Annotated in this window: 118 protein-coding genes, 1 tRNA gene and 1 pseudogene; 69 read left to right on the top strand and 51 right to left on the bottom strand. The window is 46.4% G+C overall.

Going from position 1 to position 115343, the window contains the following annotated elements; all coding sequences use genetic code 11:
• Positions 1–49 precede the first annotated feature (49 nt).
• Positions 50–289, bottom strand: coding sequence for a hypothetical protein (locus SPHMEL_RS03635; protein WP_198011713.1), 240 nt, complete (start codon positions 287–289; stop codon positions 50–52).
• A 180-nt stretch (positions 290–469) separates the two neighbouring features.
• Between SPHMEL_RS03635 and SPHMEL_RS03630 the strand changes: the two genes are divergently transcribed.
• From SPHMEL_RS03630 to SPHMEL_RS07310, 3 genes are all read left to right on the top strand, one after another.
• Positions 470–721 carry a ferredoxin gene (locus SPHMEL_RS03630; RefSeq protein ID WP_012608182.1) on the top strand — a complete coding sequence of 84 codons (252 nt, stop codon included), beginning with the start codon at positions 470–472 and terminating at the stop codon, positions 719–721.
• Between the two features lie 78 nt (positions 722–799).
• A complete protein-coding gene (locus SPHMEL_RS03625) occupies positions 800–1021 on the top strand; it encodes a hypothetical protein (protein WP_042667396.1) in 222 nt (73 codons plus the stop codon).
• Between the two features lie 14 nt (positions 1022–1035).
• The gene (locus SPHMEL_RS07310; RefSeq protein WP_156915423.1) at positions 1036–1176 is read left to right on the top strand and encodes a hypothetical protein; all 141 of its coding nucleotides are present in this window, start codon (positions 1036–1038) and stop codon (positions 1174–1176) included.
• 14 nt (positions 1177–1190) lie between these two features.
• On the opposite strand, the gene SPHMEL_RS03620 is transcribed toward SPHMEL_RS07310, so the two are convergent.
• From SPHMEL_RS03620 to SPHMEL_RS07180, 7 genes are all read right to left on the bottom strand, one after another.
• A complete protein-coding gene (locus SPHMEL_RS03620) occupies positions 1191–1466 on the bottom strand; it encodes a hypothetical protein (RefSeq protein ID WP_042667395.1) in 276 nt (91 codons plus the stop codon).
• Between the two features lie 10 nt (positions 1467–1476).
• Complete coding sequence (locus SPHMEL_RS03615; protein WP_012608179.1) at positions 1477–1842, bottom strand: hypothetical protein; 366 nt, start codon at positions 1840–1842, stop codon at positions 1477–1479.
• A gap of 42 nt (positions 1843–1884) precedes the next feature.
• Entirely contained in the window at positions 1885–2574 is a 690-nt protein-coding gene (locus tag SPHMEL_RS03610; RefSeq protein ID WP_232216810.1) for a SagB/ThcOx family dehydrogenase, read from the bottom strand.
• Between the two features lie 57 nt (positions 2575–2631).
• On the bottom strand, positions 2632–3267 hold the full coding sequence (locus SPHMEL_RS07515; RefSeq protein WP_232216746.1) for a hypothetical protein: 636 nt from the start codon (positions 3265–3267) through the stop codon (positions 2632–2634).
• A 78-nt stretch (positions 3268–3345) separates the two neighbouring features.
• Positions 3346–3807 (bottom strand): hypothetical protein, encoded by a 462-nt coding sequence (locus SPHMEL_RS07510; RefSeq protein WP_232216745.1) that lies wholly within the window; start codon positions 3805–3807, stop codon positions 3346–3348.
• A gap of 44 nt (positions 3808–3851) precedes the next feature.
• Positions 3852–4583: a hypothetical protein gene (locus tag SPHMEL_RS03600; RefSeq protein WP_232216744.1), complete on the bottom strand. Its 732-nt coding sequence runs from the start codon at positions 4581–4583 to the stop codon at positions 3852–3854.
• Positions 4584–4856: 273 nt separating this feature from the next.
• Positions 4857–5072: a hypothetical protein gene (locus tag SPHMEL_RS07180; RefSeq protein ID WP_084322131.1), complete on the bottom strand. Its 216-nt coding sequence runs from the start codon at positions 5070–5072 to the stop codon at positions 4857–4859.
• A gap of 127 nt (positions 5073–5199) precedes the next feature.
• Between SPHMEL_RS07180 and SPHMEL_RS03590 the strand changes: the two genes are divergently transcribed.
• Entirely contained in the window at positions 5200–6765 is a 1566-nt protein-coding gene (locus SPHMEL_RS03590; RefSeq protein ID WP_042667391.1) for an oligosaccharide flippase family protein, read from the top strand.
• A gap of 11 nt (positions 6766–6776) precedes the next feature.
• Here the strand turns inward: SPHMEL_RS03590 and SPHMEL_RS07055 are convergent, their stop codons facing one another.
• Positions 6777–6965: a hypothetical protein gene (locus SPHMEL_RS07055; RefSeq protein WP_051400997.1), complete on the bottom strand. Its 189-nt coding sequence runs from the start codon at positions 6963–6965 to the stop codon at positions 6777–6779.
• A 199-nt stretch (positions 6966–7164) separates the two neighbouring features.
• Between SPHMEL_RS07055 and SPHMEL_RS03580 the strand changes: the two genes are divergently transcribed.
• Together SPHMEL_RS03580 and SPHMEL_RS03575 are read left to right on the top strand one after the other, a co-directional pair.
• Complete coding sequence (locus SPHMEL_RS03580) at positions 7165–7392, top strand: carbon starvation CstA 5TM domain-containing protein (protein WP_042667390.1); 228 nt, start codon at positions 7165–7167, stop codon at positions 7390–7392.
• A gap of 82 nt (positions 7393–7474) precedes the next feature.
• Positions 7475–7771: a hypothetical protein gene (locus SPHMEL_RS03575; protein WP_051400996.1), complete on the top strand. Its 297-nt coding sequence runs from the start codon at positions 7475–7477 to the stop codon at positions 7769–7771.
• 36 nt (positions 7772–7807) lie between these two features.
• On the opposite strand, the gene SPHMEL_RS03570 is transcribed toward SPHMEL_RS03575, so the two are convergent.
• The 7 genes from SPHMEL_RS03570 to SPHMEL_RS03540 all read right to left on the bottom strand — a co-directional run bounded on the left by SPHMEL_RS03570 (position 7808) and on the right by SPHMEL_RS03540 (position 16676).
• Positions 7808–9049: a molybdopterin molybdotransferase MoeA gene (locus tag SPHMEL_RS03570; protein ID WP_042667389.1), complete on the bottom strand. Its 1242-nt coding sequence runs from the start codon at positions 9047–9049 to the stop codon at positions 7808–7810.
• 21 nt (positions 9050–9070) lie between these two features.
• Positions 9071–9910, bottom strand: coding sequence for a DMT family transporter (locus SPHMEL_RS03565; protein ID WP_042667388.1), 840 nt, complete (start codon positions 9908–9910; stop codon positions 9071–9073).
• A gap of 17 nt (positions 9911–9927) precedes the next feature.
• Positions 9928–12204, bottom strand: coding sequence for an arginine--tRNA ligase domain-containing protein (gene argS / locus SPHMEL_RS03560; RefSeq protein WP_042667387.1), 2277 nt, complete (start codon positions 12202–12204; stop codon positions 9928–9930).
• Between the two features lie 116 nt (positions 12205–12320).
• Positions 12321–14273 (bottom strand): aldehyde ferredoxin oxidoreductase N-terminal domain-containing protein, encoded by a 1953-nt coding sequence (locus tag SPHMEL_RS03555; protein WP_042667386.1) that lies wholly within the window; start codon positions 14271–14273, stop codon positions 12321–12323.
• A gap of 99 nt (positions 14274–14372) precedes the next feature.
• Positions 14373–15239: an ABC transporter permease gene (locus SPHMEL_RS03550; RefSeq protein ID WP_042667385.1), complete on the bottom strand. Its 867-nt coding sequence runs from the start codon at positions 15237–15239 to the stop codon at positions 14373–14375.
• Positions 15240–16217, bottom strand: coding sequence for a daunorubicin resistance protein DrrA family ABC transporter ATP-binding protein (locus tag SPHMEL_RS03545; protein ID WP_042667934.1), 978 nt, complete (start codon positions 16215–16217; stop codon positions 15240–15242).
• A gap of 3 nt (positions 16218–16220) precedes the next feature.
• Complete coding sequence (locus SPHMEL_RS03540; protein WP_042667384.1) at positions 16221–16676, bottom strand: PadR family transcriptional regulator; 456 nt, start codon at positions 16674–16676, stop codon at positions 16221–16223.
• An 88-nt stretch (positions 16677–16764) separates the two neighbouring features.
• Here SPHMEL_RS03540 and SPHMEL_RS03535 point away from each other — a divergent pair, with 88 nt between their 5' ends.
• The 3 genes from SPHMEL_RS03535 to SPHMEL_RS03525 are packed head-to-tail and all read left to right on the top strand — an operon-like array spanning position 16765 to position 22292.
• Positions 16765–17481 (top strand): ABC transporter ATP-binding protein, encoded by a 717-nt coding sequence (locus SPHMEL_RS03535; protein ID WP_042667383.1) that lies wholly within the window; start codon positions 16765–16767, stop codon positions 17479–17481.
• A gap of 22 nt (positions 17482–17503) precedes the next feature.
• Positions 17504–21085: a COG1361 family protein gene (locus SPHMEL_RS03530; protein WP_042667382.1), complete on the top strand. Its 3582-nt coding sequence runs from the start codon at positions 17504–17506 to the stop codon at positions 21083–21085.
• Positions 21075–22292 (top strand): ABC transporter permease, encoded by a 1218-nt coding sequence (locus tag SPHMEL_RS03525; RefSeq protein ID WP_042667381.1) that lies wholly within the window; start codon positions 21075–21077, stop codon positions 22290–22292. Before SPHMEL_RS03530 ends, SPHMEL_RS03525 begins: the two co-directional genes overlap by 11 nt.
• A gap of 290 nt (positions 22293–22582) precedes the next feature.
• On the opposite strand, the gene SPHMEL_RS03520 is transcribed toward SPHMEL_RS03525, so the two are convergent.
• Positions 22583–23602, bottom strand: coding sequence for a TIGR00269 family protein (locus SPHMEL_RS03520; RefSeq protein ID WP_042667380.1), 1020 nt, complete (start codon positions 23600–23602; stop codon positions 22583–22585).
• Between the two features lie 80 nt (positions 23603–23682).
• Between SPHMEL_RS03520 and SPHMEL_RS03515 the strand changes: the two genes are divergently transcribed.
• The 3 genes and pseudogenes from SPHMEL_RS03515 to SPHMEL_RS03505 all read left to right on the top strand — a co-directional run bounded on the left by SPHMEL_RS03515 (position 23683) and on the right by SPHMEL_RS03505 (position 25526).
• Entirely contained in the window at positions 23683–24351 is a 669-nt protein-coding gene (locus SPHMEL_RS03515) for a metallophosphoesterase (protein WP_042667379.1), read from the top strand.
• A 185-nt stretch (positions 24352–24536) separates the two neighbouring features.
• A pseudogene (locus tag SPHMEL_RS03510) lies at positions 24537–25280 on the top strand (aldehyde ferredoxin oxidoreductase C-terminal domain-containing protein); the annotation flags it as partial.
• Between the two features lie 3 nt (positions 25281–25283).
• The gene (locus SPHMEL_RS03505) at positions 25284–25526 is read left to right on the top strand and encodes a hypothetical protein (protein WP_042667378.1); all 243 of its coding nucleotides are present in this window, start codon (positions 25284–25286) and stop codon (positions 25524–25526) included.
• A 195-nt stretch (positions 25527–25721) separates the two neighbouring features.
• Here SPHMEL_RS03505 and SPHMEL_RS03500 read toward each other — a convergent pair whose 3' ends face one another.
• The 3 genes from SPHMEL_RS03500 to SPHMEL_RS07305 all read right to left on the bottom strand — a co-directional run bounded on the left by SPHMEL_RS03500 (position 25722) and on the right by SPHMEL_RS07305 (position 28700).
• Entirely contained in the window at positions 25722–27299 is a 1578-nt protein-coding gene (locus SPHMEL_RS03500; RefSeq protein ID WP_042667377.1) for an ABC transporter permease, read from the bottom strand.
• Positions 27296–28207 (bottom strand): ABC transporter ATP-binding protein, encoded by a 912-nt coding sequence (locus SPHMEL_RS03495; protein WP_042667376.1) that lies wholly within the window; start codon positions 28205–28207, stop codon positions 27296–27298. Before SPHMEL_RS03495 ends, SPHMEL_RS03500 begins: the two co-directional genes overlap by 4 nt.
• Positions 28208–28556: 349 nt before the next feature.
• A complete protein-coding gene (locus tag SPHMEL_RS07305) occupies positions 28557–28700 on the bottom strand; it encodes a hypothetical protein (RefSeq protein WP_012608154.1) in 144 nt (47 codons plus the stop codon).
• A 257-nt stretch (positions 28701–28957) separates the two neighbouring features.
• On the opposite strand from SPHMEL_RS07305, the gene SPHMEL_RS03490 reads away from it, so the two are divergent.
• A complete protein-coding gene (locus tag SPHMEL_RS03490) occupies positions 28958–29911 on the top strand; it encodes a TRM11 family SAM-dependent methyltransferase (protein WP_042667375.1) in 954 nt (317 codons plus the stop codon).
• A 9-nt stretch (positions 29912–29920) separates the two neighbouring features.
• On the opposite strand, the gene SPHMEL_RS03485 is transcribed toward SPHMEL_RS03490, so the two are convergent.
• On the bottom strand, positions 29921–31513 hold the full coding sequence (locus SPHMEL_RS03485) for a bifunctional ADP-dependent NAD(P)H-hydrate dehydratase/NAD(P)H-hydrate epimerase (RefSeq protein ID WP_051400994.1): 1593 nt from the start codon (positions 31511–31513) through the stop codon (positions 29921–29923).
• A gap of 530 nt (positions 31514–32043) precedes the next feature.
• On the opposite strand from SPHMEL_RS03485, the gene pdxS reads away from it, so the two are divergent.
• From pdxS to pyrD, 9 genes are all read left to right on the top strand, one after another.
• Positions 32044–33051 (top strand): pyridoxal 5'-phosphate synthase lyase subunit PdxS, encoded by a 1008-nt coding sequence (gene pdxS, locus SPHMEL_RS03480; protein WP_012608150.1) that lies wholly within the window; start codon positions 32044–32046, stop codon positions 33049–33051.
• 5 nt (positions 33052–33056) lie between these two features.
• Positions 33057–33653 carry a pyridoxal 5'-phosphate synthase glutaminase subunit PdxT gene (pdxT, locus tag SPHMEL_RS03475; RefSeq protein ID WP_042667932.1) on the top strand — a complete coding sequence of 199 codons (597 nt, stop codon included), beginning with the start codon at positions 33057–33059 and terminating at the stop codon, positions 33651–33653.
• A 15-nt stretch (positions 33654–33668) separates the two neighbouring features.
• Entirely contained in the window at positions 33669–34811 is a 1143-nt protein-coding gene (locus SPHMEL_RS03470) for a pyridoxal-phosphate dependent enzyme (protein WP_042667373.1), read from the top strand.
• A gap of 119 nt (positions 34812–34930) precedes the next feature.
• Positions 34931–36502, top strand: a complete 1572-nt coding sequence (gene guaA / locus SPHMEL_RS03465; protein ID WP_042667372.1) for a glutamine-hydrolyzing GMP synthase — start codon at positions 34931–34933, stop codon at positions 36500–36502.
• A 12-nt stretch (positions 36503–36514) separates the two neighbouring features.
• Positions 36515–37108, top strand: coding sequence for a phosphoribosyltransferase (locus SPHMEL_RS03460; protein ID WP_042667371.1), 594 nt, complete (start codon positions 36515–36517; stop codon positions 37106–37108).
• A 41-nt stretch (positions 37109–37149) separates the two neighbouring features.
• Positions 37150–37824, top strand: coding sequence for an orotidine-5'-phosphate decarboxylase (pyrF, locus tag SPHMEL_RS03455; protein WP_042667370.1), 675 nt, complete (start codon positions 37150–37152; stop codon positions 37822–37824).
• Positions 37812–38435 carry an orotate phosphoribosyltransferase gene (gene pyrE, locus SPHMEL_RS03450; RefSeq protein ID WP_012608144.1) on the top strand — a complete coding sequence of 208 codons (624 nt, stop codon included), beginning with the start codon at positions 37812–37814 and terminating at the stop codon, positions 38433–38435. Before pyrF ends, pyrE begins: the two co-directional genes overlap by 13 nt.
• Positions 38419–39189, top strand: a complete 771-nt coding sequence (locus tag SPHMEL_RS03445) for an iron-sulfur cluster-binding protein (protein WP_042667369.1) — start codon at positions 38419–38421, stop codon at positions 39187–39189. Before pyrE ends, SPHMEL_RS03445 begins: the two co-directional genes overlap by 17 nt.
• A gap of 1 nt (position 39190) precedes the next feature.
• Positions 39191–40090, top strand: coding sequence for a dihydroorotate dehydrogenase PyrD (gene pyrD, locus SPHMEL_RS03440; protein ID WP_042667368.1), 900 nt, complete (start codon positions 39191–39193; stop codon positions 40088–40090).
• A gap of 47 nt (positions 40091–40137) precedes the next feature.
• On the opposite strand, the gene SPHMEL_RS03435 is transcribed toward pyrD, so the two are convergent.
• Both SPHMEL_RS03435 and SPHMEL_RS03430 read right to left on the bottom strand, forming a co-directional pair.
• Entirely contained in the window at positions 40138–40761 is a 624-nt protein-coding gene (locus SPHMEL_RS03435) for a hypothetical protein (protein WP_232216742.1), read from the bottom strand.
• A 246-nt stretch (positions 40762–41007) separates the two neighbouring features.
• On the bottom strand, positions 41008–41685 hold the full coding sequence (locus SPHMEL_RS03430) for a restriction endonuclease (protein ID WP_012608139.1): 678 nt from the start codon (positions 41683–41685) through the stop codon (positions 41008–41010).
• A 102-nt stretch (positions 41686–41787) separates the two neighbouring features.
• On the opposite strand from SPHMEL_RS03430, the gene SPHMEL_RS03425 reads away from it, so the two are divergent.
• From SPHMEL_RS03425 to SPHMEL_RS03405, 5 genes are all read left to right on the top strand, one after another.
• Positions 41788–42768, top strand: coding sequence for a deoxyhypusine synthase (locus SPHMEL_RS03425; RefSeq protein ID WP_042667367.1), 981 nt, complete (start codon positions 41788–41790; stop codon positions 42766–42768).
• 3 nt (positions 42769–42771) lie between these two features.
• Positions 42772–44127, top strand: a complete 1356-nt coding sequence (locus SPHMEL_RS03420) for a tRNA(Ile)(2)-agmatinylcytidine synthase (protein WP_042667366.1) — start codon at positions 42772–42774, stop codon at positions 44125–44127.
• Positions 44128–44272: 145 nt separating this feature from the next.
• Positions 44273–45469 (top strand): pyridoxal phosphate-dependent aminotransferase, encoded by a 1197-nt coding sequence (locus SPHMEL_RS03415; protein ID WP_042667365.1) that lies wholly within the window; start codon positions 44273–44275, stop codon positions 45467–45469.
• Between the two features lie 210 nt (positions 45470–45679).
• A complete protein-coding gene (locus SPHMEL_RS03410) occupies positions 45680–47068 on the top strand; it encodes a pyruvate carboxylase subunit B (protein ID WP_232216741.1) in 1389 nt (462 codons plus the stop codon).
• Positions 47069–47088: 20 nt separating this feature from the next.
• Positions 47089–47661 carry an HD domain-containing protein gene (locus tag SPHMEL_RS03405; RefSeq protein ID WP_042667363.1) on the top strand — a complete coding sequence of 191 codons (573 nt, stop codon included), beginning with the start codon at positions 47089–47091 and terminating at the stop codon, positions 47659–47661.
• Positions 47662–47717: 56 nt separating this feature from the next.
• Here the strand turns inward: SPHMEL_RS03405 and SPHMEL_RS03400 are convergent, their stop codons facing one another.
• Positions 47718–48566, bottom strand: coding sequence for a M55 family metallopeptidase (locus SPHMEL_RS03400; protein ID WP_042667362.1), 849 nt, complete (start codon positions 48564–48566; stop codon positions 47718–47720).
• A gap of 112 nt (positions 48567–48678) precedes the next feature.
• Here SPHMEL_RS03400 and rpiA point away from each other — a divergent pair, with 112 nt between their 5' ends.
• Both rpiA and SPHMEL_RS03390 read left to right on the top strand, forming a co-directional pair.
• Positions 48679–49410: a ribose 5-phosphate isomerase A gene (gene rpiA, locus SPHMEL_RS03395; protein WP_042667361.1), complete on the top strand. Its 732-nt coding sequence runs from the start codon at positions 48679–48681 to the stop codon at positions 49408–49410.
• Between the two features lie 5 nt (positions 49411–49415).
• On the top strand, positions 49416–49847 hold the full coding sequence (locus SPHMEL_RS03390; RefSeq protein ID WP_042667360.1) for a metal-dependent hydrolase: 432 nt from the start codon (positions 49416–49418) through the stop codon (positions 49845–49847).
• A gap of 82 nt (positions 49848–49929) precedes the next feature.
• Here SPHMEL_RS03390 and SPHMEL_RS03385 read toward each other — a convergent pair whose 3' ends face one another.
• Complete coding sequence (locus SPHMEL_RS03385) at positions 49930–51411, bottom strand: kinetochore Spc7 family protein (RefSeq protein WP_232216740.1); 1482 nt, start codon at positions 51409–51411, stop codon at positions 49930–49932.
• Positions 51412–51474: 63 nt separating this feature from the next.
• Here SPHMEL_RS03385 and SPHMEL_RS03380 point away from each other — a divergent pair, with 63 nt between their 5' ends.
• The 12 genes from SPHMEL_RS03380 (at position 51475) to SPHMEL_RS03325 (ending at position 61844) form a co-directional block, all read left to right on the top strand.
• Positions 51475–52344, top strand: coding sequence for an ATPase (locus tag SPHMEL_RS03380; protein WP_012608129.1), 870 nt, complete (start codon positions 51475–51477; stop codon positions 52342–52344).
• Between the two features lie 27 nt (positions 52345–52371).
• A complete protein-coding gene (locus SPHMEL_RS03375) occupies positions 52372–53307 on the top strand; it encodes an eIF2B alpha/beta/delta subunit family protein (protein ID WP_042667358.1) in 936 nt (311 codons plus the stop codon).
• A complete protein-coding gene (locus SPHMEL_RS03370) occupies positions 53304–54302 on the top strand; it encodes a ribose 1,5-bisphosphate isomerase (protein ID WP_042667357.1) in 999 nt (332 codons plus the stop codon). The genes SPHMEL_RS03375 and SPHMEL_RS03370 overlap by 4 nt, the downstream gene beginning before the upstream one ends.
• Positions 54303–54309: 7 nt before the next feature.
• Complete coding sequence (locus SPHMEL_RS03365) at positions 54310–54609, top strand: hypothetical protein (RefSeq protein ID WP_042667356.1); 300 nt, start codon at positions 54310–54312, stop codon at positions 54607–54609.
• Positions 54610–54614: 5 nt separating this feature from the next.
• Entirely contained in the window at positions 54615–54974 is a 360-nt protein-coding gene (locus SPHMEL_RS03360; protein ID WP_042667355.1) for a metal-sulfur cluster assembly factor, read from the top strand.
• Between the two features lie 86 nt (positions 54975–55060).
• Positions 55061–56440 (top strand): serine--tRNA ligase, encoded by a 1380-nt coding sequence (gene serS / locus SPHMEL_RS03355; protein WP_012608124.1) that lies wholly within the window; start codon positions 55061–55063, stop codon positions 56438–56440.
• Between the two features lie 101 nt (positions 56441–56541).
• Positions 56542–57963 carry a ribonuclease FAU-1 family protein gene (locus SPHMEL_RS03350; protein ID WP_232216808.1) on the top strand — a complete coding sequence of 474 codons (1422 nt, stop codon included), beginning with the start codon at positions 56542–56544 and terminating at the stop codon, positions 57961–57963.
• Positions 57964–57985: 22 nt separating this feature from the next.
• Positions 57986–58070, top strand: a tRNA-Leu gene (locus SPHMEL_RS03345).
• A gap of 346 nt (positions 58071–58416) precedes the next feature.
• The gene (locus SPHMEL_RS03340; RefSeq protein ID WP_012608121.1) at positions 58417–59109 is read left to right on the top strand and encodes a hypothetical protein; all 693 of its coding nucleotides are present in this window, start codon (positions 58417–58419) and stop codon (positions 59107–59109) included.
• Complete coding sequence (locus tag SPHMEL_RS03335) at positions 59106–59837, top strand: potassium channel family protein (protein WP_042667353.1); 732 nt, start codon at positions 59106–59108, stop codon at positions 59835–59837. Before SPHMEL_RS03340 ends, SPHMEL_RS03335 begins: the two co-directional genes overlap by 4 nt.
• Positions 59837–60607: a mechanosensitive ion channel domain-containing protein gene (locus SPHMEL_RS03330; protein ID WP_042667352.1), complete on the top strand. Its 771-nt coding sequence runs from the start codon at positions 59837–59839 to the stop codon at positions 60605–60607. The genes SPHMEL_RS03335 and SPHMEL_RS03330 overlap by 1 nt, the downstream gene beginning before the upstream one ends.
• A gap of 28 nt (positions 60608–60635) precedes the next feature.
• On the top strand, positions 60636–61844 hold the full coding sequence (locus SPHMEL_RS03325; RefSeq protein WP_042667351.1) for an MFS transporter: 1209 nt from the start codon (positions 60636–60638) through the stop codon (positions 61842–61844).
• Here the strand turns inward: SPHMEL_RS03325 and SPHMEL_RS03320 are convergent.
• Positions 61841–62722 (bottom strand): DMT family transporter, encoded by an 882-nt coding sequence (locus SPHMEL_RS03320; RefSeq protein ID WP_042667350.1) that lies wholly within the window; start codon positions 62720–62722, stop codon positions 61841–61843. The two genes, SPHMEL_RS03325 and SPHMEL_RS03320, sit on opposite strands and share 4 nt — an antisense overlap.
• A 169-nt stretch (positions 62723–62891) precedes the next feature.
• Between SPHMEL_RS03320 and SPHMEL_RS03315 the strand changes: the two genes are divergently transcribed.
• Both SPHMEL_RS03315 and SPHMEL_RS03310 read left to right on the top strand, forming a co-directional pair.
• Positions 62892–63680 carry a slipin family protein gene (locus tag SPHMEL_RS03315; RefSeq protein ID WP_042667349.1) on the top strand — a complete coding sequence of 263 codons (789 nt, stop codon included), beginning with the start codon at positions 62892–62894 and terminating at the stop codon, positions 63678–63680.
• 16 nt (positions 63681–63696) lie between these two features.
• Positions 63697–65049 (top strand): NfeD family protein, encoded by a 1353-nt coding sequence (locus SPHMEL_RS03310; protein ID WP_042667348.1) that lies wholly within the window; start codon positions 63697–63699, stop codon positions 65047–65049.
• Here SPHMEL_RS03310 and SPHMEL_RS03305 read toward each other — a convergent pair.
• On the bottom strand, positions 65046–66515 hold the full coding sequence (locus tag SPHMEL_RS03305; protein WP_042667347.1) for a DUF2139 domain-containing protein: 1470 nt from the start codon (positions 66513–66515) through the stop codon (positions 65046–65048). The genes SPHMEL_RS03310 and SPHMEL_RS03305 overlap by 4 nt on opposite strands.
• Positions 66516–66849: 334 nt before the next feature.
• Here SPHMEL_RS03305 and SPHMEL_RS03295 point away from each other — a divergent pair, with 334 nt between their 5' ends.
• From SPHMEL_RS03295 to SPHMEL_RS03270, 6 genes are all read left to right on the top strand, one after another.
• Positions 66850–67812 (top strand): AAA family ATPase, encoded by a 963-nt coding sequence (locus tag SPHMEL_RS03295; RefSeq protein ID WP_042667345.1) that lies wholly within the window; start codon positions 66850–66852, stop codon positions 67810–67812.
• Entirely contained in the window at positions 67809–69041 is a 1233-nt protein-coding gene (locus tag SPHMEL_RS03290) for a DUF58 domain-containing protein (protein ID WP_042667344.1), read from the top strand. The genes SPHMEL_RS03295 and SPHMEL_RS03290 overlap by 4 nt, the downstream gene beginning before the upstream one ends.
• Complete coding sequence (locus SPHMEL_RS03285; RefSeq protein WP_042667343.1) at positions 69041–69682, top strand: hypothetical protein; 642 nt, start codon at positions 69041–69043, stop codon at positions 69680–69682. The genes SPHMEL_RS03290 and SPHMEL_RS03285 overlap by 1 nt, the downstream gene beginning before the upstream one ends.
• An 18-nt stretch (positions 69683–69700) precedes the next feature.
• A complete protein-coding gene (locus SPHMEL_RS03280) occupies positions 69701–69898 on the top strand; it encodes a hypothetical protein (RefSeq protein ID WP_042667342.1) in 198 nt (65 codons plus the stop codon).
• Positions 69899–69952: 54 nt separating this feature from the next.
• Entirely contained in the window at positions 69953–70870 is a 918-nt protein-coding gene (locus tag SPHMEL_RS03275; RefSeq protein WP_042667341.1) for a hypothetical protein, read from the top strand.
• A gap of 66 nt (positions 70871–70936) precedes the next feature.
• Positions 70937–72337 (top strand): FAD-dependent oxidoreductase, encoded by a 1401-nt coding sequence (locus SPHMEL_RS03270; protein ID WP_042667340.1) that lies wholly within the window; start codon positions 70937–70939, stop codon positions 72335–72337.
• A 12-nt stretch (positions 72338–72349) separates the two neighbouring features.
• On the opposite strand, the gene SPHMEL_RS07505 is transcribed toward SPHMEL_RS03270, so the two are convergent.
• From SPHMEL_RS07505 to SPHMEL_RS03255, 3 genes are read right to left on the bottom strand one after another with little or no spacing between them, the layout of a single operon-like run.
• Positions 72350–72868 carry a hypothetical protein gene (locus tag SPHMEL_RS07505; protein ID WP_232216738.1) on the bottom strand — a complete coding sequence of 173 codons (519 nt, stop codon included), beginning with the start codon at positions 72866–72868 and terminating at the stop codon, positions 72350–72352.
• Positions 72869–73075, bottom strand: coding sequence for a hypothetical protein (locus SPHMEL_RS03260; protein ID WP_042667339.1), 207 nt, complete (start codon positions 73073–73075; stop codon positions 72869–72871).
• Entirely contained in the window at positions 73075–73407 is a 333-nt protein-coding gene (locus tag SPHMEL_RS03255; protein ID WP_042667338.1) for a hypothetical protein, read from the bottom strand. Before SPHMEL_RS03255 ends, SPHMEL_RS03260 begins: the two co-directional genes overlap by 1 nt.
• Positions 73408–73885: 478 nt before the next feature.
• Here SPHMEL_RS03255 and tsaA point away from each other — a divergent pair, with 478 nt between their 5' ends.
• Positions 73886–74395 carry a tRNA (N6-threonylcarbamoyladenosine(37)-N6)-methyltransferase TrmO gene (gene tsaA / locus SPHMEL_RS03250; protein WP_042667929.1) on the top strand — a complete coding sequence of 170 codons (510 nt, stop codon included), beginning with the start codon at positions 73886–73888 and terminating at the stop codon, positions 74393–74395.
• Between the two features lie 10 nt (positions 74396–74405).
• Here tsaA and SPHMEL_RS03245 read toward each other — a convergent pair whose 3' ends face one another.
• Positions 74406–74831 (bottom strand): CBS domain-containing protein, encoded by a 426-nt coding sequence (locus tag SPHMEL_RS03245; RefSeq protein ID WP_042667337.1) that lies wholly within the window; start codon positions 74829–74831, stop codon positions 74406–74408.
• A 104-nt stretch (positions 74832–74935) separates the two neighbouring features.
• On the opposite strand from SPHMEL_RS03245, the gene SPHMEL_RS03240 reads away from it, so the two are divergent.
• A complete protein-coding gene (locus tag SPHMEL_RS03240) occupies positions 74936–76198 on the top strand; it encodes a glycoside hydrolase family 1 protein (protein ID WP_084322127.1) in 1263 nt (420 codons plus the stop codon).
• Between the two features lie 6 nt (positions 76199–76204).
• On the opposite strand, the gene SPHMEL_RS03235 is transcribed toward SPHMEL_RS03240, so the two are convergent.
• From SPHMEL_RS03235 to SPHMEL_RS03210, 6 genes are all read right to left on the bottom strand, one after another.
• A complete protein-coding gene (locus SPHMEL_RS03235; protein WP_042667335.1) occupies positions 76205–76546 on the bottom strand; it encodes a carboxymuconolactone decarboxylase family protein in 342 nt (113 codons plus the stop codon).
• Positions 76547–76635: 89 nt separating this feature from the next.
• Positions 76636–77436, bottom strand: coding sequence for a hypothetical protein (locus SPHMEL_RS03230; protein ID WP_012607923.1), 801 nt, complete (start codon positions 77434–77436; stop codon positions 76636–76638).
• Positions 77433–78245 carry an ABC transporter permease gene (locus SPHMEL_RS03225; protein WP_042667334.1) on the bottom strand — a complete coding sequence of 271 codons (813 nt, stop codon included), beginning with the start codon at positions 78243–78245 and terminating at the stop codon, positions 77433–77435. The genes SPHMEL_RS03230 and SPHMEL_RS03225 overlap by 4 nt, the downstream gene beginning before the upstream one ends.
• On the bottom strand, positions 78229–79236 hold the full coding sequence (locus tag SPHMEL_RS03220; protein ID WP_012607925.1) for an ABC transporter ATP-binding protein: 1008 nt from the start codon (positions 79234–79236) through the stop codon (positions 78229–78231). Before SPHMEL_RS03220 ends, SPHMEL_RS03225 begins: the two co-directional genes overlap by 17 nt.
• 454 nt (positions 79237–79690) lie before the next feature.
• Positions 79691–80668 (bottom strand): galactose-1-phosphate uridylyltransferase, encoded by a 978-nt coding sequence (gene galT, locus SPHMEL_RS03215; protein ID WP_042667333.1) that lies wholly within the window; start codon positions 80666–80668, stop codon positions 79691–79693.
• A gap of 6 nt (positions 80669–80674) precedes the next feature.
• Positions 80675–81922 (bottom strand): galactokinase, encoded by a 1248-nt coding sequence (locus SPHMEL_RS03210; RefSeq protein WP_042667332.1) that lies wholly within the window; start codon positions 81920–81922, stop codon positions 80675–80677.
• A 116-nt stretch (positions 81923–82038) separates the two neighbouring features.
• On the opposite strand from SPHMEL_RS03210, the gene SPHMEL_RS03205 reads away from it, so the two are divergent.
• Both SPHMEL_RS03205 and SPHMEL_RS03200 read left to right on the top strand, forming a co-directional pair.
• On the top strand, positions 82039–83001 hold the full coding sequence (locus SPHMEL_RS03205) for an NAD-dependent epimerase/dehydratase family protein (RefSeq protein ID WP_042667928.1): 963 nt from the start codon (positions 82039–82041) through the stop codon (positions 82999–83001).
• Positions 83002–83128: 127 nt separating this feature from the next.
• Positions 83129–83920, top strand: a complete 792-nt coding sequence (locus tag SPHMEL_RS03200; protein WP_232216737.1) for a pyridoxal-phosphate dependent enzyme — start codon at positions 83129–83131, stop codon at positions 83918–83920.
• Positions 83921–83992: 72 nt separating this feature from the next.
• Here the strand turns inward: SPHMEL_RS03200 and SPHMEL_RS03195 are convergent, their stop codons facing one another.
• On the bottom strand, positions 83993–85135 hold the full coding sequence (locus tag SPHMEL_RS03195; protein ID WP_042667331.1) for a magnesium transporter: 1143 nt from the start codon (positions 85133–85135) through the stop codon (positions 83993–83995).
• A gap of 84 nt (positions 85136–85219) precedes the next feature.
• Between SPHMEL_RS03195 and SPHMEL_RS03190 the strand changes: the two genes are divergently transcribed.
• Both SPHMEL_RS03190 and SPHMEL_RS03185 read left to right on the top strand, forming a co-directional pair.
• Positions 85220–86428, top strand: coding sequence for a potassium channel family protein (locus tag SPHMEL_RS03190; RefSeq protein ID WP_042667330.1), 1209 nt, complete (start codon positions 85220–85222; stop codon positions 86426–86428).
• Between the two features lie 95 nt (positions 86429–86523).
• Positions 86524–86970 (top strand): archaellin/type IV pilin N-terminal domain-containing protein, encoded by a 447-nt coding sequence (locus SPHMEL_RS03185; protein WP_042667329.1) that lies wholly within the window; start codon positions 86524–86526, stop codon positions 86968–86970.
• A 156-nt stretch (positions 86971–87126) separates the two neighbouring features.
• Here the strand turns inward: SPHMEL_RS03185 and SPHMEL_RS07420 are convergent, their stop codons facing one another.
• Complete coding sequence (locus SPHMEL_RS07420) at positions 87127–87276, bottom strand: hypothetical protein (RefSeq protein ID WP_198011712.1); 150 nt, start codon at positions 87274–87276, stop codon at positions 87127–87129.
• Positions 87277–87573: 297 nt separating this feature from the next.
• Between SPHMEL_RS07420 and SPHMEL_RS03180 the strand changes: the two genes are divergently transcribed.
• On the top strand, positions 87574–88029 hold the full coding sequence (locus SPHMEL_RS03180; protein WP_042667328.1) for a hypothetical protein: 456 nt from the start codon (positions 87574–87576) through the stop codon (positions 88027–88029).
• On the opposite strand, the gene SPHMEL_RS03175 is transcribed toward SPHMEL_RS03180, so the two are convergent.
• From SPHMEL_RS03175 to SPHMEL_RS03160, 3 genes are read right to left on the bottom strand one after another with little or no spacing between them, the layout of a single operon-like run.
• Positions 88019–88729 (bottom strand): hypothetical protein, encoded by a 711-nt coding sequence (locus SPHMEL_RS03175; RefSeq protein ID WP_012607935.1) that lies wholly within the window; start codon positions 88727–88729, stop codon positions 88019–88021. The genes SPHMEL_RS03180 and SPHMEL_RS03175 overlap by 11 nt on opposite strands.
• Complete coding sequence (locus SPHMEL_RS03170; RefSeq protein WP_084322125.1) at positions 88726–90162, bottom strand: ATP-binding cassette domain-containing protein; 1437 nt, start codon at positions 90160–90162, stop codon at positions 88726–88728. The genes SPHMEL_RS03175 and SPHMEL_RS03170 overlap by 4 nt, the downstream gene beginning before the upstream one ends.
• Positions 90155–90739, bottom strand: a complete 585-nt coding sequence (locus SPHMEL_RS03160; RefSeq protein ID WP_042667327.1) for an ECF transporter S component — start codon at positions 90737–90739, stop codon at positions 90155–90157. The genes SPHMEL_RS03170 and SPHMEL_RS03160 overlap by 8 nt, the downstream gene beginning before the upstream one ends.
• 113 nt (positions 90740–90852) lie before the next feature.
• On the opposite strand from SPHMEL_RS03160, the gene SPHMEL_RS03155 reads away from it, so the two are divergent.
• Positions 90853–91374 (top strand): nitroreductase family protein, encoded by a 522-nt coding sequence (locus SPHMEL_RS03155; RefSeq protein WP_042667326.1) that lies wholly within the window; start codon positions 90853–90855, stop codon positions 91372–91374.
• Here SPHMEL_RS03155 and SPHMEL_RS03150 read toward each other — a convergent pair.
• Positions 91371–92714: a rhomboid family intramembrane serine protease gene (locus SPHMEL_RS03150; RefSeq protein WP_042667325.1), complete on the bottom strand. Its 1344-nt coding sequence runs from the start codon at positions 92712–92714 to the stop codon at positions 91371–91373. The genes SPHMEL_RS03155 and SPHMEL_RS03150 overlap by 4 nt on opposite strands.
• A gap of 312 nt (positions 92715–93026) precedes the next feature.
• On the opposite strand from SPHMEL_RS03150, the gene SPHMEL_RS03145 reads away from it, so the two are divergent.
• Positions 93027–95090 carry a glycoside hydrolase family 13 protein gene (locus SPHMEL_RS03145; protein WP_042667324.1) on the top strand — a complete coding sequence of 688 codons (2064 nt, stop codon included), beginning with the start codon at positions 93027–93029 and terminating at the stop codon, positions 95088–95090.
• A gap of 10 nt (positions 95091–95100) precedes the next feature.
• Here the strand turns inward: SPHMEL_RS03145 and SPHMEL_RS03140 are convergent, their stop codons facing one another.
• The 6 genes from SPHMEL_RS03140 to SPHMEL_RS03115 all read right to left on the bottom strand — a co-directional run bounded on the left by SPHMEL_RS03140 (position 95101) and on the right by SPHMEL_RS03115 (position 101734).
• Positions 95101–95967, bottom strand: a complete 867-nt coding sequence (locus SPHMEL_RS03140) for a cation diffusion facilitator family transporter (protein WP_232216736.1) — start codon at positions 95965–95967, stop codon at positions 95101–95103.
• Positions 95968–96154: 187 nt separating this feature from the next.
• Positions 96155–96739, bottom strand: coding sequence for a TATA-box-binding protein (locus tag SPHMEL_RS03135; RefSeq protein ID WP_012607943.1), 585 nt, complete (start codon positions 96737–96739; stop codon positions 96155–96157).
• Between the two features lie 77 nt (positions 96740–96816).
• A complete protein-coding gene (locus SPHMEL_RS03130) occupies positions 96817–98496 on the bottom strand; it encodes a DUF2070 family protein (RefSeq protein WP_042667322.1) in 1680 nt (559 codons plus the stop codon).
• Between the two features lie 4 nt (positions 98497–98500).
• Positions 98501–99025, bottom strand: coding sequence for a glycosyltransferase (locus SPHMEL_RS03125; protein WP_232216735.1), 525 nt, complete (start codon positions 99023–99025; stop codon positions 98501–98503).
• A 72-nt stretch (positions 99026–99097) separates the two neighbouring features.
• The gene (locus SPHMEL_RS03120; RefSeq protein ID WP_042667321.1) at positions 99098–99865 is read right to left on the bottom strand and encodes an ATP/GTP-binding protein; all 768 of its coding nucleotides are present in this window, start codon (positions 99863–99865) and stop codon (positions 99098–99100) included.
• Between the two features lie 36 nt (positions 99866–99901).
• Positions 99902–101734 (bottom strand): ATP-dependent DNA ligase, encoded by a 1833-nt coding sequence (locus SPHMEL_RS03115; RefSeq protein ID WP_042667320.1) that lies wholly within the window; start codon positions 101732–101734, stop codon positions 99902–99904.
• A gap of 133 nt (positions 101735–101867) precedes the next feature.
• On the opposite strand from SPHMEL_RS03115, the gene SPHMEL_RS03110 reads away from it, so the two are divergent.
• Positions 101868–103706, top strand: coding sequence for a S16 family serine protease (locus SPHMEL_RS03110; RefSeq protein WP_042667319.1), 1839 nt, complete (start codon positions 101868–101870; stop codon positions 103704–103706).
• Here SPHMEL_RS03110 and udg read toward each other — a convergent pair.
• Entirely contained in the window at positions 103684–104334 is a 651-nt protein-coding gene (gene udg / locus SPHMEL_RS03105) for a type-4 uracil-DNA glycosylase (RefSeq protein ID WP_042667318.1), read from the bottom strand. The genes SPHMEL_RS03110 and udg overlap by 23 nt on opposite strands.
• 80 nt (positions 104335–104414) lie before the next feature.
• Between udg and SPHMEL_RS03100 the strand changes: the two genes are divergently transcribed.
• The 3 genes from SPHMEL_RS03100 to SPHMEL_RS03090 are packed head-to-tail and all read left to right on the top strand — an operon-like array spanning position 104415 to position 105708.
• The gene (locus SPHMEL_RS03100) at positions 104415–105164 is read left to right on the top strand and encodes a GtrA family protein (protein WP_232216807.1); all 750 of its coding nucleotides are present in this window, start codon (positions 104415–104417) and stop codon (positions 105162–105164) included.
• Positions 105165–105175: 11 nt separating this feature from the next.
• A complete protein-coding gene (locus SPHMEL_RS03095) occupies positions 105176–105409 on the top strand; it encodes a DUF5622 domain-containing protein (protein WP_014767456.1) in 234 nt (77 codons plus the stop codon).
• Positions 105410–105414: 5 nt separating this feature from the next.
• Complete coding sequence (locus SPHMEL_RS03090; RefSeq protein WP_042667316.1) at positions 105415–105708, top strand: hypothetical protein; 294 nt, start codon at positions 105415–105417, stop codon at positions 105706–105708.
• Between the two features lie 14 nt (positions 105709–105722).
• On the opposite strand, the gene SPHMEL_RS03085 is transcribed toward SPHMEL_RS03090, so the two are convergent.
• On the bottom strand, positions 105723–107096 hold the full coding sequence (locus SPHMEL_RS03085; RefSeq protein WP_232216734.1) for a transglutaminase-like domain-containing protein: 1374 nt from the start codon (positions 107094–107096) through the stop codon (positions 105723–105725).
• A 213-nt stretch (positions 107097–107309) separates the two neighbouring features.
• Here SPHMEL_RS03085 and SPHMEL_RS03080 point away from each other — a divergent pair, with 213 nt between their 5' ends.
• From SPHMEL_RS03080 to SPHMEL_RS03050, 7 genes are all read left to right on the top strand, one after another.
• Positions 107310–109442 carry an ABC transporter substrate-binding protein gene (locus SPHMEL_RS03080; protein WP_232216733.1) on the top strand — a complete coding sequence of 711 codons (2133 nt, stop codon included), beginning with the start codon at positions 107310–107312 and terminating at the stop codon, positions 109440–109442.
• Between the two features lie 58 nt (positions 109443–109500).
• On the top strand, positions 109501–110559 hold the full coding sequence (locus SPHMEL_RS03075) for an ABC transporter permease (protein WP_042667314.1): 1059 nt from the start codon (positions 109501–109503) through the stop codon (positions 110557–110559).
• 12 nt (positions 110560–110571) lie between these two features.
• The gene (locus SPHMEL_RS03070; RefSeq protein WP_042667313.1) at positions 110572–111669 is read left to right on the top strand and encodes an ABC transporter permease; all 1098 of its coding nucleotides are present in this window, start codon (positions 110572–110574) and stop codon (positions 111667–111669) included.
• Complete coding sequence (locus tag SPHMEL_RS03065) at positions 111666–112661, top strand: ABC transporter ATP-binding protein (RefSeq protein WP_042667312.1); 996 nt, start codon at positions 111666–111668, stop codon at positions 112659–112661. Before SPHMEL_RS03070 ends, SPHMEL_RS03065 begins: the two co-directional genes overlap by 4 nt.
• A 7-nt stretch (positions 112662–112668) precedes the next feature.
• Complete coding sequence (locus SPHMEL_RS03060) at positions 112669–113634, top strand: ABC transporter ATP-binding protein (RefSeq protein ID WP_042667311.1); 966 nt, start codon at positions 112669–112671, stop codon at positions 113632–113634.
• Positions 113635–113687: 53 nt separating this feature from the next.
• Positions 113688–114452 carry an IS200/IS605 family accessory protein TnpB-related protein gene (locus SPHMEL_RS03055; protein WP_051400990.1) on the top strand — a complete coding sequence of 255 codons (765 nt, stop codon included), beginning with the start codon at positions 113688–113690 and terminating at the stop codon, positions 114450–114452.
• A 291-nt stretch (positions 114453–114743) separates the two neighbouring features.
• Positions 114744–115343: NosD domain-containing protein (locus SPHMEL_RS03050; RefSeq protein WP_042667310.1), on the top strand; the 600-nt coding region annotated here is incomplete at its 3' end.

Here is a 115343-nt window from a genome sequence, read left to right as displayed (position 1 = left end):
TGAACCATGTTGGAGGCAGCTGTGCCACCAGTGAAGACTTAGATTTTGATTAATCTATCCTAGTGCTTAGAACTGTAATGGAGTTAGATGCTACTGAGATGTCACTTAGAATCATTGTTATTGCTGCATACTCTGGCCCCCGATATACACCATATCCATATAGTATTCCAGCTACTACAGGAATCAATAGTATATTGTATACGAAGGACCATAGAAGGTTCTCGATGGTCTTTCTCTTGACTTTAATTAAGTCTGCCTTCATTCCACAGACCGGATCTGTTTGAGACATGTGTTTAATTCCCTTGTTAAATCTATTGGTTATTATGGTTTATGTTCTTTAATTAACTTTGTTATTGATATTCGGCTGAAATGTTTTACCACATGGTTAAACATATGATAAGTTTTCAGGCAAATCATAAATGATAATATTTAAATTTTATACATAAAAATAATAATACATGGTGGAATCATGACCAGGTATAAGGTAATAATAGACCGTTCTACATGCATAGCCTGCGGAGCAGCACCAGCCGCTTGCAGCGAGGTATTCGAGTTAGGAGATGACAACGGTAAGAACCGGGTTGTAGCTAAGTACAGTGTTAAGTTAACCCCTGAAATATCCATTGGTATAATACCTGAAGATCTCTACGAGTGTGCTAAAAATGGTGCAGAGGTCTGCCCTGTATCAGCTATACGTGTCGAGAAAATAGAGGGAGAGTAGGTGTGTAATATTGAAATGCGGGGAGCATAGGTTTTTACACCATGTATACCTCACCCATGGATAGGTTACTGTCCTGTATTGGACAAGGTTTCAGTTAACGAGGTAGAGGGATACAGCTTATTTAGGGATTTCTCCCTCAATGAGCTCTCAGACATTCTGGATTCAATAGGGCATCTATACTGTGCCACATGCAGGACAACTATAACTAGTAGGGGGGAGCATTATAGGAAGGGGCACGTATCAACTCCTCATTTCATCGTTTACGACGAGTTATATCTTAAAATATACGTGGCTGACTAGCAGGGATGAAATCCTTGAACAGCCTAGATTTCCTGCTTGGAGGACCCCAGGGCAGTGGATTAGAGGCAGCTATGACAGTGCTATCCTCCGATATCTTTGAGGAGTTATTCAGTGACTTTATCATACTAGGGTTTAATTTTTATATGGAGAAATAAGAAAATTGAAAACTTTAAAATTTTAAACGAATCCTCGTGTAAACCAGGTGGATAAGCCATAGAGCGATGGCTGATGAAACCAGTACTATGCCGAGAACCATGTTCTCTGGTGTAGCCTCCACAAATTCCTCGCCTTCAACAATAGATGAATACGCTTTATCAACCATAGACATTATCGTTGAGGCCCATAGTATTAAGACTAGTGTTTGAAGACTATATTTGCCGTCCCTGTATTTGTACCATACTATAGTTGATGTAATACTGGCTATGAGAAGTATTATGGCGTACATTGCCCAACCCTTAAACCCTGTTAAAACTGATAGCGCCTGTTAACTGTTTCACTAGTTTTCTACTGGTGATCCTGCTCCTTGTATATGCGAGTATGCCGAGCCAAGTAGCAGTCACAGCCATACTCATTAATCCACCTACATAAGTTATTTCATGAAGCATTACAGGTATATCAGCCGGGTTACTCATGGCTGTTAGAAATGGTGGGTATGGTACTACTTCTCCATGCCATACATGCTCCACAGCTAGTACTAGGGAGCCTCCTAGAAGCATCTTCTCCAGTATATCCAGTCTTAGTTTTATGCCCGTCTTACCCATGAGTCTTTTCACTACATCAATTATTATTCCCAGTGTAAGGGGTGTTATGAAGCATGCCATTTTGGTGCACCATTTTAATATAATAAGTGCACATTAATAAAACTATCTTCTCTCAGTGAAGAACCCTGCAAGCTCCTCGAACACTATCTTGCGTCTGGTAATAGACACCCCTATAGGCATAATATACAGGGGTGTTTCACCACCTCCAATGCCAATTACTTGCGATACCTCGCTGTCCCTGAAAGCGCCCACAGCTACCGTGCCGTAGCCAAGTGCGGTAGTCATTAAGTAGGCGTTCTCAGATGCGTGACCAGCCTCCATAGGTACATACCTTGTCCTACCTCTCTCACCATAGACACTTGTCGTCCTCTCATAGACAGCTGTGATCACTATGCTCACAGGTGCCCTACCTATGAATCCCTGCATTAAAGCCGCTTGCATCAGTTCCCTTCTAACATCCCCACTCCCAACTAGTATCAATACATGTCTCTCCGGGTCATACCTATACACACCTGGATCGAGGAATTCACTATAATCAATTACACTCCTGGATCCAACAACCACGTAGACCTGGAGAGGATACGTTGCCCCAGCGCTTGGAGTTGTTAGAAAGCCTTCAACAGGATCGCTTAATCCATACGTTGCCCACAGGATTAATGCTAGATCTCTGAGTTTAACCGGTTCGTCCCTGAAATCCCTTATGCTCCTCCTTAACAGTAATGCTTCCTCAACTGTTAAACCACTGATTTTACCTGGCTGAGGAAGCTTTATTATCTTGTTCAACGAAGCCACCAAGGCTGTATTTGGTATGTATACCCTATATTGATCGGACTCCAAGGCTATAAATGCCTATAGTGACGAGAACACTGTGTTGAATAGGTAGTCAACAGCTATATCACCTGTGTAGATCCCTATACCAGTTAACATGAATAATACCGCCAGGAAATAGTATAGCTCATACCTAGAACCTGGGTTAACTGAGTAAAGCGTCACTGAATTAGAGATCAGTATTACTAGTGTTAATAGATTAACAATAAATGAAACATCTTCAGGTGTAACCGTAAAGAATGCGAAGATATCGGCAAACACGGCTGGCACGCTGCCTACAAAGTTTGTTAATACATATGAGAATACCCTTACGAATCCACTTATAAATACTAGTAGAAGCACTACGATGAGATGCATCATGTAAAGCGTTGTCTCGAATGTCTTGAACACCTGTGTATAGTTTGCCCTTATTCTATATATGTTGTTGAAGTGTTCTGAGAGAAGAGCCCCTGTTTCACCCATATCCCCGCCTAACTCCAGTGTATCCATGAATATGCTTGTAGACCTATATATTAGCTCGCTACATGTCTCCTCAGCAAACCTGATCCACATGATTCTAGGGTTAACCCTGTTAACTAGTCCAGCATAAACCTTATTCAGTGTTTTCCTTAGTCTACCGAGCTCGGCCGCCAGCAGCGGCTTAAGCGAGCTCACCATATCTGGTATAACAGCTAGATGCTCTCCATAGCTTCTAATGAATGCAGGGTAGAATAGATCTAGCTCGCTAATGGCTCCCTAACGCATCTTCACTAATATTCCAGCTGGTAATAATACTATGCCTATTGCAACCAGCATTATCCCTGTTTTCCTTAAGCTGTAGAGGGCTCCTGTTACAAGCATGTATAAAACCATGAATGCCATAAATACTACTCCAGAAGCTCCAAGCACTCTTATAACCTTGACAAGCGTGCTTCTCCTTTCCTTATACTCGAATAAAGGCCTCTTCACTAGTATAAATAATAGGAGTGACATGCCTGATAGTGACAAACCTACTCCGAGGACACCACTTGTAAATGATTGAGATAACCCTCCGAAAAGCATGCCCATTAATAAGAGGACTGCAATCAGGAAAGCTAGTGCTCCAAGCAGTGTGGTGTATACTCCTAGCACCACGCTTAATGTGCCTATGAATCTATTATATGATGAAGTATATTCAGCGCTCAACGTGTTGTATTCAAGCCTCAAATATTCCTTCACATCACTACCAGTGGCCACTATCAAGCGTTGGTGAACAAGTAGTGTTAATATACTTCAAACCTCTCGATCTGAATCCTACTTAATGTTGTGAATGCTGATATGTCTAGCAATAGCTTCCTCAATATCACAATGATATTCGGGGTGTCCTCCCTGCCTGGTTGTGAGATGACCTCGTTTATCTCCCGTAAACCATTCTTGACAGTTACATTAGATCTACCGCCGAGCTTTCTAGATGCTTCCTCGAATTCAGCGATATACTTCTTCACGTATTTATCTATCTCCTCGTAGTATAAGCTGGGGCTGAATGGAGTGCCCGAGTATACGGCTTCCACAAGCCTATTGTACGTCTCTACAACCCTGTAGGCCATAAGCCTTACCCTGGTCAATTCGTCAATTCTATTAGTATCCTTCTCTAGAGTGATAAACGGTGGTTTAACTTCCGAGACACTGATTTTTCTAACTGGTTTACCCGATATTATTCTAGTCAGCTCCCCTGGATCGCTTACTAACATGCCCTGGCTATAGCATTCAGCATTGGTTACCTCCCCGTTCTTGCCTTTAACCAGTATCATGCATTCCACTCTATTACTATAGTATACGTTGAGAAGAAAGTATCCTATTCTATTCTCGATGAGCTCCCTTACCTTCTCGATTTCACCAGCATCATATATCCCTATCAGAGATATCTCGGATAACTCTATCAGCTCACGTACCCCTACTTTACCGTTCTGAACAATCTTTGAAACATTGAGGAAATCGCCTAGACTACCCTGCATTATCATCTACCTCAACTACTTGATCATATATTTCTTTACTTAAACCAGACGTATGATTCATACATACATATTGTACGTGTAGTTCTTACCTCATTAACTAGGTGCAATCATGATTGAAGCCCAGAGCAAGGAATATAGCCGACCCCTCCGCGTTGACGGGGAAGGGCATATGTTAGAATGGTTGAAAATTAAGCTGATGTATTCAAGTATCAACAGTCCCGGATACAAGGGGTTCAGGTCTCATATAGGCTTATTTAAATTGGTTTCATCCCTTCATCCTTGTTCCCCCTGTATTCCTCTCGGGCTTGCATATGGCTTAGGGGTGTTCGCGGGCACCCTGCATCTTGAATTAAGGAATTTAAGGAAGAGATTCATGCATGCTACCCTATCCCTGTCTCCGGTGAACCCGTGCTCCGGGTACTTGAGGATCCTGTAGCCTTCTCGAATCAGCTTCGCCCCCTTATCCCGGGTGTCTCGAAGAGCTCTCAATCCCTCACTGGATAGTATAATACCAGAGGAACAGCATCAAACAATATAAACCAACATCAACAACTATAAACATATAAAAACAAAAACAATTCATGAGGGCTCTCACTCTAATGGTGGGTGTCTATTATTGAAATGGTTCGATGACGAGGTAACAGATGCGGCTGCGCAGGCCATCCTATATGGTACATCCACGGTTATACAAATAATTATCCAGGTAGCAACAATGATGATTATCTCGAGGAGTTTAGGGCCAGCCAACTACGGTGTATACACGCTTGCCCTTCTCCCCTCCACGATTTTAACAATATTCTCGGATCCAGGCATCACGTCATCCATGCTTAGATACGTCTCCATAGCTAGAGCTAGAAAAGAGCTTAAAGGAGTTGCCAGGGCTTACAGGGTTTCAATACTCTTCCTTACCCTGATAAACACGTTGATACTTGCCGTGATAGCTTTATTCCCCGAGGAACTAGGGGTTCAATTAGCACAGAGGAGTGGACTGCGTGAACTAGTACTAGCCACAGCACCATACCCCCTTGCCACGGCTATTTATGGAGCCGTGCTAACGTATTACGCCAGCATGGAGAAAGCCAGTGTGAGAAGCATGCTTCAAGTACTCGCCCCACTACTGAGACTCATGCTGGTCTCAATAGTATTACTCCTAGGGTTATCCGTGAAAGGAGTTATCATAGCCCATGTCACCACCTATATAGTCATGGCCATAGTCAGCCTACTGATCTCCTTTAAGGAGTTAAAGGGTTTAAGCAGTAACGGGTCAATATTCAAGGTCAGCGAGTTCCTCACCCTTGCGTTCTCAATATATTTGGCAGGGATAGCTGGAGCTATTGTTGGGAGACTAATTAGCTTCCTTATAGCATATACGACTAGTAATCTCGGCGAAACAGGAAATTACATGGTAGGTAATTATAATGCCTCAAGCGCTTTCCTCGGAGCCATCACATCAGTCCTGGGATCGTTAGCCACACCCCTTACCCCGTTTCTGGCGAAGAAGCTTAATAATGGGTGGTTAAAGGAAACCAGTAACCTTGTGTTAAACGTGTTGCTAACCCTTACAATACCTGTAACAGTATACGTGGTATTATTCGCGGACAGCATAATTTATTCTGTATATGGGAGAAACTACTCCACGGCCCCATTATTCTTCGCGTACATGTCTATAAGTCTCCTCGCCTGGCCCCTCCAAACAGTGTATGGGAGCATATACTGGATTTATAATGATAAGAAGCCATTAGCAGGCTACGGGCTAGCGTTAATGACTACCGGCACGGTATTCTCCATAGTCCTCTCAGGCATCATGGGTCTCCAGGGCATCGCGCTTGCCCAGGGACTCTACCCACTCTTATCCTCCATGGTGTTAGCATACCACGGATACCTCAAGCATGGGGTGAAGCCCTCTATAAGCAAAGCCTCAATATTGCTGGCTCTCTCCTTGATAACGGGCGTGTTCTCGAAATACGTTGTAGGATGGATCCAGTTCTACATAATACAGGCTCTCCTGGGCTTCATACTCTACCTGGTATTATTCACGCTGTGCAGTGGATTCTTCAATATTATTGAAGAGGTCGAGCTCGGCTTACTAGATTTGCTGGCAAGAAGGATACCGTTGATCGGCCCTGTACTCCGGTTACTTCTAAAACTATATAGGGAATTGGCCAGCGCAGCTAGAGTTTAGGTTGAGAAATGCTACCTGCTAAGATCCCTAAGCATTCTTGCTAGATCCCTTACAGCCTTCTCGACTACATCTGAATTGACCCTCATAGCCAGCGACACCGCGTTTTCCTCAGGGATGCCTGGTATCCTAATATACTTATTCCCCATGCTCACCAATAAGTTAACCAAGAGATCCCTATCCCTCGCATCCTCGTAGTACACGTAGTATTCCTCGCCCTCGTGTTCTACGGTTCTCTTTTTAACCCCTCAACACTTAGATGATCCTGTCTCGGTAGTTTAAACCATTTCCTAGATACTATGTGACACCGTCTAGGCTTCAACTCAGCGTCCTTGAGCAGTATATCCAGCCTATCAATTTTACTTGTAAGGAACCTGGCAATTAGGTAGGCTTGCTAGATTAGTGTGGGTAGAGTTATTCGACTGGGTTAAACCACGGAGTGCCCAGCTCCACAGGGTGCTAGCTAATAGATGGATTGCCTCGCTTATACCGATACTATTAGGCTTCGCCCTAGCGTACCCTCAAATACCGGATCCGTTGAACCCAGGTAAATATATTTATGCATACCAGATAGTATGGCCTGTGTTCTCCGGTACAATACTCTTCATCAAGGGACTGCGTGGAAAATAGCTTCGAACTCTGAGCCCCTGTATTTTTGAGAAGGTAAGGTAAGGGAGCCGAGATATAAGGGACCCAGTGCTCGATAAACTCGTTGAACTCAGGGATACTTATCTTAGGTCTCTCCACAAGCTTGAAGAACCTGGATAAGACGAGCTATATAATTGTAGCAAACCCTGAACCCCTACCGTTCTACGAGGTCAAGGAGATCGTAAAGACCCTTAGGGAAACACACGGAGTGAATCCCGGGCTATTAATCATGTCCGGATCAGAAGTATTTGATATCATCAGCGAATCGTGTGAAATACCTGTACACCATGCATGTATTCCATTGCTTAATAAACCTCCCTCAAGCCTCTACGAGGTAGAGGCCTTAACCAGGACAATATGATTGCTGCGAATGCCTAGCCAAATACTGATGTTAGATTTAGAAAAGATGGACAGGTACCACTGAGTCTTTTTCAACCCCTTCAACATTCTCAGGTATAACTATGTAGCCGTGACTCTTGAGCAGACTAGATAATATCCCGCTACCCCTGAGCATGTAGGGTTCCGCCACATATTCTCCCCCAGCGTCTCTCAGTATAACCCTTATGTAGCTCCTGTACCCTACTGTGTTAGGTATTCTACGTGAAAGCCTTGCATATACCACTGGCCTCTCCAATCCTTTTAACCCAAGCCACTTCCTGACAGCGGGGATGAGTATGGCTTCATACCCTGTCCAAGCCGCTACAGGGTAGCCTGATAAATGGAGAGCCGGCTTATTGTTTATCAACGAGAGCGTGGTAGGCCTACCAGGCCTCATCTTGACTCCTCTAAAGACTATTTTACCTGTATTTAACATGGCATCGATTAATGCATCGCCTTCACTGATCCCGGTGCCCCCTGTCGTAACAACTAGGTCATTCTCCATGGATGCCTCCACTACAGCATTGGATAGTATTTCCGGGTCATCCGGGAAGACACCATAATACTTCACATCGATAAACCTGCTCTGACGGAGGAGGGCCGTGATAAGCCTAGCCGACGAGTTATATATGAGGGTATCGCAGTCCCTATCTATCCCAGGCTCGCATACCTCGTTACCTGATGTTAAAACACCTATCCTAAGCCTTCTATACACTTTTACCCTGTCTACTCCAATGCTTGAGATAACTCCTATATGCACCGGGTTCAATATGGTACCCCTGGCTATGATGACGTCTCCCTTGACGAAGTCCTCACCTCTCCTTGATATGTTTTGACCAGGCGATACCGGCCTGTACACTACTATGCTACCATCCTTAACCTCTACATCCTCATCCATGACCACCGCGTTGGCTCCGCACGGTATAGGTGAACCCGTGTGAACTCTTACTGCTTCACCTGGCTCCACGCATTCGCTTGGAGGCTTATCGCTTGGTGTGAGAACTCCTTTTAATACTAGCTCAACCGGGTTATACACTGATGCATTAACTGTATCGCCTGCCTGGACAGCATATCCATCCACGGCGCTCCTATTAAATGGAGGTATATCTATTTCGGTTTCCACCGGTTCAGCTATTATCCTGCCAACTGCTTCAAGCACTCTTACCTCTTCGGGTTCCAGGCTTACTGCCTCGCTTAGAGTCCTGGCAAGTAGTTCCACCGCGTCATCAACACTTATAAGTGTTGTAAGCCTTCTATCCAACTACACCACTCCCGTGATCCCCTATCTATAACCACGTATTATAGCTATAAGAGATGCAATTGTTAATAAGCCGGTAGCCAGGTTATATAATGAGATGCGCTGCCCCAGCACTATGTATGCAAGCAACCCGGCTCCAAACGGTTCTCCAAGAGACACCGATGTAACAAGATACACGGGATAGTGTTTTAGAAGATAGTTCATTAAGGTGTGCCCGAGCATCATGGGGATTAATGCCATCAGGATGAAGTATAGATAGGATAAGTGGCTGCTCGGCAGTATCCTTGAACCGGATACAATATTATATAATGCTGTGAAAACAGTTGCAGACATATATGTTGGGAAGGCATACTCCACAAGAGACTCCTTCACAATCCCCCTGGCATATCTGCCCAGCTCGAAATACAGTGTTACAGATAACCCGGCTAAGAGGGAGAGTACAGCACCCTGGCTTAAAGCTAGCCTGTTAACCCCGAGAAAAAGCGTGAGAGAGGTAACGCCTCCAGCGAATCCAAGTAGCTGGATTAGGCTTGGCCTATACTTATAGACAAGTATATCTACCACCAGAGAGTAAAGCGGGTAAACCACGACAAGCAATGTACTGGTGTAGACGGGTATCAGGAAGAGGCTTCTCATCCATAGTATGAAATGCAGTGATAAAGCGATCCCCGATGCTACATGATGCATTTTCACATGCTTCTTTGCCTGAATCCATAACGGTAGCAGGATCAGCGAGGAGAAGAATAGCCTCCAGAACGCGCATATCTCACCGGGTTCATTGGAGAGGACTACAAGTATGCTTGCCGAGCTTATCGCGACCCATACTACTGGGAATAAAAAGATGTCTCCACGAATACTGGTCAAAGCTTTCAGCTCCAGGGTTATAGTTTCTTCAACTTATGGAACCCCATTATCTCAGCGAGATCAGCCAGCACCAGGAACACCGCTACCGTTAACAGCACCCTGACGGCTTTCTTAACGGCATCTGGCTCGCCTATAACCCTGTGCTTCTCATACATTCTATTGAAGAACAGCGATAACTCTACAGCATACTCTAGGAGTTTATCTGGCCTCATGTACTCGTAAGCCTCTCTTAACACACGGGGATAGCCTACAAGCATCTCAAGTATCTGCTTTTCTTCAGTATTAAACTCCATGCTTTCAGTGTTAAGTGATGTATAGATCTCAATACTCCTGGATCTCACTGCATTGATTTCCACTAGTGGCTCAAGCCCCCATAGCTTCCTAAGTATGCTCTGAGCCCTTACTAATCCATAGGTAACCGTTATACCGTGTTCAAAACTATCTATTTTGCTTGGATCGAAAGATAAGACCTTACCTGGTTCAACTGATAGAAGTAGTGCACGCACATTGTTTACCGCTAGCATTCTAGCTGTCTCCATTAAATCAATGTACTTGCCTTCAGCCTCCTGCTTAAAGCTACTCGATCCCTCAATACCCCTCGCCACTATTGAATCCTCCATATCCATTAATAACTCATCCATTGTATAGTATATGCCCCTCCTACCGCTCATCCTCATATTTTTCAAGTGGACCATTTCATATGAGAAGTGCACCAGGTTATCGGCTTCCCTCTTATAGCCGAGTAGGTAGAGTATCGCCTTTAGCTGTTTCTGTGCCCTAGCTTGTTCCACGGCTATGACATTGTATACTCTCTCAGCATTATACCTCTTAAACTTGATTAATGTATAGGCTATATCCCTTGTAACATAAAGAGTGGTCCCATCCCGCCTCCTAATAATGAATCTACCGGGTTGATCAGGATGGAAGAGGCTTCTAACATACTTGTTTTCCTCACCAGCCTTGTTGAGATCAACTTCTACGGCTCCATCAACTATCCTAGTATACGCTGTCTTAACTACTTCGTCAACAATGCCCTTCGATAACTCGAGTACTTCATCGCTTGACTCATAATCGAAGCCGTCGAATCCAATATTGATCTTTTCTAGGGTCTCAATAAAGCCCCTTAACACATTCCCTGATATATCTCTGAGGAGACGCCTTACCTCGGGATCACCTCCTTCAGCCCTCTTCATGATCTCTGATATCTCTCGCTCAGCATCCTCGTAACCCCTGAACCCTTGCTGTAGCCCCCTGCATATTTCATGGTAGTCCCTGCATAGGGTGCTCTTAGCCTTTACATACTCCACATACTCCTTGTAGAGCTCCCTGTACCTAGTAGCCAGCTCACCTACCCTTCTACTATATTCGTTAAGGATGTCTGGAAGCTTCTCCCAGCTTTCACTCTGATGTCTCAGCTCCTTGATTAGCTCTCCCAGTATTTTAACAGTATCGTGCTTTAGACGCGTCTTACTTGCGAGGATATGTATCTTTGAATGCAACTTTTTCAGAGCTGGTGAATCCGCTTCCCCGGCTAACCCTTGTAGCGTGTTCTCTAGTTCCTCAAGTAGCTTGTTCAACTCTAGTGAGAGCATGCCTAGTTCATGTGCTATTCTGTCTTCCTCTATGAATATGTTTGTTAAAGCATATACTATGCCATACCAGTGATCTATTTTCAAGCCGGGCCTCGGCACAATGCCCTGAGACCTCAGCTTGCTGACCCCGTAAGCTAATACTGCTACCTGGCGCCCGAGGTCATTAACGTAGAAGAGCCTCACCACGTTGAAGCCGAGGTATTTAAGAAGCCTAGCATAGGTGTCGCCTATTACACTGTTTCTACCGCTGCCAATATGCAGGGGGTGAACCGGGTTAGCGCTTGTATGCTCTACAACAGTGTTTTTACCGAAGCCGATGCTCCTTAGCTCGGAGAGCAATCTGCCCGAGAGCAGCGACTCCATGAACGACTTGAATATAGTGGAGTAGTCTACTTCCACGTTGATATAGCCGTTAACATACACGGTGTTTCTAAGCCTGCATTCCTCAGCTGAGTACTCGAGAAGCTTCCTCGCTATCAGGGACCCGATCTCCTCCCATTTATCTCTTGGATAGTTTTTGAACACTATGTGTAAGGCTACTCCATAATCACCCATCCTTGGATCAGGTGTCGGGGCTATCCTTATCTTGCCTTCAATAATATATTTTTCAACTACTTCCTCCTCGATCCCGGTTGAATCCTTTACAGCTCTCACTAATCCCCGTAGTATGCACTCCTGTATACTAGTTGACGCGCTGGGCATTACAGACCCCTTTTCAAGTAAACTAAGAATAGTCTAAGCCAATAAAAAGGAGAATCAAGGCTGTAAAAGTGATGGTTTTACAACTGAAAGCCTTGTCCCTTAAGGCGGGGAGGATGTCAGCTGGTTAACTCCTCAAGCTTCCTGTAGAAGCGCTCCCACCACTCTCTTGCAGCTGCCTCCTTATTTACCTTGAACTTTCCACCCCACTCTACATTACCATATTCTTCAGCCGCAAGAGCCATGAAGTCTATTATCTTTCCTGAATCCCAGAAGACTGGTAGAGCCCCAGCTAGCTTCTGGTATTCCGCTATCTTCTTATATAGCTCACGTGTCTTTTCAAGCGGCTTTTCAATACCATAGTATTTCTCGAGTATCACTGGTATGGCTTTCTCAGCCCAACCTCTATGGAACCTGCAGAGCCCCATATCAGCTATTAATGCTTCGTATATGGCTCTCTCAATGGATTTTGACGCGAACTCCTCGGGCTCCATGAATACGCCACTATAAACCGTCCAGTACTTGCCTAGAACCACTAGTGGGGCTACTAGGCCGGGTGTCCAGTAGTAGTTAGGTGTTATATGGCCTTCTTCGCCGAATGCAGCGTATATAGGTATATCACTGAACCTTGTCTTCCTCTCTATTGTCCTCTCCCTATATAATATATCCAGTATCTTGGCAGCCGACCTCAATCCCCTCTCACCTATGAGGCGGAGTAATGGATTGCTCCCGAAGGCAAGTTGTTCAATTATCTTCACAGCTAGCTCAGCGTTAACTCTTGCATGCTCTATACTGTATGATGCCGGGTCAAAGAATGGCTTACCGGGTAGCCCTATCTCCTCTGGTCTAAGTAATCCCTTATCCATGGCTTCAAACAGAAATCCTATGATCTGGCCCAGCTCTATTACGTCGAAGCCGTATGCATCAGCTAATTCAACCACTTTCTCGGCTTCATGTATGTCTAGTACCCCTATAATGGGGCCTAATCCATTATATGGCTCGTAGTCGCTCTTGTACTTACCCAGCCTCACCTTCTTGCATGCCAGTGGACATGGTTCGCCGCATGTCTTCCAGCTCCTGGTTTCAATGGCCTCCCTATTGAATGGCTCCCACATATACTTCATGATTAATTCGTGTAACTTTTCTCTTAGATCCTTAGGCAGATATATCATCTTCCAGTTAAACATAGGTGTCGTTGCCTTGAGATGCGGATAGTTTCCGCCGAGTGTGCCACCAGTGTTTAGCTTCGGGTCATACCTGTATTTCACACCGGCATTAATCACTGCCTGAGTATATGGTTGCTTGGTTAACTCCATGAATAACTTGTCGAGCTCCCTTGTATCACTGAGCTCCTTGGGTACCTTGGTGCTTCTATCATACCTACCTCCATAGATTATTGCTGCAACCCCATGTGCCCTGTACAGTATACTCCCACCACCAGCTCTAGCCGCGAAGTCCTCGCTCCCATGATCCATCCTACCCTTGTTTAGCGTTACCGAGGCAAGAGCACCTATATTAGTATACTTGGAGGCCGGGCCAACCAGTATAGATCTCCCGTTAAACTCCTCGTAGAAACCCTTGAAGTGATCGCTAAGGTACTGCTGTAGCGCGTATATGCCTTTGAAGCCACCGTATCCCTTCCAGACATGTTCAAGCGTCTCCTCCTGTATCTCGTGAAACTCTACAACCGGCTCGCCGTTGCCCTGATCATAGATCTTAACTATGAGGGGTGTCTCTGATCTACCCACTATAACTACCGCGTCAGCATTAATCTTGAACTGGAATGCAGCACCACCCATCTCGGATACATGTAACCCTTTGGTTAATGGGCTTCTAAACACTGCTACAAATCTATGCACGCCATACATCTTTGATCCAGTGAACAAACCAGCCCCGAGAATTAATGCGTTATCGGAGTGATAGATGGGCTTGCTCCATGATCTATACCTCTCCATATGAAGCTTGAGTCCTAGCGATATCGGCGAGTACACTTCATTTAACTCATACTCCTCAACCCAGTGCTTCCTAGTTGATGCATCAATGAATAACGCCCTGTATCTCCGCATGTTCATTGTTAGCACCACCATTTGTATTCATTGTTAATTATTATTTAAATATTTTCGATAGAAGGGATAAAAAAGAGGTTGTTGGTTTTTAAATAATCAATGAAATTAATCCTCGATTGTAGCCCTCTCAAACATCCTCATAGCGACTACTAGGAGGACAACCGATATAATCGATAAAACTACTATGTCGACCAGTGGGTTCATGTAGTCGAAGCCTACATCAGCACCGGTGAGCCAGTACCTTGAAGCATGTACGGCATATGTTAATGGATTAAACATTGCAACATACTGCATCCATGTAGGCATGGATTTAACCGGGTAGAAGACTCCACTCATAAACATCAAGGGCATTGTAATTATGTTGATAATCATCTGGAATCCCTCCATACTACTGAATTTAAGCGATATAGCTGTCCCTAGACCAGTGAACCCCACCGCCATTATGAAGACGTATAGTAGTGATATGGGTATCCCAGTTATCCTTATGTTATTTGTGAAGAGCAGTGCCAGCGTTATTATGATGGCTGACTGCAGAGTGTTGACGAATGCATCGCCAAATATCCTTCCAGCTATTACAACGCTTCTAGGAGCTGGTGTCACCAGGGTCTCCTTGAGGAAGCCGAATTGCTTATCCCATATCACGCTTATACCGGCTATAAAGCTACCCATGAATGCTGTCATCGCAACCATGCCGCTAACCATGAACGTTACGTAGTCTATACCGCCGAAAACCATGTTAAAGTATCTTGACACGATGCCAGTAACATTTACTGGCACCGGCATTACGGTAGCGTTGATCCCTAAGGCCGAGGTATTAATGTTATCTGGATTGAATACTCCGCCGAAGCCCAGGCCGAGGAACACCAGCCAGAGCAGTGGCTGTATTATCGTTGAGATGAGTCTAGAGCGGGAGCTAGCCCACCTTTTAACCTGCCTATAGAATAATGAGGCAAACGCGTTGAAGCCGTTCATTTAACGCCACCTCCTACCCCTGAAAGCCATGGGAGCCGATGCTTCAAGGCTATCCCTTAACTCTCTTCCTGTGAGATGTAGGAATACTTCGTTGAGAGAGGGCCTCTTATAGGATACCTCCGTTATCTCCAGCCCCATGGATGACGCGGTAGCTATGATCTCTGGTATAAGTTTTGAAGCGTTATCCACCAGTAGCTCATATCTGTTTTCACCGAGTTTTCTACACTCCTTAACAAAACTTATAGCGCTACAGAAGTCCCTACCTCCATTTACATTAAGATACACGACGTCTTTGCCAAGCATATTCTTTAATCCATCGGGCGTGTCAAGGGCTATTATCTTACCGTGATCCATTATTGCCACCCTGTGAGCAAGTTCCTCGGCTTCATCCATGTAGTGTGTCGTCAACAGGATCGTCATATTATGGAGCTTCCTCAGCTCCCTTATATAATCCCATATCTTAGCCCTTGACTGAGGATCTAATCCTATCGTGGGTTCATCTAATATTAGTATCTCTGGCTCGTGAAGAAGGCTCCTAGCTATCTCAAGCCTTCTCTTCATCCCACCGCTGAAGTATACGACCTTCTTCCACGCGTACTCCTCGAGGTTGACAAATTTGAGTAGCCTCATTATTTTTTCCCTTAACTCTTCTCCACCGAGCCCGTAAAGCCTCCCATGTATATACATGTTATCATATGCTGTCAACTGGTTATCGAGGCTGGGTTCTTGGAAAACTATGCCAATCTTCTTCCTAACCTCGCCAGGCTCCCTGAGCACGTCATGGCCTGCTACGAGGACCCTCCCGCTAGTCGGCCTTAGTATCGTTGATATTATATGTATAGTCGTCGTTTTACCGGCACCGTTTGGCCCTAGTAGGGCGAATATTTCACCTTTCTCTATTTTAAATGATATATTGTTCACTGCTATGACATCCCTGAACCTCTTAACAAGGTTTTCAACGATAACTATATCCTGCATCACTTACTCACCTGCAATATCTATTAATTTAGCCTCCAGCTCCCTTGTGATGCCTCTGATAACCTCTAATTGCTCAGGGGTTAGCTGATCTATTTTCTCGAAGATCCTTATTAGCCTGGCCACCAGTTTAGTGAGCCCTACCTCCTTGGCTAGTTTCAGCTTCTCAAAGTATTTCCTAGCTATTTCGAGCTCCTGCTTGTTTTCCTCTAGGTATTTTTCACCTTTCTCAGTGATCCTGAACACTATCTTACGTCTCCCTTTCTCGAAACTCTCTTCCGCCTTGATCAGGCCCTTTTCAACCATGCCCTTTAGTAATGGATATATTAGGCCTGGATTCACTGGTAGCCCTGTCTCCTCCCTTATCTTCTTCAATAGGTAATACCCGTGGATACGGCCTCCACGCGACATATCCAGTATTAATAGCTCAACGTATTTCCCTCTATGCCTTATTCTATTCATTTACAGCTACCTCAGAAAATATTTAAATTAATATATATTTATAAATATTACTTCATGACGGAAATATTTATGGATAAAGGTGTGCCCTATGAGCGAGGTAATAAGGCTTGAGAATATTTGGAAAATATATAGGGTCGGAGACGTTGAGACACGGGCGTTGAAAGGGGTTTCCTTCAGCGTCTGCAAGGGTGATTTAACAGCGATTATGGGTCCAAGCGGTTCAGGGAAATCAACACTGTTGAATATGCTTGGACTACTAGATAAACCGACATCCGGGAGGATAATAATCGAGGGTCGGGATGTAACGGGCTTAAGCAGTAATGAGATAGCTGATATAAGGAATAGGAAGATAGGCTTCGTCTTCCAGCAGTTCAACCTGATCAATAGGCTCACAGTGCTAGAGAATATTGAGCTTCCATTAATACCCAGGGGTATACCGAGAAACATCAGGGTTAGAAGGGTTATTGAAGCACTTAAAATGGCCGGCGGCGATGAATCATGGCTGCCCAAGAAGCCTAATCAGTTAAGCGGTGGTCAGCAACAGAGGGTAGCAATTGCTAGGGCCATAGTTGGAGAGCCCGAGGTAATCCTCGCGGATGAGCCAACAGGCAACCTCGATAGATCATCAGCTAGACTTGTAATGGATACCTTCCTCAGGCTAAACGACGCCGGGTTAACAATAATTATTGTCACACATGACCCGGAGATAGCTAACTGCACAAAGAAGATAGTAGTGTTAAGGGATGGAGTGGTTAAATCAGTCGAGGAGCCGAGGAGTGAGAAATGTATTTTAAGAACCACGTGAATAACTCCTGAGGGGATTATTTATGGTGTCCAGAGCGCTTATACCCCGTATACTAATACTTCTACTCTTTACGAACTATCTAATCCAGACCCCACTGGTCTACCAGCAGGCAAGCGATTGGGTGTTGGAAGGGTATTCCTATAGGTCGAGGAGCGGTGGAGACGTTTACCCCGGTAGCTCTGCAACTATTTTAACAGTAGACCTCAGGTATACCGGTTCAAACAACGCGATCTCACCCTACGCGTGTCTAGTTCTACCGGATGGCTTCACGACCAGGGGGTCTCAGTGCACTAGTGGAGCATACACCAATGGCACATACATCCATAAGATCTCACCGGGCGATGTACTCCGCTTTACGTACACCATTGATGTATCGAGGAATACTATACCTGGGGAATACTATTTCACACTGAATATCTCATACTATATCGAGGGTTCATCAGCACTGGAGTACTATGCTCTGGCAATACCGGTTACGGTCTCACCTTACCCGCAGCTGGTTTTAACAGTTGAGAAGACATACTTCACACCCTACGGGTATCCGGGTTCAAACCCGGTGAGCCTCTACGTTAAACTGGTCAATAACGGTAATACAACTATTACATCAATGGATCTAACACTAGAGCTACCTGGAGAATACTTCACACCCTCCGAGACTAACACCTCTTACACCGGGAGCGTTGATCCAGGCGAATCGGCCTCCGTATTATTCAATAACATACAGATTAAACCATATACACAGCCGGGTTCTTACACTGTCAGTATTCATGTCTCAGCCGAGTTATCAACTAGCGACGGGGTAACGTATAGGGATGATGGAGAATTAGTCTTTCAAATCACCGTAGGGTCAACTCCACCCTTAGATATCAGGGTTCTAGATTACTCGCTTACAGCACAGTACCCATTACCCGGCTTAAACAGTACAGGTATAAGATTCATTATCCAATCCCTCGAGCCGAACACGGTGAGGATATTATACCTTACCACGGAACTGAATGGCGCATTCACAGGGAATGGGAGTAGAACCATTATACAAGAGGTTTCACAAGCGCTCTCATACATGGACACCCTTGAATTAAGAATCACGGGGTTGAATATCGCGGAAGACACTGGTGTTGTTGAAGCATACATCGAGCTCAACTGCATGGTTAATAGGGATCAATCATGGTATCCGGCATCGTATTCCATGAGACTGGTGATACCGTTGGAAACCTCTCCGGAACTAAATGTAAGGATCGTTAATGCAACATGGTCTACTTCAACCGCGTACCCAGGTGCCACCGGCTTAGGCATCACAGTAACGCTGTTGAACAATGGGGGGTTCAGCATTAGAGACGGCGATGTTGTGCTCAGGCTTCCAATGGTGTTTAGACCCGGTGAACTAGTGGCGAGAAATATTGTTGTGAACCAGTACTCGCTCACAGAAATAGTTTTCACAGGCATAGATATCGCTCTCGATACCTCCCCGGGAACCTACGAGGCATATATGACTCTAAGAGGCTTCTTAGTGAATAACGATGGCTCAACAAAGTACGTCGAGTTGGCGTTCACTATCGGGGTAAGGGTTTCTGATCCTGGGGAGCTCTTAGGGTGGAGGCCTATATTAGAGTTAACAGATTATTTCTGGGGCGATGGAACGCCGACGTATATATATCCAGGCAACCCGAGAGCCGGTTTAACCATCAAGGTAACCAATACCGGGATATACCAGGTTTCAAGCCTAGAGCTGGAGATAACTACCCCGAGCGATGTCACACCCCTTACAAGGAACACTACTTGTGCAACCACTCTGCCACCGGGCTCCACGTGCCAGGCAGTATTTTACCTGGATCTATCGAGTGCTACACCGGGTGTGAAGTACTTTAATGTAACAGCTAGATACCGTGTCAACGCGTTTAATACAGGGATATACTTTAATGAGTCACTCAGCTTCAGCCTACTACTACCGGAGTATGGAGCTGGGGAAGGCGTGAGGGTCGCCTCTTCATCATGGGCCGGTAACAACCCTGTTTATCCAGGTGAGAGGGGGGCTGTGTTCACGGTACAATTAGCCAATCTGGAGCCATACCCTGTATACTCTCTATGGGTTTCTATCGAGCCACCCTTATGCATGTCGCTTCATGAGGGCGTGAATAATACTACGTATATACCTGGACCAGTTAACAGTCTTCAATCTGTGGGCATAAGTTACACTATTGATGTAAAGTGTAGTAAGCCGGGTCAGTATATGGGATACCTCAACATCGACTACTACGTGCAGTATGTTGGCGGGGGATTCAGGAGGAGTATTAGGGAACCATTATTATTCACCATCAGTAGCTTGGAAAACACTGTGGAGGTTGTAAAAGCTGGATGGGTTGGCGGAGCACCCACGGAGGGCGGGAGAGGGGTCAGCTACATGGTTGTGGTGAGGAACAATGGATTCCCCTCTATCTCAAACCCAGTTCTAACACTATACCTGCCCCAGGGACTCAGTGATGCATTAACGGGTTCACGGGAAGCCACTGTAACACCTAGCAGTATTATACCGAGTCAGCAGCTCCAGCAGATCCTACAGGAAGGGGTTCCAGACTTATCCGGGATCCTTCAAATGTTGCAAGCTACGCAGGCTCAGCAACCGGCCAGTGTCCAGAGGGGAGATCTGATGGTTTTCATTGCCAGGCTCAATATATTAAATGCCTCAGCCGGTTTATACGAGGTGCCTTTCACGCTTTCATTCACTGATCACTGGGGATACGTTTACAGCGTGAACTCAACGCTAGCCATGCAGATACAGTACCAGCCTCCATTACTCACCGTACACCCGGCTTCTCCAATCGTATACTTCGCGAATGGATCCGGCATACTGGATATAGACGTGGTCAACGAGTATGATTCACCAGTTTACAATGTATACATCGCGTTAATACCTGCATCAAACAATGCGATACCACAGGGAGCTGTTAAATACGTTGACATGATACCCGGTAACTCGAGTGTCAAAATCAGATACGAGCTTATATACAACCCTGTCTCAATAAGCATCGGGGGAGGAGTCACAGCCTCTCCTTCATCAGCCGTGTTCACTGTCTCATTAATATACCGCGACGTATATGGCTACATTGGGTCCATCAATACCACGCTCTCAGCCATTATAAGGCCATTCATAAACCTTGAGCTAGTCGAGGATACTAGTGCAAGATACTATGATAATGCTGGGAAACTCAGTGTTAATGGGATAATACTCAACACTGGTCTCGCACAAGCTAGAAGCGTGTACGTGAAAGTATTCTATGGGGATGCATCCGGCTATATGTTTATAGGAGACATAGATCCATCATCACAGACACCCTTCAGAGTAGACCTATACTCATCCAGGTACCTGGATAACTGTAGCTTGATCATAGAGTTCAAGGACGAGTACAATACATTGTATACACTCCGCTATGATATACCGGTGCAATTAGTGCATCAGCAAACCACGACGATGCCACAGTCCAGCGGTATTGAAGGATACTACCTAGCTGTGATATTAGTTGTGGCGCTATTCCTTGTCGCCGTGTTTTACCTGCTATATAGGTATATAAGCAGACACAGGATCACGGTTGGTGAAAATGCTGGTTAGCGATATATTAAAGCTCAGCATCAGGACGCTCTCGGAGAAGAAACTCAGGGCGGTTTTAACAATCATAGGAATAGCCATAGGTCCCATGGCTTTGATGACCATAGGAGGCGTCACTTCGGGCTACGGTGATTTCATAGTCAACAGTATCATGGGACTCGGGCAAAACCTCATAGTTGTAACACCAAGCAGGGATTACAAGCTTACACAGGATGACTTGGATACGCTTAAAAACATAGAAGGAGTGGTCGATGCATCGCCATTCTATTCGACACAGGGCGAAATGTATATTGGAGGCGAGAAGAAAACCGTCTTCATCTATGGGGTGAACCCGGATTTCCTACTGAAAGCTTTAACCAGCCTCACAGTTAAAGAGGGTAGAACTCCCTCCGAAAGCGATCTCGGTAGAGCACTGGTGGGTTATAAGATAGCTTACAGTGATAACGGTGAGCCAGAGTACAGTGTAGGTGATGTGGTCTCAGTCACGGTCTACCAGGTCAAGACAGGTGGTAAAGTAGAGGTTAAAAGGCTCAGTGTCGTTGTATCCGGTGTACTAGATAAATATGGGGGTGCAGCCTTTCTAAACCCTGATCAAACAATCTTCGTGCCCATGAATACAGTTGAGAAAATGCTTGGCGTAAAAGACTGGAGCGGTATCCTTCTACTCGCTGAATCACCAAATATAGTCGACGAGGTATCGAACAGGATAAGAAGCATGTACGGTGGCAACCTCGACGTGATCTCCTTCCTAGCCATAGCTAGGATAGCCTCAAGCATTGTCTCAGCAGTCAACTTTATAACCTTCGCAGCCACCCTATCGGCATTCGCTGTAGCTGTAGCTGGAACTGCTTCAACAATGATAACCAGCGTCGTGGAGCGTACAAGAGAGATAGGTGTTATGAAGGCCATTGGATTCAAGGATACCCAGGTACTTGCCCTGATAATAATGGAGGGTGTCACGATGAGTATTATCGGGTGTGCCATAGGTGTACTAGTAGGTTTTATCGGTGCGCATCTCCTATCAACTCACGGGCTAGTTATATCAAGCGGGGAAGCCTTCACCATGAGCATACAGGCTTCACCAAAGATAACCGTAGAGCTTATGGCTGAAACAATATTGCTAACCATATTAACAGGCATACTTGGATCAATATTCCCAGCTTACCGCGCTATGAAGATACCGCCTGCAGTAGCATTGAGATACGAGTAGCCCGTGTACATTGACCACTCCGTGTTTTTCATGTATTAGATTAATCATTGTTTAAGTGTATAGCTAAATACCGTTGAAAGTATTCAACAGTGATATTTGTTAGGTTACATCCATGTAACTAAGTCATATGGATGTAACAATTAGAAGGATCGGTGAGACATCTATTCTCAAAGTATTCTTGAACACCGCAGATATCCATACATCCTCATAGAGGGCAGGGAATACATGTTCATAGACCCGGTCTACAGGAATGCCTGGATAGCTGAATATGGTGGTTCTGAGTTGACCGGTTAGGAAGACTGTTTTAGATATACGTACTTCTTTAACACTGGGTTTTCCCTGATTAACTCGGTTATCCTGTCTGCTTCCTCACTAGTCGTTAAGCCGAGCTCGTACCTGTAGAGGCAGGCTCTACATACTGGATGTGAGGAGGGTTCTCCGCATATCTTGCATACTTGCTTCTTGTTCACGGTGTCCCTGGTTTGCTTTTCCTGCGTGAGGGATATGAGGCTGTTGAGTAGCCCGTACTTTACGCCTGGATGCTTATCCTCGAGCTCGTTTATTAACTTCCTGATAGTGAACCTGATATTATACTCCGCATACGGGCACTGAACATACTCAGGCTCTATTAATCCATTCAGCAATGCGTAGAGGGCTGACTCCTTCTCAAGGACAGTGTAGAACGGCTTTATCCTCTTAATGAAGCCCCCTTCTTCATCGCTTATAACCGGTGTTAGCTTATATATTTTATCAACACTGTTCGAGACAATATTCATTAAGAATGTTTGAATAACATCGTCGAGGTTGTGGGCTGTAGCTATAACCGTCCCACCTAGTCTTCTAGCAGCCTTATTGAGGACGTATCTGCGGAAAACCCCGCAGTAGCTACAGGGGAGGTATGGGAGACCTCTTGCTCTCCCTTTCTCAACTATTTCATCAAGTGATGCACCAATATACTCCTTAAAGGATACTATATGGTAGTCAACCTTGTTCTTCGCGGCATATGCAACAAGGTTCTCCACAGTCTTCTCCCTATACCCCTTTATACCCTCATCTACAAGTACAGCTGTGACACGCCAGCCGGGCATCTTCCTCGATAACTTGTGGAGTACGTGTAGGAGGGCTATTGAGTCTTTCCCACCGCTCACAGCCACTATTATATGCTCGTTTTTACCCAGCATACGGTATTTCCTAATGGTCTTCTTAACCTTCTTCTCAAAGTACTCGATGAAGTGGTTTTTGCAGTAAGCCTTATTATTAACGGGGTTCACATATATTGCTGGACGCCCACATATACTGCAGTTAGCCATGTCTCAACTCCCCTAACCATAGTCCATATTGATTAATCCCTGGCTTGATTATATTTATTCAGCACCCATGGTGAAGTATCATGCTGAGCATCCTAGCACTCTCTGACATACATGAGAGGACCCAGAGGTTTAAGGCTCTCGCCAAACTTGTTGAGGAGGCCGGCGGAGTTGGGCTCACAATTGTAGCAGGCGACATAACATACTTTAAGCCGGCTAACATAGCTATCAAGATACTGGAGAAGCTACATGAGGCAGTGGGATCACCGATTCTATTCATCCCAGGCAACTGCGATGACCCCCGGCTAACTGGCTCCCTGGATACGTCAAACAATATTCTAAACATCCATGGTAAGCCAGTTGAAGTAGAGGGATACATCTTCTATGGGATAGGGGGTGGGGGTGTATCACCGTTTAACACATTCATCGAGTACAGCGAGGACGACTTTAATGATTTAATAGGGAGGGTCAGTGGTATTGATCCGGGCAGGCTCATAATGATCACTCATCAACCCGTGAACGGCTTCTTTGATGAAGTAAGCAACATGCACATAGGCTCGAAGGTATTCAGGGAATTCATGACAGCCAGACAGCCCTTACTTTGGATAACAGGCCACATTCACGAGCACTCCGGATGGATTAGGAGCGGTGGCACAGTGATAGTTCACCCAGGTCCATTCATGCATGGATATTACGCGTTAATCACTATATCAGGGGGCAGTGTAACCGGTGTAAGCATTAAGAGGATTTAATAAATCCGTCCGGCCTCCTCTCCGCCCTGAGAGGGTGGCTTACTGTTCCCTGCATCTATTCAGGGTTTACGTTATCTGCGGGGCACTTGGGATGATCAGAGATCCTCCTCCCAATGCTTGGTTGCAACCCCCATCATCCAGCTATAATGCAAGCACCAAACCTATAAACATAAGGATATTTAACAAGAGAGGACATAGGCTATGAGCTTAAATGGGGGGACTTCAACTCGTTAAAGAGGCTGCTGGAGGATATAGTATATAGAAGGGGCATGGGAAGCATACTTGCAGAGGGGGCATATAGGGCTGCGCTTAAAATAGCTGGATTGAAGAACCTTGATCCAGGTGAGCTACTTAGATATACTGTACAGGTGAAAGGAGTAGGTGTAGGCGCGCATGGGATTAGAAGTGGGAAAGACTACCCCCAGCCAATAGCTTACGCGGGCTCTGTGCAGGGAGGAGACCATACATCAGTAGCTGGTCTCCCAGTAGATAACGATAGCTCTGAAGCATGGAGCATCTTCCTAGATAGCGGCGTAGTATGCATGTTCACAGCAGTCGATGACTCCACTATGATTAAATACCTTAATACTGTAACCGGGTGGAATATAACTAGGGAGGAGTTCTATGGTGAGATAGCTCCTAGAGTACTCTCACTCCAAAGGATGCTATTACTGCTGGGAGGCCCTGATGCCACGTGGGATCCAAGAATACATGACGACAACCCCCCGAGATTCTACGAGCCACTACCCTCTGGGCCATATAAGGGAGCTAGAGTAGACCCATCGGATGTCAGAAGCAAGCTTGCTGAATACTATAATGGACTTGGATGGGATGAATACGGGATACCTACTGAGGAAACCCTGAGAAGGCTAAAACTATATGGTGCCGTCGAGGTAGCTAGAGAGCTTAGGGAAAGGATCGAAAGGTAGACCATGGAGTTCTGTATAGAGTTAAGCAGTAGTCTAACAAGAGGAGACAAGAAAAGACAGTGCATAGAGCTCGAGGAATGCAGACCCATCTATGCAGTAGTTGACAAGGTGATCAGAGAGCTCAAGCTACCGGTTAACCTAGAAAACCTTGTAATACTAACAGACATCGGGAACCCCGTGAAACCGGAGGAGGATGTATGCAGAATACATGAGGTAGTAGTTATCAAGGCTTTCAGCGGAGGTTAAACCCTTTTCGATATCAGACAACTATTTTAAATAACCACTTCAATGAGCTACAGGAGTCTTACTCGATTAGAGCTTGTGGAGGCTTGCACCTGTGGTTGCCCGCCGTCATGAACTGTTTTTATATAGCTGTGAATAATAAAAAATCAACCTCTGGGTATTCTCGCTTTTTTAAAAAATTGTGATATATGCGTGGAATTAGCTAGATAGATTCTTCACTTTGAACCTGAGTAACCCGGCTATAAACGGTATTAGCGTCCAGGCGGCGAAAGCTGCTACAATGTATTCTGGCTTAACTACCTCTAGAACTATTTCCCCTAGCACCCTGTAATTGTATTGTATTAGTGCTGAAACCAGGTTTGTGAATCCAAACGGGCTAAAGTAGTACAGCTTATACTGGGTCTTTATTATCTCATCTATGCTTGTTGTATGCCCTATTGTGAATGCCAGTATCATGCCTACTATCTGAAGCCCTATTAGGAAGAACAAGTATAATGTTATTGCGAGGGCTAGGTATGAGGTGCCCTTGAACTCTACAGCTATATAGTAGCATAAAGTATAGAAGGCCACCAGGGATCCAGCTATACCCAGGTAGAATAACAGCATGTCCTGCGGGCTAAGCAATACCCGCATAACCACGTATACCCCAGCATACAGCGTTGTGATGAATAAAAGTGGTGCAGTTAAGGCTACCAGTATACCTGCAATGTATCGGGTCATGTATAGGTCTGCTCTTGTAATAGGCCTCGCAAGAATGAACTCCAAAGCGCCCTGGCTCTTCGGCTTAGCTATTAAGACGTAGCCTAGGTAGAGCATTACAACGGGGAATAAGAGGGCGAAGAGGGATAAACCTGTACTACCTATGTAGCTTGTTATGACACCTCTTGCAGTCTCCCCCATATTTACGATTATATTACCGCTTCCCCCTCGAATCTCGCCATTGCTTGTCACCACTGCCCAGGAGACGTTTAGGAACTGATGCCTGGAGACATCTCCCAGTTCTATCGGGAACACATATATCCTCATGTCATCGCTTATATCGCCTAGGTACTTCATGCCCGTCAAGTTAACAATTCCAACGTTTATTGATGAGGTGAGTGATACAAGTTCGGCTACTGATATATTATAGTATACCTGTAACGGCTTAACCGGTAGCTGTGGGAAACCCATTATGAGGTAGAGCCTATCCCTGGCTGAAGCTATATTCATGCATACATTAATATGGGAGTCTATCGATATGTGTGAACCCTTATGGCCTAGGAATATACAGCCTCCATATACTGGGGTATTATTTACGACGTTGTCTAGAAATAAAGTAGGTAAGGGTTCATTTAGGTGTGATATATCCAGGGTTCCAACCCTTACCCTGGTAATCACTGCTCTGAGAGCAGCTTTCATACCTGGTTCAGGTGTTTCTACTATCTCGCCTGGGATTGGGATCTCTAGTCTAGTCTCCCCTGTTAACTGATATCTTCCAAGGTCTATAGTCTTCCAGTCTGAACTATATCCGGATATAGTGGATAGGCTGAGCGACAGCTCTATATTGGCTGGGTTGAGTTCGTTATCATATACCCCGCCGATCACTTCGAGTTTCCGACCCATCGTGTCTAGTCTAAAGAGCACTACTCCATTATAAAGGAGGTTTAGACTCCCTGTTATCATCTGTTGTGCTGAGATATATGTTAACCCTAACCCAGCAACTAGGAATAAGACTAGTGTCACCATGGTTGCCTTTCTGAATAGTGCTCTCTTGAAGTCGTAGATAAAGGGTTTCACTGTTTCTCAGCCTCCTTTATTAACTCGAAGAAGAATGTTTCGAGATCCCTTTCCTCGCTTCTGAACTCCTTGACTCCGATGTTTCTCTTTACGAGCTCGCCCACTATTTCCTCCGGGCTAACTCCATGGTTTATTTTAATAGTTACCTCCATGTCTCCGGCTACTACTTCACCATAGTTGCTCAGTATCTTGACCGCTTCCTCAAGATTGCTTGAAACCCTTATCTTCAAGCTTGGCTTCGCGAGCCTGGTTATCTCCTCTACTGTGTATATGCCTATTATCCTACCCTTATGTATAAACACTACTTTATCGGCTAACTGTTCAACCTCCTTCAGTATATGCGAGGAGAATAATACAGCTTTATTCTCCCTCTTGAACTCATGTGTAAGCTCTCTGAAGAAGGCTATCCCCTGTGGATCCAGGCCATTTAACACCTCATCGAATACTATGTTGGGCGGATTACTTATCAACGATACAGCCAGCGCAAACCTCTTCTTCATCCCCTGCGAGTACTCTGAGAGTCTCTTATTCATAGCATCCTCCAGCCCCATCCTACCAAGTAGCTCTTTACCTAGTTTAACGGCCTCGCTTCTGCTTAAGCCATGGTAGCCTGCCAGGTAAACGAAGTAGTCCAGCGCCTTAAACTCTGTCTCAAAGATTGGTAGCTCGGGAACCCACCCAACCCTCTCTGAAGCCCTCCTCTTATCTCTGAGCACACTGTATCCATCCACGATCACATCGCCGCTATCTGGGTTTAAGACACCTACTATTATCCTTATAGTAGTTGTCTTACCAGAACCGTTCAAGCCAACGTAACCCACTACCTCGCCGTTACCAACATTGAATGAGACATCAGAAAGAACCCTCGCCTTTCCAAAAGATTTCGATACGTTTTTAACCTCGATCAATATAAATCCCTACACTACTCTATATGTTCAATTAGTTTTATAAATTCATAAACCTGTTTAGAAACAAAAATAAAAACATCACACTACTTAATATAATATCAGATACCCGGTCATGATCAACTACCTGATCTGTGGTAGAAGCATTCTTGTAGTCAAGCCATAGAATACTGCTGAAATCCTAAAACACTGGAACTCAGCCAGAGATGATGTGATGAAGACCCATATGGAGATATGTAGAAAATACCGGTTAACACCGCTTACTTCATTGGTTAACAAGGGTAGGTGTTGCTTATTGCATGCGTTTATATTCCATAAATGGCCTCCACCTCGTCATCGCTGAGTTTATGGGTCAAACTGTGCAGTAAGTCCTCCATGCTTCCCTCAACACATGTTGAGGCAGCCCATAACGCGTTTCCTCGAGTACTTTCACGGCAGCGCCTTTAAGGACGTGGAGTGCTGTATGGGTTCTAACCTCATTGCTGATATCATTCATACTGCATACCCTCTACGAGGAACATAGGTAGGATGAAAATAGGTAAGGTGAGGTTTAAATGGTCTAAGAACCTACTAGAGATACTATTCAATATAGAAAGATGGTAAAGTAGGATGAACCAGTCGTGTCCGATGAATTTAGATATAGACTGATACATGAAGGCATGGTATAAGGATTGATCGTCTAAAAGATTATATTCGTTGTTTCAACAAATATATTTCTCGGCCCTATATCTTAATACATTGGTAGGGTAATCAATGAGGCTCGTTGACTACAACGAGTATCTGAACTACGTCTCCAAGAGAAACACAGTTATTGTTGAGGGAGAGGAGATAGAATTAAAGCCCATTAAGGTTAAGAGGATGATGCCGCTACCCGAGGAACTCCCTGATTCCTCCTCAACAGTATGGAGTTTCCCTAAGAGGGGTACATGGGCTACTCATAGAGGCGACTACAGGGGTAACTGGCCTCCCCAGGTAGCTAGGTTACTGATTGAAAGGTATAGTAACCCAGGCGACATAGTGCTAGACCCCATGATCGGCTCTGGCACCACTTGCATAGAGGCTAAGCTCCTCGGCAGGAACTGCATAGGCGTCGACATAAGCTACGAGGCCGTGATCCTTACTCTCCACAGGCTGTACTGGCTTGAAAAAACCCTCGAGAACCCGCCGAATGATGCATGCAGTATAGACTTAGAGAATGCTAGGAGGGCTGTGGTAGAGATCTATCATGGCGATGCCAGGAGGCTCAGCAGGGTAAGGGATGAAACAATAGATCTGGTGATTACTCACCCGCCATATTTTAATATAATTAAGTATAGCAGTAGAGTTGACGGCGATCTCTCGAGGGCGAGCAGCCTAGAGGAGTATCTTAAATGGTTTAATGAAGCGACTGGGGAGATCTATAGGGTCTTAAAGCCGGGGGGACATCTTGGAATACTTATAGGGGATACCCGTATCCGTAAATACTATGTGCCAATATCCCATCATGTACTGGAGATTCTTTTAAGAAGAGGCTTCATCCTCAGGGAGGAGGTGGTGAAGATACAGCATAAAATGAAGACGACAAGAGAGGTATGGTCTAGGCTCAAGGACAGGGATTTTCTACTCATATATCATGAGAAACTCTACGTCATGAGAAAGCCCAGGAACCAGGAAGAGTATGAGAAGTACAAGTATAGTGCAAACATGGACCTGGATTTATCTAACTAGTCAATGGGTTTAAACTTGTTTAGGCATGTATTTATCAACTATGAGGCCAGGATTCTCCCTTAACACCTTAACAGCTTTAGGCAAATACTCCATAATAGTATCTGGGGTGATACCATCCTCTCCTATATCCTCAGCTGCTAAATCCCCGGCGAGACCGTGTACAAGCACCCCCATTCTAACAGCTTCACCGATGTTCCTCAACCCTATACCATACATCCCTGCTATAGCGCCTGTGAGTACATCACCGCTTCCAGCTTTAGCCATGCCTGGATTACCCGTCATATTCACATATATGTATCCATCCGGATAGCATATCATGCTATGGGCTCCCTTATACACTATGTAGGAGCCTAGCTCCATACATGCTTTCCTCAAGTACTCCACCGGGTTCTCCTGTACCTCTTTTAAAGGCTTGTTAACAAGCCTCGAGAACTCGGCCGGGTGAGGCGTTACGATAGTGGGAGCCTTCCTCTTCTTCACCACATCAGGGTTCCCGGATACAGCTGTTATCCCATCTCCATCGATTATAACCGGCTTATCTATCGACTCCACGAGCTCTCTTACGAGCTCCTGTGTCTCATTATTTAACGAGACCCCTGGCCCAACTGCTACAATATCTATGCTATGTTCCTCTATGACTCCCAGTATCTTCTCGAGGTTGCCGAGGGCTATGGTGCCCTCACTCGTCTCCTCAAGGGGGATGTAGACTACTTCATGAGCCCTGGAGGCTATATAGGGTATGATGCCCTTAGGTGCTGCTAGCCTAGAATATCCACCTCCCACCTTGAGGAATGATAGGGATACATAGTATGGTGCACCATAATAGTATCTAGCGCCGGCTACGGCGAGTAGTTTCCCAAATACTCCTTTATGACCCCATCTAGGCCTCTCAGGGAGTTTCACAGGAGTATTCAACTCAGCCCTAACTGATTCGATGATGCCCCTCGGGTACGAGAGCATTGATACATATAGCTTCCCACAGTAATGGTAGCCTGGATATAATATATTACCATATTTCGGCATGCCGAAGGCGACAGTGATACTTGACTTAACCGCTACACCCCTCACTAGTCCGGTGTCCCCTTCAACACCAGATGGTATGTCAACACTTACAACTGGTTTTCCACTAGAGTTGACTAATTCAATGATTCTTCTAGGTAGCCCGGATACCTCTCCCCTCAACCCTATACCTATTAATCCCACTAAAAGTACGTCTGCCCTATTGATGGATTCCTCGAGTGCGCTGACCTCCTCATCGCTGGAGACGTATTTAACCGGTATGCCCATTTTAACCAGGATATCACGGTTGGTTCTCGCTGCTTCACTCATCTTAATCGGGTTGCCCACGATGAATACCTCGACAAATCCGCCGCCTGCATGTAGTCTCCTAGCAGCTACAAGCGCGTCGCCGCCGTTGTTGCCCGTCCCAGCTATAACCGTGAACCTTCTTCCTTCAACACCGTATTCCCTGAGTATTACTGTGTAAAGGGCGCTACCAGCCTCCTCCATTAATATAATACTGGATAACCCGTATTTTTGAGCCTCCTCATCGATCAACCTCATCTCACTGACGCTGCAGATCTTCAATAAGGGACACCACATATTATTATGGAATAGAGTATACTTAAACTTTAATTAAGATTAAATCGATTGTGAGTATATCTAGGAGTGAAATATATTATGAATTACAAAGTAGAGAAGACCCGGCCTCATCAAGCTGTTTCTGGTTTTATAATGGTTTGTATGTGTTGGTGTTAGTCTTCTGCTATTATTATATTATTGTATAATTTTGCCATGTAGGTGTTTCATCTTCTCAAACCAGCCTCGACCCCTCATCCCAAGTGTTTCGAGAAGGCTACAGGATCCTCAAGTACCCGGAGCACGGGTTCACCGGAGACAGGGATAGGGTGGCATGCTACCCTATCCCTTAATTCAAGATGCACGGGCTCCAGAGTGCCCGCGAACACCACAAGCCAAATGCAAGCCCGAGAGGAATACAGGGGAACAAGGATGAAGGGATGAAACCAGCTTATATAAACCTATACCTATATAAGACCTGAACCCTTATCCATGGGAACGTTCAACAATGTTTATCCTATAATACAATGCATTAATACATCTGGTGACCCCTATTGAAGCTTGTTGACGCCTACGTGTTCCTCGAGGAGCTAGGAAGCCTTCTCTACAAGCTCTTAGAGCAAAGGGATAAACTCAGAGAGGAGGGATACCCTGTTCCAGGGAGAGAGGTAGCAACACCCCTGGTGAAATACGGGTTTGTATCTATGCTTAAAGGCGGGGTCATCATGGATGTGACTAATCCCGAGCAGGCAATCATAGCTGAGGAGGCAGGTGCTGTAGGGGTGATGGTGCTTGATAAATTACCCTACGATGTCAGAATGGCTGGAGGTGTCGCGAGAACGGCTGATGTAAAGGTTATAGAGGAGGTAATGAGCTCTATAACTATACCTGTCTCAGCGAAATGTAGGATAGGGCATGAATTTGAGGCCAGGGTTCTAGAGGAAGTTGGAGTCGACCTAATAGATGAGAGTGAAGTGTTGACGCCTGTCGATGAGAAAGCCCATATTAATAAATGGTTGTTCAAGACGCCATTTGTTAATGGTGCTAGAAGCCTTCCAGAGGCGTTGAGAAGAATCTATGAGGGGGCATCAATGATCAGAACCAAGGGGGAGCCGGGTACTGGTAACGTAGCTGAGGCCGTTAAACACATAAAGATCGTAAACAGGGATATCTACATGCTCAACGGCTACTATAGGAACGGAGATGTAGAGGCGATATGGGTTTACTCGAAGGAGAACCGAGTTCCCTACGAGCTTGCTCTTCTAACAGCCAGACTGGGGAGACTGCCTGTCGTGAACTTCGCAGCTGGAGGGATAGCGACGCCTGCGGATGCAGCCTTAATGATGTGGCTTGGTGCCGATGGAGTCTTCGTTGGCTCAGGCATATTCAAGAGTAATGATCCAGAGGCCAGGGCCCGAGGGATAGTATTAGCAACAACTTACTGGGATGACCCGGAGACGGTGCTTGAGGCACAGAAAATGGTGTCTGAGAAAGCTTCAATGCTCGGGATAGATATCAGGAGGCTTAAACCCGAGGAGTTGATGCAGGAGCGAGGTGTGTAGTCATGATTAAAATAGGCGTCTTAGCTCTACAGGGAGACTACCTTGAGCATTACCAGGTGCTCAAATCGCTTGGGGGAGTTGAACCAGTGATCGTTAAGCATTCAAAGGAGCTCTCAGACATTGATGCATTGATAATACCAGGCGGTGAATCCACGACAATAGGCTCATTAATAGAGAACAGGATGCTCAGCAAGCCCTTAGTGGAGTTTATGGAGACCGGTAAACCAGTTCTAGGCACCTGTGCCGGCGCAATACTCCTGGCTAAAGAGGTGGTCGACAGGGTTGTTGGGGAGACAAAACAGTATACTCTCAGGGCAATGAATATCAGGATAATGAGGAACGCGTATGGGAGGCAAAGGGAATCATTCATTGCGACGGTCGATATTGAGGATATAGGGGAGGTGCGGGCAGCGTTTATAAGAGCTCCTATAATACTCGAGGCGCGTGAGCCTGCGAGGATAACTGGTTACCTCAACGATTCCTCGCTGGGTAGGCATGGTGTTGCTGCACGTGAGAAGAACCTGTACGCAGTGACATTCCATCCCGAGATAACGGGTGATATAAGGCTCTACAACTATATTATCCAGCAAGCCAAGAGATAGTGTGAGGAATGTATCTTGGGCCAGGATACATGGGTTTTTTCACGGTGTCTGAAATGCGGGTGGAGTGAGAAAGGGTTACATCTTAAATGCCCTGTATGTGGAGGTGTAACTGTTCTAGAGTATGAGAGAGCCTCCCTAAGTATAGAGAGGAATGAGGCAAGTATCTGGAGGTATAGGGGTCTTCTACCAGGGTTTCCCCGTAAGATATCGATGGGCGAGGGGCTTACACCGCTTAGAGTAGTGAATGGAGTACTAGTTAAAAACGAGAGAAAGAATCCCACGGGCTCATACTCTGATAGAGCGTCAAGCATTATTGCCAGTTACCTAGCTTCTACGGGTAGAAAAATCGTTAGCGTCGAGTATGCCGAGGACTTCGCTTACTCCGTTACGTATTATACGCGTAGATTGGTTAAGGGAAGTATAGTAATCAAGGATCCTTTTAACGCTGACGTTGATGAATTAATCAGTATTCACAGGGCTGGCTTCACCATAAAAATAGGTGATACAGGGGAAGCGGACATCCCCTACATTAATCCACTAACTATAGAGGGATTGAAGACTATATTGCTCGAGATATATGAGAGGAAACTCAGGGCTGAAAACGTTATTGTACCGGTTGAAACGGGTACCCTAGCCTTCTCGCTCTGCAAAGCCCTCAAAGAGCTCAGCTATCTAGGCATAGATCCAGGATACGTGATCATGGGGGCTATGGTGAAGGGTGCTGAGAAACCCTGGCTCATAGAACACTGTAGTAACAGTGTTAAAATAGAAGAGGTCGATAAGGCTGAGGCATTGGAAGCACTACTTGAATTAAGCCGTATAGGTGTAAGAACGAAGATGGTCTCGGCACTGGCATACGCTGTCGCGAAAACCATTGGTAACTCCATAGCTGTGATCACTGTTGGCGAGAAACATGTTAGGCAAAGAAGGAATCTAAGCAATCTGGGCTCCGAGATACTTGGGATCCTCGAGAAGCAATCTGAGCTCACAGCCTACGAGGTATGGAGGATCCTCGGGAGATACAGCCTTAGAGGAGTGTATAAGGCGCTTAAATCTCTTGAGGAGCTCGGGCTTGTATGCGGCAAGCACGTGGTTAAGGGGGTTGGAAGGAAGGTGAAGACCTATTCCATATGTGAGGACAGCTATATAGTTGAGTAATCCGGCCTCGATGGATTTTTAATAGATTTAATGTAAAACCGGGCCTGTGAAACAATGATTTTATACATGAAAACCATTTAAACCCTGTTTTTAAGACATAGCCGGCTATACTATTCATCATGACACGGGAAAACATTATCAATATACCTGGAAGCAGGATCCTGATAGTGGACTACGGTGGGCAGTACACACATTTAATAGCTAGGAGAATCAGGGAACTCGAAGTATACTCCGAGATAGTCTTCTACAGGGATTTAAATCGCGTTAACATCGAGGACTATGACGCGGTAATATTATCAGGCAGCCATTTAAGCGTGAAAAGCCTTGACAAAGACGCCGTGGAGACAGCTAGGAAGATCCTCATGGAGGGAGATAAGCCATTACTAGGAATATGCTTCGGCCACCAGTTAATAGGATACCTCCTCGGTGCCAAGCTGTCTACAGGGTGCAGCGAGTATGGTAGAACCACCGTGGAGATACTGAGTAGTGATGCGTTATTTAATGGATGGGGCAACAGCGAGGTAGTCTGGATGAGCCACGGCGAATGCATCGAAGACCTCCCCGACTCCATTACATTACTAGCTGAAAGCGAGAATAAAGTGGTGGCAGCTATTAAAGCAGTCGTGAACAACAGGGTTGTCTACGGTGTCCAATTTCATCCAGAGGTACATCACACTGTGAAAGGCCGGAGGCTCCTGGATAACTTCCTCGGGATCATTAATGCGAAAAGGGCTTGGAGGACCGAGAACTACTACAGGTACATAATTGATGAACTCGGCAGGGAGGTAACCAGGAATGGTGTAGCCGTTGTCGGTGTCAGCGGCGGCATAGATTCAACTGTTACAGCCTTGATAGGGAAGAAGCTCTTCAACGATAAATTAATACCCGTGTTAGTTGATCATGGTTTACTGAGGGAGGGGGAAAGAGAGCTTGTTGTCACATCCCTCGAGAAACTTGGGTTAAACCCCTTAATAGTGGATGCCGGGGAGAGATTCATCTCGAAGCTCGAGGGCTCCACTGACTGTGAGGAGAGGCGTAGAGTAATAGGTGAAGAGTTTGCGAGAATATTCTCTGAAATCATTGAAAAAGAAGGTGCTGAATACTTCCTACAGGGTACAACATACCCTGATGTAATCGAGAGTGGTGGAACCCGTAAGGCAGCCTCAGTGATCAAATCACACCACAACGTCAGAGGATTACCCGAGTGGTTTAGGGGTAGGGTTAAGATATTGGAGCCACTGCGTTTCCTCTACAAGGATGAGGTGAGAGAGATAGCTAGGTTACTCGGTGTTCCCCGTGAAATAATCGAGAGACATCCGTTTCCAGGACCTGGGTTAGCTGTCAGGATTACAGGTGTCTTCACAAAGAAGAAGTTGGATGTGTGTAGGAGGGCCTCTAAGATAGTTGAGGATGTGCTCAGAGAGTATGGATTATACAGTAGAGTGTGGCAGGCCTTTGCCGTTATAGGCGATGATAGATGGGTCGGGGTAAAGGGTGATGCTAGAAGCCACGGTTACATAGTCACCGTTAGAATAGTCGAAAGCGTTGACGGGATGACTGCCGACTACTCAAAGATACCCTATGATGTACTCGATGAGATTAGTAGGAGGATCACTAATAGTATCCAGGATGTGACAATGGTTACCTATGCTATCACATCCAAGCCTCCCAGCACTATAGAGCCCTGCTGAGGCGGTGTGGACTTGAGGATCATCTACATACCATGGAGTAAAGCCATAGAGTTATGCTACAGGCTTGCATCCATGATACTTGATAGCGGGAAGCGATACGATACAGTGATAGCCGTATCTAGGGGAGGATTAATACCGGCTAGAATAATCAGCGATGTGCTTGGTGTAGAAGACCTAGTGGTCCTAAGGTCAAAGCTATGGGGGATCGGTGGTAAGATACGTAGTGAGCCGGAGATCTCAATACATGAACCACCCGATTTTAAAAATAGGAAGGTGCTAGTAGTGGATGAAGTAGTTGATACGGGAGCTACTTTAACCAGGATAACCAGGCTAATAAGGGATCTAGGGGCCGACCTCGTTGAGACAGCCGTTGTACACTATAAGTCCACAAGTTCATTCAAGCCTGATTACTACGTTGAGAAAATCGATGAATGGGCATGGATATTCTACCCATGGTCGTTCACTGAGACTCTGTACGGCTTAGCTAAGGCGAGAGGGGGAGATGTCTACGAGGAGTCGTTAAGGATACTAAGGGAGATCAAGGCTTCAGAGCTATATCTGGATCCATACAGGATAAGAGAGGCACTTGAAAGGTATAGTAACTAGAATATTTTTAAGTCCTGGTTTACATAGCTAAAGCGGGCTTCATGTTAGTTGTTGCAATTGATCCACCTGTAAGGGAGGAGAAAGACAAGAGGATAGATATCCTTGTAAGGGAAGTCGATGAGTATGTTTCAGGCTATAAGATAGGTATCCCATTCATTCTAAAGCATGGTAAACAAGGGATTAGAAGGCTGAGGAGGCTCACGGAGAAGCCGATTATAGCGGATCTGAAGCTAGCGGATATAGGGGACATAATGAGTACTACGGTCAAGCATCTCGCAAACACTGGTGTAAACGCTGTTATAGCCCACGCCTTTGTAGGATATAATGGTGCATTAGAGACCCTTGTGAAGACATCCATGGTTACAGGGATAGGCGTTATATTAGTGGCATCCATGAGTCATGATGGCTCACGGGAATTCATAGATAAGCATATCGATGAATTCCTAGATCTAGCAGTGAAAGCAGGAGTTGAAGGCATTGTCGCACCAGCTACGAGGCCGAATGTAATCAGGTATGCGAGGGAGAGGCTTGGCAGATCAATAAAGATATACTCGCCCGGTATAGGGATCCAGGGAGCTGAACCCGGCTCAGCACTATGCGTGGGTGCCAATTACGAGATAGTAGGTAGGCTGATAACCGGTTCAAAGAATCCTGGTGAAGCAGCCAGGGAGGTTAGGGAGATACAGTTGAAGAGGTGGTCGAAGTGTCATGGATAAGCATTGAGCTCTATAAGAGGGGCATGGTGAAGATAGGGAGGTTCAAGCTATCCTCAGGCATAGAGAGCCCATTCTACATCGATATGCGGAGACTATACATGTACCCGGATCTCGCTAGGATGATCATCCTGGAGCTAACACGTAGAGTAAAACTCGACGATATCGATGTAGTAGTGGGTGTCGCGACAGCAGGAATACCTCTAGCTACATATGTCTCATGCCTCACAAATAAGCCGATGGCATATGTCAGAGTGGAAAAGAAGAACCATGGAACCAGCTCGCTGATCGAGGGAGATGTAACTGGCTTGAGAACCCTGATACTTGACGATGTATCTACAACGGGCTCCTCGATACTGAAGGCTGTCGAAGCAATATTGGAAGCAGGCGGGATACCGGTGAGAGTAGCTGTCCTCGTTGACAGGGAGCAGGGAGCTCGTGAGGTACTTGCTTCCAGGGGTATCGAGCTATTCCGGTTAATAACAGCGAGAGAGGTCTTCAGGGATCTCTACGCTCATGGATTAATCAACGAGGCAACATACCGTGAGCTACTTGAGTACCTTGACAAGTACTCAGCAGGAAGAACGGTGAACCAGGGTGTACTACCCGGCTAAGATAACTGGCTCCGAGAAGCTTAGCAAGACACTGTATCTAAAGAGGATCAAGATACTCAGCGATGGAATCAAGGAACCCTTACCATTTCAATTCCTGCTGGCATGGGTGCCCGGAGTAGACTTGCTGCCAATGAGTGTAGCGGACTTCAGTAATGGTGAGGTAGCGATAATCGTGAAGGAAAGAGGAGAGGGGTCAAGGGCATTGATCAGGCTTCACAGTGGTTTCCTAGGAGTAATGGGCTTCTATGGTGCAGGGTTTAAGCCGTGGAGCTATAAGAGGATATTGTTTATAGCGGGGGGCTCAGGGATAGCTCCCTTCTTCTATCTTGCTAGGAAAGCATGTGAAGAAGGCGTTTCAGTAGACCTGGTATGGGGTGTTAGAGGGGGAGACGAGTTATTCAACCCTAGGAGTCTACTCAACACTGTAAACAAGGATACCGAAATATATATCGCGACCGAGGACTGCAGCGCTGGCTATTGTGGTAGAGCATCAATGCTTGCATCCAGGGTGATCCATGAGAACCCGGGTAAATGGGATCTAGTGATAGCCTCTGGGCCGCAGGGCTTGCTAAGAGAGGTATGTAGCCTGCTCAGTGATACTGGTATAGAGCTGTATGTCAACACTGAGACCCTTGTTAAATGTGGGGTTGGGGCATGTGGCTCATGTGTCTTGAAACCCCATCCCCTCCTACTATGCAAGCACGGCCCAGTCTTCAGGTGCCGTGATATAGAGGGTTTCCTCAAGGGTGGTTGAAGTGCTTGAAACAAGTATAGCTGGGCTAAGGCTGAAGCATCCTGTTATGAATGCAAGCGGTATACTGGGCTCGGAGCCTGAGCACCTTGAGATACTGGCTAAGCAGGGTTTCTCAGCCCTTGTATCCAAGACTATAACGTTGAATCCTAGGGAAGGGTATCCCCCACCCATTATTGTTGAGTTAAGGAATAACGGGCTCCTAAACGCAGTAGGCTTAGCGAATCCCGGGGCCAGAGTGATTCCGGTTCTAGCTAGGAAGGCAAGGGAACTTAGTAAACCACTGATCCTCAGCATCGGCGGCTCCAGTGTGGAGGAGTTTGTAAAGCTTGCCGAGCTAGCTAGCGAGGCTGGCGTGGATGCAGTCGAGTTAAACCTTAGTTGCCCCCATGCGGAAGGCTACGGCCTTGAGTTGGGCAGTGATCCCATGTTGGTTTACAGAATAGTAAAGGATGTAGTATCTGTAGCATCCTTACCTGTGATAGCTAAGCTAGGGTTAACAGATAGAGTAATCGAGTCAGCTGGTAAAGCCCTCGAGGCAGGCGTGAAAGCCTTAACGCTGATAAACACTGTGAAAGCTATGAGCATAGATGTATACACTTTAAAGCCTGTGCTGAGTAACAAGTATGGAGGCCTCTCGGGGCCACCGATTCATCCAATAGCTGTGAGAGTGGTATACGACGTATACAGGGAGTACAGGGCTGAGATAATAGGGGTTGGAGGCGTGTCATCATGGATGGATGTAGCAGAGCTCATGCTAGCCGGGGCTAGGGCTGTGCAGGTGGGTACAGCTTTGATCTGGAATGAGAATATCGTGGATGAAATACTGAGCGGACTCCACAAATGGTTGATTGACTTGGGATATAATAGTTTAATGGATCTTGTTGGAATAGCAGTAATGTAGTGAATCGATCCCACCTTCCCTGATCCCCACGATTCATTTTTCACAGGTTACTCTACCTTTATATAGCTGACCGTGATGCCTAGGGATAAGAATATTAACGCGGTTAGGAATCCTACAGCAATTAAAACCGTAGGCGCATTGGCAACTAGTAGTAGAATGCTTAATGCGAGGAACACGAAGCTGGTTATTGAGAGGAACCGCATTATCTCGAAGACCCAGGGAGAGCCGGTTAATCTGACGAGTAGTCTGTAAATGCTGTTGCTTCTAAAAACAGTATAATGGGGGCTCTTCCTTAATATTTCCTGCCCCATTTTATCTAATTCAACTGCATCTCTTCCCGCAATCTTGATCCGCCTTAGTATCCTTGTAGGCGGCATCGTGAATGAGTCCAGTATTATAGTGAGGATCTTTTCATCTCCAACCAGGTTCTTCAACTCGTCAACGAGGAGCCATCCCTTCCTGGAGAGACCCGTCTTAACAATTATTTTATATAGGTTCAGTGATGTTATCACTTCTTTAGCTAGGTTTAATCTAACAGGTACCTGGAGCAGTTGTTGGTCATCGCTAACCTTAATCGGGTGAAACAGCTCTATCAGCTTCTTGACATACTCTTCTCCTTTCTGGCTTAACGATATATGGAGTTCGCCGTTAACCATGGTTTTAGAAATCAATTCTTTCTTCTCGAGCTTTCTAAGACTATCGAGAATATTCTTCCTAAGAGAAGTCTATTATGCTGTCAAGCGTCTTAAGCAACATTATCTTCCTACTGTAAGTATCAGCAATGACTTCACTACTCATGAAGTATAACACCTGCGTAAATATGGTTTTAAAATTATTTAAAAAAGTTGCGAACCATTGTTTTACTAAACCCCGGTGAAACTGATGCAGGAGAGAGACAGCTTATAACTGGAGGCCCATCATTTAAGTGGAGTTGGGGAAGGCTTTATATTGAATGACTCAATCACGTACCTGATATTATTCAGGAAGTCGTTGAACTCCCTTATACTTACATATAACACGTTCTCGTATATCCTTACAACGGGTGTCTGTAGTGTTAGAATTAATGGTATGGCTTCTCTCATGTAATCGAATACCCTGTACCTGCTTCTAACATGTTCGTAGTGTGAGATAAGCTTTCCTAGGCGTTCAATCTGCCTGGTTCCTGCCTCGATCAACCTCCGCCTAGTATTATGGGACCATTGCTTGCAATCTACGAGTATCCCGAGCCTGCTCACCGGATCCACTCCTACTACATCTATTTCGAATCTCACAGGGCTTGAGAGGAATACGTTTGTCTCAACAATGTACCCGTGCCCACTCATTATAGTGGATGCCAGTTTCTCGAAGTCCCTCCACTCCAGTGCCTCGCTTACCCTTTTCACGCTTACTCCTTGATCTAGGAGTTTCAAGGCAAGTTCAAGTGGCTTATCAACTATTATCATTCTACCGTTAACCGTGATAAAGTCCCTGTTGTCCCCTAGGAGCTTGTCAAGCACGTCATCGACCACACCATAGGCTGCCTGAACCTCGTCAACCAGTATTCTCCTTGATTTAAGTATCCTTAATAATATCTCCTTCTCTAGGGGTGAACCCACTACCTATGCCACCATTCACTCTATGATTGCTTGGACTCTATAATGAAACTATAATATACCTGGCTAAAATTATTGAGTGGGTGGCAGACAATGGTGGATCATATGCCAGAGGAGTTTAACATAGAGGAGTTGAGAAGCAGACTGCTCGGCGAGGTTGTAAGAGATATCACTATAACACCGGAGATAACAATCTGCGAGCTCGTGGAGAAGCTCAGGGATGCCCATGGCTTCATGGCCGGGCATGTCTATAGGGCGAGCCAGATACTCAATGAGATGACCAGGGATAGTGAGGTAACCCGGTTCCTTGCCTTCACAGGCAACATTGTTTCAACAGGTTTAAGGGGGTTACTGGCACAGCTGATTAGGGACGGGTTCTTCCATGCTGTGGTGACGACGTGTGGTACGATAGATCATGATATAGCTAGAGGCACGGGGCACGCATACTACAAGGGGGACTGGATGTATGATGATGCACTACTGAGGAGTGTTGAGATCCATAGGCTCGGCAACATATTGATCCCCCTGGAGAACTATGGTTTAGCCGTTGAGAAGTTTACAAGGAAACTCCTCGAAGAGATCGGAGCTATAAAGAAGAAGTGGAGTGTCAGCGAACTCCTGTATGAGGCAGGTAAGAGGATAAGCGATAAAAATAGTATACTACGCGCCGCTTACGAGAAAAACATACCGGTCTTCGTCCCAGGCATATTCGACGGCAGCTTCGGGTCGCAGATAGTCTTCAACTATGCATCCACCGGTGTTGAAGTAGACTTGATAAGCGATGAGAAGAAGATAATAGACATGGTTTTCGCGGCTAAGAGGCTTGGAGCCTTGATTATCGGCGGGGGGATCAGTAAGCATCACACCATATGGTGGGCCCAGATGAAGGATGGATTAGACTACGCGGTATACATTACCACTGCTGTAGAGTACGATGGGAGCTTGAGTGGGGCACAACCGAGGGAGGCGATTAGCTGGGGGAAGCTCAAGCCTACGGGTAAGCATATAGTAGTATACGCTGATGCAACGATAACGCTACCCCTGATAGTAGGAGGTATGCTATGCCTCGCTAGGAAAGGGGGTTAGGTAGTGGAGGGCATTAGGCTCCACATAGGGTTAGATGACATTGATTCCCCCATGGGTGGCTGTACAACACATATAGCTGTCCAAATAGTCCACGAGCTCTCAGGCAAAGGGAACATATGGTTCACAGACTACTTGAACCTCATCAGGCTGAACCCGGCTGTTCCATGGAAGACCAGGGGAAACGGCGCCGTCGCTATAAGGCTCAGCGTCGCTAGTGAAAGCGATCTAGTGGATGTCATCGAATACGTGGAGAACAAGGTCGATGAATACGTGGCTGAATACTCTAACCCCAAGCACCAGCCCTCACTAGTATTCCTTATAGGGGATGTACCAGGGTTCCTGGAGAAGTATGGGGAGAAAGCACTATACGACTTCATCCCATTAGACTACGCTCTAAGAGTAATTGGGAGGCTAGGCGAGAGGATACGGGTTCACGCTCCAAGGGGTAGGAGAGGCGTGATAGGCGCCTTAGCAGCCATAGGCATCCAGATGCTCAGTGGAGACTATACATATGAGTTGATAGCCTATAGGACGCGTGAATACATTGGTAAACCCAGGATGATCGATGAAAACAGTATAATGGAAATGGATAAGGCAACCCAGGGGAAAACAATACTCAACTACGACTACGAGTCGAAACGCTCCTTGATAATCCCAAGGGGCCCGGATCCCGTTCTCTACGGGATTAGAGGAGAGTATCCATGGGACCTCATAGATGCGTCTAAATACCTCAGGGTGTTTGAACCAGTGGAATACATGGCAGTCTTCCGGACAAACCAGCACACTGATAGCCATCTACATCCGGTGGATACAGTGTGTGATGTACACCCATATATGTGTGTGAGGCTGACTGGTACTGTCTCATCGAAGCCCCGGCGTATACAAGGAGGGCACCTTGTCTTCAAGGTATGTAACGAGTGCTGTATGGATGTAGCGGTCTACGAGCCAACGAAACGTTTCAGGGATGTAGTGGAGAAGCTGGAACCTGGTGACAAGGTGGAGGTGATGGGGTGTGTGAGACCTGGGAGTAGGTCCCATGGAACAACATTAAACCTAGAGAAGATATGTGTGATAGAGCTGGCCCGGAAAACCATTAAGTTGAACCCATTATGTCCCAAATGCGGTAGGAGGATGGAGAGCGCTGGGAAGGGTAAGGGGTTTAAGTGCAGGCACTGCGGCTATAAGAGCCTGGAGCTCAGTAAGGAGGAGATAGTGGTGCCTAGAGATATTCAAGCCATGTGCTACCAGCCACCGCTCCACGTGTTTAAGCATGTTATGCGGCCATTGGGGAGGCCTGTAGTACACAGGGTTTTTACGGGGAGCGAGCTAATCACACCTTTTGTCTGGAAACTATCGTAGGATCACGGGATCATTGCTGCCATATCTAACTGGTTGGATTGAATGATTCTTTTATAAGAACATATTTGCGGAGTCCTGGTTAAATGTGTTTATATATTTATGGCTATATATAGATAGTATGTATCACTCTAGAGGTGTCTAGCCGTTGAATATATCTAGACGGGTGTTAAGTCTCCCAGTCAACCCTCAGAGAGTTCTCATCGCTAAGGCAGAGGAGCTATCTAGACAGGGCGTCAAGGTATATAACTACACGGCTGGGCAGCCTGGCCTCCCACCGGATCGCGAGGCCCTCGAATACTTCATAGAGATGGTTAGGAAGGATCCCTTTAAACACTTCAGATATGTATCGACACAGGGGTTGCCGGAGCTAAGGGCAGCTATCTCGGATGACTTAAAGAGGTATGGAGGTATAGATGTCCAGCCAAAGGACATCCTCGTGACCACTGGAGGAGCCGATGGATTAGTCCTATCGATATATACACTCCTCGATGAAAGGGATACACTGCTACTACTTGATCCATCCTACAGCGTATACTGGGATCTCGCTAAGCTAACCGGCTTAAAGGTGGAGACTTGTAGACAGACCCTTGAAAATGGGTTCAACCCTGATCCAGAGTGTATAAAGGAGAAGCTAGGCTCGAAGGCTAAGGCAATACTCCTGGCCAGCCCTGATAACCCAACTAGTAGAATACTTAGCAGTGAAGTAGGGAAGACTATTGTAGATGTTGCCTACGAGAAGAAGGCTTGGATAATATATGACGTTGCATACAAGCACCTAGTCTATGAGGAAGAACACCTATGGCTTGAGAAGCTTGCTCCATCCATGGATAATATAGTCGTCGTCGGCTCATTCAGTAAAGACATAGCAATACCAGGGGGTAGGCTTGGATACGTGTACGGGTCGGGCAACACTATATCAGAGATGACTAAGCTGAAGGGTGTGCTAGGTATAGTCGCCCCCGTACCGATGCAGTGGATGGCATATTACTATCTCTCCCAGGGATTCAAGGAGAAATACCTCCGCGACGTGATCCCAGTGTATAAGAGACGCCGGGACGCAGCATATGAGGCTTTCAGGAGGAACCTGCCTCATGCAAGGATACAGAAGCCCGTTGCAAGCATGTACTTGTTCCCAGATATGTCATACTACATCAAGAAGAAGGGGTTAAGTGACGTGGAGTTCACGATGAAGCTTATAGAGGAGAAAGGCGTTGCAATGCTACCCGGCTCCATATTCGGTGAAGCCGGTGTAAACCATCTCAGAATAACATTCGTCACAATGGATGAGAAAAACCTTGTTGAAGGCATAGAACGCCTCGCGGAGTTTGTTGGCGAAAGATGATGTATTTTAGTTCACCAGTAATCTATCCCTATAAGTAATTTTTAATATATCTCATCGTGTAGTATGTAGTTTACCTAGGGATCTCTTGCTAGGGGCTTCCTTCTCGGGTATGCTAGTCTTTATAATACAGATATTAAATATATCGATAATAATTAACTTGGATTAGAATAGAATAAGGCTTTCCCCTACATGTTTCAATGGGTGATATTAGTGGTTGAAATAGTTGATACAACACTGAGAGATGCACACCAATCATTGATTGCAACCCGTTTAAGAACCGAGGATATGATCCCCATTCTCGAGAAGATCGATAAGGCAGGTTTCTACAGTATCGAGATGTGGGGTGGAGCTACATTCGACGTCATGATAAGGTATTTGAATGAAGATCCCTGGGAGAGATTGCGGCTTATACGTGAAAGAGTCCACAGGACCAAGCTTCAAATGCTTTTACGTGGACAGAACCTGGTTGGATACAGGCATTACCCGGATGACGTCGTGGAAAAGTTTGTCGAGCTCTCCTACAAGAATGGCATAGATGTATTCAGGATCTTTGATGCATTAAATGATGTAAGGAATATGAGGACATCCATAGCTAAGGCCAAGAAGCTTGGCGCTATAGTCCAGGGCACGATAACGTATACTATAAGCCCTGTCCACACCATAGAGCACTACCTGAAGATAGCCGAGGAGCTCGCTGCGTTGGAGGTAGACCATATAACGATAAAGGATATGTCAGGTATACTAGACCCATATACAGCATATACGCTGGTTAAAGCGTTAAAGGAGAGGTTAAAGATACCTGTTGACATTCACTCACATTTCACAGGTGGGCTAGCTGTAGCCACATATGTTAAAGCTGTTGAAGCCGGAGCAGACTTCATCGATACATCGATAAGTCCCCTAGCATTCGGCTCAGGTCAACCAGGTATACAGACAGTCTATCACGCGCTCCCTCCTGAGAATAGGCCAAAGATAGATCTAAAGGTGGTGGGGGAGATAAGCAGTTACCTGGAGAAGATTATTTTCACCAAGTACAAGGACCTAATAAACATAAAGGTCTTCATCCCGGACCCCAATGTCCTTGAGCACCAGGTGCCAGGCGGTATGATAACCAATTTCATCATGCAGCTTAAGCAGCTGGGGGCAGAGGATAAGCTGGAAGAGGTATTAGCGGAGGTGAAGCGCGTCAGGGAAGACCTGGGATGGCCTCCACTAGTCACTCCCTCCTCGCAGATTGTGGGGGCCCAGGCTGTTCTCAACGTTATAAACGGTCGTTACAAGGTTGTGACTAAGGAGGTCAGGGACTATGTGAAGGGGCTGTATGGTAGGCCGCCTGCACCAATAAAAGAGGAGATTATAAGGCTGGTTCTAGGTAATGAGAAACCTATTGAGGTGCGCCCGGCCGACCTATTGAAGCCCATGTATGAGGAATGCTATAAAACCGTTAAGGAGAAGGGGTATTATAGTAAGGAGGAGGATGTACTCACCTACTGCCTATTCCCCGAGGTTGCTGCGGAGTTCTTTGAGAAGACTAGGAAGCGGGCTGTAGCGGTGAAGGTTGCAAACCGGGATCTATGGGATGAGATACTGGGCTTCTGAGCCAGTAGGGTGTATTGTCATTGAACACCAGGTATATTCTAAACCTGCGCCACATACCCAGAACCGGCTGGCTTCTGAGAGGTGTACCCCCCGTTATCGCGGAGAGTGTTGCCGAGCATATCTTCCTTACATCAATCATAGCGATGGATATAGCTGAGAAACTATGGTCGAGGAATATCAGGCTCGATAAAGCGCGCACTCTATCCATGAGTATAATACATGATGTACCAGAGGCGGTCACAGGCGACATAATAAGGCTTGTCAAAGCTAACGCGGAGGAATACTTCTCGATAATAGAGTCCCAAGCGATCAAAGAGCTGGGTATACAGGAGTATGAATCCCTTTACAACGAGCTCTCAAGCGGTGAAACCCTTGAATCCATAGTGGTTAAAGTAGCCGACGATGTCGCAACCATCCTCGAGGGAAGAAGGCTGATGGAGATGGGGTATCATCAGGTTGAGGAGATAATTGTTAATGTAGAGGTACATCTAAGGGAACTGGTTAATGCGAAGACACCTGTAGAGGTAAAAGACGTCCTCTGGGAGATAGTGAGTGAGTACCTGGATGCATCTGTCTTCAGTAAACAAAAGTAGTTTCAGTCCTCTGACATCCCCCTGTCCTGAAGAGTGTTGCTCTCGGCTGTAACACGCTATTTAATATTGTTTTTCAAGGAGTCTACACCATAGCCAAGGTGGGCGATGAGCTCTATGTAGCCTAGTAGCTCGTGGGCCGTGTTCGCTGCGAACTCGACCCTGTATGCATCTATCCTTTTAAATATTGGTAGGGGTTCGAGTATATCGGCTATAAGGGAATCCCTGAGCGTTAGCTCGGCCTTAAACGGCTTGCTCCACTTGAGAGGCTGGACCTCTCCTTTCTTCAGCTTCTTCACTGCTTTAGACACCCCTTCTCTGAGAGCCTCTGTAACCTTGTCTATGCCAGGGTATGATGCACTATACCTTGATACACCCTTCTTCAGGGGGACGAAGATCGTCCAGGGAGAATATTTTTCAACCTCGGCTCTGAGGTGTTCATCCCCGGCTAAGAGTACCACGGGGACGTTGTGTTCTCCGGCGTACAGACTATTCAAGATGAACTCGCTGACCCTTTCACCGTTAACCCTTATCTCCGTGAAGGTTCTACCACTCATTGTGTGATCCAATATTCCGTGGGGGGTCCCCGCTGCCGCATGGTACCCGATGAATAGCGCTGCATTGAAGCTTGAGTCCAGTAGCGTCACCATGCTGAATTGACGTGGATAACCCTGTACCAGCTCAGCCCTACTGTCCAACTCCAAGTAATCTATGTTCGTCATTAATCCATGGCTATCAGCGACATATATTGCGTCGAAGCCATGGGTAGCCAGTTCATCTATCACAGTGTTTAATAGCCTTGTCAGGACTTTTACAGCTCTATTAAATTGTGTGTTACCTGGGTTAAGCATCGTCAAGGAGGATACTCCCGGTAATCCCTCGAGATCGACTGAGATATATGCTTTCACATGCACGCACCCTTGTCATGCTTTATTACTCGATAAAATAATTAATCTTACTCTATCATTTATATTCAACGTATGTCGGCTTTCAACTAACCGGGAGCACCTGGTGCTTGATATGGATGCTTCGAGCATTATTGAGCAGGCGAAGTTAAATGCCTGTGACTATGCCTGTAGGCATCTATATGAGAAATATGGTGATGCCTTGGTAGTAGGGGTTGGCACGGGTTCGACTGTGAAACTGTTGATCACTAAGTGCAGGGATTTCTTCACCGAGAGAATACTGGTCCCCTCATCCCACGACACACTCCTCCACCTGGTATCCCTCGGACTTAACACGGCTGTCGATCCAGCTGGAGTCGATGATGTCGATCTATACATTGATGGAGCCGATGAGGTTTCGGGAAAACTAGACCTCGTCAAGGGGAGGGGTGGGGCCTTCCTAAGGGAGAAATCCCTTGCTGTACGTAGTAGGGTTAGGATGTATGTGGTTGACTACACTAAGTATACTGGGCTTAACCACATATACGTTAAACCTATTCCGATAGAGGTTGTACCTGTCTCAGTGAAATATGTTATCAGGAAGCTACAGGAGCTAGGGTATGGCGAGCCATTGCTGAGAATGGGTACTGGGAAGGATGGCCCAGTGGTCTCTGACAATGGGAACTTTATCGTTGACTACAGGCTTTTAAAGCCTGTTGAAGACCCTTTATCTCTCCACAACACGCTTAAACTAGTACATGGAGTGATTGAAACAGGTATATTCCCTTCAAACCTGGTTGACATCGTTGTGGTCGGGGAACCAGCCGGGGTCAGGGTGCTTGGAAAAAACACTGGTGGGAGGGAGTAGGGGTAGTGAAGGGGGTTACACACCTGCTTCTCGGTGCTGCAGTAGGCTTATACGTAGGTTATGATGCATTATCCTCCATCGCGGCCTCCATGATATCCGGGGCATCGGCTCTGATACCGGATCTCGACCTACACCTAGGGCACCGTAAAACATTGCACAATATATTTGCGCTAGCGGTGTTCACAATCGTGGTGTCGATAATCCTAGATCACATCGGAGTGAGAAACGAGCTGATCCCCAAGGCGGTGGCGCTTGGATGGCTCACGCATATATTAAGCGATGTTCTCAATATCCAGGGAGTACACTTATTCTACCCGTTCTCAGAATACTCGATCTCCCTGAAGATAGCTAGAAGCGATAGTATAGTGCTGAATATACTGGTATCCCTCATATCCATAATACTAATCGCACTGAGAATCCTCCAGTTCACATATTGAGTCAGCAACTATTAACTTACCCTTGACACGTATAGGGCTGGATGGATGATTATGGGATATTTGAAAAATCCTTAAGTTCACTCTATTGTTTCCTACTTACAGTCTTAACTACGAGGAACCCTATTAATGCAGTTATGGCTAAGGTAACCGCTATACCTAGTGTTATATATGTATATGCCTGGTTGTAGAGTGATTGAGCCTTTTCGAGTTCCGTCTTTACACTGGTTACCTCAGTGTTTAGAATAGTGTTCTCGGATCTACATGCTGCAAGCTCCTGGTTCAACTCATTTATCTTCTGGTTCTGTGATGACAGTGTGATGTTTAACTCGTTGAGTCTGCTGGTTAAATCATTTACCTCATTGTTTTTCTCAGCTATTACTTTGAGGAGTATGCTTGAGCCCACGGGGGTCAGAGAGCCCGTGGACCATAGGAGCGAGGTCAGTTGGCTACTGGTGAACACCATGTCTAGCTGTGCACTGCCTCCAACTGTAACTAGGTACCCGTTTCCACTCTTGTCCCCAGGGCTGAATACTGCTAGTAGTGAACCCTTATAGGTGTTCGAGATATCCAGTAGCATGGACTTGAATCCAGAGTAGACTGCGTTAACGAGCTCCGTGGAGGGGTTGCCGTTTACAGCATTCCTCAGTATAATCATCTGTGGTACGTAGATTAGGATACTTGTTACATTGGGGTTCGCGAGGAAGAGGTTTGCTATGTTGCTGAGTGACATCATAGTCTGGTTGAGCCACCAAGCTGTAGCGTTAACCGGGAGCCTTCCAACTATTTCACGGCTCACCATGAACCATTGTACAGTATACTGTATTATCTTGTTCAACCCACTGCTAACCCCGCTACTCATCTCAAGGCTCCCGGGGAAGAAGAGTGTTATGTTGTCTGCGCTGGCGTTTACAACGTAGAAGCTCATCGTGTAGTTTCCTGCTGAAACCATCCCGGTATCGTTCACTAAGACCAGTATCCTGGGGGGCGTCAACTCATTGGTAAGCGATGTGTTCAGGGACCATGTGTAACCATGCTTTACAATCTCTACTGTGAGAATGTTGCTGGATAGGTTAACGTTGACGTCGGATCCTAATTCATCCCAGTAGAAGCTCGTGTTGGCTCTAAGGGATATTATCCTAGGCGGTATGTATTTCCTTGACGTATTGAACAAGGGATTGAACGCGTATGGGTGAATACTTGGATCCACGAATGGATTATTCACTAAACCCGTGCTATTCCATAACACGAGCACCCTGGATTGATTCACCAGGGTGTATGGTGCAGTAGATCCAAGGTCCCCAGTTGGCTTAGCGCCTGTTGTAAGCCAGTAAAGATATTGAAGCGGATCCATGTCTTGATCCGGCTCTACAGTATACACGTTGACCTGGCTCCCATTACCATATACATCCCTGACGATAGCTAGCACTCTCTCCATGTCCGAGCCCGGGAAGTATATGTATATTATTTTAGATGGTATGTTCTGTGAGAACACGTATAGTATACTTGTAGACTCCAGTAAAACCAGGGTTAGCAGTATAATTGAGAATAAAGCCCTGATACCCATTATCATACACCATGATTCAACAATGTATAAGGCGTCTGGGTTATAAACATTCTTGGTGAAACAATGAGGCTACTGATAACCGGGCTACTCCCACATGACTCCGGCAAGACGGTTATAGCACTCAACCTCTCTAAGGCACTCTCTAAGAGTCTGAGGGTATTCTACTTCAAGCCGATTGCAGGGCATAGTGGGTGGTATCAAGCCGAGACCGTGAAGCACTCTCTTGAAGCAGGTATACTAGTAGGCCACGACGCTTACACTGCTGCCAGGGAGCTAGGGTTACTAGACAGGGTGCGCTTGGTGAATCCTGTGGACCTACTCACTATGCCGCCTGATCCATTAAAGTATATTAAATCAATAAGGCTCTACCTGGGCATCCTCGCCGACGTGGCTTCTCAAACCGTTTTAATGAGGATCAGCCGTCCACTAGAAGGCGTCGATGAGTACTTCATTGTAAGAGAGAATGCTAGGAGGTTGAATAAGGTTGCATTAACCGTTCTTGAAGGGTTGATCGAGAGGTTCTCAGCCAGGGGTAACGTGGTGTTTCATGATGCTGAGCCAGGCTTGATCATGAAGCTATTCAGTAATAGGGAGGCACTCAACTGGTTGAACAATATATATGGGCTCCTCAGCGAGTATGATGTAGTTGTCACCGAGAGCTATAATAATGCGGCTACACCAATAGAGGCCTCACTCGATAGCGACCTAGTTCTTGTAACAGCCCCTACAAGGCTATTGATATACAGGGGCACCCGTTACAGGCAGGGGGTTGAGGCCTTCTCGATGGGGAGGCCACCATGGCTGGTGGACGTAGGCGGTATTGTGGAGGTTCTAGGGGAACCATTGAAAACCATGGATATACCTTACTCTAATACCAGTGAATTCAATGACTTTATTGATCTCCTGGTAGAGTTTATTACCTCCTATCAATAACTAGTCTTCTCTAAAAGGTGCTGGGTAATGTCTGAGCTTGAAAGACATGGGTTTACCCGGAGGGCAACTGGATCCGAGCTATTATTTCAAATAGCCTCGGCTTTAAAGGAGTCGAGTAGTGATGTGAAGTCGTTTGCAAGAACCTTTACAAGGATCTATGAGGATATAATCAATGAGAGGCCTAGCTCGATGGCGTCCATCAATGCTTTAAGGATGATCGGTGAGTACTTCCTGGAGAACGGGATTAACGGGATCCGGGACTACATTGATGGTATTGCCGCCAGGTACGAGGAGAGCATCATGAGAGCGGCTGAGGTGGCGGCTAAAAGAGTCGTTGAGGGGGATGCGTTGATCACTAATAGTAATAGCCTAGCTATTCGAAGACTCTTCAAGACCCTAAGCGATAGCAAGGTCAAGGTAAAGGTATATGTTACTGAGTCCAGGCCGGGCCTCGAGGGATTGTTAATGGCTGAGTACCTGGAGAAACTGGGCTTCGAGGTCTACTTGATCGTTGACTCAGCTGCCCGCTTCTTCATGAAGAACATTGATAAGGCGGTGTTGGGGGCTGAAGCAGTTGCTGTAAACGGCGCTGTAGTGAGTAAGATTGGGACAAGCGTTATCGCCCTGGACGCACATGAAGCCAGGGTAAGGGTATTCGTTGTAGCACCTACATTGAAGTTTAGTATTGAGACCATATACGGGGAGTTAATTAAGTTGCCTGAGGGAGACTGGCGTCTCCTAATGGATGAGAACACTAGGAGAACCCTCCCAGAGAACTATAGAGCCTTCGCGCCCCTCTACGATGTAACTCCAGCCGAGTATGTGGACGGCATAGCAACCGAGAAAGGATTATTTGCTCCGCAGGCGATACCGATAGTCATCAGGGAGGTCTACGGAGGCTTTCCACCTCTTGTAAAGCCCCTTGAGAGAATAGCGATGGAGGTAAGGAGGTACCTGGAATGAGCGATGTTAGTATACCTCCAAAGGTCCTTGAGATAGCTGATGGAATAAAGACGATGAGGATCCGGGGAGCTGGTAAGATCGGGCGGGCAGCAGCCGAAGCTTTGAAAATAGCGGCAGAGGAGTATAATGGGCCACGGGATGCATCCCTATTTAAGAAGTATATTGGAAGAGTCGCCGATATACTCATATCGACGAGGCCTACCGCTGTAAGCCTACCTAACGCAGTCATGTTTATTCTTTCCAGTCTAAGGGATCAATACGGCTTCGACGAGGCCCATTCAGCCATAGTGAGTGCTGCTAATAGATTCATCGAGGAAAGCCTGAACGCGGTTAAGAAGATAAGTGAAATGGGTGCTAAGAGGATAAAGGAGAACTCCATCATACTTACACATTGCCACAGCAGCGTCGCAGTGAATACTATAACTGAAGCATATAGACAAGGCAAGGTGGTGAAGGCCTACAGTACCGAGACACGTCCATTCTACCAGGGCAGGATAACCACAACGCAGCTCCTGAATAACGGGGTACCTGTTGTCCAGATACCTGATAGTGCTGTGAGGTATGTTATGAATGATGTGGATTACGTGGTAATAGGGGCTGACACGATTACAAGTAATGGAGCAGTGATAAACAAGATTGGTACAAGCCAGGTAGCTTTAGCAGCCAAGGAGGCCAGGGTACGCGTCTACGTTGTAGCCGAGTCATATAAGTTCTCACCTATAACACTCGTCGGGGAACTCGTGCCAATAGAGTTCCGTGATCCAAGCGAGATAGTCCCCGAAGAGTGGTTGAAGCAGCATCCAGGCGTCAAAGTATTGAACCCCTCATTCGATGTCACGCCTCCCGAGTACATTGACGCCATAGTAACTGAAGTCGGAGTTATACCACCTCAATCAGCGATACTCGTGCTCATGGAGAGGCTTGGCTGGGCACTGGAAAAGATTAAACATGGTTTATCAATATCTACAATAAGGTTTGAGGACTTGTTGGAGTAAGATGTGTATGTCCAATATATTAAAGATGAAGCAGGGGATAGTGAGACTAATAGATGAATCAAGCGAGCAAGCCTATAAGATAGCCTTCTATTCAAATCCTGATGTAAGTAGGATACTGGAGAGGCTAATAGCTGAGTGGGAGAGGAATAATCGGAAGGGGATACCCCTCGATTATGCAACGGAGGAGGAAGTAGAGGTAATGTATAATATAGCTGTCAAGATATCCAAGATGCCTCCCCAGGCATTAATGTCAACGTATCTCAGCGAGATAATGCCTTCTAGTAGCGGGGAAAAGAAGAAGAGGTGACACCTGTGAGTGAGGAGTTAAAGAAGAAGATAGTCGAGGTATTAGAAACCATAACAGACCCTGAGATAGGGATCGACGTCTACAACCTAGGGTTAATCTACGATATACAAGTTGTCAACGATAAGACGGTTAAGATAGCAATGTCCCTTACAACCATGTTCTGCCCCCTTGCCTCCACACTCCCATTAATGATAATTGATGCACTGAAGGAGAAGCTTGGCATAGACGCCGATATAGATATAGTGTATGACCCACCGTGGACACCCCTCAGGATGACGGAGAAAGGTAGGGTATTGTTCAAGGAGAGATTCGGCTACGATATAGTGGAGGAATATGCTAGGAGCCAGCAGGAAACAAGAGAATAGCTGAATCTTTTTTAATCAAGCCTGTTAAAACACATTTTTATTTTTAAAGATTATTGAATCATGTTGAATAGGCATGGTGGATTAATGTGTCTTGGAGTATTTTAACACTACTCAGGGATAACCCCGAGCTATTAAAGGAACACGTTAAGAAGAGGTTCATGGATCCCAGCCTCGTTGACGAGGCATATAAGTTGGATCTCGAGTGGAGGAGGCTGTTATCACAGGTCCAGGAGCTCAGGCACAGGCATAACGTTATAAGCAGGGATATCTCGAAGCTGCCTGAGCCGGAGAGAAGTGCCAGGATAAACGAGGCGAGAGAGCTTTTATCCCAGATGGAGGAGCTGGAGAAGAAGTTGAAGGAGATCGAGGATTTAAGGGAGGAGGCGTTGCTGAAGCTACCGAATATAGTCCATGAGACGGTGCCAGTGGGCCCCGATGACACGTATAATGTGCCCATTAGGTTCTGGGGTAAGCCAAAGGTGTGGAGCGGGTATATTGAGCAGTTCATGCAGCAGACCGAGAGATACGGCTTCAAAGTAGAATATGAACTGGTAAACTGGAAGCCTGTTGGACACGCTGATATGCTTGAATACGTGTTGAGGCTTGGCGACACAGTTAAAGCCGGGGAGGTTGCTGGGAGTAGGTTCTACTATTTATTCGACGACATAGTCTTCCTGGATATTGCGTTACTGATGTACGCTATAGACAGCTTGACGAGTAAAGGCTATAAACTAGTTTTACCACCCTATATGTTACGTCACAAGGTAATGTCCGGCGTTATAGACCTCGCGACGTTCAAGGACGCGATCTACAAGATAGAGGGAGAAGACCTCTACCTTATAGCCACAGCTGAGCACTCGCTTGCAGCGCTCCACGCGTTCGAGGAGATACCCGAGGAGGAGTTGCCATTGAAGTATGTGGGTGTATCCCCCTGCTTCAGGAAGGAGGCTGGAGCCGGTAACAGGGATTTAAAGGGTATATTCAGGGTTCACCAGTTCCATAAGGTCGAGCAATACGTTTATGCCAAGCCCGAAGAGAGCTGGGCATTAATGGAGGAATTGATAGGGAATGCTGAAGATCTCTTCAAGGGGCTCGAACTCCCCTACAGGGTGGTCAACATAGCCAGCGGCGACCTAGGCGCCCCAGCCGCTAAGAAATACGATCTAGAGACATGGATGCCTGCACAGGGGCTCTTCAGAGAGATGGTCAGCTGCAGTAATACAACTGACTGGCAGTCCTACAGGTTGAAGACGAGGCTTGTACGTAGGAAAGGGATGGTGAAGGAGTATGTGCATACATTGAATAGCACGGCTATAGCGAGCACGAGGACTATTACATCCATACTTGAGAACCGTCAGAACGAGGATGGAACAGTAACTGTACCGAGGGTCCTGAGGAAGTATCTCGAAGTATTCAATAAGGCACCCAGAGACTACATTCACCCGGTGAAAAGAGAGAGAGCTTAATAAATCCCGTGCACTGGCTCCCCCATCAATCATGTTATGTTTACCAGGGATCTATGTAGTACTGTCTCTCCCCGTGTTTAATCCGGTTTGTTGAACCAGTGGTGGCAGCCTTGGCCAAAGTGAGGATCAGGGGTATATATGCTACAGCGTTAACTAAGCTGTTAATGGATAAGGGGCATTCAATAGTGCAGCCAAGCGAGAAGATAGCGTCTAGGTTCAACATAGGCATCGATAATTCCCCGAGTGATGTCACGGTTAAGGACAAGGATGATTGTGATGGAGTAGTTGTGATAGGGTTTCCCAGCGAGGCTAGAGAGATATACAACGACATAGTCTCAGCCATTCCATACACCTTTAGATCGATCTCACAGGTAGAGCTTCACTCAATATACCTTGCTAGAGTAGAGAAGAACACTGGAGATACCTGTATAGTTGACACCGGGGACTTCAAGACTGAGCTAACTCCCTGCAGGGAGAAGCCGGGTGATAAGGTTATAGTGGGTGTTGCGAAGACGGCTTTATACCCTGGGGAGAAGATAAGCGTGACGAGGAGCTTTAGGCTACTGGGTAAACTAGTAGCATTAATCCACGGGATGCAGAAGGTAACTTTCTCCGAGCATATCAGGGATCCAGGTTTAAAAGCCAGGTTGACTGCTCTAGCAGTGTCACGTTTAATGGGTGGTAATCTAGGGGTCCATTTCAGAAGTAGCGCGAGGTTCGCTGAGCCAAGTGAAATACTCGGTGAGATAGAGTTCTTGCTAAACGAGTACAAGAGGGTAATGAGTAAGGCTAGTGAGGCAGATGCCCCTCTAAAGCTTTACAGGGGTGAGCTAGTAGGTGTCATAGGCTTCACCAGTCTCTCGAAGAATATACTGGATGATATAAGGGGTACCGTGACCCCAACTATTAGGGGACATCACTCACTACGCTCCATGGGTTTAGGCGACATAGTGGAGGCCATGGAGCACTGTATTGTAAATGGATGTAGCGGGGATTCAGTCTCAAGATGTATATGGGAATACGTGTTAGTCAGGCTGGCTGAAAGCGGGGTAATACATATAAGGCATGTTAAGCCAACTGGTGAAGCATTGGATTTAACACCAGGCAGGATCCACAGGATTGAAAGGAGTGTGGAAGGGGTAAGGGTGATTATTAAACGTATTATATCGGGTAGCGGCTTATACGATGGAATAGGCGTTGAGAGAAAACCTGGCGACCTCGACTACATGGTTGTCGAGCCCGGGAAACCCTATATAGTCCACAACTACTACAGGGATACCACATGGCTTGGCTCATATATAAACGTGAACACACCCCCCGAGCTCTCGGTCAACATAGTGAAGTACCATGACCTCCTCGTAGATGTTGCAGTAGCGCCAGGCAGGGAGCCCATCGTGCTCGACAGGGATGAATTAGAGAAAACATTTTCAGCAGGGTTGATTGATCTCCAACTCTACGAGTACGCGTTGAAGACGCTTGAGGAGATCGCCAGGGATCCAACTCGGTACCTTTATAATCCGTGACTCCTTTCAGTAAAATAATGGTGCGGGGGTGCCCGAGCTTGGTCAAAGGGGTCGGGCTCAGGACCCGATGGCGTAGGCCTGCGTGGGTTCAAATCCCACCCCCCGCACCTAGCTATGACTGACCTCCTCCAGCCCTAAAGGACGAGGCTTTCAGTTGTAACCGGGATGGATAGGTATAGCATCCTTATTTTTCCGTTATCAAGATAGTGGCTGCCATATCCACAGCATCCTAAGTGGTTGAAATAATGGACACGAGTTCCCCCACTTGTTTCTTCTCCTTCGGTCCATCTACGGTGTCTCTGAGACCCATAGGTGGCCACGGGGAGGGAGCCGGGGAGGAACCGTGATAAACCACCCCACGAAGACCTAGAGCGTAGGTGGGAAACGGTTTAAAGCATTATTTTTAAAGTCACAGAGATCCTAGTATATTTCAGCTAAGGGTGTTTCACTTCCATGTATTTCTACAACTTGTTTAAGAGGCGTGATCATGCTACGGTTGTAACCGTGGTTTTCCACACCATGAGATCCAGCGATATTAAACGAGCCGCTGGATTGCTCAGCAAGTTAAGGAGGAGAGTTAGTGTTCTCGATGCATACATCGTTTACTATGGTGAAAGAACAGGTGTAGCCTCAAGTATACCGCTTCACTATCCTGAGGAGTTATATAGTAGGGGCTCGGCCCTATATGATGGTAGTAGGCTTGCATCATCCTCGCTTGTAGTCTTCATCAACGCTGGCTCCAAATGCTTCACACCGGATAGTGTAGTCGATGCTGTTGACTCCATCTTAATGGGTGAGGCAATCATATATATGTCTGCCCCCTCAGGTAGCCAAGGCCTCTTCACAGGGTTTAAATCGATTACAAGAGAGCTTGGCGGAGAATCCACACGACTTGGCTTGATGGCATCACCTGCTTACTCTATAGTTGTTACACTAGCTAAGTACGTGAAGAGGTATTCCTTCTGGTCCATAGAACCTTTCATCGCGCTTAATGCTACGAACACTAGTGGAAAAGCTATAAGAGTTAATAATGAATGCGTAGATTTAGTTGACCTAGGCTGGCTGGAGCCGCTTATAATAACTGATCTAAGGAGCAGGCTTGTAAGGTATCTTCAACCGGTCAGCGACATGGGTGATGGATCGTGAGGATAGCACTAGTTACAACTGCAAGGTTTAGCAGACTTGCACTAGAGCTACTGAGAAATATTAAGACTCCTACAGCCCTCCATGTGTTCAGCATGGATCCGGAGGTTGAAGCTGTTGCCAGGGAGGTTAAGGCCGCCTTCAACAAGTTCAATAGCATAGAGGAATTATACATGTACAGGGAGCTGGAGTCCTGCGATATAGGTGTCATCGCGTTGGATAGAGATAGCGATAGCATAGCTGTAACCAGGATCCTTGGAAAGATGGGGGTGCCATTGGTTTTCATAGTGTTGAATACCCGAGGCAACATGGAGCTCGCTAGGGGCGAGGGGGCTGAATACGTCATAAGCCTGGACGAATACGTAGTAGGTAATATCCTCCCTATAATACTAATGGATTCATGGGTTTCAATGAGGATCATTGATGCTTTTAACCTTGGCGTAGCTGTTTACAGGGTGTGGAAAAGAGGGGTGCTGGGTGTTAAGCTCGGCGACTTCCTCGATAAATTAAAGGGGAAGCCAGCCATGCTAATGGTGTATGATAAAGCCGGTCGAATAGTGATGAATGAAGATCACGTGCTCGAGCAAGGTGACGCATTGATACTCATCGCTAAATACAGTGAGCTACTGGAGTACATTAGCTCTATAGAAAAGATCTTCTCGAAGTATGAGGAATATGTTGCCAGAAGATACTCGGAGCAGTTCCCCACTATGCCTAGGACCATGGGGTGATGGACGTGAACTACATTATAGACGTTATACTAAAGGGCCTCGAGATGATGGCACCGAGGATCATAGCTTCAATAATAGTGCTACTTGCATCCTGGCTACTTGTTAAGATACTTGAAAAAATACTATACGGTGTGCTCAGGCAGGTTGAGAGGAGATACATTGATAGAATACTCGAAATCGCCAGAGTAGTCATATATGGTTCAGCGGTGGTGATCGTTGCCGCCATATTGTTTCCCGAGACTCAGGCTTTCTCCATCATACTATTGATCATAGGGCTGGCAGTGATAGCGATGCTCCTAGATGTGCTTAGAAACCTAGGAGCCGAGTTCTATGTTAGGTCGAGGGGTATTGTTAAGAAAGGCGACTGGATAGAGATAGACGGTGTATTCCTCAGGGTCATAGACATGGATACCCTGGGAATTATAGGTGAGACACATGGAATGGAGAGAGTGTTCATACCGTACACGAAGCTAATCAACACCATTGTGGTGAATCGCTCGACACCAATTGGTTTATCAATCAAGGTACGTGTCACAGCTCCAGCCACCTATAGTGTTGAAGTTGTGAGAGACGTGATACTTAAATCCATCAAGGCTGTAGCAGAGGACCTGGTCTCTGAGCCCGCGATTAATCTGGCATCAATGAAGAGTGATAGATTAGAGTTCGTGGTGGAGATGCACATATGGAACTACAGAAAGCTGGGAAGCATAGTCGAGGAGCTGTCCAGGAGAATCAGGGAAACCATACCTGACGCCATTATTGAAACCTAGCCAAGGAATCGCTGAAGAGTGATCTAGTTTGACCACCATTGACGCTAGGAGGCAGTGGTTAAACAGGTGGATCTATCACTCCATCCTATACAGTCTAGCCGTGACGCTCCCCTCCATCTTCTACCAGGCATACGCCATCAGGGCACTAGGGTTCACGGTTGATGAGGTTGGATCCCTTACCTTCATAAATATCTCGGCGATAGCACTTGGAAACCTCACCGGTCTCCCACTGGTCTACAGGTACAGGGATAGGAGGGTAACAATATGGAAGACGTTTACATCGCTTAACCTGTTATCTTGGAGCCTCTCCGGTTTCACCGATATAGCAGGGGTTAAACCATTATTCCCACTAAGCATAGGGGTGGCACAGTATACGGGCTCTATCGGTGGACTAGCCTATTCAGATACTATAGCCGATGTCGTGTCAAGGGATGAGTCTATAAGGTTATTCAGCAGGGTGAACATGTTTACAACCACGGCTGCACTCATCGGTCTCGTCTTAAGCATCATCGTCTTCCATGCCATTAATAACGTGAAGCTAGCCTACAGAATATGCTATGCTATCTCCTTGCTAGCTGCATTAATCTCTATAGGCTTCCTAGCATCGCTGTGGGAGATGAGTAAAAAGCCTCCCCAGAGGATAGGGCCCTGGTTAATGGCGTCCAAGTTCAAGAGTGTCATGAATGCCTATACCCCGAGGAGCTATGTGTCATTCATGCTCCTCCTCACGTTCTCCGTTAACCTTCCATCCGCGCTCTGGAACTACTACCTCATCAAGGTATTCCATGGTGATGAGACATGGATATCCCTGGGCAATGTCTCAAGCACATTGGCATCTATACTAGGCAACTATGTGGTGGGTAGGATGCATTACAGGATGAAGCCTAGGAGAGTGATGATTCTTGCGGTTCTCCCTATTTCAAGCCTCCCACTCGTATATCTTTTCTCACCGACCCTGCCTCTACAAATACTCTTCAACATATACTCTGGTTTCTCATGGGCTTTTTTCAATAATATGTCCAACATCTATAACTTATACCTGGTCGGCATAGATGACAGGATATACTTCCTAACAATGCTCGGCATCGCTAACAATGTGTCGGCATCGATAGCGTCTAAGACCGGCTCCTTCATAGCCTCAATGGGTTTAGAGTACATGAAGGTGGTCTTCATTGCCTCCTCATGTCTTAGACTCTCATCGTTCTTCTACGCTGTTAAGAGGGTGAGGGATCTCTAGCCACCGTAGAGCGTTGACAATGCTATCGATACACCAACCAGTATTGTTCCAGCTACCTCCTCCATCATTATTCCTTTCCCTGATACCTTGGAGCTTATCAACTGGTTTAATACGGGCACTAGTGAAGTCGCTATTGTCGCCTGTGCTACATTCAGGTATCTCATGGACTCCAGGTATGCCGTTCCCCCTATAATATACCCTGTCACACCTGTAATCATAGTGAACTTAAGCCTTCTGGGTGCCTCGGTCAAGAGCTCCCTTAATGTGTATATTCTACTCGAGTAGGCTAGCAATATCAAACCCGGGATAATCAACCTAGTGGTGGTTAAGGCCAGCACATCGAGGCCCATGTGTCTGATATAGATCCATGAGAGTAGGCTCCACAAAGCCCATGAGATATTAGTGATCAATGCAGCCAGCAACCCCGTCTTATTCATGGTTAAAACTGTTACCTGTCTACGTACAGTAATATATACCCCTACTATAGCCAGTAGCGCTGCCAGCAGCATCACATATATGCCTGCACCAGGCTCAATTAATTGTTTAAGTAACTGGGTTGTAATCACGTAAGTGTAGCAGATTATCACAGCTAACCCGGGACCCAGCCTCCTTATCGATAATATGTAGAGGGAGTCCCCGATCAATATGCCGGTTGTACCAATCACCGCGCCTGCTACGAGGTATCTGTATAGATCCATGAAAATCGCTCTAGCTGTAAAGGGAAGCATTATCAATCCCGCCAGTAGCGCCCTTAACCCGTTGGCCGTGAAACTATTATACCTAGCCTTATCCATAGCTATCAGGCTCGGTGTAATCGACCACATTAAGATGCTTGTGCTTAAATATATTAAACCTGTAAGCATGTCTGTCGAACCCATATCAACCACCAGTCAGCATGCTACACTTAATGATAAATAGGGTACGACATAAAATAACACACATCATCGATAATTCATCAAAACCAGTAGGCTGTGAAGACCATCTATATAGACACAATGTAGGTTTATTAAGAAGTTGAATACTAACTATTACTATAGAGGTGTAATAATGGAATTATTTACCTTAATACTCTTACTACTCATAATACTATTCATCGGTGTGCCGCTTCTCTCATCGGCAATAAGGATAATAAGGGAGTATGAGAGAGCAGTCGTCTTCAGGCTTGGTAGACTAGTGGGTGCCAAGGGGCCGGGGATAGTATTTATCATACCCTTCATCGACCAGCTTCTAAAAGTAGACTTGAGAATCATAACAGTTGATGTACCTAAACAGGAGATAATAACCAAGGATAATGTCAGCGTGAAGGTTGATGCTGTAATATACTATAGGGTCATAGACCCTGTGGCAGCGGTTACAAAGGTAGCTAACTACCATTACTCAGTGAGCCAGCTGGGACAAACCGTTCTAAGGGATGTACTAGGGCAATCGGAGCTGGACGAACTACTCCAGAAAAGAGATGAGTTAAACAAGAAGATATCCAGTATACTGGATGAGCTGACGATGCCCTGGGGTATAAAGATCACGGCTGTGACGTTGAAGTCTGTTGAACTACCAGAGGAGTTAATGAGGGCTATGGCTAAGCAGGCCGAGGCAGAGAGATGGAGGAGGGCAAGGGTCATAGAGGCGGAGGGTGAGAGGCAGGCATCCCAGATACTGGGTGAGGCAGCGAAGATGTATGAGGAGCACCCGGTAGCTTTAAGGCTGAGGGAGCTGCAGACCCTAATAGAGATAGCTAGGGAGAAGGCCCTTGTCGTTGTAACCGAGTCCTCGGCTTCACCAACGGGCTCTATGATTGGAGTATATAAGGCTCTAAAAGAGAAGGAAAAAACTAGCTAGGATAGGTGTACTTGGGTTGGTTAGAAACCCATTGCTATTTTTTGCACTAGTCATCGTAGTGGCACTACTCATTCAAGTCATCTCCATCAGTGGTGATAATAGCCAAGCATACACAAGGACTATAAATCAAGCCATAGTACTCGATATAACCCCGCCCTTCGACACCATAGACACTGGTATAGCTGAGTGCTTTATGGATGCCTTAAGGGAGGCCGAGTCCACCGGCTCACTCTTGATCTACCGTGTAAACTCGTATGGCGGCCTCCTGGACGCTGGCTTCACAATAGGTGATGCAGTATTATACTCTAAGACGCCTACTGTAGCCTACGTGGAGACCAAGGCTTTAAGCGCTGCCACACTGATAATACTGCCGGCTAATATTATTGCCCTACAGAGGTATTCAACCATAGGCGATATGCAGCCCGTGATGGTTGATCCATTAACAGGTCAGATACAGTTCATCAATGAACCCAAGATACTTAACCCGATAATAGAGAAGGCTAAGACCTATGCGAGCAGGAGTAATAGGAATCAAACCATAATCGAGGAATTCGTAACCCATGCATTAACCATCAACTCCTCCCTCGCTATTGCTAGCAGGGTGGCTGATCTAGAGGTGGAGAACTTCGATGAACTACTCACCACATTGAATGGGGCGCATGTGAGAATCGGCGACACTGAGTACGTGTTAAACATAGATAGGGGAATGATGAAGACTTTCTCCTGTAGTATAAGGTCTCGCATGATATCCATTCTCTCAAACTCATATATAGCGAATATACTTACCACGATAGGAATGCTCGCCACGATCTTCGCTCTTGTCTCAGGCAAGCTTGCCATACTCCCGTTGACAATAGGGATGCTGCTCCTAGGCCTCGTCGGCACCGGGTTCAGCGCTAACATGGTTTCAGCCTTCCTCATAATGCTTGGAGCATTACTGCTAGCTCTAGAGCTCTTCGTTATACCCGGGTTCGGCGTGGTTGGTGTAAGCGGGATAATATTGTTGACGCTGGGATTCGCACTGCTACCGGTCTATGTTCCCACAGGAGTCTCGCCGAGTGGTGAATATATTACTGTCTTAAGGCTATATATATTAGTGATCTCCCTGTTTTTAGGCGGGGTATTCGGCATCGTTATATATAAGGTGGCTAAGGTGAGGCGTAAGAAACCCGTGGAGTTTCTCCCGGTTAGTAAGAAAGGCAGGGCAATTGACGAGTTAAAGCCTGGATCCATAGGCTTTGTGATGGTCGAGGGAGAGTACTGGAGGGCTGTATCAAACGAGTATATTGCGCCAGGTGAGGAGGTAATTGTAGAGGAGATGCTGGAGAATGGTGTTCTAAGGGTTAGAAAAAAGACTGATAACCACTAGTTAAGGACTATGTATATCCTTGCCCCTTGATCGCTGTTCTCCAGCTTGAATGATACTATCCCCCAGTACCCCTTTAAATCAACTCTGTTTCTTCCCTCCTTCAACTCCACACTGATCTCCTCTATGAGCTCAGGGGGTAATCCCGCATCATAGTGTTTAATTAACAGCTTATTCGGCTTACTCGTGTAAACCACTAGATAAGGATCCCTGTATCCTGTTAAGGGTATGCCACCGAAGAAGCCGTCTCCAACCATCCACCCATATACCCTGAATACTATGGATGGGGGCTGACTACTCAATAATTCATCCTCACTGACTATAGTTAGCCCCTTGAAACCCGCGTCAACTGGTGCAGCGTCTTTACCTCCGAGGTTAGGTGTTGTCGAGTACCCTATTATAATCTCTCCTCCCTTCTTAGTCATGCTAGTCACCCTGGCTCCGAGAGTCATCACTATCCTTGCCTGGGGAGGCGCTATATACACCAGTACAGAGGGGCCTACTACCGTATTATAGTATTTGACAAGGGCCTGATCGCTCTCCCTGTAGCCGTGGAGGAAGCCATGAGTGTAAGCGTTGAATGGTGCCAGAATCCCCCCTGCAACCGGTAGCGCGTTGCTTCTATGCGGTGCATAAGGGTTCTTACCGAAGTCGAAGAGCCTTATGAACCTGGGCTCATCAATCCAGGGTTCCACCGGGTTTCCCACTAGTACTCCACCACGGAAGAAGTGGTAGTACCTCGTGTAAGCGCTTAACGCGTACCCGCTTCCACGTATCTCCACGCCTCCTCCGTCAACCGATATTTTGCTCCAGGATTCCACTGTGTATTTGATGAGCCTACCGCTTGATAAATCCACACATTGGACACCATCGATGCCCATCATCCAGTTGGGCTGCATGTCGAAGCATGCGTAGTCGAGGAAAAGCGAGCCCTTTAACCCGGGTACATCGCTGATTCTTTCCAGCTTCCCGCCTTTACGTGGCAGGGAGTACAAGCCTAGGTTTACGTGTCCATCGGCCCTGCCCAGGAGTAGTCTATCGTTCACTGGATCATATATTATCTGGGATATCTCACCGGCCCACTTGTACTCATCATGTATGCTCTCGCTCCAGAGTAGCCTGATACTTCTCTCATTGATGTTATAGGAGTGGACATGACTATACTTGTTCCTGAAGTCTATCTCACCTGAGGCATTCATCTTGCCCTTGAATACAGCGGGGTTGTGGACCCAGCCACCGAAAAATATCTCATCGTCGACTACATCCACGGCATTATAGGTATCACCTCCTGAAGCCGGGCCAGGCCCGAGATACTGAAACCTGTATATCTCCTCTATATCGTCACGGATGAAGCGGGCTTCTCCTTCCATTGACAACGTATAATATAATACCCCCTTGTAGTAGGTTAACCCAAATACTCCACCACTACCCCATTCAGGCCCGTACCTGGGTGGATGAATATATGTCATCCTAGGTGACCTCCGATATTAGATATATAAGTATTAAGCATTAAACCCTGATGGCTGGTAGACAGACTGACCTCCTCTCCGCCCTGAGAGGGTGGCTTACTGTTCCCTGCATCTATTCAGGGTTTAAGTCATCTGGGGGCAGTCGGGGTGAACAGAGCCCGCCTATCTGAGGGCTTGGTTGTAACACTCCACCATCCAGCTATAGTGCAAGCACTAAAACCTAATAAACACTCCATTCCCGCCATAAAGGACGAGGACGAGGCTTTCAGTTGTAAAAACATTAATTTATATGGTTCAAGATACAGTTATGCTGTGGCATGGAGGTTTCTCAGTAATGCCTGATACTGGTGTCAGCAAGGGGGAGGTTGAATACTATAAGATGCTATTAGATACATGCATTAGTAATATTCAGAGGAAGATCGTGGGTAAGACGAGGGAGCTTCAGATAATCCTTGCAACTCTTTTCTCACAGGGTCATGTACTGCTCGAGGGTGTGCCCGGTACAGCTAAGACGCTTATGGCTAAGGCGTTAGCCATCACACTTGGATTAGAGTTCAAGAGGATACAGGCTACACCGGATCTACTCCCATCAGACGTGATAGGGGTTAACATCTATGATCCCAGGACAGGAGGCTTTGTTTTCAGGAAGGGCCCAGTATTCACGAATATACTCCTATTCGATGAAGTTAACAGGGCGCCACCTAAAACACAGTCAGCCCTCTTGGAAGCTATGCAGGAGAGACAGGTAACGGTTGAGGGTGAGACGTATAAGTTGCCGGAGCCATTCCTAGTTATTGCCACGATGAACCCTGTTGAAACAGAGGGCACTTTCCCCCTGCCTGAGGCCCAGGTTGACAGGTTCCTGGCCAGGGTTATGATAGGGTATCCATCAATAGATGAGACAATTGAGGTCTTGAAGAGGTTTGACAAGATAGCTGTGCTAGAGGACTTGAAGCCCGTGCTGGACAGGGACACTGTGTTGAGACTGATGGCTTTATCTAAGAGGATATACGTGGATGAAAACATTATGAAGTATATAGCCACCATAGTTGAGGCGACAAGGAGACACCCAATGGTTAAGCTAGGGGCATCGCCGAGGGGTGCAATAGCCCTCCTACTCCTCTCGAGGAGCCTTGCCTTGATACAGGGGAGGAGCTATGTTATACCTGATGATGTTAAACAGGTTGTATACGCTGCCTTATCTCATAGGCTGATATTGAGGAGTGAGGCGAGGTTGTCGAAGCTCACGCCTGAGTCGATCATAGATGATATCCTCGAGAAGGTGGAGCCTCCTTGAAGATTACAAGTACAGGTATAGTATACCTCGTGCTCACTACGCTCTCTATCATATACTCCATTGCATCCATGAACCCCTTCTACTACTTGTTATCACTGCTAGCTGTCTCCATCTTCATTAGTGAATACTACTTGTTCAGGGATGTCTCATCGGTGATCAACGAGGTAAAGGTCTCCAGGAGAATCCCCAGTAGAAGCATCCTGGAGCTTGAGACCGTTGAGATCGGTGTGGAGTTGAGCAATGACACCGGTAGAAGCATACCAAGGGTACTCGTCATAGAGGATTTCCCGAGGTATATCCAGCCAGAGGTGAAACCCGTCTTCACGGTTTTCCTCCCAGCCTACTCGAAGAGTATTCTGAGCTATCGTGTCAAAGCCCTTGCTCCAGGCAGGATCGACCTTCCTGGTCTCCGCCTGGTTTTCACTGATCCGCTTTCATTCTTCTATGATACCTTATCAATCGAGCTACGTAATTATATTGTTGCTCAACCCCTCTACACAAGGATCGATGAAGCCCTGAAGAGTATTGAGAGAATTACAGGCATCAATACGAGGGGCCATGCCTTCGGTGGAGAATATGATCTAGCTAATATAAGAGAGTACTTTCCCGGCGACGATGTTAGGAGGATACTCTGGAAACATTATGCTAAGACTGGGAACCTAATGGTGAGAGAGGACTATGGCGATGTAAGGCCCTCCATCCTTCTAGTGATTGACATCCGTAAAAGGCTCTGGGAGATAGGCTCAGGCGTGAACACCCTGGCCCACGTGCAGCTGAGGCTCGCTCGATCTCTGTTGGAGAGCCTCTCAACAGTGATGGCCCACGTGGATGTGGTAATGTGCACGGAGCAGTCGCCGAAGATATACTTCGATGCCTGGAGAGACCCCAGTGAGGCATTCTACTCCCTCATCAGTACCCTGCAACCAGGCGGGGGCTGCGAGGTCCCCCTGTCAACTATTAAGCAGGTGCTTGCCTACACTAGTGGCAGGAGATATGATTCAGTTATCATTGTCACTAATCCTGTAACACTGGTTGAGGACGGCGTTGACCCAGTGAAGGAGATGGCATCCCTGGCACCCGGTAGGACGATAGTGGTCTTACCCAGGTTCGACTATGATGTATACGCTGGATTAAGGGGAAAAGAACTCGCCGCGGTCGTGAGGGAGCTGGTGGGTGAGACGGGTGTTGAGGCATTTATCTTCGAGGAGGATTTAAGGGTGGTTGTATAGTGATCTACTTATTTATCACGCTGATACTGCTCCCGCCTTTTGTGCTATTAGACCTACTGCTAGGCATCGGTGCAACCCCACTTATGCTTCTAGTTGTCTCAATTCTCTCAACTATCGTCCAACCTGATCCCTCATTGATCCTCTCACCACTTCTACTCGTGGTCGCTGGCTTCCTTGAGTACGTGTATAGGATCAGGGGGCCCAATATAGGGATTGGAGTGATGTTCCTCGAGACTTACTCCACCCAGTTTTTCTTCCTGGTCTTCGGTGCATTGATAGCGTTGCTGCTCAACACTAATAGCTTGCCGGGTCTTGATGCATGGTCTTCGTCATTTATTTATTTAACAATATACTTCACTACTTCACTGCTCCTGGTACGGGGAGGGGAAGATGCTTTAGCGTGGATTGAGGGGTTATTGGAGCACAGTGTTGAAGGAGTTGAGGATGCATTATGGTATGTATCTCTGGTTCTAGCATTCGTCCTCTCGATCAATGTCTACATGGAGATACACGTGTATGCACTGGTTTACCTTGCTCTACTGGGGTTAGCGGTCTATTATAGAGGGGGATTAATCCCCGGTAGACTCATGCTTCTGGCTTCACTACTGTACGCTTTAATACTTACACTATTTTTAAGGTAATGTAGCGGGTGAGGGATAGTGGATTACTTGACATCTAATATTGTTAAAGCAGCATTCGTGATCCTACTTATTGCATCAATAGTCTTCCTAGCTGTATCAGTATGGTTACTCTACACTGGTGAAGTACTCCCATCTCTCCTCTCGCTGTTAATAGGTTTAACCCTCCTCTCAACCTCTCTCTCAGTGCTCAGGAAGCTGCTTACTGTAGCTGGCTGAGTGTTTTATATTTTGGTCTAATCTAGATTATATCTTGTGTGAGCGTGGAGGGTCTTGGAGGTAAGGCTTCTGGCTTTTGATAGTATGGGAGTTAGATCAATGTCTACATTCATATCAACCCATGACGTCAGGATACATATTGACCCGGCTGTCTCACTAGCCCCCAGGAGATACGGATTGCCTCCGCACCCCAGGGAAGTTGATAGACTAATTATGGCTGGAAGGGAGATCGAGGAGGCTGCGTACAAGGCTGACGTTATAATCATAACACACTACCACTACGACCACCACGACCCCGGCTTTCTTATATCTCTCGACATATACCGTGATAAGATCATCTACGTGAAGGACCCTGTAAACAATATTAATGTAAGCCAGAGGATCCGTGCATCAAGGTTCCTTAAGCAGGTTAAAGAGCTGGCTAGGGAGGTTCATGTAGCCGAGGGAAGCATGGTTAGATTCGGGGATACAGTGGTAAAGATGAGCCAGGCTGTGCCCCATGGACCAAGCACTAGGCTTGGATACGTTGTAGAGGTGAGTATTAGACATGGGGACAAGGTATTCCTGTACACAAGCGATGTGGAGGGACCCTGTCTAGAGGAGCACATGGGCTTCATACTGGAGGAGAAGCCGGGTATCATAGTGGTTGACGGAGCCCTCTCATACATGCTTGGCTACAGGTACTCCGTTAAGAGCCTCGAGGCCAGCATCGATAACTTGAAAAAGATTATTGATGTCGGGGTAAAGACAGTTATCGTGGACCACCATCTCCTCCGCGACCTCAAATACAGGGAGAGAATGGCTGAAGTCATTGAATACGGGTCGAAGCATGATGTAAGGGTTATCACTGCTGCTGAGTACATGGGCAGACCAATCGAGCAGTTAGAGGCATTAAGGAATAAGCTCTACGAGGAGGAGCCTGTCAAGGAGCCCTCTATCCCCGAGAACCTAAGGGATCTCTTGGAAGAATAGTGCTTGAAAACAATATATGACTGATATATAGTACATGGATAAATATATGTGTTTGGCGAATCTAACATGAGGAGATATGATGTAGTCGTGATAGGCGGTGGGGCAGCCGGGTTCACAGCTGCCTTAACAGCTAGGATGCTCTACCCTGAGCTAAGCGTCTTAATGATAACTAGGAGCGATAAGATTCCCATAGTCTGCGCACTCCCATACGCTATAGCCGGTAACAGACCCCTCGAAGACTACTTAATGCCATACAATTACGCATCCATGTTAGGGGTGGAAATATTAGTTGATGAGGTAGTTGGAGTCGACACGGAGAACAGGGTTGTTAAAACCAGGAATGGTGTAGAGGTATCCTTCGGCAACCTGATAATAGCCACGGGCTCCAAGCCCGAGGCCTACAAGGTTGAAGGAGTGGAGCTCCAAGGAGTATACGTTCTAGGAAAGGATTATGATAAACTGGCTGAACTGAGGAAAGTGGTGAACCATGACGGGATCAGGATAGTGGTTGTTGGAAGCGGGTTGACAACAATTGAGCTGGCTGATGCCTTAAGCGGTATCCCAGGACTCACAGACCATGTTAAGAGAGGGGTCACAGTGATCTCTAGGAGAAGATATATTTTATCAAGATACTTCGACAGCGAGTTCGCTGAGATAGCCGAAAAGGAGCTTGTATCCAAGGGCGTGAAGATATACACTAATACAAGGATTAAGAGAATACTTGGTGAGACAAGTGTTAAGGGTGTAGAGCTCGACAATGGGGAGACTGTGGAGGCTGATATTGTTATCATAGTGCCTACATGGGTTCCCGATACAGAGTTAGCAGTTAAAGCAGGCCTCGACGTGTTGAGACAGGGCGTAATCGTCAACGACTACATGCAGACAGGGAAGCCATACGTGTACGCTGCAGGGGACTGCATAGTGAAACGGGACTTCCTCACAAGTGGTATGAGGGATATAAAGCTAGCTACCCTGGCATGCGAGGAGGCTAGGAGAGTTGTATCAGCTATTAAAGGCGTGGCTTTAAGCCCTAGCAGGATGGGAAGGATACCGGTCACAGTAACCAGGATAGGCAACATAGTAATGGGTGCTGCAGGCTACATAGAGACTCATGCATTGAACCAGGGAGTGTCATACATTGTTGGGAGGGCTAAAGCAGTAAACAGACACCCAGTATGGTTCCCCGGTGGATGCCAGGTACAGGTGAAGCTCCTCTTCCTCCAGGATGGTAGACTAATAGGTGGACAGGTGGCTGGAGCCTGCAATGAGGTAGCGGAAATAACGAACACCATAGCAGTAGCCATGCAGGGCTCTCTAAGGATAGAGGACTTAATCATAGGACTCCAGCATGGCTCACACCCGTTATTAAAATACTCACCAGTAATGCATCCATTAATAAACGCGGCTATCGATGCATACATGAAGATGAAAGGATGCGGCTGCCAAGGAGTAAGTAATAAGGAGTAAGTAATTACAATATCACTTCCTCCTGAATGTGCCGAGGATTAAGAATCCTAGACTACGGAAGAGTATGAAGAGTGAGGTATAGCCTATCATATCTATTTTGTTGAAGTATCCCCCGAGAACCAGTATTAATGCCCCTACAATGCTTATACTGGTGGTGAAGACGCCTGATGTAATCAACTGTAGTTTACCTGGTAGCTTCCTCGAAATCGATATTACTAACCCCTGCTCTAGGAGGGGGTATATTGGGAAAGCCCATAATATTGCTACTACTAGTGGATCACTCACATGGAGGAAGAGAACTATGAATAAAGCATACTCGAGGATAGCTGTTGCAACAAGGAGGGAAGGGCTACCCTTATCAAATGCCTTGCCTAGTAGTGGCCATATTAATGCCCCGGTTAAAGCTGGTATAGTGTTGACCACCAGCCCGAATAACATGGGGTTTCCCAGCATGGATCTAACAACTAGCACGTAATTGCTGAAGAAAAACCTTGTACCGGTGAAGGCTAGGAGTGAAACCATGAAGAGCATTCAAACTCTCCTCACGCCTTCAACTACATCTTTGAGCCCCGCTCTAGGATAGACCACTTCATCAGGGTATGATGCATAGATAAACATGTAACCCGTGAAGACTAGGGTGCCTAGGAGGGACATGCCTGTGGAGTAGGGTAGGTATTCAGTTATGTATCCCCCGAGGACTCCTCCAATTGCCCATCCAAGGGAGTTTGAGGCGCCCATTAACGAGTAGGCTGAACCATGCTTGTTGTAACACCGTGGACTAATATTAGCAGGGGGATGAACTCTACACTGGTGAAGCCTATTAATGCGAGGGGCATTGAGGACAATATGCCGAGCAGTAGCATCCCCCTCCTACCAATGATATCGCTTACCATGCCTCCTACAACCGAGAAGAAGCCGGGCATGGTCTCAGAGGCTATGAGGATGCTCATGAAGATGTAGTTCAAGCCCATGTGTTTATACACTATGTCACGTGAAACCGTGTAGTAGGCTCCCTCAACCACTCCAAGCATGAATGACGCTGTGTAAAACACGCAGAGAGCCTTCTTCACCCCTAGCCTCGCCAAGTTGTTTCTGGTTTTATAATGGTTTGTATGTGTTGGTGTTAGTCTTCCGCTATTATTATTGCATATACTTTTTTGTCGTGTAGATGTTTCATCTTCTCAAACCAGCCTCGACTCCTCATCCCAAGTGTTTCGAGAATGCTACAGGATCCTCAAGTACCCGGAGCACGGGTTCACCGGAGACAGGGATAGGGTGGCATGCATAAACCTATTCCTGAAGCACTCAAGATGTGATGTCACCCTGAACGCCCCTAAGCCATATGCAAGCCCAAGCAGGATACAGGGGGAACAAAAACGAGGGGATGAAACCAATTTAAATAAACCTACATGGGACCTGAACTCCTTAATATTCCTGTAGGCACTGGCTTACTCATGTAGTGTGTTTAAGAAGGGATGAATAAATACAGTTACAACTGGAAGCCTCGCTCTTTAAGACGGGGAGAAATGCTAGTTAATGGGAGTTATCATGGATATAGTGTTGAAGCCCATCGGATTCGTGAGGACGGGTGCACCGGATGAAGAGGTCAAGAACGCCCTGGATAAAAACATTGTGAAGGGATTTATTGAGGTACTGCCGGAGTACGCTGAGGGCCTCAAGGGATTAGAGGGCTTCTCCCATATAATAATAGTGGCATATCTTCACAAAGTACCTGGTGAAGCCAGGAACACTTTGATTGTTAAGCCAAGGAGACTCCTGAGGTTAGGCTTCAAGCTAGAGGAGCTCCCGGAGCTTGGCGTGTTCGCTACTGATAGTCCCCACAGGCCTAATCCAATAGCGTTAACCATCGTGGAGGTGGAGAAGATAGAGAAGAACAGGATCTACGTCAGAGGCCTCGACCTCTTCGATGGTACTCCCGTACTCGATATAAAGCCCTATGATAAGAGCAGAGCGGTGCAGGGTTTCAAGGTACCTGAGTGGCTCAGGGTGCTTGAGGAGAGAATTAGGGAGAAAAACGGTATGGATTTGACGCCTTGAGGAGAGGTTTCTACTCGATTATCTTGAGGAGTGTTAAGAGAATATCCATGATGTCTCTAACGCTGACCATTCCAACAGGCTTATTATTTTTATCTACGACTGGCAGGTGCCTTACATTGAACTCCCTCATCTTCTCAAGGGCTTCAGTTATATGCGCATCAGGGCTTATGGTTAACGGATTCTCCTTCATGAATCTTGCCACCGGTATGTCCTGACCTATCTTACCTAGTGCAACAGCCGCCACTACATCCTTAGCTGTCACGATACCTGTTAGCAAGCCATCACTGTTGACCACTATGACACTTGAGGTATTGTTCTCGAACATTAGTTTGGCGGCTTTCTCCACGGACTCCGTCTCCTTTATCGTGATCGGTGGAGCCGACATGATATCGCTTACCCTTAAAGGCACACTTCTCTTACGCCTAAAGAGCGACACGTGTGCCACCTTTTCCCGATACATAATTACTTAATAATGTTATCTATAAAGCTTTATTTTTATAGCTCCCACCTAGATATTCTAGATAATAAGAGGAGATACCCTTGATAGAATTTCCCCGGGATTTCACTTTTGGAACAGCAACGGCTTCCCACCAGATTGAAGGAGACAACATGTATAATGACTGGTGGTATTGGGAGACAACTGGAAGGCTAAGAGTTAAATCAGGAAAGGCATGCAATCACTGGGAACTCTACCGTGAAGACATAGAGTTGATGAGTAGGCTCGGCTACGATGGATACAGGTTCTCCATAGAGTGGAGCAGGATATTCCCCCAGGAGAACTTGTTCGATGAGAGGGCTTTAAACAGGTACGTGGAGATCGTGGAGCTCCTAAGAAAGCACGGGATAACCCCAGTGGTCACACTACACCATTTCACGAGCCCCAAATGGTTTATTGATAAAGGGGGATGGCTTAGAGAGGAGAACATATCCTACTTCAGGAGGTATGTTGAAGCAGTTGTGGATAGTGTTAAAGGGGTGAACTACTGGGTTGTCTTCAACGAGCCAAATGTTTACATTCTCCAGGGCTACATAATGGGCGCGTGGCCCCCTGGCTACAAAAGTCTGAAGATAGCTGATAAGGCAGCAGTGAACATCGTGAAGGCTTATAAGGAGGCCTACGAGGTCCTCAAAGGAAGGGGGAAAGTAGGGGTAGCCCAGAACCTGATATCCTTCAAGCCGGCTAGTGATGGTAGACGGGATCTCAATGCATGCGAGAAAGCTAGGGAGGTATATAACCACGGGTTCCTGAAAGGGGTACTCCAGGGAGAATATGTTTCACTGAGAGGGATAAAGAGGATTGAGGAGAGCGATATGGACTTCATCGGCGTCAACTATTATAGTGGGTTCGTGGTTAAACACGTGTTCAACCCCTTGAAGATGTTCATGGATGTGAGGCCTCTTGACACAGGGTTGTGGACCACTATGGGGTACTGTATATACCCCAGGGGGATCTATGAGGTGACGAGAGAAGTCTATGATAGATACAGGAGGGATATCATTATCACGGAGAACGGTGTAGCCGTTAAAGATGATGAGTTAAGGATACTCTCGATTGTGAGGCACCTCCAATATGTCTACAAGGCTTTATCCGAGGGTATACCTATACACGGCTACTATTACTGGAGCTTCATGGATAACTATGAATGGGATAAGGGCTTCGAGCAGAGGTTCGGCTTGTTCGAGGTAGACTACTCGACGTTTGAGAGGAAGCCGAGGAGAAGCGCGTATGTCTATAGCGAGATAGCAAGAACTAAGAGGATAAGCGATGAGCTACTGGAGAAGTATGGTGAAAAACAGAGTTAACCAAGACTACTTCTTCCCAGCTAGAAATTCCTTCGCTACATTATATGCTTTCAAGGCATACATGAGGGCGGGCCCGCCGCCCATGCATACAGCTACCTTTATCACGTCGAGTATTTCATCCATTGTTGCGCCGGCATTCACCACTGCATTAGTGTGCCATATTATGCAGGGTTCGCACCTCACAGCGATAGCTATACCCAGGCTGATCAATTCTTTGGTTTTCGCATCAAGGGTCTTTGCCGATTCAGCTTCATGCACGTACTTCAGGAACTCCTGGAGCTCGGGTGTTCTAGAGGAGAGTTCGTTTAATATGGAGACTATTTTCTCAAGTTCAGCCTTATAAGACATGCAGTCCACCATATTTTTATTATCAGTATTTGCATATATAATATATTCACATATATAATATTTTCTTAATATATCTATTTAATGGTAAACTAATACATCCCTATAGAGGGTACACCGTTTCTCCTGATCCTGGTAAACACGTAGTGATTGACGGCCAACGCTGTAATCAAGTATGCTAGAGCATAGGGTAGACCATAGAGGATAAGCTTATCAGTAGGCATTACTACTGGCGCTTTAAGGAGGACGTGTCTGAGTAGCTCGGCTGGATACGAGTATGGCGTTGCCAATGCCACTATCTGTACCAGTCGGGGCATTGAAGCAAGGGGTGTTAACCCGCCACTGGCTATAGGTATTATCCAGGAGAGGAGCTCGACTATTATATTACTGGTTCCAGACGCAAGGATAGATGCCCCCAGTAGCAGACTATGTGCCGCCAGCACGGTTAGTATCATTGCAAGCACGGTGAAAAATAGGAGTGGATCGGAGACGCTGAGGTATGGGGGAGCGTAGAGTAGTGTTAGTAATAAATAGATCTCCCCGAACTCTATCACAAGCCACATCAAGCTAACTGGGAGGAGCCCAATAAAGTACAAGTACAAGCTTCTACCAGCTACGATAGCCTGCTCCAGGACACCGCTTCTAAGCATCCACCTTAAGTGACTACTCCAATCCCATGTAGCAGTCATATAGGAGGAGAACACTAGCATAGACACCAGCGTATAGCCCGCTGTAACCTGCTTATCTAGGCTGCTCGGCGAGAACAATACTATAGGTCCTATGAAGAGGAATCCCCAGAGAGTGAAGCCTATCAGGCTTATCCAGAAACCATGCTCTCTCAGCATCTCAGCCTTAAAGTAGGCTGTGAGCGTCTGTGTGATCACTTCCTTCACTCCGTCTTCACCCCTGCTGCACGGAGCTTGCCCTCCCATTTAACAATGCTTCTAACACCTATAGGCAGGTAGATCAATGTGAGAGCTGTTGCAAGCCCTATAAGCATCCAGGAGTAGGAGTCGAGCTCAAGACTGGCCAGGAGCCTCTGCACAGCCTCAATAATACTGCTCGATGGGATCAGGTAGGTTATTAAACGGGCTACCCAGGGCATCATGTACCTGGGATAGTAGACTCCCAGCAGTATCATTATGAGGGGCCTCACGATGTTGAGTACTCTCCAGTTCTCACCTGTGGATCTATACAGTAACCCCATTATTAGCAGGGAGACCGGTATAAAGGATAGGGATGCCGCTATAGTCATGGCTATTATAGCGAGGCTCTCGACGAGCCCGGAGACACCGTGAAGGAGTATGAATACTGGTACAATACTGGTTGAGCCCAGGAGCACCACTAGTGTTAAACGGGGCAGTGGGATCGCTACGTACCTGTATACTCTTTTAACAGGTGATAAGAGCACATAGGGTAGCGTGCCCATCCAATGGTCGAAGTCCGGGCGCCATAGCAGGTCATCGCTTACAGCCATGATGCTCAGCATCATATAGCTACCAGAGATATAGAAGAGGAGGGGGTCTGCACCGGTTTTCTCAGTGAAAGTATTTAATCCTCCTAATCCATAGCCTATGCCCAGTATGAACACTGTAAGCATGTATGGGTATGTAAGGAGAGATATAAATGCGCTCTTCCTCCTTATGATGTCGCCGTATACAAACATGTATTCGGCCCTAATGATCTCAAGTAGTTCCCTCATGCCCCACACCACTTGTAAAGTATATGAAGACGTCTTCAAGAGTTGGCTCCTCGATCCTCAAGGTGTATACTTCCACACCTCTCGCAACCAGCTCCCTTAATAATATACCTGCAACCTCCTCAGGCGATCTTGTGAGGAGCCTCACCGTGAGCCCCTCCTCACTCTCCTCAACGGAAACCTTCTCAACCTCTAGTCCCTCAATCGTCCTCGAGACAATCATCTTGTCTCCTCTGACATGGGCTACAATAGTTCTCTTCCCAGCCACTTTCTCCTTGAGCTTCCCCGGTGTCCCCTCAGCAATGATCCTGCCTTTATCTATCAAAAGTATTTTGTCACAGACCAGCTCGGCCTCGAACATGTTGTGGGTTGTGTAGAGTATTGTCTTACCGTTACCAGCCATCTCCCTAACTAGGCTCCTTATCTTCCTGGCTGATGGAGGATCTAATCCAAGAGTTGGCTCGTCGAGTATAAGCACCGGTGGATCCCTTAACAGGGCCCTCGCCAATCCAAGCCTAGCCTTCATCCCGAGACTGTACTCCTCGAAGAGCCTATCAGATGCTCCGAGCTTATCCAGCTCGAGGAGCCTCAGCAACTCCTCGACACGCTTCTCAGCCTCGGAACTGGAGAGCCCGTATAGCGCGGCAAAGTACCTCAGGTTCTCCCTCCCAGTCAACTTAGCATAGAATCCCTTCTCCACACTAAACACTACACCTATACCCCTCCTCACATCATCAACATCCTTGACCACGTGGAATCCGTTAATCCATGCATCCCCTTCATCAGGTATGAGGAGTGTTGCAAGTATCTTCACAGTAGTCGTCTTACCAGCGCCATTAAGACCCAGGAGTCCGACAACCTCCCCCCTCCTCACCTTAAAGCTCACTCCTCTAAGCGCCTCAATAACCTGGGGAGTGGACTTGAAGAGTCCCTTCCTCTGTCTCGTCACATATCTCTTGACAAGTCCTTCAGCAACTATACTGTAGTCACGCAAGTCTCGAACCCTCCGAAACCACTATAACCATTAGAATCATGCACCAGCCATGATATCTTCAATGTTGGAATTTATAATTAAATAATCTGGTAAAACTGTTCCATATAAGGTGGTTTTATGCATGTTTGGGAAACTATGGTTTGGAATCGTATTACTAATCTAAACATAATAGTTTAATTAATTAAACTATACAGTCACCTGATATAAACCTCTTTACTACTTGATTAAAATATTTGCATTAATCGATTAGATATACTCCACCCAATGTAAGGATGAAGCCGGACAGAGCGGGGGAATAAGAAATAAGGGGGTGAAGCAGGCAATTACAGGTATTCACCAGACCCGAACCCTACTGCTTAGGAGTAGTTTTACACCGTAGAAATCCACGTTATCCATCATTACACCTTTTTGTCTTCCCCCTGCTATGTGCACACGAGGTTGAAAACTTAACTAGCTATGTGTGTCCACACTTATTCTCCCTAATAGCCTTCCTCAATAATTCTGCAACATACTCCGGGGTGGAGTCGTAGGTAAAGTTTCCTCCACCAGTCTCCATGCCAGCGGCATACTTTAGCTTCCCGGTTGTCCTGTACATGCCATATATTTCGATATGGAGGTGGTAGAATGGATACCTGGTGTGCATGGGGTTCTGGTGGAGGACCATTGTGTAGGGCATTGGCTTCCCGAGGACCCTGTTTAATCCACATAGAACCGTCTTTAATGCGTGGGCTAATGCAGTCACCTCATCACTGGTTAGATCCGTTAACTCGCCTACATGTCTCCTGGGGTATATGTGAACCTCGAAGGGCCAGTGAGCATAGAATGGTATGAAGGCTATCCAGTCACTTGAATCATATACTATTCTAACTCTCTCCTTCTCCTCCTCCCCGATTATCCTGCAGAAAAGACACTCCTTACTCTCATTATAATATCGCCTAGCGTTCTCAATCTCTCTCTGCACCCTGACGGGCACGAAGGGGAGTACGTATATCTGTGAATGAGGATGCGTTAGGGATACACCTATTTCACGCCCCTTATTCCTGAAGAAGAGGAAGTAGACGAGCCTTTTATCCTGCTTCTCCTCCCTGTACTTATCGACAACTAGGTTGAGTACCCTGGCTATGTGTTCAACTGGGAGATCACTTATATCATCTAGATCATGGATAGGGGTCTCAATAACCACCCAGCACCTCCCATACGAGGGCGCAGTCCTGTAGAAACCATGCCTCCCCGGCTCTAAGGGGGTATCGCTGAGCATGGGATACCGGTTCCTGAGTATTAGTGCATCCCATCCATACCCTGTCTCAGGCGCGCCGGGGCAGAAGGGGCAGAAGCCCTCGGGTTGCCAGGGCCTCGCCTCCCTTATGCTTGAAACCATGACCCACTCTCCGAGGACAGGGTCCCATCTCAGCTCCTGGATCCTTCTCTCCACTAGTGATCACCTGTCTCCATGCGTTTTAACTCCCTCATCTATCTCAACTATCCATCCACGGGGTGCGCAGCAATCCAGGACTCCTTTAAGTGCTTTCCCAGCAGTATCCCTATCCCTGCATAAAGCTATAACGGAGCCGCCTAGCCCCGCTCCCGAGAGCTTGGCCCCCAGTGCTCCAAGCTTATTCATTTCCTCAACTATCCTATCTATCTCTGGGAGGCTTACATCATATAGCTTGCTAAGTAAGTAATGCTGATGATTCATTACTAAGCCTATTAGCTCCAGTCTCCATGTATTACTGGAGAGAATAGACCTCACCTTTTCAGGCTCCGCTAATTCACTACCGAGGACCTCTACAACCTCACCAACCGTGGGCTTAAACCCCTTTAACGCCTTAACCGCTAGCATCGTGGATGAATGCATTCTAATCGTGAACTCTATCTTCCTAGCCCCAGTCCTATTCACGTTATCAAGGTATGGGGTGAGCTCGTCTAGTGTGAGCTCCTCCCACCTCGGCTCCCAGTACCTATACCCCAGCTTGCTCTTCAAGCCCGGGGGAACAATACTCATTAACTCGTTTAATGCCCTATCTATCTCACCCTGTACACGTGGATGGATATCGGCTGTCGAGTGCCTGATCCCGGAGTCCACTACGAGCCAAACCCCCTCTCTGAACCCGAGTTCCTCAACATTGTACGGGGGCCTTGTATGTATCAACGTTACACCGCCGAAGGCTGAACCATACTGGTCTAGTCTCCCGCAGGGTATACCCATGACCTTGCTCTCGGCTTTGAAGGCATACTCAGCTATATCCTTCCTACTAAGCCCAAGCCCGTTGAGCTCGCTTATACCCCAGGCGACAGCTACTTCCAGGGCTGCACTGCTCGCCAGCCCTGAGGCGACGGGTATATTGCTTGCAATATATGCCTTGAACCCCTTGATCCTGTATCCTTCCTCAGTGAAGACCTTGAATACCGCCCTAATATAGTCGCCGAACCATTTACCACCCCTCAGTGTTATCTCTTCTGGGTGGAACTCATCCACCGCGTTAAGGTTCTCGGAGTAAGCCATGACTCCATTATTGCTGGGCGCTAATGCAATATATGTCCTAAGGTTTACTCCTATAGCTGAGACCGGTAAGCCCTTATAATCCTGGTGGGTATTCAGGAAGTCCAGTCTACCAGGTGCTGAGACCATTATTGATGGCTTCTCACCGTAGAACTCCTTGAATGCTATACCTATTTTATCAATCATGAAATCATCCTCCCAGATCCTCCATGATGAGACCCCTTAGATTTTAAACTTTGATGTAATTCTTATTAAACCCATACCTAGTAATGAGCTTATATGATGCAGGAGAGGAATTAAGCATGAGATATGTTGTCACAGGAGGAGCGGGCTTCATAGGTAGCCACTTAGTCGACTACCTTGTCTACAGGCTTAAAGCTGATGAGGTAGTGGTAATCGACAACTTGTCCTCAGGTTCACCCAGGAACATAGAGATGCATATTGATGCAGGGGTAGTGAGACTCATTAAGGCGGATCTATCTAAGCGCGGAGAATGGGAGAAGGGCCTTAAAGGAGCCGATATAGTTTTCCACTATGCCGCCAACCCTGAGGTCAGGATATCGAGTGTGGAGCCAGGCATACACTTCGAGAATAACGTGGTCGCGACATTCAATGTACTGGAGGCAATGAGGCTCGGCGACGTAGATAAGCTAGTCTTTGCCAGTAGCTCAACGGTTTACGGTGAGCCCTCGGTTATACCTACCCCCGAGGACTATCATCCGTTGAAGCCTATTTCCATATATGGTGCATCAAAACTGGCATCCGAGGTACTTATACAGGTGTATAGTGAGCTATACGGGTTTAAAGCACTGATACTACGCTACGCAAACATAATTGGGGCGAGAAGCGATCACGGAGTCATAGTTGACTTCATAAACAAGCTGAGGACAAATCCCTCCAGGCTGGAGATACTTGGTGATGGGACCCAGAGGAAGAGTTATCTCCATGTAAGCGATGCTGTTGAGGCCACAATGCATCTTGCTGTGAATAAGCTTAATAGCATGCATGGAGTAGATGTTTACAACGTGGGCAACCATGACTGGGTGACTGTGACCGAGATAGCAGATATAATAGTGGAGGAAATGGGTCTCGGGAGAGTTGACTACGTGTTCAAGAAGACCACTCCGGATGGTAGAGGATGGCCCGGAGACGTTAAATTAATGCTCCTCGACATAAGGAAGCTGGAGTCAACAGGGTGGAAGCCCAGGCTCTCTTCAAGGGACGCTGTTAGAAGAACCGTGAGAGAACTCCTCGGCAAGACCTAAGCCAAAAGCCCTTCCACGAGGTTCAGGGAAACGGTTTAAGGGTATATGATTCAGTCGTGAAGCTCGTGCCAAGAAATACACCTACCCCCTGGTTAAGCTGAAGTCGCTGAGCAATAGCGATGTAAGGGTGTGGGCTAAGCTAGAGTGGTACCATCCCTTCAGCCTAAGCATAAAGGATAGGGTTGTATGGTACATGCTTCATAGGTTCCTCGAGAGAGGAGTTAAGCCTGCTAAGCTGTACGAGGCGTCTTCAACTAACACTGGTATGGCACTTGTTGGTCTCGGGAACTATCACGGGGTGAAGACAAGGATATATCTCCCAGCCACAGCCCAGAGATGCGTTGACTACGTGTTCAAAGCAATGGGTGCTGAGGTCGTGAGGGAGGGAACACCTATAACGATAAGCATGCTCAGCAGGGTCCTTGTGGAGGCATCTAGGGATAATGCTGTTATATTAAACCAGTTCGAGAACGACTACAACTTCCTCGTCCATTTAAGATATACAGCCAAGGAGATCGACTACCAGTTGATGAGCAAGGGGGTTAAGCCAAGTGTTATCGTAGCTGGGCTCGGGACAAGCGGACATCTCTCAGCACTCTCATTCTACTTTAAGAATAAGTACGAGAGTGTGGAGACTATAGGGGTCCAGCCAGCACAGGGCTCAAGTATCCCAGGCATCAGGAGGGTGGAGACGGGTGTTAAATGGCTCCACATGGTTGAAGTAGACAGAGTTGTCGACGTAAGGCTCGAGGAGGCCTTAACAGGGATACTTCACGTGGCGAGGATTGACGGGATACTGCCTGGCTTCAGCTCGGGGGGGGGGGGCAGCTGTATATGCCTTGATGAAGCTGTTGGAGGAGGGTTCGCTGAGGGGAGACGTCGTCGTTGTCTTCCCGGACCACGGGCTGAAGTATGTTGAGCTACTCGAGACTCTTCTAACTGAGAAATGCGTTGAGGAGTCAGCACCAGGGTTGAACCGTGAATAACTAGCTTAGATTACTAATCCCAGTATCAGTAGTGTAGAGAGGTAGCCCGCAAAATCAGCGAACGTGGTCATCAAGGGAAATACTATGTTATCAGGGTCCCAGCCATGCTTAAACGAGATAGTGGTGAGGTAGAAGGTTGTAACAGCTGAGAGCGAGTATACAAGTATGAATGATATAGTGATTGAGAGAATTGACACGGTGAACATCCCTGGGCCACTAGTAGCTAGGATCACTGTGTACGCTGCAAGTATCGATATGAATGTAGCTATAGCCTCGAGAAGGCTTTCCCGCCGATATCTACGGGTATTAGCACTGCCTTTCACATGAAGCTCTATGTTTAACATGTTGCCCAGACGCCCCATGGAGGCCCCTATTAAAGCATTAAAGGCCGGTAAAACACCGAGGACCTCAGGGACCCTGCTAAGCAATCCCTCAATACTGATGGCTGCAAAAAAGCCTCCCAGGCTGCTTCCCGAGGAAGCTATAATGGATGAGACAGCGTTCTCCTTAACCGGTTTATCCTCATGTATCCTGGCCAGGTAGAGGTATGATATAGCCAGCGATGCAAGCACGCCTAGTACGAAGAGGAGCTTAACTATGAATGATATCACTTGGTGCATAAGCGACACAAGGATTAGCGTTAAAGGGGTTAAGGCATCCCCTACACCGGTGACAACCACGGCGACGAAGCCTGATGGATCCACACCTTTCTTAAACAACATTATCACGGAAGCCAACACGATGGGGTTTAACACTAGGAAAACAATGATCGTCGACGTAGTCACAATGAATACGAGGGAAACAGGATCCATGGAGCCGAGGTTAAGCATGTATGAGAGTACCAGCCCCATGAAGCATAGTTCAAGCGAGGTAATTAGGGATACCGTGTACCCTGTAAGAGTGTTGATAATGTTGAACCTTGTGAACAACCTTGGCTCAGCCGCACCTATATGTAGCGCTGTTGTAAGCCTATACCCTATGGCACCGTAGACGTCACCGCGGAGATCCATGAGCCCGGGTATCACAATCATTAACACTGGGTACACTAGTAGTAACTCTATATTGAATCTCAGGGTCAACCCGGCTATTACCTCCCCCACGGCGAGGGCTAGCAGAGGTATTAGCGAGCCAACGAATCTCCTGATCACCGCAATATGCTTCCACCCTTATTCACTCCATGTTGATGCTTTTAAGAGGGTTACAGTATATATATCTACCACTCGAGGAGTTGCATGGTGTCCAGTGGGAATCTAACGCCTGAGCAACATAGGAGGCTCCACGATAAATTCACAAGAGTGAGATACAGGCCTGTATCCGTTGCAAGCATATTGAAGACTATTTGGAGCCTTAGCGATATAAGTTTAGACCTAGCATTCTACGCGTACTTCTCAAGGGACACTGAGGCAGCTGAGAGAGTCCTAGATATAAACAGGGTGATAGACGATAACCTAGCCCAGTTCATAATGCATACAGCCCTGGCATACGGTAGAACCAGGGAGGGAGCCGAGGCAAGCCTACTAGCCTTCTACTATGGCTCAGCAATAGACACGATAGTGGACAGCGTCAAGGACATAGTTTACACACTGCTAGTCGGGTACGCGCCGAGCCTGAGCTATGATGAGATAGCATTACTCATGGATGGAGAGATAGTTGCCAAACTAGTGCTCGAGAAACCAGTTAAAGTCATAGAGCTCACCGACGTATACCCAGTCGACGTGCTGCTTAGTGTCCATGCTGGGAAATCGATGCTCGCCCCCTCGCCTGAGACTATTCTACCAGCAAAATCCACGATATATGTGAGGGGTTACAGGGAGAACGTTATCAGGATGCTCAACGACCACGGTGCAACACTACAGGAGAAACGGTTATCCGGGGAGCTCGAGCAGGTTTTAAAGAGCATAGTGGAGCTCAAGGACTACACGAGGCTCATGATAGACCTAGCCCACTACACGCTACTGGAGCCCGAGCCAGGCGTGATAGGGGAGGTGGAGGATCTCGAAGTCTACATAGATTGGAGGCAGCTGGATGCATTAAACAAGCTCAAGGAGGCGGCAGGTATGATAAACCCTGATACATTCATAGGGCTCTCAATCCTCTTCAAGGAGCTCGAGGACATAGCTGATGCATCCAACACTATAAGTCACATACCGAGCCTCCTCGAGGAGCTACCCGAGGAGTACAGCGAGGTCCTCGCCAAGATATTTGAGACAATAGGGGAGAAGATAAGGACAGTCACGGTGTCAAGAGAGACAAGCCTAGACAGGGTGACAGTATGGCTGAGGAAATACGGGGGCACAGTCCTAGCTGTTAAAACAGGGGATACATGGATAGCATACCCATTAGCGAGAAACCCCGTACTTAAACCCGGAGACAGACTAGTGATAGCATACCCAGCCGAGTTCACGGAGGAGGTGGGGCAACTACTAAAGAACCATATATAATGGTTAAAATAGCTGCATGTTTAAATATAATGGGAATACCGTAAAACATTATTTATAAACCAGACCCAAGAATAAATAAATCGAGGTGGAGATAGATGAAGAAGGCAATTTCACCAGTTATAGCCACAGTAATAATAGTAGCTGTAACAATAGCAATTGCAATCGCAGTAGCATTATGGATGACGGGCCTAGTGGGCTCATTCACGGGCACAGAGAACCTCCAAATAGTCTCAGCATACGCTACGAAAAATAATGACGGCTGGACCATATATCTTCAAGTAAAGAATGTTGGAACAGTAGACGTAACAATAGACAACATATTCATAAACGGGGTACCAGTATCGGGTCTCACCGGCTATGTACAAAGCATCACCGTCAATGGTGAAGTCCAAGACATGAGTAATATAAATATACCTATTGGAACGGGTAAAACAGTTAACATGGAAATTGCTGTCAAAGGCTATGTTGCCGGCCAAATGCTCGAGATAAAGCTACACAGTGCAGCTGGCAAGGAGTACCCGAAGCAGATAACGTTACCATAGGGAATGCTAATACCTTATAAATCCATGCTATTTTTTATATGTGTTTCTACACAATGCTTTCTCCTCCAGCAGGTATCATCCAGCTTAATTGTTTCCTGTAATATGTGAATTAGTTGACTGAGTAGTTATTAATAGGCTAGTAGATTATTTCGAGGTCTATGATGCCCTAGTGAATTTATATAGGCAGTAGCTGGTACCACAGTACACTGTTTCAACGCGTAGCATAACTTCTATTACACCATACTTATCCCTCAGCAACGTGGATACAGCATCCCTGAATCCATCCGGATCCGGCCACTTCTCCATGAGCACCACAAGCTCCCCAACGCCCTGTGAAGCAATTAAGGAAGCTAATACATCTGGGCCCGGGCTCCACCCTGTATTAATGAGCCTGCTGCGGGTTCTAAATCCTTTCTGAATTCCTGTAACCAATACAGTTATTTATATGTGTAGAATAAAAAGAAGCATGTAGCAAACCCTGGGAGGAAGCACCTCGATTAATGAATTCTAGCAAGCGAGATCCGAAGCTACATTGCCCTATACCTGGGTATTACCGAAATATTTAATATTTAACGTTGGAGATGATCATGATGGAGAGGATTCATGCTTAGCGACGGGGAGGTCATAGGTATAGCAGTTCTAATCGCGGTCACCATAGTTGTAAGCATAGCCTACGTCTTCTGGATCCAGGGCAATCCCTTCATGGATACAGGGATAGACATAGTTGTCATAGCGCATAGTGTGAACTATACTGGTGATGGATGGAGAATCTGGCTCCTGATCGGCAATCATGGCAGTAGGACGGCCGACATAGAGTACCTGCTTCTCAACAATAGGGTTTGCAATATTGATGTTAATGTGACGCGTAACAGAGTGATTGAACACTATACCCTACCCGGTCAACCAGTACCTATTGAACCCAGTGAATCCATCGAGATGGTGTTTCATACAGCCAATATCAAGGGGTGTGATATAACGGTGAGTCCCGGCCTCCATTTAAGGCTCACGCTGAGGACTAGCCAGGGCAGGGACTACTACAGGGAGATCATTATACCGTGAAACCAGGTATTAATGGGAGAACTAGTAGGGCTAGCATGATGTATAGATATATGTCTTTCACCCTGAACAATGTCAACCCGGAGTATGAGGGCTTCACCGGGTACTGTAGAAGCGCTTCAAGCCTGCTCCGAGTCAGCAATGCTGTATGGTAGATTAAAGGAGTCACTAAAGCACCCATCCGTCTCCCCCTATACTTAAGGCTTATAGTCACCAATGCCTCGCTGAAGTATACGAGTGTTAAGGGTAGCTGCGACAATAATAGTGTAAGGATCACTGCTTGATCACGTAGACCCAGGGCTGCTAGAATGCACCTCCACTCATCAACACTTAGCAACTGGAATAACTGTGTAAAGGCTAGGAAGAAGGCAACTAACCTCACAGCCCCGGTAACCATCTCACTGGGTGGAATGGCTGGCATACCAGCCAGCACAGCCAGGTATGATATAATGGCTCCAAGTAGTGTGAACACCACGATTAGCTTTAACCCATTCACCACTGTCCTATAACCCTTCAGCCATGATAGAACTGCTAGCTCAAGGGAGAGTATCATGGCTGGGTAGAGGTAGTAGAGGGAGTAGCTGATGCTCCTTGATGCAGTGAGCACGGCGATCAAGCCGAGCGAGTAGATGATCTTACACAGCGTGCTGAAGCCTGGATCCCTCTTGGACTGGATGAACATGTAGGCTAAATCCCTGATCACACAGCGTCACCGAGTAGCCCAGCGGCTATGCTGGCATAGGATGCCACGGTGGACCCCTTTGCTTCACTCCTCTGTAGGACACCGTTCTCCAGCCTGTAGGTCTTGGAGCCCGGTGGATACCCCAGTATATCACTACTACTTACAGCTATAACCACCGCTTTACCAAGCCCAATGAGGCTATTCACAAGCTTAACCCTGTCAACATAGGTGAGGCCTGAGAAGGGTTCGTCGAGGAGTACTATGTCAACCTCCTCCCTCAACCCTGCTAGGCTGACAGCTAGCTTGACCATTTGCCCATGGGATAGATTAAAGGCTGGCTGTGACGGATCCACGTTGAGCCCCGCCGTGATCCTCAAGCCTTTTTCAATGCATTCCCTTTTACTCCTCGATGATCTACAGATCCCCTCTATCTCCCTTGTTATGGATTCCTCGGTGTAGAACATGTGGATGTTTTGCGGGACATATACTGCTTCCCCGCTCTTCCACACCCTGCCTTTCACAGGCTTCAGGTAGCCAGCCAATATCCTCAGTAACGTGGTTTTCCCGGAGCCGTTTTCACCATATATGTATAAGAGGTCTCCTTTAGACACGGTTAAATCAACACCTTTAAGCAGGTTCAAGCCGTTTACCCTATACCACACGTTCTCGGCTTTTAACACTGTTACAGGGTCTCCCTTATTCACGGATACATTATATGTTGTAGCTGCTTCAGGATACGTCTCGTGTTTAAGCCTGTATACATCAATGGTTCTATCCTCGAGCACACCATTCCTCATCACGTACACCTTGTCGACTACACTCAGTAATGGCATGAACCTGTGCTCCATGAATACCAGTGTTTTACCCATGAACCTCAATGCCTCGGCTAGCTTCAGGAACTCGTTGACTCCCTTGTCGTCGAGCCACATTAATGGTTCATCGAACACTATTACCTCTGGATCAGCTATCATTGACTTAGCGACCAGGGCTCTACGGGCCTGGCCCCCGGATAACTCGAAAAAATACTTGTCTAGGAGTTCACGCGCACTCACTGATTCAACGGCCTTCCACAATGCTCTCTCAGCTATCTCATCGTCTTCATAAAGGCTGTAAGCATAAAATTCAAGGTCTTCCCTCAACAATGGATTAATGAAGTACATGTAGGGATTCTGCCCAACCACGTGTATCTTCCTGGCCAACACCCATGGATTGCTGTCCTCACGTACTTTGAAGCCGTCTACGATTACATCGCCTTTTAACTCACCATTATATATCCAGAGGGCTGAGCCGTTGAGTACTCTAGCCATGGTGGATTTCCCGGAGCCGGTGCCGCCTATCACGAGTATGCTTTCCCCTTTACGCACGTAGAGGTTTACTCCTTTTAAAACCCAGCCACTCCTCGGGTACCTGAACCACACGTCTCTAAGTATTATCACATGCTTGTTATCACTCATTTATTACACCCGTCCTCGCTAAGACCCTGTAGACTGGTAGTGCGGCAAGCACTATTATTAGCGATATGCTTATATTGAATACCGCTATCTCTGGCATGTACTTCACTGTGAAATCATAGGCTGCATAATATGTCGGGTAATACTTGGGATAAGTGATCATGAGCCAGAAAGGCGTTACAGCTAGATTGGCAAGCGTCATAACAATAGTCCTGGATGCAATAGCTATGACACCTGATAAAGAATAAGCTGTCTTAAACCCTAGCCTCCCCGCTAGGTGTTTATAGGTGAGGACAAGCGGGATGAATGTTGAAGCCTCAGCAAGAGTCTTCATTGCCATACCTATGGGATCCGAGCCGGCTATAACAGATACAATATAGTACACCGGTAGAGCGGTGACACCCCACTTAATAGACTTGAACCCGAGTACCGCGAGGGGGACCCCTGAGAAATCATATTTTAGGAATGATGCCAGTGGAAACGGGATCTCGAAGAACTTTAGCACTATGGCTAACGAGATGAATCCTGATACATAGGCTAGCTCCCTGTATTTCTCCACCTGGCTCCAAGTCGTGCCCATGGTATACACCGTGGATCCAGCTATTATCGCCCAGTATTTAATAGGGTTATTGAACCGTTCAACATTTCCGCTTAAATAGCTTGGAAAACAGTATTTATCGCTGGTGATCACTGGTGAGCGAGATATTACTTGAGCTACTTAAATCGAGGCGCAGCATAAGAAGGTTCAAGCCTGAACCTCCTCCAAGAGACCTGGTCTTAAAAGCAATAGATGTAGCCAGGTATGCCCCGAGCGCTAGGAACAGCCAACCCTGGAGATTCATAATAATCGAGGACCCGGTTATCAGGCAAAGGCTCGGCGGGATACATATATATGCGAGGCCAGTGTTAAATGCCCCCCTCGCAGTAGTGGTTGCATGCATGAATGAGGAATCACCGACATCATACATCCTCGACTGCGCTAACGCAACAATATACTTCATGCTAGCAGCCCACGCCCTTGGATTAGGCACAGTATGGATCCAGACACTAAGGAATGTAAAAGAGATCAGGGAGATACTTGGTCTCCCAGACAATGTTACCCCGGTTTCCCTACTAGCTGTCGGATACCCTGCTGAAAACCCTGTCCTAAGACCGAGGAAGCCCCTAGAGGAAGTAGTCTACTTAAACAAGTATGGAGAGCCCTTAAAAATCTAGTAGTAAGGTAATGAAGGGGCTTCCCCAGTAACCATTGCTATTTCATCAGCCCTCCTAAGGGATAGAACTGAGTAAATAGTGATCCCTAATGCTAGGACTCCGCCGATGCTTAAAAATGGTACTGTATTCAGTCTCATAGAGTCCAGCACGAAGTCGATGGATATAGCATCACCTATTACGGCGTTACCATACATATCAATGTTCACTACCCTGGTATACATTTCACCACTACCATACCTCATAACCCCTACCTCATCGTATACAGCGTTCATCCTGAGGTGAATGGGTACCCGAATCCCCTGGATATTCACATTATAGTTCTTATCATATGTCTCACTAGTGTTGGCTAGGCTCGGATTATATAGTACGGGAGTAAGTCTATTCAATAATATCCTAACACTATCCACACTACTATATGAAACATCCACGCTACTCTGGTAGACGACCAGTGAGACAGTATCATTGGAGCCGTTGGCTGAGACGTTGAGAAGGTAGGTTAATGGGGGTGTGGTATTGATGAAGTATAAGCCATAAGCGAAGCCTGCGGCCACAAGAAGAAGTAGTACTGTGAGTATGGTCTTAGTTATCTTACCTAGTCCCCGTGGTCTTCTGAAAACTATCCCGATCTCCTCGAGCCACCCGTATATGTAGTCGTAGGTGTAGCTGGACTTATACTGTTCTATAATACTCTTCGTAGCTATATATGTTAGAGCAATGCCGGCGACGAAGCCGCCGACATGAGCGAAGTAAGCAACACCTCCAAGCCTCAGATACCCATATAACACCTGTTCAGCAAACCATATCAAGAGGAATACAGATGTAGAGACCGGGAAGCAGTATGGTAGGAACAAGAAGAACATGCACCACATGAGCCTTGTATTAGGGAACATTAATAGGTAGGACCCCAGTACACCGCTTATCGCTCCTGAGGCGCCTACAGCCGGGACTACCAGTGAATCATATCCTCCGACAGGTATTATGGCTACATGGAATAACACGGCTGCAATGCCTGAGGTTAGATATAGTAGTAGATACCTCCAGGATCCAATGATGCTCTCAACCCTCCTGCCGAATAGCCATAGGAAGTACATGTTGAAGAATATATGGAATAAATCAGCATGCGTGAACATCGCTGTAAATATTCTTGCAACCCCCTGCAACGGGTTAGTGAATAATGTGGCTGGTGTGAAGCCCAATAAGTATATGCTCTCATTTGTGGATTCAAGGAATAAATTAGGGTAGCTGGTGTAGAAGTAGACTAATACATTAACCAGTATTATAAGGGTTGTAACTCTAGAGGAACCTCTTACATGGATTCTCTCACCGGGTACAACAACCATTACTTATGAATCCCTCATATAGTCCTGTAAATACTATTAGCCTCGAGCATATAATAAAGCTTGGCTTTAATCAAAACCTCTGGAGAGGGGCCCAGGTCTCATACTGATGTCATCCCTTCATCCTTGTCCCCCTGCATCCCTCTCGGGTTTGTATCTGGCTTGGAGGCGTTCACGGGCACCCCAGGGCCCACACATCTTGAGTGCTTCATGAATAGATTTATGCATGCGATTACATTCTTCAATAAAAGAATTTAATAGTAAACCTTAGTAAACCTATATGAAAGCAGAAACAGCATGCCGAGGCGTCTAGTCATGGAGAAGGTGCTAGCCGTAGTGTTATTCATATTGCTTGTCTTAACACCGGTGTTATTTATTGTTGAAAGCGGCTCTGAAACGCTGGAAATCTATGCTGGCAAGGGCCCGGGTCTAGTCGTACATGATCCCATAGACCCAGCATATCTTTCAATCGCGGATGGTTATTTAATCCCTAGGATTAAAATCCTTAAAGCCCTAGATGTTGCGTCGGGAGTGCTTATAGCTAACGGCGTCGAGTACCCTCTTAAACTCCAGCTGGAGACGAGTAGTTGGAGGATGTATTATGCCACCGTACCTTTGGATAGGAGTGTAAACGGGTTAAACTATTACTTCAGACTAACGCTCTCTAATGAAACACTCGTCTACGTGTATAACACGGATACAAGCAGGTTCTACTATTTCAACGGTTCAATGCCTTTCAAGCAGGTTGAATGGGTTAGAGATAGGGTGGGCTACCAGATATTCCCTGATAGATTCTATAATGGGAATCCAAGCAATGATCTAAAGGCTAATTTAACCGATGAACTATGGATAAACGAGGTATCCAAGGGTACACCAATTTTCACGAGATGGGATGGACCCGTTACCTCCCTTCATTGCTGTCACCAATACTTCGGAGGAGACTTAAAGGGGATCACCGAGAAACTCGACTACCTGAAGGAGCTCGGCATTGGATTAATATATTTAAACCCGATCTTCACCTCGGGTAGTGTGCACGGCTATGATGTATACGACTACTACACTGTGGATCCCAAGTTTGGAACGCTGGATGACTTGATGATGCTGTTGAATGAGGTGCATAAACGCGGTATAAGGGTCATATTCGACTTCGTACCTGATCACGTGGGGCTCGGCTTCTGGGCTTTCCAAGACGTTTACAGGAATGGACCCAGTAGCCGTTACTGGAGCTGGTTTATAATCTACAAGTGGCCCTTCAAGCTGGGGGATTCAAGTGCGTATAAGTGCTGGTGGGGCATAGGTAGTCTGCCACAACTGAATGTATTGAATAAAGAGGTAAGGCAGTACTTGATCAATGTGGCATTATACTGGCTGAGCATAGGCTTTGATGGCTTAAGGATTGACGCGCCGCTAGACGTGATTGACTCGGAAAACTTCTTCAGAGAGCTCCGTGAAGCCGTTAAGTCAAGGTATCCCGATGCATACATTGTCGGAGAGATATGGGATTATCGCCCCAAGTGGTTGAGGGGCGAAGCATTCGACTCCCTGATGAATTATTATCTAGGTAGGAACATATTGCTAAGCTATGCAGGGGGCGCTTTAAACGGTTACACAGCATCAGCTAGGTTATCCGAGTACTATGCCGGTATAGGTGTCAACGTGGCCGGAATGGGTTTCAACATCATTGGATCACATGATACATCAAGGATACTAACTGATCTAGGTGGTGGGGGATTAAGGGATACCCCAAGCAATGAATCCATAAAACGGTTAAAGCTACTCTCAACACTCCAATATACGCAGCCAGGCATGCCCGTGGTGTTCCAGGGTGATGAGAGAGGCGTGACCGGGAGGCAGAGCAACTATGATGAACAAAGATATCCTATTCAATGGGATAGATTGAACCAGGAGGTATTCGAACACTATAAGAAGCTCGGTAAGTTAAAGAACACCATTCCAGCTCTTTCAACAAGCATAATACACGTGTTAAGCACAGAGGGCAGTATACTCGCATATACAAGAGGCTATAATGACGAAGTACTCGTAGTGGCTAACAATGCCTTAGAACCTATAGCATACAAGTTACCCGAAGGTAACTGGTCAATACTCTACGTGAGTAGCGGGGAGAACGTAGAGGTGTATAATGGATCGATCACCGTGCCCCCGTTAACAGCTATAATATTGGCGAAGGAGCAGTCTTCAACAACTAGTAACGTGACCCAGCCTATTTTCACTCAGACAACGACCCCCTCAAATAACACTGGTTTCACCAAGCCTAGTGAGGAATTATGGAGAACCCTCTTCCCTGTATTCACGGCCGTAACCGTATTAGTGTTCATTACAATGGCTGTCGTTTTAATAAAGCACGTGAAACCACGGTGAATAAGGATATTTAGTCCTTATATGGCTCTACATGTATCGTTGCCTCCCACTTCAACTCTTTCCTTATCAACTCCTCTAGTTTACTAGCTATCTCATGCGCCTCATTAAGGTTGATATCGGGAGGTAGCCTTATATGTAGGGTTACCTCTACATGTTCACCGTACTCATGTAGGTGGACGTGGTGTAGATCCCTTATATTGCCTGAGATCCTTGAGGCGAGTTCCTTCAGCTTCGATTTCTCGCTTGGAGTCGGTGATCTACCCAATATGTTTTCTGATGACCTCTTGATTATATCATATGCAACATAGATTATCAGCCCCGATACCATTAAGCCTAACACTCCATCAATCCACCATACAAGCCTACTCATGAATAACCCGATCAAAACTATTTGCGTCGCCACCGCGTCGCTGCGGTGATGCCATGCATCAGCCTTAATGCTTTCAGCATTAAATCTAGTTGCTAATCCAAGAGCCCACCGGGCAAGCAACTCCTTAGCTATCACTGAAACAGTTAGTAATATCACAGCTATCCAGGAGAAGATCAAGGTTTCCCTACTAATCAGCTTAGAGATACTTCTCTGAATAAACTCGAACCCTACGACGCCTAGCAGTGTACCTATAATTATAGATGTAACTGATTCAAACCTCTGATGGCCAAATGGGTGTTCCTCATCGGGTGGCTTAAAGGCTATTTTATAGCCTATTATAAGCGCCGCCGATGTGATGCTATCGGATAGAGTGTGGAATGCGTCGGCTATTATAGCTATAGAGTTAGCGAGGATGCCAGTGTATAGTTTAATAATGAATAATAGGGTGTTCACTATGATTGACACACAGCCCTCAAGGTACCCGGCTTCCTCCTTGCTAGACGGCATTGAATACACCATGAGACAAGGAATTGTGCAGGAAGCCTTTAAACCTGGTGTTGTCCAATAACTGGAGGACTATATCCCTATGTTCAGATTGAGCATAAGGGTCTTCATCCCATTGAAACCAGTGGTCTAAGTGGCTGCCCGCATCATCACTATGCTAATTAATAGTTTAAGGTGGTTTAAAAATAAGTCATTCCTCCTCGCCTAGCCTGGGACCCACTATGCATCCAGCTTTATATAGTTGTCTAGCAATATTGTTCACAGCTCTCTCGACCTCAACCTCTTCCTTAGCACCGGTAATCACCATTTTACCACTACTGAATATTAGGAGAACCACCCTTGGATCCCTCATCCTATGTATCAGCCCGGGGAATTGCTCGGGCTCGTACATACTGTCCTCAAGGTGGTAGGCTGCTTTCTCAAGGTTCACGTATGCGTGTATATCACCGCCTGCAACTATATTCTGTATCTGGACACGGGGCCTTCCATGGACGTTTACACCATTCTTCACGAACGTCTTTATTATTTTCTTAACTGCCTCAACGAGTTGCTGAGTGCTCTTAGTCCCTGTTACAACCATCTTGCCTGATTTAAACACGAGTGCTGTAGCCCTAGGTTTATCCAGACGGAATATTAACCCAGGGAATTGATCGGGTTTATAAGTGATGCTGGGTATCCTTGTCTCAATAAGCTCCAGGTCGAGGTCGTGCTCAAGGATGACTGTTGCCACAATGTTTTCAACACGGTAACTGGTTTTAAAAGGGATAGTGTTCATGCCGACCACCACTCGTGCTTATAGTAATTATCGAGGAGAGGCTTTATAAACTATTGAAGAATAGGGGCACGAATAATTTAATGAGCTATTTTAAAGACGGCTAGGAGAATTGGTAGAAGGAAAGCATAGGATAACAGTAGGATCGATGCCTCTATATAGGAGGCCATTAACAGCTTCTCCAGCATTACGGCTGTATAACCCATCAACTTGGTGTCAAACCTTGTCGAAGAATGCCATGCCCCAAGCCTATATGGCATACCCACTAACTCCCTGGCAGCCACTTCAGTATCCCTGAGCAACTCAGGTGAATCATGTATTGGAATGTATGCTAACGATGATCTAACACCTGTCTCACTATGCTCATCATTTGTGAATACCTCTACGTAATCAGCTCCGGTGGTCTTCCCGAGGACATCGATAAGCTTATCTCGAGAACCAGGCTTCATGTTGTTACCGCGTAGATACAGTAGGACAACCCGCTCCCTACCCTCCCCGGTAACCTCGATGATGCATGCATTCCCCTGTATAAGCCCGGGGGCGCTGGTCTCAAAGCACTTGTACCTGAATAATACCTCGACAGGCGGCCGCTTCTTCAGCTCTATGGCTTTCTCAACTACTTCATCGAGTAGTTTATCCAGCTCACCGAGGTTGAAGTCCTCTTGTTTCTCCCAGTTATGGGCGTCAACCAGTATTAAGTCGCCTAACCCCCTCTTCCTCGCTATCACGTTGTAGCGGAAGAACAGGTTGTAGGGTACATCATCTATCCCCTTCACCGGCCTCGAGACGAAGACTATTGTCAACCTATCGAAAACCAGTGCAAGGGCCTCCCAGCTGTCTCCACCTGTTAGCTTTAAAGCACCATGGTATCTAAGCTTGGTTTTATCGGCATCGATCACGGCTGTATATATTTTCCTCACATAGTCCCTCAGATACCTTGAGGATGCCAGGTTTCTATCATGTGATCCGAAGCCGTGGAGCGCTACAACCGAGTAGCCTAGACTGGAGAACAACTTCTTTAATTCGCCGGGTAGCTCACTGCTACCCGTGTTCGAGAATGGGCCGTAATGTAGATCAGTATATATTATTAAGAGGTCATCCATGAAGATCAGCCTTGGGTGAACGCCCTCACTGGTTGACAGCTCATCAATCACCTTCTCGATATCCTTTCTCCTCTCAAGCCAGTTTTGTAGAAAGAGCGATCCGAGATCAGGTGCCTTATAACCATTGATCCTATGCCTACCCATGACGAGGTATATTAAGTAGTCAGTTATAATGAATAACAGTATTAGTGAAAAAGCCTTTACTAAACCAGTATGTGAAACAACACCGCTTGTAATCCACATTGAGAGCACTATGGATGTGAAAGATGGTGCAACCGCTATAATATATCTCCACCACTTGGTGCCGTCGAGACCCTGGATCACAGTTATAACTATCGTTGACGATGCCGCCACGACAAGGATCCAGTCTCCGAGTAGCAGGTAGTATATTAATGTATATATAAGCACGGTCAGCGATAAACCAATTATCCTCTTCAACTTATGGAAAACAGTTAAAGGATAGAACGCTCGATAAGCCTCTAGAAACAGAATGATTAATACAGCGTTCAATAGTAGGGGAACAGCACGTTCTCTAAGCCCATACAGGGCTATAACTGAAACCCCTATCAATACAGCCGCCAGAAGCTCCCAGTGGGGCAGAGAGAACAGGATTGAGTAGTACCTGCCTACAGCCGTCTTAGGCCTGTATAGCTTCATTTTTTCACCATTTGAACGCTACATATAGGTATATGCGGAGAAGTAATGCTATTACAGTTACTGTAAGAGCCACCAGGGGATTAACCAAGCTGGAGAGTCCCAGGTACAACATAAATAACCCAGCCGTGGAAGCAGCAACGCTCACCAATTTCTCTGATATAATGTATAATAATGCAACAAGGATAACCAGTATTAATAAGGCTGGGAGACTCGAGTAGGAAAGCCCGAGACCCCCTGCTATAATGAGCCATAATGGCGCTGCAGCCAATATTGAAAGCACTATTTTAAACAGGAACCAGCTTACAAGTGATATAATTATAAATACCAGGAGGAATACAGCCAGCGAGCCCAGGGTCCCAAAGCCCATGCGTAACATAGTTAAATATGCTATATACCCTCCTAGAAGCCCTCCCCCGATTGAAATCATCACCTTTAAAACGAGTTTACCGGCTACTAGAAGGATTAATCCATATAATACAGTAAATAACGCGGTTAAGACACCCATTTCCACTGGTTGACCCATATGCATGACACCCACCTTCAACCCTAGCCGTTGTGAATTATCGGGCATTTGATAATATCCAGATATAAAAATAAATCCTTAAGTGAGATCTCCGCAGGCACAGAACACTTCATGGAGTAATGCATGTAATTTATCCATGCCCTCTTTATTCAAAGCTGAGACCTCCACAGCCCTTAGGGGCCCCATGGTCTTCAACGCTATGCTTAGTAGATCAGGGATTATGTCCCCAGCGAACCCCGTGTCATCCCTGATCATGCCTAATAAATCCGTTGGCCTCTCAATCAATAATTTCACTATTTCACGATTCCTGGCCATATCTGATTTACTTATAACCGGAATAGTTGGCAGTCCTGTTTTAACCTGTAACAGTACATATATAAACCACAAGGTGACGGCATCTGTAACGCTCTCTATTGAGGATGAGTCGATTAAGTAGACTAGTACAGTGTTACCTAGCCTGGATACCCTTCTAAGGAAAACACTGCTAGCAGGCCTAAATATGAATGCCTCCATCTGTCCTGGTGTATCAACCACTACTAGATCCCATTTCTCAATATTAGAGAACGGTGGCCTGCCAAGTATATCTTCCATGTAATCAGCTATCAGCTCAGATGACTTAATGAATGCGCCGTTGGGGCCTAAACCATATTTAACCATTACATCCCTGAGTGTGAAGAAATCCCTTATATCCAGCACCGGCTTGTAACCAGGCTCCTCGACACCTGGATCCAGGTTAACCACAGCCGTCCTTAATAGGAGTGTTCTTCTAACCCATTCGCTATACGCTTTAACCAGGCTTGTCTTACCAGAGCCTGCAGGACCAGTGAACACTATTATAGAGACCATTAAGGCACCCTGCCCCCGCTAAGTACAATGGAGTGGCTAGGCTTCCTCAACCGGCTTACTCTCTCCAGCTATCTTCTTTAACTGCTGATTATACATTTCAACGAGCTCGTTACTAGTTGTAGCATCCTCAGGCCTCTTGTCAGGCCTCCACCTTATGAATCTTGGGAACCTTATGGATAAGCCTGCATCACTCTTAATCCTGCCATAGGCGCATGTATGTATTGGTGAAAGAGTTAATTCAGCCCCAATAATCTCAGCGACAAGTGCCGGCTCAACCCATACATCGGGCTCCATCTCGGCTACCACGCGAGGCGACTTCCTATCTCTTATATACGGCTTCAGTATCTCTGGGAGTTTGTCTAGGTCTTCGTCCTTGAATCCGGAGCCCACCTTGCATACTGTCTCGAAGACGTCTTTCTCATCGTTATAGGCAGCCATGAGTAGTGCACCGTACTTCCCACCTCTCCTCCCCTTCCCATAGAAGGCTCCTACGACGACTAGGTCTACTGTATCGATCATTTCGCTCCTGTAGTCACGCTTGAACTTTATCCATAGCCAGCCCCTTGTGCCAGCCTGATATATTGAGCCATCATGTAAAGCTTTAACCATAACACCCTCCGCTCCATCGCTTATGGCTTTCAAGAAGAATTTTTCAAGCTCTTTTACATCGCTCGTCCTTATATACTCGGCCACTGTGAACTCATCTGTTCTATCAACGATCTCCAATAGTTTACCCCTCCTAACTGGGAGGGGTTCTATGGTATAGTCCCGTCCATCCGCGTATAATAGATCAAACAGGAAGACCTTCACAGGGTATTCCTTAAGTGCTGTGCGGACCTCGTGCTTTCTCTTTCTATGCATAAGCTCTTGGAAAGGCTTCAACTCACCTGTATCCAGGTCGTATGCTACTATCTCACCCTCCACGATGACTTCTCTAGCCTTTAAGTGATCCCTAGCTAATTCAATGACATCTGGGTATTGGTGGGTTATGTTTTCAAGCCTCCTGGAAAAAATCCATACCTTATCATCCTTCTTATGTATCTGGGCTCTCTCACCATCATACTTGTACTCGACGAATGCATCCCCACCCACTTTTTCAAGTATCTCCTTGGGGTCGCTGAGCCTCTCAGCCAGCATTGGCCTTATAGGGACCCCGACCTCCGGCCTAACATTCCTGAGGGCTTCCAACCCATTCAAGGCAAGTATCTTGGCTACCTCCCCGAGATCCGCTCTGAGATTATACGCTCTCTCGATAACCTGTCTAGCAGCCGCCCCACCCCCATAAGTTATTGCTAGGGCATCCATGACTGTTGCCTCGCCTATTCCAACCCTTAGCCTGCCTTCGACAAACCTCACGATGAACTTGGCCTCCTTGGGTGAGGCCTCTCTGAGGAGCCCGGCTAAAAGCCTTATTTTCAGATCCTTGCTTCCCTCGCCTTGAGCCATCGCCACCCTTACTAGTGTATCATATACTTTGTTAACCGTTAATTCCGGTTGTTGCTGAGTGAAGCTGAATAATGTTACACCCTGCTGTCTACCGCTGATCCTTGATTTTAATTGCTCGGCTACTTTACCCAGGTCGCCGAGGCTTTTGGCTAGGTCTTCAACCTGTGCCTCACTACTGTTCGTAGCCAGAGCTATAGCTTTAACCAGTAGCTTCTCGCCTACCCCGAGCTCCGGGAGTTCTTTCCAGTCAGGCCATAGCCTGCCCTGTATTAGATAGACAACGCGATCAATGATCTCTGGTGGGGTCTGCTTGAATAGAGTAACCAGCAGCGCGGTCATCTGGATCCTTGAGGTTATTACCTCTATACGCTCGAATACATCGGCGATAAGCCTTACCGGGATATCTGCCTGCCCGATACTCATGGAGTGCACCATCCCAGGTATATTTATTAGGTTTACTCCAATATAAAGCAACAATCCAGGTTTTTCAACCCCTGTTGAAATAAACCATAATATGGTGATGACAACCCGGCAATTATGAGCCGGAGGGCTGTGATTGATCAGTGTTACGCTGAGCCATGGAAACAGGCTTGCCGCAGGTGTTCTCACAGTACTCATCGCGGTGTATATTATCGTCCAACCAGTTGTAGGTGTCGAGCACTGGAGCAGGGTCTCAGCTTTCAAGCTACTCGCTGTTGATAAAAATGGTAAAGGAGTAACAATAAGTGTAGAGCTAGGCATAGTTTACCCCGGGACAGGTTCCCTGAAAGTCCTAGGGGAGGGGAGCCTGGCCTCAGATACACTAGATTCCATTAAGCTCGCACTATGGTATGCCTCTATACTAGCAGACCTGGATCCCAGCGTCATCGATACATATATCATTGTAAAGGAACCGGTTAAAATAGAGGGGCCAAGCGCCACAGTATTATTCACACTGATACTTGTAGCATTAATGCGCGGGGACCCGGTTAACCCATCCTACTCAGCGACGGGCATCGTGACCCCTGGTGGGGTAATAGGTGGCGTCGGCGGGGTAAAAGCGAAATTCGAGGCGGCTTCTGAAGCCGGTTTAAAAAAGGTTCTGGCATCGATCATGGAGCCCGTTGACTCGCCACTATATTATCCATCCATAACACTCCTGGATGCATACTATGGGTTCACAGGGGTTAACATAACTAGTAGAGTTGAATTAATCCCCCAACAACTTATCGCAGGTAACACTATTCTCTCAGGGTTCAACGAGTCCTATACGTATTTCATCAACCAATACAGGGTGTTTAATTCATTGCTACCTGGGGCATGGAGTGATCACTATCGAGAGACAGCTATATATTACTATGAGAGAGCTTTGAAAGCTTATGAAGCCGGCTCACACTACCTAGCCGCATCATACGCCTTTACAAGCTTCTACAATATTCTCGCATCCTACCTCAACCATACAAGTATCAATAACCCAGCCGAGCTCCCCGAGAAAATCTCCTATTTCATGACCGAGGCTAATTCCACCATGGTTAATGTGGAGAACCTGCTGCACAATGTAACAAGTAGGCTCCTGAATAAGGGAGCTATAGATATATGCATCATAGATTCTCTCACCTCGGTATATGATAGGGTGCTGGAGGTTAAGCGGGGGATAACGTTGATCAATAACGTCCTTAATAAAACACTGCATCCACCTAGTATTATTTACGATGTCAGCTACCTCTACGCTAGATCCCTGACGGCCCTGAAATGGCTTGAGCTAGCCAGTGGAATCATTTATGAATGCGGTGTCAACCACCTAATCGACCCTGGAAACCTCGATCCAATACTGGGCCGTCTTGAGGAGGCCCTTAGAATCCATTATGCATACCTTAACGACTTAACGAATTCAAGTATGGTATTAGTGATGGATGAGTCCACGAATAAGCTTGAGAGGCTTATACATCTTCTATCAGCTCTCGAAGACCTCGCCTCACAGTTCTACTCGATCACAGGCCTGGAAAACGCACTCCCAATATACGTTAACTCAACCATATATAACATACTCCTCGATGAATACGAGGAGCTCCTCTCACTCCTCAGGGAAAGCTCAGTAGTAACTAATACACTACCGTTAAGCACGCTAACCCTTATGGAGCTCGTCAACGGTAATGCCACGGTTCTAGGTGGAAATACATACTCGGCCACCCTGATTCTCAGAGAGTTCTCCAGGCTCTACACGTACCTCTACCTGGCGAGAATACAGGAGTGGAATGAGACAAGCAATAATATACATACATGGCTAAATATAAGAATGTATATAGCCTATACCTCGGCACTTCTAGCCGTGGTAGGAGTATTAGTAATGCTTACAACGGGTAAAACAAGAAGCCGGGCCACTTCACTAGAGATTACCGCCTGGAGGAATCATTAAGGAAATCCAGTATAGTCTTACCTCTCGCCTTTACGCCGGTGGATGCCTTAATGGCCTGGGACATGTGCTTCTTTATCACTTCTTCGAAGTCTCTTCGAAGCTCGTCCTTTAAGCCTGGATTATAGAGCGCTGCAGCAGGGTGGAATGTTGGTATGATTACTACCTGGAGCCCATTTATTACAGCGTTATATGGTCTCCCATGCATCATGCTCATATTCACCCATTTAAGGCCTCCAAGCCTGAAAAGCGTTCTAGCTGCATGCCTCCCCAGGGCCACTATTAGCCTCGGCTTTATCAGCTCAATCTGCTTCAACAGGTATGGGAGGCAGGACTCTATTTCATCATCCTCTGGATCCCTGTTACCGGGGGGCCTGCATTTAACAATGTTAGTTATATAGACGTCCCCTCGTTTAAACCCAGTCGACTCTATTAACTCAGTGAGAAGCTTGCCAGCCGCCCCGACGAATGGCCTCCCGGTTTCATCCTCCTTTTCCCCAGGTGCTTCACCTATAAACATCACGCCAGCATTTACGTTGCCTTCACCTGGTACAGGGTTCCTCCTATACTGGCTCAGCCTACACCTCTTACAGTTTAAAATAGAGTTAACCAGGCTGTCCCACTCAGACATTTTAATCGCCGTTAGTCTCTGGATTAAAATAGCTGGGTTAAGTATTTTACGTATTAGATGGTGCATCATTATTGAGGCATGTGTACAAGGAGCTTTATGACAGCAATGGCTTCAAATACTATGTGCTGAAGGGATTCGAGGATCTAGTGGAGCTGCTCAGGGGTAAGGGGGTGGGCGTTGTAGTTTACCTAAGGGTGGGTCTCCTAGATAAATTGGTATTCAAGCTACTCGGGATCCCCGTGTACATTTGTGGGGACAGGGTTATCCTGGGGTTCTCAGTGGGGAGCAAGGATCCCGGGGTCCCCGTATGTGGTGTGAATAAATATGGGGCTGAGACCATTGAGCTTGGTTTAGATGCTAAGCTGAGGCTTTATAGCCTTAAGTTACCGAGGATGCTTGCCCTCCCCTTATCAGAGATCAACCGGGTAGCGAAATTCATAGTGGTGGGAGCCTCAGGAGTAGTCATCAATGTTTCAACAGCTATATTCTCACGTAGGCTACTCATAGGTCTGGATCAATTCATAGCTAATCCATTAGCGTCAAGCATAGGCTTCGAGTCAAGCATTATATGGAATTTCATTCTGCACGAGGAGTGGACTTTTAAGGAGGCTGGACTCAACAAGGGGGTCGGTGAGAGGTTGAAGAGGCTTGTAAAGTACCATTTAGCCGGTGCTGCAAGCTGGGCCAGCCAGGCAGCATGTGCTACATTACTACCAGCCTACCTTGCCACACCATTCTGGGCTGGGCAGGTCATAGGGGTGTTAATAGGGTTCGCGCTAAACTTTTTATTAGGATATATTTATACATGGAGCTGGAGTAGACTAAGGTGAAGGTGTTCACAATGGGCTTGAAGCATGGTAAATACATCTATGTTAAGAGGAGTGATGGATGGTATGTGAAGGTCAGGGTACTCAATATAAGATTTGGCAAGAAACAAGAGGAGGGCATAGATGTAAATAATCCGACAAGATACATAGTCACCGGGTTTAAGACCAAGGTACCGCCTATCACGGCCATAGTAATCAGCGAGGACGCATTGCCCCAGCCGGTTAGAAGCCTCGTCAACGAGGTTTAGGGGTAATGTGGAGAGCCGTAAGGGATGAGCTAGCCAAGTATTTTTCCAAGGTTATATATGAGGAGCAAGGACACTACATGTTCTTTCTGCTTTCAAGCGGGCAGCATGAATACGTTCTCTGCATGGATAAGGCGAGTCAGTTCATGTATGGTAAAATAGTGAGGCTGGATAATACTGCATTTCTTAACTGTAGGGAGCTCGAGTATGAGCCCAGGGGGCTCTACGTGTTCGCTAGGAATCCCAGTGAACTAGTTGAGAAAATACTATCTAAACTAGGTAGCTATAAAACACTGGCTTGAATGGTTCACAGTATTCAACCCTGGTAGCATACACGTATAGTGTACGATTTTGGTACATCTACATCAGTTATAACTATATTAGCTCCCAGCGTACCCGTTAACCTGTCAGCCACGTAGACAGCGTATTCGTGGGCGAATATATCACTGTAATACTTGAATCCGCCCCAATTGAATTCCAGGCAACCAGTGGGTCTTGCTCCCGGATTATACCTATATCTCTCCCTTAACACGTTAATTAGCTCGTTAATAAAACCAGGCGTGACATCGTCGAGCGTATTTGTATCAGGGTACTTCCTCAATAGGTCTTCGAGGGAGGTCCTGATCATCAATAGTTTAACAGTGTTGTTTTCGATCCATACTTCATGAAGGAATACGTCGCCAACCAATACACCGCCTATTATGGATTCCAGGCTGCTGAAATAGTCCTCTAACTCGATAGGCGGTAGCCCCTGGTCCAATATAAAGAATCCACCACCGATCACGATGCCCGCTGTTGCATGCCCCACCTTAGTGGTGTTGAAGACGAGTATGTACACACTACTACTCAGGTTAATGAGAGCTGTAGCGGTGAACAATGCGTAATCCGTACATATTCCCTTCCTTATGTTAGCGAAGGTTATTGGATCATATATGTAGCTATAGTTACTGTCCGCCTTAACGTAGTCGTATGAAGTGTTTTCTTCAAGCCATTGAAGCAGTCTCCAGGATGCATTCCCCAGGTCTCGTGGCTGGCTATCACCGTATAGGAGACTAGAGACGTACTGTATTGATGATGTATTCACATATTTCACCACAGCCTCAATAATCGTTGCCCCAGTACCTGCCTCCACTTTAATAGGTGTAGTCCTGCAGTCAGTGATATTGATCGTGGAGGTGGATGAGGCAATATTACAGGCCCAGCCGTTCAAAGCCTTGAATAACAATATAGGCCTACTCAGCCCCCTTGATGAAATCGTATCGGTAATCTCGGCTACGTCATATATTTCCATATAGTATAATCCATCATACTCCAGGAGCTTAGCATACACAGCAGGCACTGTTATCTGGAAAGGCGTGAGGTAGAAATAGTTGGTATTATTTACTGCATCCACCATGATTAACACCGGCCTCCATGAAGTATATCTCAGGACTATGTAACGTCCAGCAAGCATTAACTCGCCTCCCCCATCAACAAGTCTGAACGACGGTATAATCAGCTCCAGGCTGGTTAACTCACGTGCTTCAATAATTGTTGTTGTAGAGGTAAATGTAACCATGGTGCTCGACATAATTGTCTCTGAGAGGGTGGTGGTTACGGTGGTCGTCCTATATATCTCGCTGGTCAAAGTGGTGGTCACGGTGCTTGTCTCAGTAACGGTTCTAGTAGATGTCTTAGTGATGGTTGACACAGGATTTCCCCAACCTAGCCCAACGATAGGTAATGGGTATAGTGAGCCGATAATATATGCTATGATAAGGGATAATATTATGGAAACTAAAACAGTTCTCCACCCATTCATTTCCCTCACTCAACACGTTCCTCCAATAATGCATGGTATTAATAACGTGGGTAAAATTTATATTTTGTTTATACCTATTACTACACCATGTAGGTGGTATATGTGAGTAAAGCTCTAAGTAGGACCGTTGCAATAATCCTCATTCTAATAGTCGTAATAGCTATCGGTATAGGAGCTTATTATTGGAGCAGCATGCAGCAGCCAACCCAGGTCACTAAGCCCACTAAGCCTATCCACACCCAGGTACTTTACTTGATATCTAATGATGAGAATACCAGGATTCAATTATATCAATCAGGCACGGTTGATATAGCTGTTGTAACACCTAGTAGGTGGAGGGATATAAATAATACGCCGGTAGGAAACTTTAAGCTTGTACTAGCCTTCGATCCAAGCAGGCCCATGTTGACAATACAGCATATAATCCTCAACACTATGAAGGAGCCGTTTAATATAACAGAGGTGAGGCAGGCCCTTGCATGGGCTACACCGTATCAGGCTATATTGGATCAAGTGTTCAGCGGGCTCTACACGAGGTTATATACAATAGTGCCTAAGGGGTTACAGGGATACACCGAGTATAATATCGTTAAGTACGAGTATAATTTAACTAAGGCCAGGGAGATAATAGATCAATTAAAGCAGAGGGGCTTCGATCCCTCCAAGTACACGATAGAAATAGCGTACAACCAGGGTAACACAGCGAGGCAGCAGATAGCTGCAATGCTGCAGAACGCGTGGAGCCAATTAGGCTTTAGAGTAATAGTTAACACATATAACTGGCCCCAGTATCTCGATAAAGTAGATAACTTCAACTTCGATGTTGCATTACTAGGCTGGATCCCAGACTACCTCGACCCAGATAACTACCTGATGCCATTCGTATGGGGTGGTGCCGAGTTCACCGAGATCAATTACTATAAGGCTTCATCACCAAACGATGTATCCAACCACGTTTCCAGGGTTGAAAGGGTTATAGACACAGAGAAATACATTGTTGTAGTAGGTCCGAAGGGTAGTGGGGCATCATATACTGGTCCAGCAAACAAGCCGATACTAGTTGTCAGCTATGTGCTGGATGAGGAGGAAACCATGAAGAACTGGGAGAAACCAGTATCAATGGTGACTATAGGTGCGCCTGGCTGGAAGGATATACCTGTAAGCGCGTTAGTGAAGCTCTCGAGAACAGTGCTTGACCCAGATATTAGGAGTGCCGTAATCAATGCCGCCGTAATAGTGTTCAATAATGAGTCCCCGATGATAATGCTAGGGCAGCAGGTTGGAGAACGTAATTATGGATCATGGGTCTACAACATGTACTACCCGCTTTCAGCGTTCGCTAGATACGACTTGGTGTGGGAAGACCCTAATGCACCAGTGGTTGACACGGGTGTATCAGGGATAAGAAACGACCCTAACACTATGGTTATTGCTACTATTGGATGGCCGGATACATTTGATCCAGCTAAGTCCTACGAGTCGTTTGGATGGGAGATATTCTGGCAGATATACAGTAGGCCAATAACATACTACTATGAAAACACTGATCCCGAGCCAGAGCTAGCCGTGGCATGGGCGTTCAGTAGTGACGCCACTGATCTATACCTTGTTATAAGGGGCGGTGTACAGGCTTACGATCCATGGAACAATAAGACATACCCGATAGATGCAACCGACGTCCTATTCAGTATTTGGAGAGCGGCTAGGACAAACCTGCCTGGAGGTCCATCCTGGATGATCTCGGACTTCATAGATGTGAATGCATCGCAGGTGCTAACCGAGGACGAGTTTAAGCAGGTGGTAAGCAACGGCTTGTCAACCGTATATCATGGGCAGTCGAAGACCGTTAAAAGCCTTGATGAACTACTAGGTTTCTTCAATTACTCTGGTCAGACGGCTGGGGTTGTCAAGTTAAAGCTGAAGTTCCCATATCCGCCTATACTCCACGTATTGACGACGGCTGTGGGATGTGTTATACCGATGGAGTACGCCCTAGGAAACCAATACCAGCAGGCACTAGCCGACAGTAATAATGGTAAGAACCCCGCGGCGTGGGCCAGGTACGTTCTTGAAGGTGAAGACGACCCTACTTACAAGCTATTAAAGGATAAACCGGTGAGCACCGGTCCATACTACGTAGCCGACTACAAGGAAGACAGCTACATACTATTAAAACTTAACCCATACTACTGGAACGCGACAGTATGGTATGAACTCTACGGCTTCAAACCATAGGTTACCTGATATTTTTTTAAAGCCTCATCCTCGTTTCTACCCTATAAGAGGGAGATAAATGGGTCTGGGAAGATTTCTAGCCAGAAGAGTAGCTACCTTCATACCCACGATAATAGGAGTATTATTCATAACTTACCTTATAGCATACGCCATACCAGCGGATCCTGTTAGGGCCTGGGTCGGAGAGAAATTAATGAACAGGGAGGCCCTTGAAGAAATACGCGCGAAATACAAGTTTGATGCACCATGGTATGAGCAATTCGCGTTCTTAGTCACCAGTCTTCTAACAGGTAACCTTGAAGACCCTATACAACACAGGAACATCTTTGATGAGTTATTCTACAGATTCCCTATAACGGTTGAGGTAGCTATAATGGGTTTTGTCTTCACGGCTATTATAGGCATACCACTAGGCTTCATAGCGGCTCTAAAAAAGGATTCGATAGTAGACTTCTTTGTTAGGATTTTCGCACTGGTTGGGAGTTCTCTACCAGCATTCGTCTTATACTACTTCCTCATCCTCTTCTTGTTCACGTACATGCATACCACGGTTCTAGCTGGAATGCCGTTCCCCTCACAGACATGTATAGCGTCTATTTCAAGCCTACCTAGTAAAATACCGGTGATAGGGCACATTGTATCGGCTATTGGAAGCGTCCCAATGTTCGGTGCAATGATGTGTGGTGAATGGGGTGTTGTAGCCGATACCTTCAGGAGGCTTTACCTACCTGGATTAGCACTGGGGTTACTGGATGGTGGATTAATAGCGAGGATAGTTAGAAACAGCCTGCTCGATAGTCTCAGCCAGGAGTATATTCAATATGCTAAGGCGAGAGGCCTTAGGAAGAGGAGGATATGGATGCATGCATTAAAGAACGCCTCCATACCAGTTGTAACAGTGCTGGGGACGCTTTTCGGCGGCTTACTCTCAGGCGCGATAGTTGCTGAGACAGTGTTCAATATACCGGGTCTCGGTAGATACATCTATAATGCTATAACAAGGCTTAACTTCCCAGCAATAATTGGTGGTACCTTCCTGGTAGCCATAGTATATGTAACGGTGAACCTAATAGTTGACATAATCTATGCAGTCCTCGACCCGAGGATAAGATATTAGGGGGTGGTGTTAATGGAGGCAATATATAAACTACTCGTTAAGATAATAGATAGCTATGCATCACTGAGAGATAAGATCAATAAGGGTTGGAAGGAGAAGAATAGCTCCAGGATACGTGAATGGAAGCTCATGGCTTACGCTTTCAGTAAGAGCAAGATCGGGGTGCTTGGTGGAATACTAGTGTTCATCGAGGTAGTACTAGCCATAGTAGGCCCTATTATTGCATGGGAACCCTACTGGGTTTACCCGGTGATAAATAACCCCGATCTAAAACTACTACCCCCATGTATCCCACCATGGTGTACTGGGGGTCCATTACTTGGAACCGATGAATGGGGGAGGGATCTACTCTCTATAACACTCGTGGGTGTCAGGATCTCCTTCATTATCTCAATCCTAGTAGTATTATTCGGGGCACCATTAGGTATAATACTGGGACTGGTAGCAGGTTACAAGGGTGGTGTAATCGATGAAATAATAATGAGGCTTACAGACATATTCATGGCTTTCCCAGCGCTAGTTCTCGCAATAGCATTTGCTGCAGTGCTGCCAGAAAGGCTCAGATTACTCTTGGAGTCGAACACCATGCTAAGAGACTTCCTTGCAGCACTTCTAGGTTTAAGAGTGAATGAGTATCCCCAGATAGCTTCACTACTAGCTGTATGGATAGCCATGATACTAGTATGGTGGCCCGGTTACGCCAGGATAGTTAGGGGAAGCGTGTTAAGTGCCAAGGAGCAAACGTTTGTGGAGGCTGCCAAAGTACTTGGCTTATCCACAAGGAGGATACTCTTCAAGCATATATTGCCAAACATTATTTCCCCAATTATAGTCATGATGACGTTTGATATAGCTACAGCAGCGTTATTCGCTGCCACACTTTCATTCCTGGGTCTCGGTCCGCAGGAGCCTGTCCCCGAGCTCGGCTTCATAATATCCAAGGCCGGCAACTGGTTTCCGCATAGGAGCTACCATATCGTTACCTTTGTAGGCATAGTCCTCTTGATAATAGCCCTCGGCTGGAACCTACTCGGGGATGCATTAAGGGATATACTTGACCCGAGAACCAGAAGGGCAATAGAGTTTACTGAGGGAGGTGAGAAGAAATGAGTATTGGGGGAGACCCGGTTCTAAGTGTTAGAAACCTCGATGTCAAATTCTACACCTACGCTGGAGTAGTACACGCCGTATCAAACGTCTCATTCGACGTCTATAAGGGTGAGATAGTTGCATTAGTTGGTGAAACAGGGTGTGGGAAATCCGTGACTACGAAGGCTATTACAAGGCTGATAGATCCACCCGGGAGAATAGAGGGCGGTAAAGCCTATTTCAGGAGAAGGAATGGCGAGGTAGTCGACTTGTTAAGTCTAAGTGATGAAGAGATAAGGGATATAAGAGGGAATGAGATAGCATACGTGTTCCAAGATCCTACATCAGCCCTCGACCCTCTCTACACTATTGGACACCACTTCTATGAAACAATGATTGACCATAGGAAGATAGATAAGAAGAACGCCATCCAGCACGCCGTAAACCTCCTCAAGGAAACACTTATCCCGAGCCCTGAGTCAAGAGTAAAGAACTATCCCCATGAATTATCCGGAGGTATGAGGCAGAGATCAGTGATAGCCATAGGATTAAGCAATAACCCAGTGCTCCTGATAGCTGATGAGCCCACAACTAACCTAGACGTCACCATACAGGCTCAGATCCTAGAGCTGATAAAGGATCTCCAGGCAAAGTACGGGATGAGCGTTATCCTCATTACACACAACCTGGGTGTTGTAGCAGAGGTAGCACACAGGGTGTACGTGATGTATGCTGGCAAAATAGTTGAGGAGGCGCCGGTCGAGGAGTTATTTGAAAACCCCCAGCACCCATACACCAGGCTATTATTGAGAACGGTGCCCGATCCAACCAAGAAGATTGAGAAACTGGAATCGATACCTGGAACTGTTCCAAGCCTCATTAACCCGCTACCTGGATGCAGGTTCAGGGATAGATGTCCATTTGCATCGGAGAAGTGCCTAGAAGAACCCCCTATGATTGAAGTGGGTAAAGCACACCAGGTTTACTGTTGGCTACATGCTGTAAAGGGGTGATACAGGGATGAGTGAGGCATTAATAGATGTGGTAAACCTGAAGAAATACTTCAAGGTTAGAGGGTTATTCTCAACGAAACTAGTTAAGGCTGTAGATGATGTATCATTCTCCATCTATAAGGGTGAGACGCTGGGACTTGTAGGTGAAAGCGGTTGCGGGAAGACTACGCTGGGAAAACTCCTTCTACTACTGCATGAGCCAACTGATGGAAAAATAATGTTTGAGGGTAAAGACATAACAAGGCTGAAGGGCGGTGAGCTCAAGGAATTCAGGAGAAACACCCAGATGGTCTTCCAGGACCCGCATACCTCTCTGAATCCAAGGATGACTATTGCAGAGATACTTGAAGAACCCATAAGGGAGCATAATGTTGAAATACAGGGGGATATAGAGGACTTCCTAGCCGACCAGATGAAGCTAGTGGGGTTGAACCCTGAACTCTTATATAGGTACCCACATGAGCTAAGCGGTGGTCAGAAACAGAGAGTGGCTATTCTAAGAGCCATACTCTTGAAGCCTAAATTCATCGTTCTCGATGAACCTACCTCCGCTCTAGATGTATCCGTTCAGGCACAGGTGCTTGAATTACTAAGGGATCTCCAGAGAAAATTCGGGCTTACATATCTCTTCATATCCCATGATATCTCAGTAGTAAAGTATATGAGCAACAGGATCGGGGTAATGTACCTTGGCAAGCTAGTTGAGATAGGTGGGTCGGATCAAGTATTCAATAACCCGTTGCACCCATACTCACAGATGTTGCTCTCAGCTGTCCCAATACCTGATCCAAAGATAGCTAGAACTAGGAAAAGGATTAAACTAGAGGGTGAACCCCCATCACCAATAAATCCACCCACTGGATGCAGGTTCCACCCGAGATGCCCCTATGCAAAGGATATATGTAGAAGAGAAACCCCTCCTTTGAGAGAAGTTGAGAAAGGGCATTATGTTGCGTGTTGGGTTCAGGTCTAGTGGATATTTGTAATCGCTTGTAGATATTTTTAATTGCTTCACCCCCTTATTTCTTGTTCTCCTACAACCCTAACAACATCATTGCTGTTGATGTTAACGAGAATAACGTCACATTGGCCGTCTTCAAGAATAGAGCGCTGTACGAAGTCTATAGGGTCGAGACCAGCCTAGGCAAAATGGTCATCGCATACTCCGAGAGGAGAAGGAGGATCGCGGAGGGGAGGTCGACTAAGGACAGGGGTGTGAGGAGGGCGCTGAGGAGGCTGAGGGAGAGGAAGAGGAAGACGGACATTATCTACAAGGTCGCTAGGTTCATCGAGGAGCTGGCTTATATAAACAGCGCAGTCGTGGTCGTCGGGAACGTCCGCAAGGGTAAGAGAAGGCTCGCCGGCAAGGCGGGGAGCGGTAGCCTCAGGCACAGGATCCACCAGTGGAGCGTCTCGAAGCTGGTGGAGGTACTGGACAACAAGCCCATATACGTCGTCGAGGTGTCGGAGGCGTACTCCTCCTCGAGGGATCCCTTCAGTGGAGGGCCCATTGAAAATTACACCCCCTCTGTGATCCGCGTTGTGGTGAGAGGGGCCAGGAGGGTGAAAGTAGCCAAGATCACCCTAAGGCTGGCCAGGCTGAGCAACGGGCTGACCCTAGACAGGGACGTCGTCGGGACTGTAAACATAGGATTGAAGCACCTATCCACAGATGGGAGCCCCGTGGCGTTGGGCTCGACGGGATCCCATGAGGTGCGGGTGAAGCTAGTGAACCCGCACCGAGGGCCAACCCCACCCGCGGTACTTTTAATTGGTTTCAATTACTTTTAACACCGTGGGTGGGGAGACGCTTTGAATACGTGGCGGACATAGAGAAAAATATTTAGGAAGAGAAAGTAGGGGTTGACGGCGAAATCCTTATGGTTGACGTTTGTTATCAAAAGCGTATAGTGACATCCCTTGCAAAACCCCTCTTTTCTATTTTTAGGACAGAAATAAACTTCACGTTCAGTTAGACATTACTAACAGAAACCTGTGTTCAAGAATAGTTGAATAGAAGACTCTTCAAATTTTAAGTTTAAATATCCCCCAGAGTATTTTTATTTTGGAGGTAAAGATGAGTTGAGGAAGGCTGTTGCTTCCAGTTTGTGGCTGTTACTTCTTCTGACAAGCACCTTGCTTATAGCGGTTAAAATTCAACCACTTAATGCGCAGTGGACTGGAACAGTCTATATTAGGGCTGATGGAAGTATTGACCCTCCAACAGCACCAATACGACGGGTCGGTAATGTTTACACCTTTACAGATGACATTTACGGTTCAATTGTTATCCAGAAAGATAACATTGTGGTTGACGGAGCAGGCTACACTCTTAAAGGAACAGGAAGCGGGAAGGGAATAGTCCTTGCAGGGAGAAGCAACGTAACAATCAAAAACACAAATATCAAAAACTTCGAAACCGGCATCGTTCTTAACTATTCTTATAATATCATCATTTCCGGAAACAACATAGCAAACAACGAATATGGCATCTGGCTTTTCTATTCTTCAAACAACAACATTAGCGGAAACAACAACATAGCAAACAACGAATATGGCATCAGTCTTTACTCTTCGTCAAAATATAACATCATTTCCGGAAACAACATAGCAAACAACAAGGAAGGCATCTTTCTTGACTCTTCTTCATATAACAGCATTAGCGGAAACAACATAGCAAAC

It is taken from the genome of Desulfurococcus amylolyticus Z-533, from assembly GCF_000513855.1.
Lineage (GTDB): Archaea > Thermoproteota > Thermoprotei_A > Sulfolobales > Desulfurococcaceae > Desulfurococcus > Desulfurococcus amylolyticus.
This window is presented reverse-complemented; position numbering and strand designations above follow the sequence as displayed.

Bases quoted from the DNA above. Each gene is read 5' to 3' on its own strand.
- SPHMEL_RS03385 (WP_232216740.1), bottom strand. From the start codon at position 51,411: ATGGGTATCAGGGCTTTATTCTCAATTATACTGCTAACCCTGGTTTTA.
- SPHMEL_RS07515 (WP_232216746.1), bottom strand. From the start codon at position 3,267: ATGGTGAGCTCGCTTAAGCCGCTGCTGGCGGCCGAGCTCGGTAGACTA.
- SPHMEL_RS03425 (WP_042667367.1), top strand. From the start codon at position 41,788: ATGCCAGAGGAGTTTAACATAGAGGAGTTGAGAAGCAGACTGCTCGGC.
- SPHMEL_RS03330 (WP_042667352.1), top strand. From the start codon at position 59,837: ATGGACGTGAACTACATTATAGACGTTATACTAAAGGGCCTCGAGATG.
- SPHMEL_RS03320 (WP_042667350.1), bottom strand. From the start codon at position 62,722: ATGGGTTCGACAGACATGCTTACAGGTTTAATATATTTAAGCACAAGC.
- SPHMEL_RS03600 (WP_232216744.1), bottom strand. From the start codon at position 4,583: ATGCAGGGTAGTCTAGGCGATTTCCTCAATGTTTCAAAGATTGTTCAG.
- SPHMEL_RS03490 (WP_042667375.1), top strand. From the start codon at position 28,958: ATGAGGCTCGTTGACTACAACGAGTATCTGAACTACGTCTCCAAGAGA.
- SPHMEL_RS03340 (WP_012608121.1), top strand. From the start codon at position 58,417: ATGTATTTCTACAACTTGTTTAAGAGGCGTGATCATGCTACGGTTGTA.
- SPHMEL_RS03540 (WP_042667384.1), bottom strand. From the start codon at position 16,676: ATGAATAGAATAAGGCATAGAGGGAAATACGTTGAGCTATTAATACTG.
- SPHMEL_RS03120 (WP_042667321.1), bottom strand. From the start codon at position 99,865: ATGGTCTCTATAATAGTGTTCACTGGTCCTGCAGGCTCTGGTAAGACA.
- SPHMEL_RS03150 (WP_042667325.1), bottom strand. From the start codon at position 92,714: ATGGTTGTTGTACCCGGTGAGAGAATCCATGTAAGAGGTTCCTCTAGA.
- SPHMEL_RS03170 (WP_084322125.1), bottom strand. From the start codon at position 90,162: ATGAGTGATAACAAGCATGTGATAATACTTAGAGACGTGTGGTTCAGG.
- SPHMEL_RS03515 (WP_042667379.1), top strand. From the start codon at position 23,683: ATGCTGAGCATCCTAGCACTCTCTGACATACATGAGAGGACCCAGAGG.
- SPHMEL_RS07305 (WP_012608154.1), bottom strand. From the start codon at position 28,700: ATGAATGATATCAGCAATGAGGTTAGAACCCATACAGCACTCCACGTC.
- SPHMEL_RS03365 (WP_042667356.1), top strand. From the start codon at position 54,310: ATGTCCAATATATTAAAGATGAAGCAGGGGATAGTGAGACTAATAGAT.
- SPHMEL_RS03635 (WP_198011713.1), bottom strand. From the start codon at position 289: ATGTCTCAAACAGATCCGGTCTGTGGAATGAAGGCAGACTTAATTAAA.
- SPHMEL_RS03225 (WP_042667334.1), bottom strand. From the start codon at position 78,245: ATGAGGGAACTACTTGAGATCATTAGGGCCGAATACATGTTTGTATAC.
- SPHMEL_RS03530 (WP_042667382.1), top strand. From the start codon at position 17,504: ATGGTGTCCAGAGCGCTTATACCCCGTATACTAATACTTCTACTCTTT.
- SPHMEL_RS03370 (WP_042667357.1), top strand. From the start codon at position 53,304: ATGAGCGATGTTAGTATACCTCCAAAGGTCCTTGAGATAGCTGATGGA.
- SPHMEL_RS03380 (WP_012608129.1), top strand. From the start codon at position 51,475: ATGAGGCTACTGATAACCGGGCTACTCCCACATGACTCCGGCAAGACG.
- argS (WP_042667387.1), bottom strand. From the start codon at position 12,204: ATGCCCAGCGCGTCAACTAGTATACAGGAGTGCATACTACGGGGATTA.
- SPHMEL_RS03550 (WP_042667385.1), bottom strand. From the start codon at position 15,239: ATGAACGGCTTCAACGCGTTTGCCTCATTATTCTATAGGCAGGTTAAA.
- SPHMEL_RS03555 (WP_042667386.1), bottom strand. From the start codon at position 14,273: ATGAACATGCGGAGATACAGGGCGTTATTCATTGATGCATCAACTAGG.
- SPHMEL_RS03620 (WP_042667395.1), bottom strand. From the start codon at position 1,466: ATGTACGCCATAATACTTCTCATAGCCAGTATTACATCAACTATAGTA.
- SPHMEL_RS03070 (WP_042667313.1), top strand. From the start codon at position 110,572: ATGGAGGCAATATATAAACTACTCGTTAAGATAATAGATAGCTATGCA.
- SPHMEL_RS03125 (WP_232216735.1), bottom strand. From the start codon at position 99,025: ATGCATATGGGTCAACCAGTGGAAATGGGTGTCTTAACCGCGTTATTT.
- SPHMEL_RS03180 (WP_042667328.1), top strand. From the start codon at position 87,574: ATGCTTAGCGACGGGGAGGTCATAGGTATAGCAGTTCTAATCGCGGTC.
- SPHMEL_RS03520 (WP_042667380.1), bottom strand. From the start codon at position 23,602: ATGGCTAACTGCAGTATATGTGGGCGTCCAGCAATATATGTGAACCCC.
- SPHMEL_RS03145 (WP_042667324.1), top strand. From the start codon at position 93,027: ATGGAGAAGGTGCTAGCCGTAGTGTTATTCATATTGCTTGTCTTAACA.
- pyrF (WP_042667370.1), top strand. From the start codon at position 37,150: ATGTTAGTTGTTGCAATTGATCCACCTGTAAGGGAGGAGAAAGACAAG.
- SPHMEL_RS03235 (WP_042667335.1), bottom strand. From the start codon at position 76,546: ATGTCTTATAAGGCTGAACTTGAGAAAATAGTCTCCATATTAAACGAA.
- SPHMEL_RS03160 (WP_042667327.1), bottom strand. From the start codon at position 90,739: ATGGGCACGACTTGGAGCCAGGTGGAGAAATACAGGGAGCTAGCCTAT.
- SPHMEL_RS03135 (WP_012607943.1), bottom strand. From the start codon at position 96,739: ATGAACACTATCCCTTTTAAAACCAGTTACCGTGTTGAAAACATTGTG.
- guaA (WP_042667372.1), top strand. From the start codon at position 34,931: ATGACACGGGAAAACATTATCAATATACCTGGAAGCAGGATCCTGATA.
- SPHMEL_RS03205 (WP_042667928.1), top strand. From the start codon at position 82,039: ATGAGATATGTTGTCACAGGAGGAGCGGGCTTCATAGGTAGCCACTTA.
- SPHMEL_RS03295 (WP_042667345.1), top strand. From the start codon at position 66,850: ATGCCTGATACTGGTGTCAGCAAGGGGGAGGTTGAATACTATAAGATG.
- SPHMEL_RS07505 (WP_232216738.1), bottom strand. From the start codon at position 72,868: ATGCTCTTCATGGTTTCACTCCTAGCCTTCACCGGTACAAGGTTTTTC.
- SPHMEL_RS03535 (WP_042667383.1), top strand. From the start codon at position 16,765: ATGAGCGAGGTAATAAGGCTTGAGAATATTTGGAAAATATATAGGGTC.
- SPHMEL_RS03095 (WP_014767456.1), top strand. From the start codon at position 105,176: ATGGGCTTGAAGCATGGTAAATACATCTATGTTAAGAGGAGTGATGGA.
- SPHMEL_RS03090 (WP_042667316.1), top strand. From the start codon at position 105,415: ATGTGGAGAGCCGTAAGGGATGAGCTAGCCAAGTATTTTTCCAAGGTT.
- SPHMEL_RS03065 (WP_042667312.1), top strand. From the start codon at position 111,666: ATGAGTATTGGGGGAGACCCGGTTCTAAGTGTTAGAAACCTCGATGTC.
- SPHMEL_RS03315 (WP_042667349.1), top strand. From the start codon at position 62,892: ATGGAATTATTTACCTTAATACTCTTACTACTCATAATACTATTCATC.
- SPHMEL_RS03305 (WP_042667347.1), bottom strand. From the start codon at position 66,515: ATGACATATATTCATCCACCCAGGTACGGGCCTGAATGGGGTAGTGGT.
- udg (WP_042667318.1), bottom strand. From the start codon at position 104,334: ATGTCTGAGTGGGACAGCCTGGTTAACTCTATTTTAAACTGTAAGAGG.
- SPHMEL_RS03260 (WP_042667339.1), bottom strand. From the start codon at position 73,075: ATGGGCGCCTCAAACTCCCTTGGATGGGCAATTGGAGGAGTCCTCGGG.
- SPHMEL_RS07420 (WP_198011712.1), bottom strand. From the start codon at position 87,276: ATGGAGAAGTGGCCGGATCCGGATGGATTCAGGGATGCTGTATCCACG.
- SPHMEL_RS03210 (WP_042667332.1), bottom strand. From the start codon at position 81,922: ATGATTGATAAAATAGGTATAGCATTCAAGGAGTTCTACGGTGAGAAG.
- SPHMEL_RS03190 (WP_042667330.1), top strand. From the start codon at position 85,220: ATGGTGTCCAGTGGGAATCTAACGCCTGAGCAACATAGGAGGCTCCAC.
- SPHMEL_RS03505 (WP_042667378.1), top strand. From the start codon at position 25,284: ATGGAGTTCTGTATAGAGTTAAGCAGTAGTCTAACAAGAGGAGACAAG.
- SPHMEL_RS03185 (WP_042667329.1), top strand. From the start codon at position 86,524: ATGAAGAAGGCAATTTCACCAGTTATAGCCACAGTAATAATAGTAGCT.
- SPHMEL_RS03630 (WP_012608182.1), top strand. From the start codon at position 470: ATGACCAGGTATAAGGTAATAATAGACCGTTCTACATGCATAGCCTGC.
- SPHMEL_RS03140 (WP_232216736.1), bottom strand. From the start codon at position 95,967: ATGCCGTCTAGCAAGGAGGAAGCCGGGTACCTTGAGGGCTGTGTGTCA.
- SPHMEL_RS03485 (WP_051400994.1), bottom strand. From the start codon at position 31,513: ATGTGGTGTCCCTTATTGAAGATCTGCAGCGTCAGTGAGATGAGGTTG.
- SPHMEL_RS03130 (WP_042667322.1), bottom strand. From the start codon at position 98,496: ATGAAGCTATACAGGCCTAAGACGGCTGTAGGCAGGTACTACTCAATC.
- SPHMEL_RS03525 (WP_042667381.1), top strand. From the start codon at position 21,075: ATGCTGGTTAGCGATATATTAAAGCTCAGCATCAGGACGCTCTCGGAG.
- SPHMEL_RS03615 (WP_012608179.1), bottom strand. From the start codon at position 1,842: ATGGCATGCTTCATAACACCCCTTACACTGGGAATAATAATTGATGTA.
- SPHMEL_RS03115 (WP_042667320.1), bottom strand. From the start codon at position 101,734: ATGAGTATCGGGCAGGCAGATATCCCGGTAAGGCTTATCGCCGATGTA.
- SPHMEL_RS03060 (WP_042667311.1), top strand. From the start codon at position 112,669: ATGAGTGAGGCATTAATAGATGTGGTAAACCTGAAGAAATACTTCAAG.
- SPHMEL_RS03545 (WP_042667934.1), bottom strand. From the start codon at position 16,217: ATGCAGGATATAGTTATCGTTGAAAACCTTGTTAAGAGGTTCAGGGAT.
- SPHMEL_RS03375 (WP_042667358.1), top strand. From the start codon at position 52,372: ATGTCTGAGCTTGAAAGACATGGGTTTACCCGGAGGGCAACTGGATCC.
- SPHMEL_RS03270 (WP_042667340.1), top strand. From the start codon at position 70,937: ATGAGGAGATATGATGTAGTCGTGATAGGCGGTGGGGCAGCCGGGTTC.
- SPHMEL_RS03075 (WP_042667314.1), top strand. From the start codon at position 109,501: ATGGGTCTGGGAAGATTTCTAGCCAGAAGAGTAGCTACCTTCATACCC.
- rpiA (WP_042667361.1), top strand. From the start codon at position 48,679: ATGGATGCTTCGAGCATTATTGAGCAGGCGAAGTTAAATGCCTGTGAC.
- tsaA (WP_042667929.1), top strand. From the start codon at position 73,886: ATGGATATAGTGTTGAAGCCCATCGGATTCGTGAGGACGGGTGCACCG.